We start from the raw sequence: 92,834 nt of genomic DNA on the forward strand, positions 1-92,834 counted from the left end.
GAAATGTTCTTCATCACGCCTTGAAATGACTGCGACATGTGGTTGAGCGAGCGGTCGGTGTAGACCACTGAGTACTCGACCAGCCCTTCGGGATCGATACTGGGATATAGCTTTGACATAGGTGACTCCTTTGGCAGAGATCTCAGTGGTATCGACCCTGCCCTAAGGCTTGGCAAAAGACAAGATTGCTCGGGATTGAATGACGACTTCGGTCGAGCGGCCGCACCTGTCTTTGAAATACAAAACGCCCGATGCAATGCATCGGGCGTTGGGTTGAAACGGGTGTAAACCTATTTCAGGACTAGACAAATGAATAAATCCGTCCCCTTTTTGCGATGCTCCTTTTGGTGCAGTAGAAAGCCGTACGGGGCGTATCTGCAAAGTTCTGCCAGGCGTGTAAAGGATCGATTATGGGGAGTGATCACTAATGCCCGGAGGCGACTCAGCCAAATCGAGCGTCATTTAGTCTGATTCGACGGATAAATACCGGCTAGCCGCGCGATTACAACACCCACGTAAAAGACGCCCGAAAATTCTTCGACCATCACAAGTGAGCGGGCGTGGTTGGTCAATGGGATAATCTCACCGTAACCGGTGGTCGTGAGCGTCGTGAGGCTAAAATAGATCAGTTTGAAGAAAGTGCCGGGCTGTCTGAAGTCGAGGAGGTCAGGGCCGAATGAGCCAGCGGCGGATATCTCGACCAGGGCATAGATGAAGGACCAAACGAAGGCCAACATGATGTAACCCGCAAGCGCGCCATGCAGCTTGTCGGCTGTAATTGGCCCGCGCTTGAGAATATAGCGAAGCACTCCGCTAAACGAGACGGTAAGAGACGCCGCATACAATATCCCGGCAAAGAAAAGAATCGCGATACTTTCAGCCCACAGCGCCGACCATTGAAGGCCAACTCCAAGCAACGCCAGGCCCAGTTTGAGGATGCCCCCCCACCGAGTCTGCCTGGTGGCGAAAGCGCCCACGAGCAGCACGATTGAAAACAGAATGCCGAGCAACGTGCGAGCAAATAGACCTTCCTCAAGAAAGGGAAACAGAAGGATCAATCCTAGTAAAAGCAGCAATAGATAGGTGCAGGGTCCTCGCCCTATTACCAACTGAGCTAAATCCTCGTCGGATTCGGTCTTATTTTGCGGATTTTTCATACCGGTTTCCCAGAGGCTGAAATAAAGCTCGAGAACTGACGTTGCACGGTTGAAATTTGACCTGGCTTTAGAAGAGTCGGCAGTGAAATTCTAGTCGCGAATGCATGTGAGAGGATCCAGCCAGACCGCATTGGGTCGGTTACTGCCATTTGTGACCGGCAGCTATGGGCCGTTTTCTGCCTTTCACCACCGGCAGCTTTGGGCGTTTCCTGCAAGCATCCCGGCAGCTTTGGTTCGTGTACGGTCCCTCGCGAAGGATTGAATCAACCCATGGCTATCCCTCGACCAAATGCGCTTTGACGCGATTTCCCTTGCATCGTAGCGAGCATTGGCTGTGTCACCGCATGTCTCAGCTCATGCCATACCGTCATCCAGTGGGGCTACCCTGTGAAAGGCTGAGCTGATGTCCAGTTAAGACCGATGTCTGCTGTCATACGTAAGAAACGCATGGATAGCATCGACGATCGCCGGTTCGATCTGGCTCAAAACTAGATCGTGCGGTGGATGCAAGATGGCCGTATGCACCAGCGACTCTGTCATGCGCATAGTCATCCACGCGGCCACGGCGAGGTCGGGATGTCTGACGTCATCGGGATGATCGGCCAGCAGGCGCTGGATATGCCGGTGAATATCGGCTTCCACGCCTTTGCCGCTGTTATTGCCCTCAAAAAACGGCCGTTCGTTCTCCAGCAGGCGATGCAACTGCGGCTCGACCTCATGGGCCGCCATGGCCGCCCGGACGAGTCGCACGATTTCGCCACGTAAGCCGCCATTGCCGGGGGCGTTGAGAATGGCTTCGATGGAGCGGGCCATCTGCTCGGCGTGACGGCTGTGCAAGGCCACCAACAGGGATTCCTTGTTGGGAAAATACTGGTAGAGCGATCCGACGCTGACACCGGCCTGTTGCGCCACGACGTTGGTGCTCATGCCGGCATAGCCGCGCTCCAGTAAAACGCGAGCACTGGCTTCGAGAATGGCATCGACCATCGCCACGGAACGGCTCTGGCGCGGGAGTTTTCGAGGTTTTGACAGGTTGGGATCGGGCATGGTCTGGCGCGAGTAGTGAATGCGAGTGATGGCTCGTATTATTGGTTTTCCGAAGCCTGGCGTCAACGCGACACAGGTAGGACTGACAGAGGATAACCATGAAACACGTTTTGATAATTGGCGGTGGCTTTGCGGGCCTGTGGAGTGCTGCCTCCGCCGCCCGGCAACTCGCAGAGCTGGGGAAATTGGCTCAAATCACCCTCATCAACCCTGAACCATGGCATAGCATTCGCGTCCGCAACTATGAGGCTGATCTCTCGGATACCCGGGTCGATCTGTCTTCGGTGCTTGAACCGATCGGCGTCGATTTGCTGATTGGCAAGGCCACTTTCATCGATACGGATTCGCGGGTCGTCACGGTGCAAACCCAAGCACCAACGCACGAATCGACCCTGAACCTTCCCTACGACACATTGATTCTCGCAAGTGGCAGTCATCTCGTACGTCCGTCGACTCCCGGTGTGGCCGAACACACTTTTGATGTCGACACTTATAGCGCCGCACTCAAACTGCAACGTCACATCGATGACCTTGCGACAGCCCCGGCCATGCCCGGCCGCTTTACTGCACTGGTGATCGGCTCAGGGGCAACGGGAGTTGAGATCGCCTGCGAACTTCCTGCTCGTCTTCGCGCTGCGGCTGGCAGTAGCGATGGCTCGGGCACACCTGCCCCGGTACGAGTGATCCTGGCCGATCGCGGGCCAAAGATTGCGCGCGGCCTGGGAGGCGGACAGCCCGTCATCGAGCGCGCGTGCCGCGAACTGGGAATCGAATTGTTGACTGATTTCGGCCTTGCGTCGGTGGACAGCCATGGCGTGATACTTAGCGATGGGCGCCGCATAGAGGCGTCAACTGTCGTTTGGTGTACGGGTATGCAGGCCAATGAACTGACGCAATGCGTAGAAGCGAAACAAGACAGCCACGGCCGGCTGAAAGTCGACGAATTCATGCGCGTCTCGGGCATCGACCATCTGTTCTGCGCGGGCGATGTTGCCCACGCGCTGATCGATGGTGACCGACCGTCCGTCATGTCCTGCCAGCATGCACGCCCCATGGGCCGCTTCGCCGGACATAACGCAGTGAATGAGCTTTTTGGCCTACCCATGCAGCCCTTGAGCATCGATTGGTACACCAACATTGTCGACCTTGGCCCTTGGGGGGCGGTCTATACACAGGGCTGGGATCGAGAGGTTGTTGCAGAGGGTGCTCAGGCCAAAGCCACCAAATCGGTAATCAACTGCGAGCGGATTTACCCACCCCGCCAAGGCAACCGAGAGCAGATACTGGCAGCGGCGACACTAGACCTGCAACGACCACCGCAGCTCAAGCCTACGGCAACGACGTCATAGACAAATGGTGTGGACCTGCTCTCGCTGGCAACTCTGCCTTGCCCGCGTGTGGCCGTTCTCTGATACTCACGTTAGGCAGCAAACGGTAGACTGCTGCCTACGCTCCATTACAAGTTGACTAGGGCTTGGACGGATCTGCCGGACGCCAGATTAGTTTGCTGGTGTCATACCCCTGTCGCTGAGCAATCTTTAGCAGCTGTTCGCGGTTGACGCCGTTGATTTCAGATGCGCGTGAAAGCACCCATAGATATTCCCGGTTCGGGTGGCCGACCAGTGCGAACTGGTAGGCGGGGTCGTGGTAAAGCACCCAATACTCACCTTTGGTTATTCCTGGTGCAACGCGGCTGAACCAGTTATCAAATTGCACCCACAGTTTGTCTGTCTTACCTGGCTGCTGCGATTCGGCAATTCCGCGTACCTCTTTCCAGTCGCCATCCTGTTCCCTGCAACGATTGGTGACGTCAATGCGGCCATCATCACGTAGACCATAATGCGCTTCTGACTGCTGGCAATTGCGCTGAAAGAACATAGGTAACCTGGCCTGCTCGTACCAGGTGCCCTGGTATTTTTGCAGGTCGACTTGCATGGTGGCGGGAGGGGAGTCCTGGCTTGAGCCAGCGCACCCAGCGAGTGCCAATCCCAGACAGGAAAGTAGAACGATCTTGCGAATCGACATATAGACCTCCAGGTTGACAGAAGAAACACACATGTCATTGGAGGTAGGTGAGAGTGAAAAGTGCTATCGATTTCTTGATGGCGGCGTTCACTATTGGCACGGGCCGATTGCTGCCTTTCGCGATGGGCCACTGTCGACCCAAAGCGGTCAAATCACTAAACGCGTGTTCCACCGACAGAGAATGGAATTCGCTGAATCTCCGTCTCGCTCATTACTCGCCAATCACTTGGCAAAATACCGTACTCGAACTCGGCACTTTCCAGCGCCTCATCCAACCCGACCATCAAGTGGTCGCCTTCAATCTGGAGTTCTCCGTAGTCCTGAAAGCGTATTTCCAGATACACCAGGTCATCGCCTTCGACCTTCAGGCCGAAAAGCACGATGGCGGTTACGTCAGGCCGGAATTCGCTGATTGTCCTTACATAAGCAAATAGGTGACTCGTGGACTGGGGCATGGCGTTGGCCGCATATATTGATGGTGGGTTACGGCATTCTATATGACTGCTTTTGGCCGATAGGTGCCTGTCGCGAAGGGCTTCATTCGACCCAAAAGTGCGAAGATCAAAAGTGCCAACGAAACACGTGACAATTCATCCAACAGGCATGACTGGCCTGATGTGCCATGCCAAGGCAAGGCAGATGGTCGGGCGGTACATGACTCGCGCCTAAGTATGCGGCCGATGGTTATTGTGGCTATACGGCCAAGAGGATGTCGCAGTATCTGCCAGTGTACCGTGTGATGGGGCAGCCAGTTCCTCCAGATGGTTAATGACGTCGTCCGGTTTGAGCACCAGTACGTCGCTGTCCAGGGTGTCCAGAATCATCTCGGCGGTGTTGCCGATCAATGCGCCGGACAGTCCGGTACGGGCCACGCTGCCGATCACCGTGAGCACGGCTTCGAGCTTGTGCGCGATGTGCGGGATCAGCACATCGGCAGGACCTTCTTCGATATGCAGGCGGTCGTCGCTGACGTCGAATTCGGCCTGAAATGACTTGCACAGTTCGCGATACAGCCCCTGTATGCTTTCTTTGAGTTGGAACACAGAGTCGGCCGCCGACAGCATGGGATAGGGATGAGCGCTCAACATATGCAGCGTGCCGCCGGCCAGTGCGGCGATGTCATAGCCGTGGCTGACGATGCCGGAATGCAGGACGCGATGCTCCATATCACTGCTGCCAGCATCTATTGCCGCGAGGATGGTGCCACCGACCCACGGCTTTGCGGATTTCACGATAAGCACCGGACTGGGGCAGTATCGCAGTAACTTCCAGTCCTCCGGGGTGAGCAGGGCCTTCATCAGCGGGGTGTCAGGCAGGTGCTGCTTGATCACCAGGCCGCAGCCCTCCGTTTGCTGGGCGGCGATGATGGTCTTGTGTGAACTCCCATGCCAGGCCTGCTGGGTGCTGACGCTATAACCCTCCTCTACCAGGACGCCTTGCATGTCGTTCAAGTAGGAACTGTGCTGCTGTCTCTTGTCGCAGGCCAGAAGATGCAGGTGCGACTGGGTAGCGCTGGCAATCATTCTGGCTCTATTCAGCGTGAGGTCGTTGGACTGCTGCGAATCCACCACCACCAAGGTATTGCGAATGGTGTGCATGAGCGTCTTCCTGTGCGGGAGTACAGTTTTCATGTGGGGCGGCGGCACGGCGTTCTAGACCTATGCCGTTTCGGGGTGTACGCGTTAGGCCACCCCTTATCCGCCCGTCAGCCGGAAGCTCACTTACCGAAATCATGCACGCGACAGCTAAAATCGAATGCCTGCCAGCCCAGCCCGATTGTTGACGCTCGATTCGAGTTGGCAGTAATTACCGGAACGGCTGCTGATCGCTCATGCAACTGCGCAAGTTAAGCACTGGCGCTGTTCTACCATTGCATCTATATTGAGTTGTAACGCGACCGGTACACTTCGTACCGACTAAACTGCGTTCTTACTGATGGTTGCGCTACTGGAAAAGAAGCGTGTGAACGTCGGCCGCGTTCAATTCCAAGCCTGCGCCTATCCGCCCGCGCATTTATTACGCGCAGAGGGATACCTCCGCCCTTGGTGGAGTAAATCGAGGTGATTTATTGCGGGCGTTTTTGCCCGCTCAACTCGGTTGCTAAGTATGACGACTATTCTGCTTAAGGCTTAGTTAGTTGGTCGGTTGATTTAGTTGATTTTCACCTAAGAGCCCCCCTGAATCGACCCTGTTCGATCTGAGGGAAATGCGCTGTTCTGCTGGTTGGACGGCTGAAGCATGTCCGGTATAAGCACCGTTTGAATTTGTCTGAATGACAGTTCTTGGCCGGTTGTTGACTGCCACCAAGGGCTGCGATCGACCCATAGCTGCCATTGAACAACGACAGAGTTTGGCCGATAGCGGTTGGGTGATGGTTCTTTTAGATGGATGTTTCAAGGTCGAAATCGTCCTTTATAGTTTCTATCCTTTTATCCAATCGTCCTCAAGGTAGGGCATAAGGCCTGAACAACATCCGGGATGTATCGCTGACGCCCCCTAAGTGTCTATCGTTTGCCTGCTCAATCTGACCAGTTCGGTACATTTAATTAGTGCGCTATCGACCAGCAGTCGGAAGTTTTCATCGTTTCGATCGACCATCATTGAGGTCGTTGAATACGGCCCGCGACAGTGTTGAACTCACCCCTATCGATTTCCCCAATGCTCAGACCTGATCAAAGGCCCCATTCTCCGCCAGCAGGGTGGCGGTAAGGGCCGTGCTGTCGAGTACCTGCACGTGGCGCGCGATACAGTCAGGCGGCAAGCGAAACGGCGGCACAGAATCAGTGATCGCAATGTGTTCGAAAAGAGGTGGGTCGAACAGCCGACTGCCCGCGGTAAACAAACCATGGGTGGCGGCTGCGAACAGTCGGGCGGCGCCAGCCTTTTGGCACGCAAGGCCAGCATGTTTCAGCGTTTCACCCGTGCTGATCAGGTCGTCGAAAACAATGGCTGTCTTGCCTGAGACTTCGCCGATCAAGAGGGTGCCTGTCAGCGTGGCCTGATTGCGGTGCTTTTCCATCAATGCACTGCCGACCGAACGGCCCAGTTGTCGCTCCAGGGCTTGACGAAACTGCTCGGCGCGCTTGGTACCCCCTGAATCCGGGGAAACTGCAACCACTTCGGCGTTGCCGACGAGCCCGGCGAAATGCTCGGCGAACAGTTCGGTGCACTGCAGATTCCAGGCTGGAATGCGAAAGGCGTTGTCGAACGCTGCCGGATTGTGCACGTCCAGGGCGATCAGGCGATCCACGCCACTGGCTTCAAAAAAGGTGGCCACATAACGCGTGATGGTCGGGTCTTGAGGCTGGCTGCGACGATCCTTGCGCCCGTAGCAGAGGTAGGGCGTCACCACCTGCACATGACGAGCGCCGGCATCCTTGAGTGCACCGCAGAAGAACAACAGGCGGCACAGCTTATCGTTTGCGCTCTGCAGGCCATCCCCATACAAGGAGTGGAACACCACGACTTCGCGACCGTTCACCGAATCCAGTGGTCGGCATTTATGTTCGCCGTCTTCGTAGTCGCGCTCCTCGTGGCGCCCCAGTGGGCAGCCAAGCCGCTGAGCGATGCGGCTTGCATAGAGTTCAGTGCCTTGCAGGGCAAAAAGAAGCGGGGGCTGAGTGAGCATGCATAAGCTCCTTGGAGGCCGGATATCAAATGCGCCTCACCTGAAATGGCACGTATCCATAACCGATACCGCATTGCCGCTGTAGAGCCTGAGTAACGGGACAGCCCTTGAAAGGCCGCTGGGTCAGCGGGCAGCACCGTGACGAACCACGTCAATGCAAAACTCCGTTTCGCAGGGCGGTTCGTTGCATTCGACGATGTCACCGGTCGCCACTTGCCGATGCACGACGACAATGTCGGCATGAATCGGCTGTTGGCAAACATGGCGGTCTTCCAATACCGCAGTGTAGACCCGACGCGCCCCGAGTTGTGCCAGATACGCGCAGGTGCGCAGGAGTGAATGGCCTTCGAAAAGCACATCATCGAGTTCATCACTGTCGTACAAACGCAGTCGTTGATTCGCCAGTGGGGTCGGCATGGCAATCTCCTCAGCGTCCTGAGTAATGCACGTGTGCCAGTGCGGTTTTTGTCAACCTGACCCCATTGGCCTTGGCCTGATTGATATTGATCGACCGCAGTGAAATGAAAGGTGTGGGCCATTGAACGGTTTTGCGCGGGCACTTGATATAAATCAAGACCAGGGCGGCATCAACAGAGGACTCTGAAGGGGAAATGCTGGTGTCTGTTGCGTGAGGACACACCAGCTGTGCGCGTAGAGGGCAATTGTAAGCGCGAAGCCCCATCAGTCTGGAGTCAGATCATGAGCCAGTATCGACGGTTATTACTGATCATCAACCCGGCCCTGCGCCATTCCCAGGCGATAAGCCACGCAGCGGCCCTGGCCAAGGCCAGCGGTGCGAGTTTGCACATTGCCGCCTTGATCCCTTCCTGGAAACTGTTGTCGCTGCTCGAAGAGGGCGACCGGGAGAAGGCTCGCGAGTGTTATCTGCAAGACCATCGCGATTGGTTGAAGGACCAGGCGACAAACCTGCGCGGCAGGGGAATCGACGTGACAACGGAGGCGAATTGGGCCGATGACATGCAGCGAGACATTCTTGATCACGTCGCAGAAATGCAGCCCGACTTGTTGATCAAGCAAGTGCAGCATGAACCAGCGCTCAAGCGGGCGTTCTTCACTCCGCTGGACTGGCGCTTGCTGCGCCATTGCCCGGTCCCGGTGTATCTGGCCGGTGAAGGAGGGCTTGCCTTGCCGCGCAAGGTGGTGGCAGCGGTTGACGTTTCGAATGCCGAGCCCCAGGGCAGCGAGCTCAATGAGCGGATCATCAAGCAGGCTTGCGGTCTCGCCTTGCAGTGTGAGGCCGAGTTGCACTTGCTGTTCGCCTGTGACATTTCGACAGCCTATCTGGGCGACATAGGCGGCGGTGGCTTGACACTTTCGGACCTTGGCAGTCAGTTACGCGAGGAACTGGAAAAATCGTTCCTCGACCTGGCTGATCAATATGGTGTGCCCCCAGACCGTTGGCATTTCATTGAGGGGCACCCTGTTTCGGTACTGAGTGAGTTTGCCCATGCGCACAGTGTGGATGTGATCGTGATGGGCAGAATCCAGTCTCGTGGCCTGGAGAAGCTTTTGGGCAGCACGACCGAACACATCCTGTATCAGGTGCCTTGCAGCATTCTGGCGATCTAGAGCGACAGGGCCGGGTATTACGAAACGACAGGTGTAATGGCTTGAGGGGGGCTGTGATTTTGAGTCCCTCATTGCCAACCGAGCTGCACGATGATGTTGATGTCGCCTCCGTGGCTCAGGTCGTTCCGAACCCTTGCCACTCAGGCGGGAAACTGGGCTATCCAGCGTCGGGCAATCTCTTCGCGTCGGCAGATCCACACCGCGTCGTGGCCTTGCACGTAATCGAGAAAGCGCGCCAGCGCCATCGCACGACCAGGATGGCCACTGATCCGCCCATGCAGGCCGACGCTCATCATCTTCGGGTGTTGCGCGCCTTCCTGCCACAGCAGGTCGAAAGCATCCTTGAGCAGCCGGAAGAAGTCTTCACCGCAGGCGAAACCGTTCGGCAGCAGATAGCGGGCGTCGTTGTTGACCAGTGTGTAAGGGATCACCAGGTGGGCGGGCGAGCCCGGGAGCCAATAGGGCAGATCATCGTTGTAAGCGTCCGAGCTATAGAGAAACCCACCTTCCTCACGTAACAGGCGTCGGGTGTTCTGGCTGACCCTTCCGGTGTACCAACCTACGGGGCGTTTACCGCAGATCTGCTCGATCACGTCGAGGGTGAGGCGGATATGGCGCCGCTCCTGGTCTTCAGGCATGTCGCGATAGTCCAGCCAACGGTAGCCATGCCCGGCAATCTCATGCCCGGCAGTGCAGAGTGCATGGCCAATCGCCGGGGTGAGTTCCAGTGCCCGGCCGACGGCGAAGGCGGTCAGCGGCAGGCCTCGGGCGCTGAACAGTTCCAGAATGCGCCACACACCTGCGCGCGATCCGTATTCGTACATGCCCTCGACGCTCAAGTCCGGTTCTCCGACACGCGGCGGGCGGCCCGGTAGCTCGTGCAGCCAGGCCTCCGATTGTGCATCGCCATTTTGGATGCATGACTCCGCGCCCTCTTCGATGTTGAGTACGAACTGGACCGCGACACGCGCCTCACCGGGCCATCGCGGGTGGGGTGGGCGGCCGCCATAACCGATGAGGTCGCGAGCGGACATCAGCCGAGCTCGAAGGTCGTGACGCCGAACACACGTTCGTGCGCGATCGCCGGGGGAGGGCCGAGGTACATGCGTGCGCAGCCGAACACCTCGACCAGGCCCTGTTGGCGCACGAGCGCCATCGCGGCGGGGTTATTCTCCGGGGCATCGAGAAACAACGGGCCGTCCTCTGCAAATTCCGCCAGGCGCGCGTAGAGGGCAGTGGCTGCCAGGGCGTCATCGGCGAACAAGGGGCCGATTTTGTAGCCTTCCCGGCAGCGCCTTGCTACGCCATAACCACTTAGCCTGCCCTCGCGCCGGCAACCCACGGCGAGTGCGTCGGCTTGAGTTATCCACCCGCTCAGGAAGGTTGCGCGCGCGGCGGGGAAGCAGGTGCGGTCGTAATCGACAACCTGATCGAACGGGAAGGCGGCCAACGGGACGATGTCCTGGTCGTCTACCGGCGAGATCACCGGGCGTTGGACGGTATCGGCACGAAAACGCATGTTGCGATGGGAGAAGACGAAACCACCCTTGGCGTAGTAGTCCTGCATCGCAAAGACGCCGTCCATGCCGATGCTTGCGCCTGGGCGCAGACGGGCGAGGAGTCGCTCGCGGCGCGCGTGCCAGAGGGTATTGCCCAGACCCTGGCCGCGATATTCCGGCCGGACGATGAAAAAACCCATGAAACCGAAGTCGCCATTGTAGGAGGTGATGGCACCGCCGCCGATCAATTCGCCGCCCCGGGACGCCGCGATGAAGGCAGCAGGGTCCGTCGCCCAGTACAGCTCGGCGTCGTGAAAACCGGGATTCCAACCCTCACGGGCAGCCCAATCGACGAGCTCGTCCAGCTCGGGACGGGTCATGTTGCGTATGACCAGCTGATCCGACACCGCGCAGTTCTCCTCAGTCGTTGATCGAGCGTGGGCTCCATCATCCTCACTCAGAACCCTTTCGGTATAGCTTCAACCCGAGTATCGATCCAGTTCGTCACCTCATCTGCAGCACATGGGAAAGGGTGACGTCAGACAGACACAGTTTCGTATTGACATATCGATAAATCTCGATATCCTCTGCTCATGGAATTACTCGAAATATTCAAAGCCCTCTCAAATCCTACACGCCTTGAAATCCTGAAAGGCTTGAAGGACCCCGTAAAGAACTTCCCTCCCCAGGATGAGGGTGACGTTCTCACGGTAGGGGTCTGCGTCAGCAGTATTCAGGAAGGTATCGGGCTGTCGCAGTCAACGGTGTCTGGTTATCTTGCAACTCTGCAACGAGTGGGCCTGGTCGAAGTCAGGCGCATTGGCCAGTGGACTTACTACAAGCGCAATGAAGCAACCATCAGTGCGCTTGCCGAAATCATAGGGAAAGATCTGTAACTTTTTTTACCACAAGATATCGAGATATCTCGATATCCCTTTTTGTCGATGCGAGGATTTTCTATGAAAGCGATGGTGCTTAAATCATTTGGCGGCCCGGAATCGTTCGAACTCTGCGAGGTGCCCAAGCCAGTGCCGCGTGCGGGTCAAGTCCTGGTGCGGGTATACGCAACCTCCATCAACCCCTTGGATTATCAGGTTCGACGTGGCGATTATCCCGACTTGGTGCAACTGCCGGCCATTACCGGGCACGACGTGTCGGGCGTTGTCGAAGAAGTTGGGCCGGGTGTGACGACCTTCGCTCCGGGAGACGAAGTCTGGTACACCCCGCAAATATTTGACGGGCCAGGAAGTTATGCCGAGTACCACGTTGCGGCCGAAAGCATTATCGGGAAGAAGCCGCCTTCACTGAGCCATCTTGAGGCGGCAAGTCTGACCCTGGTTGGCGGGACGGTGTGGGAAGCACTGACCGTGCGCGCAGCGCTCAGAGTGGGGGAAAGCATTCTGATACACGGCGGCGCGGGAGGCGTAGGTCATGTAGCGATCCAGTTGGCAAAAGCCATTGGAGCGCGGGTCTTCACGACCGTGCGCGAAGCCAACTTTGAGTTCGCACGAAGCATGGGTGCCGATGTGGTCATCGACTATGAAAAGGAGGATTACGTCGACGCCATCAATCGGGAAACGGGTGGCCGCGGAGTCGATGTGGTGTTCGACACCATCGGCGGCAACACTTTGTCGCGCAGCCCCGACGTGCTCGCTCAACTGGGCCGCGTGGTCTCGATTGTGGACATTACCCAGCCACAAAACCTCGTTCAGGCCTGGGGCAAGAACGCGAGTTATCACTTCGTTTTCACCCGACAAAACCGCGGCAAGCTGGATGAGTTGAGCGCATTGGTAGAGCGCGGTCAGCTGCGGCCACACGTTGGTGCCGTCTATGCGCTTGCCGACATTGCGCTCGCCCATGCCCGGTTGGAGAGTCCCAACAACGGCATTCGAGGAAAAATCGTGATTGCAGTCGAGCCATCGCTCATCTCGTAAGTTTGTACTTTGGAGGAACGCCATGATTTATGAAATCGCTCTGCTCCCCGTCCACAAAGAACGCATTGAAATGTTCAGACGTGCATTTGCCGAGGTCGCGCCTTTGCTCACCCGCGCAAAGGGTTACGGCGGCCACTTGCTCGCGCAAGGGATTGAAACCCCCCAGCTATTCAACCTGATAGTGCGCTGGGCTTCACTTGAGGATCACACGCCGGGCTTCGAAGAGAGTGAAGACCATCGGATGTTCATGATGGGCTTGGAGGAATATTTTTCGGAAGAACCGAGGGTCTACCATATTGAAGGGGCAGCTTTTTCAGCTGGCGAACAGGCTGATTCGAACAGCACCGGCAGCATGGGTAATGCTGGAGCCTCAAAAGGTTTGTGGCTTTAAAGCGATTGGCCGTTGTCGGAGTCATGAAAAAAGCGGACGACCATCGCGAGCAAGTATTGCTCCTGCAAAGGCCCGTGTTGAACCTGTGGGAGCGAGCCTGCTCGCGAAGAATGTCTGGGTAACGCGTTCATTCAGACAGCCTGCGTTATCGTTGACGTCCTTCGCGAGCAAGTATTGCTCCTGCAAAGGCCTGTGTTGAACCTGTGGGAGCGAGCCTGCTCGCGAAGAATGTCTGGGTAACGCGTTCATTCAGACAGCCCGCGTTATCGTTGTAGTCCTTCGCGAGCAGGCTCGCTCCCACAGGGGGGAATGCGTTCATTCAGGCGGCCCGCGTTATCGTTGACGACCATCGCGAGCAAGTATTGGTCCTGCAAAGGCCTGTGTTGAACCTGTGGGAGCGAGCCTGCTCGCGAAGAATGTCTGGGTAACGCGTTCATTCAGACAGCCCGCGTTATCGTTGTAGTCCTTCGCGAGCAGGCTCGCTCCCACAGGGGGGGAATGCGTTCATTCAGGCGGCCCGCGTTATCGTTGACGACCATCGCGAGCAAGTATTGGTCCTACAAAGGCCCGTATTGAACCTGTGGGAGCGAGCCTGCTCGCGAAGAATGTCTGGGTAACGCGTTCATTCAGACAGCCTGCGTTATCGTTGACGTCCTTCGCGAGCAGGCTCGCTCCCACAGGGGTAATGCGTTCATTCGGCTGGAAAAGGGGACAGATCTATTTTTGGACGTGACGCGCCCACATGGAAAATAAATCCCCTTTTCCTGCCCCCCTTTTCCTTCAAGCAGTCAACCCAGGCGAACCTGGCTATACGAGAGAGGGGTACGAAACATCCCGATCGCCGGGACCTATCGGTTTGCCGATTGGCAGCCATACTTTTGCATCAACGGCACCGCTCCCGGGATTGCCACGGTGGTACGCCGAATGAATGCGACCTTCCGGTCACTGAACTGCGCTGGAGGTGCTTGATGCTGTCCTTGCTCTCTGAACGTCCATTGATCTGGGGCCTGGCCTTGATCCTGATCGATATGGTGATGTGGCGTGTGGTCGGTCCCCACCGGTACAACTGGAAAGTGCTCGCGCGCTTGGTCATTTTTTCGTTGTACAGCGTGCTGTTGTTCCATGAAGGCTTGAGCCCATGGGAGCCCGCACCCTCGATCGATGATGCGCCGCTGCAATTTGCGCACACGGTGCTGCAGATCATCTGGTGGCTGTTCGGCGCGCGTACTCTCACGGTGATGATCGGCGCCGTGATGATGTATCGGGTAGGGCACGCCGGGCGGTTACTCCAGGACTTGCTCGGCGCGGTGATTTTCCTGGTCGCAGTGATCGCCGCGCTGGCTTATGTGCTCAACCTGCCGGTCAAGGGGGTTCTGGCGACGTCCGGTGCCTTGGCGATCATTGTCGGTCTGGCCCTGCAAAGCACCCTCAGTGACGTCTTTTCTGGAATCGTCCTGAACACCACCAAGCCCTATAAAATCGATGACTGGATCGCCATCGACGGCACCGAAGGCCGGGTGACCGACATCGATTGGCGTGCCACGTTCCTGCAAACCTCCCAAGGCAGCATGATCGTGATTCCGAATTCGATGGCGGCCAAGGCCAAGATCACCAACTTCAGTCGGCCCAGCGACATGTTTGGTGTTTCGATCAGTTTGTTGATCAGCCCGCATGTGCGTCCAAACAAGGTCTTCGATGCCCTTGAGCGGGCCGCCCAAGGCTGCCGCATTCTGCTGACCAAACCCGCTCCCAAGGTAACGATCAAAAGTACCGGGAGCAATGGCGTGGAATACGAAGTCAGCGGCTTTGTGCTGTCGATGGATCAGAAACGTACGGTGCGCAATCAGATGTACGATCTGGCGTACCGGCATTTGCTGGCGGCCGGTATCAGCTGGATATCTTCAATTGAACAGAGTGAGCCTGCGCGGCTGTCGCGAGCCAGAGCCTTACTGGACAACACCAGCATTTTCTCGACCAATTTGAGCGAAGAAGACAAGGACCACGTCAGCCAGAACATGACCCTGCAGTCCTTTCCCCCTGGCGAAGTCATTCTGGCGGGTGGGCAGGTCAGCTCGCAGTTGTACATCATTGAGTCCGGCGTGGTGACGGTGGCCTTGTTTCGTGGAGGCGTCAAATTCGAAGCCGGGCGCATGGGGCCGGGGGAGGTGATCGGTGAAGGCGGGATCGTCTCGGGAACAGCGCTGCCGGCGGAGTTCGCCGCGCTGACTTTTTGCAATCTGTATCGGATCGAACGGGATTATCTCCAGCCGTGCGTGGAGGCACGTCACGAGATGTGTCAAGCGATGAAGGCGTTGCTGGATTTCCGCTTGCAGATAGCCCATACGATGACCCAGGAAGAGCCGAAGGCCATCGAGAAAAAAGGTTTCCTGCAGTGGCTGCGCAGCCGGGTGTGATCGGTCAACAGGTTTGAGATAAGGGCAGTGAAAAACAGTAAATCGGCTGATGCCTTCACAGCTGTTAACAGGGGAGGGGAATTGAAAAGTGGCCTGGCAAATGCTTTGCCCCCAAAGATCCGCTCAATTTGTAGTAGTAGATTCACTTGCTCCCTTCATGACTAATCCACCCTGGGTCATATTGCAATCGACAGGGTGGGTCAAACTTTCAATCAGCGGCAACCCATCGCAATCAATACTTCGTTAGTAACGAACAATTCGCAAAGAATAAACGATTTTTATTGATGCAACGTGCCCGTTAGCATGACCTCTTCCAGCCCCCTTGAACTGCGCCCGAAAGGGCTGCCGGCAATGCTGATCTTTACCTGGACCTGGCCATCGATCGCGCCGGGTGGACGCTGGCCTGGGGTCGGGAGCGTCATGGGCTCGTATTCGGGGTGGGCGATGATGCCTGCTGATGAAGATGAATGAGATCGAACACGCGGCCGAATACCTGCACGCCGGCAAGCGGGTGACTGTCCCCACTGAGTCCGTCCATGGCCTGGGAACAGATGCGCTGAACGCCTAGGCGGTGTCCGGCATTTACGCGGCCGGAAGGCGCGCGCAACGGCTTCGAGCCCGTTACTGAAAACACCGCCTATCTGTCAGGGGGCACGGCATGACCGTCATAAGCGTTGCCCAACCTTGGATGTGGGCCGCCTTTATCGGCTTCGTCCTCGCCATGCTGGCGCTTGATCTATTCGTCTTCGGCGGGCGTAAGGCGCATCGTGTTTCGGCCCGCGAAGCGCTGGCCTGGGTGATCGCCTGGACCAGCCTGGCGTTGGTCTTCGCCGTCCTGCTCTGGTGGTATCTGCACATCATGTTTGGTGCCGAAGTGGCCCAGCGTACAACGCTCGAATTCCTGATGGGTTACCTGATTGAGCAGTCGCTGTCGATCGACAACATGTTCGTTTTCGTGATGATCTTCGGCTACTTCGCCGTGCCGCCAGAGATGCAGCGCCGCGTCCTGCTCTATGGCGTGCTCGGCGCCATCGTCATGCGCGCCGGTATGATTTTCGCCGGTGTCTGGCTGGTGCAGGAGTTCGCCTGGCTGCTCTATGTCTTCGGCGCCTTCCTCGTCATCACCGGCATCAAAATGCTGATCTTCGCTGACCAGCGGCCAGATCTCGATAAAAACCCCTTGCTGCGCTGGCTGCGTAGCCATCTTCGCATCACCGACGGTTTTCACGGTGAGCGCTTCTTCGTGCGCCAGAACGGCCTGCGCTGGGCAACGCCGATGTTCCTGGTGCTGGTACTGATCGAGGCCACTGATCTGGTATTTGCGGTCGACAGCATCCCGGCTATCTTCGCCGTCACCACCGACCCCTTCATCGTGTTCACCTCCAACACCTTCGCCATCATGGGCCTGCGCTCGTTGTATTTTCTGCTTGCCAACATGGCCGACCGCTTTCACTTGCTCAAGTATGGTCTGGCCATCGTACTGATGTTCATTGGTGGCAAGATGTTGGTCGCGCCGTGGTGGCACCTGCCGATCCAATGGTCGCTGGTCATCGTCGGCGGCATCATCCTGGTTTCGGTGCTGTTGAGTCTGGCTTGGACGAAGAGCAAAACACCGGTCAGGGAAGTGCACAGATATCGATGGCGTCTGTAACAGGTACAAACGCGGAGCCGGATACGCTGATGGCGTCGGTGCTTGCCCCCGCCAAACTCAAACGTGGGTGATTTGGAGCAGCGAAAGGTTTGCCCGAAACTTCAGTAGTTCGGGCAATCAGGGGATGGGCCGAGTCACTCGACAGTTTAGGAAACAAACCGCGCTGGAGCAGCGATAAACACGCTCCTGCGCAGTAGTATCAGGCTCTCAAGCCGGGGAGGGCGCAGTCAGCAGGTACCCGTCCAACTCTTCGATCACGCTCATCGAAAGCGTCATCTGCGCATCGATACGCGTGTCCAGTGCCCCGATCATCTGCTTGTCCCGCTCAGCACGCACCGCACCAAACAGATCGATCTTGTCGAGCAGGTAGCAGACAAACGTCATGCTCAGCGCGGTCGCCGCCCCCACTAACACAGCCGTCAGCACCCCAGCAAACGGTGCAAACAGGGGGATCCCGAGAATGAGTTTCTCGGCAACTTCTTCCAGGGCCACGCCACCCACCACGACACCGCCTGCCGCAAGCAACTTCAAGGCTTCATGTGAAGCCTGGGCGAAGGTCATGTCCTTGGGCGGGAACAAGAAAGTCTTCAGTGCTTTGAGCAGCGAGAAGATCCCTTCGCGGATCATCCGTACGGCACGTTTGCCGGTGGTAACGAACAGGTTGATCATCATGGTCACGGCATTGGACACGAAGCCCGAAATGAAGCCGCCACTGAAACTGTGCAGCATCTGTTCCCATCGGCCCGCCACTTTGACGCCTACGCGATTCAGGCGCTCGCCCAGTTCGGCAAGGATGGTGTCGCTCTGACGGCCGTTGCGGTACAGGTCCTTGATCTCGTCCAAGGCGCTGCTGAACAGTTCGACCATCAGCATGCCAAAGGCCTGCTGGCTGCCCATTTTCAAGCCTTCGGTCATACCAGTCTGGGCGGCGTGGACGGTGTAGTAGGCGGCTTTTTCAGAGGTGCTGGGGCCGTGGCGTTCGGCAGTCGCTTGGCCTCGTTCCAGTGCCGCCTCTACGCGCTTGCGATCAATACCGTAATATTCTTCGTTTGTAACGTTGCGACCGTTCGAGTTCTTATCCAGCCACACCAGTTTTTCTTCATCGCTCATTGAGCTATTGATGCTGCGCTGCGTGGAGATGAGATTCTCGGAGTCGGTCGCAAAATCGGCGCGCTGGGTCTTTGACTGCATGAACCCGCCGTTCTGGTGGTAAGTCTTCAGCGGCACGATGTGGTCGGGACTGGTGTGTTTACCCATCACCGTTTCGCCCGTGTAGCCGTCGGTGAGTTGCCCCTTGTTGTCCAGTTGATCTCTGGTGAAGCTGGCGCCTACCGAAGATTTGCTATCTCCGGAGAACTTTTTGCCGTTGCTGTTCCAACCTTTGTCGTAATGATCGCGGTTGTATTTTTCTTCGTCAGGATTGGCGTAGATGTCCTGCTGGGCGTTGTTGACGGTCGTAACGTTGCCACCGTCCTTGTCGAACACCGCAAGGAACTTACCCAGTCCGAGTGGACCGGCAATGGCGCCGATAATGTCGCGCTGTGCCTTGGCCAACAGGTCGTTCACTCGAGCCTGGTCGAACTCCTGCTCGATCTCCTTCAGCAGCTCGCGGGCATCGTTGGGGGCGGCCTGTAGCGTAAGGCTCAACGAGGCGTGGTAGTCCAGGCTGGCGAGACGTGCGCTGTCGGCCTGCTTGGCCAGCAGTGCCGCTACATCTTCAGGTGCGGCAGCGGCGTGAAGCAGCGGTCGATTGGCCAGTTGCTCGCGCAGGGCCTGTTGTTTTCTGAACTGTTCGAGCTTGCTCATGGGGCGCTTTCCTTACGCGGTTTTTAGGCTGTTCCAGGCTTGCAAGAAGGCCGCTTCCTGCGGGTGTACGGTATCGTCCGAGAGCACTACCAGGTTGATGATTTCGTCGAAGATGGACAGGCTCATGCCCGATTTTTTCGCTAGCTCGTAGGCTTCCTTCACCGTTGGCGGTTGCTGGTAGATCGACTCGATTTTGGCTTTGATCGCCTCAGGGATGGCGCCGGCGGCGAGGCCATTGATGAAAAGCTCGATGTTTGACCGTTCGGATGGGGTGATATCGCCGTCGCATTGGGCGGTCGCGACTGCCACGGCGTTCAGGGCGAGGATTGCATTGAAGTGTGTGCCGGCCGCCTTGAGGCTTTCCATGGCTTTTTCGAGGCGGTCTTTGAGCACCGAGATCTCAGCCAGTTGTTCGGCTTTGGCTTGCTTGACACCCGCATCGAACCCGGCCTTGCGTACTTGCGCATCTCCGTCCAGGTTCGCTGCCACCACAGCACCGGCAACGCCAGCGCCCACGGCAGCAGCGATGGTGCCGGCCCCGGCGAGTGAGCCAAGCAGGCTGGCGCCACCGACCAGCGATCCGCCGCCGGTAAAAGGTGCTGCCGCGATGGCCCCCACCCCGATCGCGGCACCGCCGAGAACTTTCAGGTAGTCTATTTCCTTATCACCGGAGACCACGTCGCCCACGTAATCGCGAGTGGCGTCGTAGCCGTTGGATACGGTTTCGCGAGTCGCGTCGTAGGCATCAGACACGACGTCACCCACTGTTTCTGCCGCGTCGGACAGAGTTTCGACAGTGGAGCTATAGGCATTGGAGGCGGTTTCGGACACTGCATCGGCCACATTGCCGACCGTTTCGCGGGTGGCGTCATACGCATCGGAGACGGTATCAGCCACTTTGTCAGCCACGTCGCTGACGGTTTCCTTGGCCGAGTCGTAAGCTCGGGATAGGGCGTCGCCGATGGACGAGAAGATATAAGTACAACCCAATGCGTCGCGAACCATCGGTTCGCTCTCGTGGCTAACCAGGTTGGCACCGAAGCCTTGAGCCGATTGCAGGAAGATACGTCGATACATGAGCAGGCCATCCTTGGTGGACAAAAGTGCCTGCGATTCTCCATAGGGTGTGCATGATGTCAATATGCCTTTAGCCACATTTTCCAATGACCTCTGTTCATGCGATACGAAGACCCCCCGTCATTTGCATGGTCTCTACTCATAAAGCCAAGGCTTCAGCGCCTCCAGGTTTTTCACCACAATTTGCTGTGCCGACGCCTTGGGCTCAAGCTTCTTTGGATCGATCTGGTACCGCTGCAACACATATCCCACCAGCGCACACCGCGTCGGTATCACCAGTTCACCGTGCTCCATCCCAAAGTCGACCTCAATGATTGCCTTTTGCTCGAGCTTCAAACGCGAGTCCGGCTCGATGACCACATCGACAAGGGTGTTCCATTCCTCATCCTCGCCGATCAGGTTCTCGCTCATTCGCTCGAACTCCGGCTCCCCCCGGAACCTGCTCAACACAAAATCCCGATACTTTCGATTCTTCTCGCAATAAGCCCGTACATGCCAGCGCATGCCCGTGTAGACCAGGGTATGCGGCGATATCAGCCTCGTCTCCGGCACGGGATTGGACAGCGACACATATTCGATGGCGATCACCTCGCCATTGCGGCAAGCCTTGAGCAGTGGCCGCAGTACTTGCGGACGAATCGTGCGGTCCGGCACCTCCAGTACCTTGGTATGCGCATAAGCCAGTGCCAGTCCCTCTACATGCGGCGCCCGCGAGTGGGTCTGGTTCAGCAGTTGCAGATAGGCATTGGCACTGTCATCGATGAACAGCGGCTTGAATTGCTTGCTCGGTACATAACCCTTTAGCTGCTTGTCATATGTAAGGTTTTTGGGCGCATGCTCGGTGATATAGGTGTTGATGTCTTTGGACGCCTGTTGGCGGCTGATGCCGAAGCTCTGCATCAGGTGGCCCGTGGTAAGGCGGCCTTCCCACCAGGCCACGGTTTCGATCAAACGATAGCGAAGTGCTAGATCCCAGCGGACCTGGTTGATCTCTTGTGCGCGTTTCATGGCCCGTCCATGTGCGTGGTTTGTTTACCTGTACAAGTCTACAATCTATACGTGTAATAAATCACTACATATTCTTTTGCTGTCTTCGGAATAAATGACTTAGCAAAAGGATTGAACATGACTACGACGGATGTGATTTCGGCAGCGGCCCTGGTGATGATGGTGGTGATTACTGTGCTGCTGCTGGCCCATTATCTGAAGTTGCAAAAAGTGTGGGGCACGATTGTCAATTGCCGTACGACTTTGCGCTGGGCGCGCATTCATGAGTCGGAGAACAAGGAGCTTCGTTCGGCTCTACGTGCTGAGAGGGCGCATGTGGATCAGTTGCAGAGGAAGGTAACGTTGCTGGAGGAGTTGTTGCCCGAAGGCAAATGAATACTGCCCGTCGTTTATCGCACGGTCGAGACAGTTGGAGCCTGCTCGCGAAGAATGTCGAGTCAACGCGGACATCCAGACGGACTGCGTAATCGTTGACGTCCTTCGCGAGCAGGCATTGCTCCCACAGGGCAGCCTCAACGCTCCATGACATAGGTGCCAGGTGCGGGGCAGAGAGGCGGGTACTTGCGCGAGCCGAGTTTCTTCGGCGCCGGCAGGCTGTCACCCGAGCGCTGCCCGATCCATTCGCGCCAATGCGGCCACCAGCTGCCTTGCTGGCGCTCCCCGGCGTTGTGCAGCCAGGCCTCTGGGGTCTCGGCGGCGGCAGGTGCCGCGTAGTAGAACGACTTGGGGTTGCCCGGCGGGTTCACCAGGCTCTGCAGGTGGCCGGCGTTGGACAGCACGTAAGTTGTGTCCTCGCCAAACAGCCGGGCGGTGCCGTAGCAACCCTGCCAAGGGGTGATGTGGTCGGTGGTGCCGCCGACCACATAGGCACCCACCTTCACTTGGGTCATGTCGATCGATTCGCCGGCAATTTCCAGGGTGCCCGGGTTGCTGTAGGGGTTGTGCTGGATGAGGTCGAGGTAATCGGCGTGCAGTTGGGCGGGTAGCCGCGTGGTGTCGTTGTTCCAGGCCAGGATGTCGAAGGCCGGCGGCTTATTGCCCAGCAGGTAGTTGTTGACCCAGTAATTCCAGATCAGGTCGTTGGGCCGCATCCAGGCGAACATGCGGGCCATGCCCTGGCCGCTCAACACACCCTTGCGTCGGGAGCTGGCCTTGGCCGCGCGCAGGGCGGACGGGGTGGTGAACAGCCCCAGGGTGGTGTCGTCCAGCGCCGAGGGCATGTCGAGCACGCACACGGCCCAGCTGGTGTTGGCCACCTTGTGGCTTTCGCCACGGGCCGCCAGCCAGCCGAGGTAGGCCGCCAGGGTGATGCCGCCCGAGCAGGAGCCCCACATGTTCACATCCGGGCTGCCGGTGATCCTGCGTGCCACGTCCACCGCCTGGTCGAGGCACAGCGCGTAATCGGACAAGCCCCAGTCGCGGTGCTCGCGGGTGGGATTGCGCCAGCTGATGACGAAGAGGTTCACGCCGCTGTCCTGGATCCACTTGATCAGGCTTTTCTCCGGCGACAGGTCGATGGCGTAGTACTTGTTGATTTGCGGCGGCGACATCACCAAGGGCCGGGCATAGACCTTTTCGGTGGTGGGCGCGAACTGCAGCAGTTCGAACATCTCGTTGCGAAACACCACTTCGCCCTTGGCCGTGGCGATGTTTTCCCCCACCTTGAATGGCGTGCTGTCGACCTGTCTCGGGAGCCCACGGTTGGTCAGCATGTCCTCGCCGAATTGGCGCATGCCCCTGGCCAGGCTCATGCCACCGGTGTCCACCAGCTTGCGCAGCGCCGCCGGATTGGTCAGCGGCGAGTTGCTCGGTGCCATTGCATCGGCCAGGAGCGCGGCCACGAACCGTGCCCGGCTCTTTTCCAGCGGGGCAAGGTCGGTGGACTCGATGAAGCGGGTCAGCTCACTTTGGCCGGCCAGGTAGCTCTGCAGCAAGGCGCGCAGGAAGGCATTGGATTGCCAGGCCGGATCGGCGAAGCGCTTGTCCTTCGGGTCCGGGGCAATGCTGGAGTTGCCGCCGACGATGCCGCGCAGCGCCTTCAGGTATCCACCCAGATGCGCACCCGCCTTGAGCGGCGACTTGCCCACGGCCTTGAACAGGTAGCCGGCCGAGCTGGCCAGGTCCGCCGCGCGCACGCTGACCAGCGGGTTGCCTGCCAGGGTCTGGTTGGCAGCCGTACCGATCAGCTCTTGCTGCCGGGTGTTGTCCGGGAGGTCGCCATTCTTGCGAGCGCGACGCTTTCGGCCGGTCGCCGGGGGGCGCTGGGTGGGGGTTGCGGTCTCGGTCGTTCGGGTGGATCTGCTCATGGCGGCTCTCGTGATTCCGGGCGCTGTGTTGTTTGGCACCGACTCTAGGGCAGCAACGGCTACGGCCACCTCGCATCGCACGACAGCGAGTTTTCATTTCATGACAAGGGCAATCGTGGGCGGACAACTGACAGTGCCCAGGCTGCCTGCCAAGGCTGCGCAATTGGAGAGTCGCCTGCGCAATCGGGGAGGTTGGCAGGCGGTGCAGTCGCTAGTTTAGGGTCCATCCAGCAACAAGACCTTGCGACCGGAAGGCCCGGGCAACACAGGCTTACCCTCTGCGCTTTCGGGTCGACTAAGGGAAACCTTTAGCCGGGTTGAAGTTTTCCCCCCAACGGATGCGGTTCTTCTCGATACCGGTGCGGCGTCTACTGACTTATCTTGGGCTGGCAAGAGGCGTGTCGTTTGTTCCCTTGAGCCCGCCCGACGTTTTACCCCATAACAACAATAGGCCTGACCATGCTCGAATCCACCGTCCTTCATGTCCCTCATGCAATCCGCCTTCCTGCGCGAGAGGGCACGGTATTCGGCTGCCGGCATTTTTAGCTTTTAGTTTGAACCTGCTCCTATAAATACAGTGCCCCAGGCACATACAGATGTGGAGAAGTTAGATGTATGAGGTAAAACAATCTTGCCGCGGGCTCGGTATGGCCGGTGTATTGGGAATGATCTGTTCGCCATTGACGGCACAGGCCGATGTCATTGATGACAGTCACTTCAAAGTGGATACGCGTAACTTCTACTTGCACCGTAACTACACCAATACCAATGCGCCGGACTCTGAAGTGCACAGTTGGTCTCAGGGGTTCGATGCGCAGTTTACGTCCGGCTACACCGACACGGCCCTGGCCATCGGCCTTGATGTGGATGCGCAGTATGCCGTGCGCCTGGATTCGTCGGGCAATGACGGCTCGCTGCCGTATAGCGTCAGCGACCGGCAGACGGCCGATGACTACAGTCGCGCCGGTGCAACCCTCAAGATGCGCTACAGCAAGACCGAGTTGAAAGTGGGTGACCTTCGCCCGCAACTGCCGGTAGCGTTCGATGACACCAGTCGGCAACTGGATACGATCTATCAAGGGGCCGTGGTCGAGTCCAGGGAGGTCGATGGGTTGACACTGACCGGTGGCCGATTCTGGTCGGCCGTGACACGGGAGTCTTCCAATCACGAGAAACTGTACAAGTTTGGCTCCACCGATAATCTCGACAGTGATGGCCTGGACTTTGGCGGCGCAACTTACGACATTACCAAAAACCTGCAAGCCAGTTATTTCTACGGGGTGCTGCACGATATTTATCAGCAGCATTATTTTGGCCTGATGCATATGGCCGACCTGGGTAATGGCTACAAACTGAAAACCGACTTGCGCTACTTCAATAACAATGAAGATGGCAATGCTTTAAACGGTGAGATCGACAACCGTTCCTACGGTGCCTTGTTCAGCTTGCTCAAAGGCGCCCACATGTTTGGCCTCAGTTACCAGCGCATGCTCGGTGACAGCGTATTCCCCACGATGAACGGTTACATACCGCAACCTTACCTGGTGCACTGGTCGTCCCTCGGGTTTGTCCGTCCGGATGAAAGGTCCTGGGGCGCGCGCTACAGCTATGACTTTGCCGGGATGGGCGTGCCGGGGCTCAAGCTCTACACCCGCTATATCAAGGGTACCGATTGGGACCGTGGCGCCAACCTGAGCGACAACCAGGAAAGCGAACGCTTTCTGGGGCTCAGCTACGTGGTGCAGAGCGGGGCGCTGCAAGGCCTGGGGCTGGACCTGCGCAACATCGACGTGAAACAGAAGTACGGCTACGACTACAACGAATTCCGTTTTGCCACGACTTACACCTGGAAGTTCTGGTAAACCCACCCGACGTTTGACCCCATAACAATAAGAGGCCTGACCATGCGTGAACCCTTTGTCCTTTGCATCTGCCCCGCAACTTTCCAGTCGTTGTTCTGCGCACCGCTACGCGCATGAGCGGATTCCAAGAGGAGCAAACACTAGTGAATATCCAGGTCGATAACGCGGTCCTGCAGCAGCAGAAGAAAACCTACATCTACGAGTGGTACGTGGTCGGCCTGTGCATGATCGCCTACATCTTTTCCTTTGTGGATCGGCAGATCCTGGCGTTGATGATCGAGCCGATCAAAGCCGACCTGCAGATCAGCGACACCCAGTTCAGTCTGCTGCACGGATTGGCCTTTTCGTTGTTCTACGCCTTCATGGGCATGCCCATCGCCTATCTGGCCGACCGCTTCTCAAGGCCGAAGATCATCGCCGTCGGCGTCGTGTTCTGGAGCCTGGCGACGGCTGCCTGCGGCCTGAGCAAGAACTTCCTGCACATGTTCCTCGCCCGCATTGGCGTCGGCGTCGGTGAAGCGGCCCTGTCACCCTCGGCCTACTCGATGTTCAGCGACATGTTCCCCAAGGAAAAACTCGGCCGCGCAGTGGGCATCTACTCGATCGGCTCGTTCGTCGGTGGTGGTCTGGCTTTCCTGGTCGGCGGTTATGTGATCGCGATGCTCAAGGACATGAACACCATCGAGGTCGCCTTCCTCGGCGCGATGAAGGCCTGGCAGCTGGCGTTCTTCATTGTCGGTCTGCCCGGTATCGTGGTCGGCCTGTTGATCTGGCTTACCGTGCGTGACCCTGCGCGCAAAGGCCTGCAGGTCGATGCCCAGGGAAGGGCCAGGAAGGTCGCGTTGGGCGACGGCTTTCGTTTCCTGGGTCGTCACCGTGCCACCTTCACCTGCCATTACCTGGGCTTTTCGTTCTATGCCATGGTCCTGTTCTGCATGATGAGCTGGAGCCCGGCGTTGTATATCCGCAAGTTCGGCCTGACGCCGGTAGAGGCGGGCTACATGCTGGGCACCGTGCTGTTGCTGGCCAACACCGCCGGGGTGCTGTTCGGTGGATGGCTCACCGACTACCTGGCCAAGCAAGGCCATCAGGACGCCGCCATGCGCACTGGCGTCATCGGTGCCCTGGGCATGGTGGTGCCCGCCGTGCTGTTCCCGCAGGTGGATCAACTGTGGCTGTCAGTGACACTGTTGGTGCCGGCGATGTTCTTCGCCTCGTTCCCGATGCCGGCGTCCACGGCGGCGATGCAAATCCTCGCGCCGAACCAGGTGCGCGCCCAGGTCTCGGCGGTGTTCTTGCTGATCAGCAATCTGCTGGGCCTGGGTCTGGGGACCACGCTGGTGGCGCTGTTGACCGACCGCTACTTCGGATCGCCCGCGGCGGTGGGGTCGTCGATGTCGCTGGTGATCGCCGGCGCGTCGGCATTGACCGTGCTGCTGCTCTGGCGTGGTTGCCACCGTTTCCGCGAAAGCTATGCCCGGGAGTACCCGGGCCTGGCTTGATTGGTCATAGTCCACGATCGGCGCGCGGGCCTCGCTCCTGTTGAAGGGAGCGGGGCCTGTGTGCTCCAGATCAGGAGAAGCCCTGATGTTGAATGACGTACACCTGCTCGAACGGCACAGCCTGCTCAGCTCGGCCGATTACCGCGAGATCAAGGACAAGGTCAGCCACTACCTGTGCCCGCACAGTTTCAATGTGCTGCGTGACGAGCCGATCCATACCCGGCTCAACGGCGTATTCTTCGGTGATTCGGCGCTGCTCGACCTGCGCTATGGCGCGCCGGTGGAGATCACCATCGACGACATTGCCGATCAGTACCTGTTTCGCATTACCTTGCAGGGGCAGTGCGAGGTGGCCCACGGGCGGCGCAGCGCGGCCATGCAGTCAGGCTACTTGAGCGTTTCCTCGCCGTTCGCGCAAAGCCGCATCGTCACCGATGGGCAGTGCCGCAACCTGATCCTGCGCGTCGACCGTGATGCTCTGGAGACGCAACTGCAACACCTGCTCGGCCGCAGCCTGCGGCAGTCGGTGATCTTTGATGTCAGCGTCGACCACCTGGGCGCCGGCGTCGTCAGCCTCTATCACACCCTGGACTATATCTGTCGGCTTTACGGCAGCGGGGTGGACGGTTCGCGCCTGGCCGGCGGCCTGTCCGAATACCTGATGCAACTGCTGCTCACTCAATTGCCGCACAACTACTCGGCGGATCTTTTGATCGATACGCGTGCGCCGCTGCCGCATCACGTGAAAAAGGCCCGTGACTACATCGAGGAACACCTCGACGAACCCATCAGCCTGACGACCTTGAGCGGATTGTGTGGTGTCTCGGTGCGCACCTTGCAGAATGGCTTCAACCAGTTCCTCCAGCAGGCGCCGGTCGAATACATCCGCGACCGTCGTCTGGCGGTGATCCACGAGTCGCTGAAGCACGGCAGGGCCGGTGAAACCGTCACCGATATCCTGTTGCGTCACGGCATCAACAGCTTCGGGCATTTCTCCAGCGCCTATCGACAACGCTATGGCTGTCTGCCGTCGGACACCCTGCGCCGACGCAAGCATTGAGACGGCTGCGCAATCCGTCAGTCGGCTGCGCAATCGGAGGAGTCTGTGGCGGTGCGGCTCGATAGCATCGAGTCTCTTACAAGAGGAGCATCTCCATGAAGATTACCGTGCTGGGTGGTGGACACGGCTGTTACGCCGCTGCTGTCGAAATGGCTGAAAAGGGGCACCCGACCCGCCTGTGGCGTCGAGACAGCGCCGCGCTCAAAGCGCTGCTGGCCATCGGCAGCCTGACCATCAAGGACTATCAAGGCACCCGCACGTTGTCCGTGGGGCAGGAGGGCGACAACCTGTCGTTCACCGACGATCTGGCCGAAGCCCTGGGCGACGCGCAACTGGTGATCATCCCGCTCCCGTCGACCTCCCACGAAGACCTGGCCAGGCACGTGGCGCCGCACCTTCGCGACGGGCAGGTGGTATTCCTGCCGCCGGGCACCTTCGGCAGTTTCGTGTTCGCCAAGGCCATGGCCGATGCGGGCAACCAGAGCAAGGTCGCTTTCGCTGAAACCGGTACGCTGCCCTACCTGGTCCGCAAACACGGCGCCAGCGACCTGGTGATCAGCGGCTACGCCACCCGCCTGCCGACCGGTGTGTTTCCCGGCAACCTGTCCGAACACGCTTTCGCGGTACTGCGTGAAGCCTACCCGAGCGTGGAGCCGATTGAAGACGCCCTGAGCGGTGCGTTGATGAACGCAGGCCCTATCATTCACCCGCCGCTGATCATGATGAACGCAGGTCCCCTGGAGCATTTCGAGGCCTGGGACATTCACAACGAAGGCACCCAACCATCGATTCGTCGTGTGACCAACCAGCTCGATGCCGAACGTATGGCTGTGCGCGAGGCACTGACCTACGGTGCGCCGCACTTTCCCCTGGCCGACCACTACAACACCACAGAAGGCGATGAGTGGATGTACGGTCGCGGTGCCCATGGCAAGCTGACCGACAGCGGTGACTGGCGCGAAGATATCGACCTGCAGAAACATCGCTACATGCTCGAAGACACCCGCCTGGGCCTGTCATTCCTGGTGTCCGTCGGCCGCTGGGCCGGTGTGCCGACCCCAGTGGCGCAGGGCCTGCTGAGCATCGCCTCGGTTGTCGCCGGTCGTGATCTCTACGCCGAAGGCCGCACGCTGGAGAACCTGGGGCTGGCCGAGCTCGACCGGGTGCAAATGACCGAGCTTCTCTCCAGAGGCTTCAACTGATGAACGCCGCGCTGCCCAACGTCAGCGTGGTTGGCGCCGGCCGGATGGGCGAGGGCATTGCCCTGGCGTTCATCCATGCGGGCCTGCCGGTCACCCTCATCGACATCAAGGATCGCGCCGAGGATGAGCGGCACGGCTACTTCGAGCGTGTGCGAAACAACATCCGCAGCGAACTTCAGACGCTGGCAGCCCTGGGCGTGCTTGAGCCGGAACAGGCGGACATCGCGATCACCCGGCTGACGCTGCAAAGCAGATCCCAGGCCGCAGAGGCATTGCGCCTGTGCGACCTGGTGTTCGAAGCGGTGCCGGAGATCATCGCGGTCAAGCAGCAGACCTTCGCCTGGGTCAGCGCGCATGTCCCGGCATCGACCATCATCGCGTCGACCACCTCAACGTTCCTGGTCACCGAGTTGAGCGAAATGGTCAGCACGCCTGCGCGCTTCGTCAATGCACACTGGCTCAATCCAGCGTACCTGATGCCGTTGGTGGAAGTCAGCCGCAGCGATGCCACCTGCCCGCAGGTGGTCGAACGACTGCTGCAACTGCTTAAACGGATCGGTAAGGTACCGGTGGTGTGCAGTCCGGTGGCGGGCTACATCGTGCCGCGCATCCAGGCGTTGGTCATGAACGAAGCCGCGCGGATGGTGGAAGAGGGCGTGGCCAGCGCCGAAGATATCGATACCGCGGTGCGTGTCGGCTTCGGGTTGCGCTTCTCGGTGCTGGGCCTGCTTGAATTCATCGATTGGGGCGGCGGCGACATTTTGTACTACGCCTCGCGCTACCTCAGTGGCGCGCTGTCACCGCGCTTCGAATCGCCACAGGTGATCGCCGACAACATGCAAAACGGTCGCAATGGCCTGCGCGATGGCCAGGGCTTCTACGACTACCGCGACCTCGACGTGGAAGCCTACAAGCAGCAGCGTCTCGGCGACTTTGTCCGCAAACTGGAGTTGTCGGGATTGACGCCGGCATTCGATGGCGCCTTGAGGCAGCCGTAAGCGGATGCCTGCAGAACCTGCGCAAAACCTGTGGGAGCGGAGTGCTGTTCACTTAAGAGAATCTTGAGTCTTACCAATCCTTGTGGCGAGCGAGCTTGCTCGCGTAGGGCTGCGCAGCGGCCCCAAAAACCTGACAACCATCGCGATTTTTGTGAGTGCTACGCACTCAAGCGGGAGTGAACTCCCTCGCCACAGATTTCTTGTTTGCCTGAAAATTATCTGAAGTGAACAGCATTTCTGTGGGAGCGAGCCTGCTCGCGAAAGACGCCCAGACAACGCGGTCATCCAGACAGTCCGCGTCATCGTTCACGACCATCGCGAGCAGGCTCGCTCCCACAGGTTTCGAGCAGGTCCCTGTGGGAGCGGAGTGCTGTTCACTTAAGAGAATCTTGAGTCTTACCAGTCCTTGTGGCGAGCGAGCTTGCTCGCGTAGGGCTGCACAGCGGCCCCAAAAACCTGACAACCATCGCGATTTTTGTGAGTGCTACGCACTCAAGCGGGAGTGAACTCCCTCGCCACAGATTTCTTGTTTGCCTGAAAATTATCTGAAGTGAACAGCATTCCTGTAGGAGCGGAGTGCTGTTCACTTAAGAGAATCTTGAGTCTTGCCAATCCTTGTGGCGAGCGAGCTTGCTCGCGCAGGGCTGAGCAGCGGCCCCAAAAACCTGACAACCATCGCGATTTTTGTGAGTGCTACGCACTCAAGCGGGAGTGAACTCCCTCGCCACAGATTTCTTGTTTGCCTGAAAATTATCTGAAGTGAACAGCATTCCTGTGGGAGCGAGCCTGCTCGCGAAAGACGCCCAGACAACGCGGTCATTCAGACCGCCCACATCACCCCAGCGCACTGGCATCGCTTTCATGCTGGTCTGCAAAGGCCATGAACACGTCCAGATCGAGCACATCGAGATTGATGCGGGCGATAAAGGCGGAGAAGGCCAGGTTGGCGGCGAGCAACCGCAGGTCAGAGGCCCAGGCGGGTACGTAAGTAGGACCCTTGAGCCAGCCGCATTCGAACAATGGGGCAAGGCGCACCGTGTCCCCCAGGCTGAGGCGCCCGGCAAACAAATGCCCCACCAGATCCGGCCGGTTATCACGGATCGCAATGCGCAACAGCGTATGCACGCCAAGCATCCCCGTCAGATAAGCAGCATCCTTGGTAAACGCCGAGCCACCCCGCAGGTCGGCGCCACGGAAAACCCGTTGCGTCGAGCGGAACGACTCCTCCTGGGACTGCCCACCCGCCAAAAAGCCTTCAAATACTTGAATGAAATCGGCGCCATCCAGCGCCTGCTGCACCGCAAGTACGCGCAGCGCCAGGCGCCGAAGACGGTTGATGTCCATGCTCCCCGTAAACAGCTCGGCCAGAGTGGCAATACCCTCCTGCGTCTGGGTGGTGCGCGGCGCCCCCAGGCCCAGGCTTTTGAGGTTGGGTTGCAGCGCACCGTTTTGCGCCGTGGCCACATGCACGAAAGCCTCGTGCTGCAACAACTGATGCTTGTCCAGCTCCGAAAACAGCGCGCTGGCCCGCAGGCGAATACGGCTCGCCCCGGCGATGGCCTTGGCGGCGAGGGTTGCATCGAGTACCACCTCGATCTGCCCCTCACCGAAGAACCGGTCCAACTCCGGTTGCATCCACGCGGCGAAGGCCTGCGCCGGAATATCCGCCCGAGTCGGCGGAATCCGCGCGCCGCCCAGCAAGGCGTCCGTGGTCTTGAGAAAGAAACGCGCCGCATCCAGCATGCTCAGCTTCTGATTGGTGTAGTAGAAGTCCGGCCGGCGGTACAACGCTGACGAATAATGAGTAAAGGCTGGCGTACCAATAGCACCGAGCATGCGACCGGCGGTGGCATAGCTGCGAGCGGTCATGGCGAGAAAATTGCCGGCCGGATGGCCTGGGTCGCAATAGGTGATGAAATCTTCCAGGGCGGCAATATCGGCGGTGTGATCGCGGGGCTGGAGTTCGACTTTGGGCAGCTGTGCACGCCCGGCACGCCAGTTTTTCAGGAAGGCTTCTTCGATGCCCTCGGGCCAGCTCAAGGCGTCCAGTACGCGGATCTTGCGGGTCAGGGTGGGTAGGGTGGCGTCGAGGTCGGCGAGGGAGGGGGGCATGGGAGGGGCCTTGGTGGACAAGGGGTGATTGTGGAAGCTTAGACGTTGGCAGTGCGGGGAGGGGGCGTCAGGCGATTTGAAGTAAGAAAGCTGAGTGTTATGCGTTCAATCGTTGAGAGATTTTTTATATGGATCCCACTGCGCATTGTTTAGTCAGGAGAGCGCAGTTTTGCGTTAAGTGGGGCGTTTGGTGGTTGTGATCGACGAAGAATGAACCGCAATCGGACGTTCGGTGTGGTCTGCTTCGGCCAAAAGGCTGACCTTGCAGATCAGCTGCCAGAGGACCACTTTTCCACTGCTATGCTGATGAGATATGTTTCTACACTAGAGACAAGTAGCATGGCAGCACAGGGCGAGTATTCCAGATTCATCTTCAAGGCTATGACCTGCTCGGCCGGCATTTTCCTTGTCGCCGGGGCTGCCATGACGCTGCTGGACACTCACCTTGACCTGACGTTGCTGGCAGATACCACGGGCAGGCTGCAACGTTTGTGGGATTGGCTTTTGCTGGAAACGCCAATGCCGAACTGGTCGCTGCTGATGATAATCGCGATTTTAATCAGCACGCTGTCTGTAGCGATTTGCTACGCCCGCATCACCGATGGAACCTACAGCGAGTTGCACGAAATAGAGCGAAAAGTTTACAAAAAGAACAACCCTCAGTTTCCTCAGTTGACCGATGACCAGACGCTACTGATGGAAGCTTTGGCCTATCATGCGAACTTCAGAAAAATTGCGAATTTAAACTCGGTTTGCAAGCTTGTCTCCCTCAGCACATTGGAAGTTGAAGCCGGTCTGAAGCAACTGCAAGCCAAACGTCTTGTGAGGCAAAAAGTCACAAGGGGTACGTTCGGTGCCACCACTTTTGAACTTACCTTGGCAGGTAAGGATTATGCGTTGGAGCGATTTGAGCTGACGTAAGGGGACCTGTGGGAGCGAGCCTGCTCGCGAGAAAAGTCGGGTCAACCCGGACATCCAGACGGACTGCGTTATCGTTGACGTCCTTCGCAAGCAGGCTCGCTCCCACAGGGGGATGTGTTCAGACAACAAATGGCGATCAAACCTGGGCGACGGTGATTTTTACGCAAGCGGCGGCCAACAGGCCAGTGATCAGCGTTTCTTCCGTGGGCTTTAACCGAGTTTCGAGCCGGCACGCAGCTGCACCGGACTGACTCCCAGCCGTTGCCTGAAGGTGGTTGCCATGTGCGCCTGGGAGTTGAAGCCGCAGGCGTGGGCGATTTGTGCCAGGGTCGCTGTCGAGTCGCGCATCAGGGCTCGGGCCTTGGCGAGGCGGCGGTCGATCAGGTAGCTGTGCGGGCTTTTGCCCGTTGCGTGTTTGAACGCGCGCATGAAGTAGCCTTCGGACAATCCCAGTAACCCTGCCATTGCCGGTATACCGAGCGGGCCGTCGAGGCCCGCGTCGATGAACTCGTCGAGCAGGCGCATCCGGCTGCCGGTGATCGAGCCTTGGGGCGCAGCCGACCAGGTTTCCTTGTCCGTCGCCCGTTCAGCCAATGCCAGTGCCCAGGCCTCCCAATCGTCCTCCACCGAGGCCTGCAACAGCGCGGCGCGCATGCGCAACGCGAGGGTAACGGCCTGCGGATCAATACGATTGTTGAAGGCGCGATCCCCTGTCAACGGAGCACCGTCGGTGCGCACGACCTGCAGGTATTCACCGCCCTTGGCTGACTCGGAGAGTACGTCGCAGCCGGCGGGAACGAATGCCAGGCCGTTGGGCAGGGCGTCGAAAGGCTGCACTCGATCGCTGCCGATGGCGTGCAGGCCTCGCTGGCTGTCGAAGGCAAAGCCGATCGCCGCCTGGGTCGCGACATAGCGGGTCGCGTAGGCGGCGCCGGGCAGCAGTTCGATCGCCCAGGGGCCTGCCTCGATGCGACGGACCGGTTCGGAGGGGAGTGGGGGCCGCAGGCGGCTTCGATGGCTCATGCACACCATAGTAGTGAAGCGGGCACACAAAAGTCAGGTCAGTTTTTTGAAAGCCGGGGTGATGCGCTGCTGTCTAGACTGGGCAAAACCTCAGGGGGATGACCGATGCACACACTGACCCGCGATGATATCGAACAAGCTGCCCGCCACGTTTACCAGGTGATGCCTGCCACCGCCCAATACCCTTGGCCCTTGTTGGCCGAGCGACTGGGTTGCACGGTGTGGGTCAAGCACGAAAATCACACGCCTACCGGTGCTTTCAAGGTGCGCGGCGGCATTACCTTCATGCACTGGCTCAAACGCACGCATCCAGAGGCGAAGGGCATCGTCACCGCTACCCGTGGCAATCATGGCCAGAGCCTGGCGCTGGCCGCCAGCGCGCTGGGGTTGCGGGCGTTGATCGTGGTGCCACAGGGAAATTCGGTAGAAAAGAACAATGCCATGCGCGGCTTTGGCGGCGAGGTGGTGGAGTATGGCCGCGATTTCGATGAGGCCCGTGAAGAGGCTGCGCGGCTGGCGCAAGTGCATGGGCTCTATCTGGTGCCGCCGTTCCACACCGAGCTGGTCAAGGGCGTGGCCACCTATGCGCTCGAGTTGTTCACGGCGGCACCGGGCCTGCACACCGTCTACGTGCCCATTGGTTGTGGGTCGGGAATTTGCGCGGTGATCGCCGCCCGCGATGCTTTGGGTCTGAATACCGAGGTAGTGGGGGTGGTTTCCACTGAGGCCGAGGCGGCGAAGCTGTCATTTGAGGCTGGAGCCCTATGCGAAACCGCCTCGGCGAATACCTTTGCCGACGGCTTGGCCGTGCGCAAGCCGATTGCCGAAGCGTTTGCCATCTACGGGGCGGCTGCGGCGCGGATTGTATCGGTCAGCGAAGAGCAAATTGCCGAGGCCATGCGCGTCTATTACACCGATACCCACAACCTCGCTGAAGGCGCCGGCGCGGCGGCCCTGGCAGCGCTGATTCAGGAGCGTGAAACCATGGCCGGTCGAACGGTGGGAGTGATCCTGTCCGGCGGGAATATCGACCGATCGGTGTATGCGACAGTGATTGCGTGAATGTTTGAGGCTGTACAAGCCCTCAGAGCAGGCTCCACGACACCCCGACGTACACCCCAAGACCCTCGCCCGGCGTGGAGCGTGCCGCATCCAGCCCTTTGTCGTCGTAGCCCGGCGTGACGGTGGCGGCGTAGTGCTTGTTCGTCAGGTTGCGCATGTCCAGCCACGTCTGCCAGTCGCCCTTGGGCGCGTTGTAGCCCAGGGTTGCACCGAACAGCGCATAGGGATCGGCGTAATAGCTGTTGGCGTAATCCACCGCCACCTTGGACACTAACTGCGTGTTGAGCGCGGCGAAAAAGCCCTGGGGCCAGTCGTAGCGCAGTTCGCCCTGGTAGTAGTGCATCGGCAGGCCCGGCAGGCGGTTGTCGCCGAAGCGGTCGTCGTCGCGGTAGTGGAAGTCACTGAAGGTGTAGCTCTGGCGCAGGCTCAATTGGCCGCCATCGTCCCGCGACCACAGGTTGCTCTGCAGGCCGGCTTCCACGCCCTGGTGCACGGTGGGGCTGGCATTGAGTTCGTAGGGGGTGGTGGCGTTGGCATCCGGCAGTACCGAAAGCAGTTCGTGGCGCACTTGGGCGTAGTACCAGGAAAGGCTCCACTGGCCCACCACGCTATCGCCGCGTCCACCCAGTTCCAGTGTGGTTGCTGTCTGGTTTTGCAGTTCGATCGGATCACGCTGCGTACCGGTGGCAGGGCCGCTGCCGGCCGGGAACCGCTGATTGGCGCTGTAGATCAGCGACCACGGGTGCGGCCCTTCGACCGAACGGCTGAGATTGCCGAACAGCTGCAGACCCGGCGTCACCTGATAACGCAGGCCAAGGCGTGGCGCGTAGTCCCAGTCGTTGAGGCTGGTCTTGCCACCGCCCTCGGGGTAAGTCACAGCGCTTTCACGGCGGGTGTAAATGGCGGCCAGGCCGGTGGTCAGCCACAGGTCCTCGGCGATCTCCAGGTCATTGCCCGCATGCAGAACCGTGTCTGAACCCTGGTAGGTGAAATTGCGCATGGGCGTGCCCGGCGCGTAGCCGGCTGTGTTGCCGCTGGGGATTCGTACCCGTTCGCTGGCGCCGGCATTGGGCAGGTGCCTGGTCACGCGCAAGCCCAGGGTGCTTTGGCTTTCCAGGCCCCAGAGGGTGTCGCGGCGCTTGTAGTCGAAGGTGCCGCTGACATCGGTGTACGCCACTTTCAGCCGGTTGGGACCCTCGCGCAAGTCCATCGGATAGTCGTGGTAGACAAGGCCGGTCTGGATACTCGAATCGTCATCGAGATAGAACGTTGTCTTGTTGCCGATAAAGGTACTGCCCGGTTGGTCACGGCTGTCATCGCGCGCCACATAGGCAGGGTTGGCCGCCCGAGGGTCATGCTCGATGGAGTGCTTGGTCACCCGGCCGGCGAGGTCGTTGTCGGTCTGGCGGTGGCGCAGGTAGAAGCGTGTTTCCAGGTTCGGGTTGAAGCGATAACCGAAATTGGCAATGACACCCTGACTCTCGCTGGCCGTGTGGTCCTGGTAGCCATCGGAACGCGCATCGGTCATGGCCAGGTAGTAGTCGAAGTCGCCCAGCACCTGCCCGGAGCTGACCTGGCGCTGCTGATAACCATGGCTGCCCATCGTGTAGCGCACTTGCAACTTGGGTGCGTCGTAGCCGGTGTGACTGACGTAATCGATGGCCCCGCCCAAGGCCAGCGCGCCACGGTCGAAACCGTTGGCGCCGCGCAGCACTTCCACATGGTCGAGCCACAATGGTTCCAGCAATTCATAGGGTGTGCCGCCAGGGCCGGTGAGTGGCAAGCCATCAAGCATCGTATACAGCCCCGAAGCGTGGGCGCCCGGTGCACGGTTGATCCCCGATCCACGGATCGAAATCTTCACCCCTTCGTTGCCTGCAGACTGGGCATAAACCCCGGGCTGATAAGCCAGTACATCCTGGTTACCGGCCACCCGACCCTGCAGGGTACGGCGCATGTCCACCACATTGGTGCCGCCGGGCACCTGGGCCAGCCGGGCCTTGGCGTCCTCGACCGACGCGTCTTCGCCACTGCCGTCTTCAGCCCCGATCAGTACTTGTCCAAGCTCCAGGCCCTGGGCCTCGGCCATGGCCGGACAGACAAGGGCCAGGCCCAGCAAAGCAGCGGGCAAGGAATTGGGCGAAGGCATTGAGAGAACTCCAGACGTACAGGAACGGGCAGTGAAGAACTGCGACGTAAGGAGGAACGAAGGAAACACATGGGGATTTTGTTTTTTTGGCCAGGTAAAGGAGTATCGCCTGGCCGGTGATGTGGTTTGACGGTGTCAGGGGCGGGTTTACACCGTCAGTTTCCGGCTGAATTTGGTTTCCATCACAATATGGGAAGCGGTGTGCGCCACCCCCTTGATCATGTTGATCCTGGTGAGTTCAGCGTTGAGTTCGCTCAGGGTCGGCGTGGCGAGATGAATGATGAAATCCGATTCACCCGAGACTGCATACACAGCCTGCACAGCATCCATCTTGCGAAGAGAGGTCATGACATCGGTATAACTCTTGTTAGTGCAGGAGGTCATGGTGAAACAATTGATGGTCTGCTGGAGTCTGTTCTGGTCGATACGCACGCTATACCCGGTGATGACGCCAGCCTTTTCCAGTCGGGCGATCCGCTCTTGCACCGAAGACCGCGAGACTTCGAGCTTGCGTGCCAATGAAGCTGTGGGTTCGCGTGCGTTGTCCTGCAGCAGGCCAAGCAATTGCCTGTCCTTGTCAGTCAGGTTAAACAACGGACCGGGATTCTGCGCTTGCATGAACACTTCCTTGACCTCGCTGGGATTTCAGTTTTTTTGAGTCGCCCTGCGTTGTGAACGCGTTTCTTGAAACATATCCATCATCTTCAGACCGGCGTATACCGTTTGCGCCGCAGCCGGGCCGAGGGGGCCGCCATTCCATTCCAGACCGTAGGCATCGAACAGACGGTAGCGATCAGTCTCGCCGCAAATGGCTTCTGCAATGACGCGTGCGCCAATGGGGGCGGTGTTCATACCATGGCCACCAAATGATGTACACGCCCATAGCCCCTTTCCGAGCGGACCGATGTGAGGCATTTTGTGCCGCGCATAGCCCATCAGCCCGGACCAGGCTTTATCGATCTTGATGCCCCGCAATTGCGGGTATACGTCGAGGATGTCGCCGGTCAGCAACTGCCCCAGGCGTTTTTCATCCTGCAGGTTCCTGGTGGTGATACGGCCGCCCCAGAGCAGGCGGTCGCCGTCGACGATTCGGTAATAGTCCGAGGCACGGCGATTGTCGCCCACGGCATCGGTGGTGCCTACCGCATCGGCCAGACGCTCGCCCAAATGTTCGGTCAGTACCGCGTAGGTTGCGATCGGCAGGAAGGCGCGCCGTAATTTTCCGAACTCAGGGCCGCCATAACCGCCGCAGCAATACACCACATTCGCGCAATCGACAGTGCCCCGGTCGGTAATGACGCGATGTCGTCCATTGCGGCTCTCAACCCGGACCATGGGTGACTGTTCATGGATCTTTCCGCCGCTGCACTCGATGAGCCGGGCCAGGCCCAGGCAATAGTTCAGCGGGTGGAAGTGAAATCCATGATTATCGCGCAGCGCCTGGAAGTACCTGTCGGTCTTGAGCTTTTCACGCACGGCGTTGCGATCCAGGTAGTCGAGGTGGAAGTCGAAATCCGTCGCCATCCTGTCGCGCAGGCGCTTGAGGTTATCGCCATCCTCGTAGCGCACCACGCTCAATTTTCCAGGCGTTGGTGCGCAACCTGGCAGCTGATGACGGGCGATCATGTCGCGAACGGTGTCGACACCTTCGAGCGACAGTTTGAATAGCGCGGTGGCTGTCGGTTTTCCGCAGCGTCGCTCGATGGAAGACAAGCCTTCGGACCAGCCCTGGAGGACAAAGCCGCCGTTACGGCCGGACGCTCCCCACGCAACACGGCCGGCGTCGAGCAGCACCACGGACCGACCTCGCGATAACAGTTCCCAGGCTGTGCTCAGCCCCGCCAGGCCTGCACCGATGATGCAGACATCGGCCTGAGCGTTGCCTGACAGCGGCGCGCGCTCAGTCGTGTCGTGCATCGTGGCGGTGTAGTAATTGTTGTTATAGGTGTACATGAAGTCCGTGGTCCTTTTTCGCGCGCAGACAGGCAGCGCGCCGCGTCGGGAACGGGCGCCTGCCCTGCAATGGATGTAGTGCGCCGGGATTATTGAATGGCGGTCAGATCAGTGCCGTACCACTTCTCGGACAGTTGCTTGAGCGTGCCGTCGGCTTTCATCTCTGCAACGGTTTTAGTCAGCGCGCTATTGAACGCTTCGTCGCCTTTATCCACGGCGATGGCCAGCGGTTCGTAGTAAGCGGGTTTGCCCTCCACCCGGACGATGGGATAACCATTCTTGACGGCCGCGACGACGGTTGGCAGTGCGGACAAGGTGGCGTTCAGTCGGACCCCGTTACCCATGCGCAGATCATCCAGAGGACCCATGCTGTCGCCGTACGTCTTCACCTCGCCCGGCGTGACGTCGTAGGTGAACGCTGGCACATCGGCCGCGTCGATCTTGAGGCGACGATTGATGTAGTCCTCCGACGTCGTGCCTGCTTCGACGCCGATGATCTTTTCGTTCAGATCCGCTGCCTTGGTCCCCGCTGCATCCTTGTGCACGGCGAATACATAGGGCGTGTAGTAGTAGATGGCGGGGAAGTCGAGGACGCGGGCGCGCTCGGTGGTTGGCGTCATCGAACCGACCGACAGGTCCCAGCGATTGGACCAGCGTCCTGCAGTGATGATCCCGTACTCGGGGGTCACGAAGTCGACCTTGCTACCCAAGCGTCGGCCGATTTCGGTGGCCACATCGATATCGAAACCTTGCAGCTTGTTGTCCGGACCCAGGAACGATTGCGGTGGCCAGTTAGCGGCGGTGGCCACTTTGATCACCTTGGTTTCATGGATGCGGTCGAGGGTCGAACCCGCCCAGGCGGCGCCTGTGCCGAGCGTGACGGCGGTGGTAACAGCGGCTGCGGTGAACAAGCGAGTGATCGAGATCATGAGTAAGCCTCCAGGTATCTTGTGTGCAGTTTTTTGTTGTTTTTGTCGATGACTTCAGAAGGTACGGCGATGCTTCTCAGTGGCTGAGAATCTGTGACAGAAATTCCCGGGCGCGTTCGTGCTGCGGGTTCTCGAAAAATTCATTGGGTTTGGCCTGCTCGATGATGCATCCCTGATCCATGAAGATGATTCGGTCGGCGACCCGTCGGGCGAACCCCATCTCGTGGGTGACGCACACCATCGTGATACCGTCCTGGGCCAGCTCACCCATCACGTCCAGCACCTCCTTGACCATTTCGGGGTCAAGCGCCGAGGTGGGTTCGTCGAACAGCATGATGCGTGGTCGCATGCACAGGGCGCGGGCGATCGCCACGCGCTGCTGCTGGCCGCCGGAGAGTTGGCCGGGGTATTTATCCGCCTGGTTGCCGATCCGTACGCGGTCGAGGTATTCACAGGCCAGAGCGCGAGCCTCTGACTCCCCGAGCTTGCTCACCAGGCGCGGCCCCAGCATGAGGTTCTCCAGCACTGTCATGTGCGGGAACAGGTTGAACTGCTGGAAGACCATGCCAACCTGACGGCGGATGCTGGCCACGCAGGCGGCATTGCGAGTCAACTCGATGCCGTCGATGAACACTTGGCCTTTCTGGAAGTCTTCCAGCAGGTTCAGGCAACGAATCAACGTCGACTTGCCGGAACCCGACGGACCGCAGACGACTACGATCTCACCGCTGGTAATGTGCAGGTCGATGCCTTTGAGCACATGAAATTCGCCATACCATTTGTGCATCTCATGAATCGAAATGGCGGGGTACGGGGCAGGGGCTGCTGAAGTTGACGACGGGTTCATCGTAATGCTCCTGATTCAGCGGTGGGCACGATTGAAGTGCTTTTCCAGACGGGACTGAACGGTTTCCAGCACGATCGACAACAGCCAATACAGCACGGCTGCGGTGATGAGCATTTCCAGGTGCCGGAATTCGGCGCGTCCTTGGGTTCGTGCCAGGAACATCAGCTCCCAGACTCCGATTACCGAAACCAGCGAGCTATCCTTGAGCATCGAGATGAATTGGTTGCCCGTCGGCGGAATGATCAGGCGCATGGACTGCGGGAGAATGACCCGAGTCATCGTTTGAAAGGGATTAAGACCGATCGCCCGGGATGCTTCCCATTGCCCCCGCGAGATACTGCTGATCCCCGCGCGGAAGATCTCCGTCATGTAGGCGCCATAGCAGAGCGAGAGCGCCAGTATTCCTGCCGGAACTGCACCGACCACGTAGCCGAGTTGAGGGATGCCCAGGTAAATGAGATAGATCTGGATGAGCAGCGGAACGCCGCGGAAAAATGAGGTGTAGAAGCTGGCGATGGCAATGGCGAAACCGTTGGAAGATAAACGGGCGGTCGCTCCCAACAGTGCCAGGACAAAGGCGATTGCAATGGAAATTGCGGACACGTAGACGGTGGTGAAAACCCCTTGGGTAATCATGAAGCCGACTTTGGTCGCGATGAAACTGTAGGAAAGATTGAAGGTGTCGAAGAATAGAAGGAACAGCACCAGCAATTCGCACCACACCGTAATGATCTGCGCCCGCAAGGGAAACCGGCCAAGGATGAACAGATTCAGAACAACGGTGATGGTGAATGTGCCCCCGACCGCGATGTCACGCGCCAGTGGTGCTTTCAGGTCAAGAACGATTGGCCCCATCAGATTGGAAAGACGGCTTTCACCCACACCGCAGGCAAGTGTGATGACGAAAATGACAGTAGCGACCACCCCCATGAACAGGACGCTGTCAGTCATGCGCGCCTTGACGATATGGTCTTTGTACATGGCTTACGTTCCTCAGGGTGTGCCCCTTTGTTGTTGTAAGTCCATTATGTGTCTGCGAAATGCCGGGCGGGACCCTGCAAAATGTTGGATATGTCAGTTTGTACGCGCATATCGGTGGGTCAGACCCATACATCTGCTCGTGCTCTGAGCACTCTGGCCATGAGGACTATTCAGATGTAGCCCAAACGCTTGAGAGTAGGGCCATGGACTTTATCGAACACTCAAGGGCGCAGTTCTTGTCGGCTTGATTGCCCGCTTCTCTTTATTTCCCAAAGGAATCATTGAGTTACTAAATGGTCATACCCACGGTTAAACGCTGTCCGAATGACATTTTCGAGCAGCCACACCGTTTCATACCCCCGACCTTTAGGACACTCAAATGAATCGCGCAGTCATGATGATCCTGGCCATTTCAAGCACTCTCTTGCTGGGAGGCTGTGGCCATCACTGGGATGACGGAGAAAGGCACGGCCGATACCACGATCATGATCATCGCCGCGGATATGACCAGAGAGATGACGATGATCGGGGTTATGACCGTCGATACGATCGTCGCGACTATGATCGCGATCACCGTCGTTATCGTGATCGTGACGACAGGGACGACTGACCCTGGACGTAGCCGTGACACAACCCGGGTAAATACCGACCTGGGTTGTGGTGATGCCACTGCGTCTGAATCCACTTCAGGGATGATTGACGGAAACTTAGGGTTACCAGAACTTGAATGTGTAGGCGACGATCAGGCGATTTTCATCGACATCCGTCGTTTCGCTGCCGCGATAGGTGACGTTGCGCCAGCGCAGGCTCAGGTTTCGCAAAGGCCCGCTCTGGATCACGTAGGCAATGTCGGTATTGCGCTCCCACTCTTTGGCGGCAACGCCACGAATCGTGAAATCATCGCCTCGCATGTAGCGCGTCATGAGTGTCAGTCCGGGCATGCCCAAGGGGGCAAAGTCATAGTCGTAACGCAGTTGCCAGGAATCTTCCCTGGCCCGGACGAAGGGTTGGTAGGTGCCGTTGTTCAAGGCCCAGGGATCGGCGACCAACAGATAGGGAAGCCCGGTGTCGCCATTCTGGTTTTGATAACCAAGGCCCAGTGAGTGACCACGGCTGCTCAACGTCAGCATGCCACCCAGGTAGCGGTTGTCGACGTTGGTCCGGCCCTCGTCATCGCTGCCGAAATAGCGCACGTCAGCCTTCAGGTTGATGCTTTCGGTCAGGGCCGATTTGTACAAAAGACTGGCGGCATTCTGGCTGTAGTTGTCCTTCAGCTCGGCGCGGTAGAACGTGGCGCTGAGGTTGGGCTGCAGGGCGTAGGTCGCGCCAGCGTAGTTGAAACGGTCCGTGGGTACGCCGCCAGTGGAGCCGTCGGCTGCCATGCGCATGTCTTCGTAGTCGGACGAGTCGCGCTGGTGGGCCTGGCGAAACTGGCCTGCGGTAAGGCTCAGGCTCTGGATGTCGGTGGAGACCACCTGACCCCCTTGATAGGTCTGTGGCAGCAGGCGCGTGTCGTTGCGAAACAGCACCGGCATCACCGGTTCGTGGTTGCCGAGGGTGACGACGGTCTTGGCGACTTTGAGCTTGGCGGTCGGCGCCAGGAAGCTGTACTCGTCCACTGGCTCACCGGTCCGCTGATTGCGCTGCAGGACGCCTGTACCGCTGGTGCCGCCGCCAGAATCGAGCTTGACGCCAACCAGCCCCAGCACATCCAGGCCAACGCCCATCGTACCTTCGGTGAATCCCGAGTTACCGCGCAAAATGAAGCCTTGTGCCCAGTCTTCGGCTTTGCTCTGGGGTTTGCCATCGTGGCGCGGGCCGTCGACCAGGCCGGCGTCGCGGTAGTCGCGATTCATGTAGAAATTTCGTGTTTCCAGGCTCAGGTGACTGTCGCTGACCAGGTCTGCATGGGCCTGTGTCGTGAGCAATAACGCAGACAGACAAGGGGCTTTGAGGGAATACCGGGCACGAGTCGGCCCGGCCAGATGCCCGGTGACGGGATTGGCTGTACGCATAATGAGATGTTCCTGCCTGCTGTGAGTTGTTTTTGTTGTTCAGCCAGCCCCGGGAAGGGGGCTGTTTAGGGTTTTATGAACAATGAAACGTCGGCGAGGGCAGGAAGGTCGGGATCAGCCTATTGCGCCTCGTCGTCTTGCTGCTCGTCGCCGAGCGATATGGCTGCCATGTCGCCTTGCAGCTTGTTGAGGTAATGCAGCAGGCTGACGCTGTCGTCGAAACTGAAGCCTTTCAACGCCTGCTGGTAAAACGTCTGGATCCGCTCCTGCAACGAGTCCCAGAAAGCCCTGCCGGTATCGGTCAATTGCACCAGGCGGGCACGTCCGTCATCCGGGTGCGGCACGCGCAGCACATGGTTGTCGCGTTCCATGCGTTTGAGCACGCCGTCCAGGCTCTGGCGACTGACGAACAGGTACTCGGTCAGTTCAAAGAACGAGATACCACCTTGATAACGTTCACGTGACAGCGCGCCGAGCACGGCCCATTGCACCGTGCTGATGCCCATCTCTTTCTGGACTTGCCTTTGCAGCACGTTGCCGGTCTGGAACAACCGGAAAAACAGCGTGTTGGGTACGGATCGGGTATCGCTATTGTTCATTAATGTTCCTTGTCGGCTCCGTAAGGGCGAGCGCGGCGGTATGAGCGCCCGGCCTGGCGGAGCAGGCAGGGCATCAGTTCGGGACAAACTCGCGCGCGATGATATTTTTCATGATCTGCGCGGTGCCGTCACCGATTTGCAGGCCAAGTACATCGCGCAGGCGCTGGGCGAACGGCAGGTCCTCGCCGTAACCGGTGTGCCCATGGGCCAGCAGACACTGCTTGACCACATCGAACGCCAGTTTCGGGCCCCACCATTTGTTCATGGCCGCCTCGGCATTGTGCGGCAGCTTATTATCCTTGAGCCACAAGGCGTAATAGCATTGCAGGCGCGCAGCATGCACGTAGGTCTGCAATTCTGCCAGTGGGTGGGTCAAACCCTGGAAGGAAGACAAGGCCTGGCCGAAGGCTTTGCGCTCGGTCAGCCATTGCCAGGTTTCATCCAGCGACTGCTGGGCCAGGGCCAGGCACTGCAGGCCGATCAGGGCACGGCTGTAGTCGAAGCCTTGCATGACCTGTTTGAAGCCCTTGTTTTCATCCCCCAGGCGATGGCTGACCGGCACCTGGACGTTGTCGAAGAAAATCGAGCCGCGGCCAATGGCGCGCTCGCCGGCATCGTCGAAGCGGGTGGTGCTGATGCCCGGCAGGTTCATGGGCACCAGGAAGGCGCTGATGCCGCTGGCGCGTTGCTCCAGCGTGCCGGTGCGGGCGAAGACCACGGCGACGTCGGCCTGGTCGGCCATGGAAATGGACGTTTTCTCGCCGTTGAGCACATACACGTCGCCCTTGAGCTCGGCCTTCAGGCGCAGGCTCGCGGCATCCGATCCGCCGCTGGGTTCGGTCAGGGCGATGCAGGCGACCTTGCGCCCGGCGGTCATTTCGCCCAGCCATTCCCGGGCCAGGGAGGATTCGGCGTATTGCGCGATGATCTGGCCATTGAGCGAAGTCAGCAGCGGGATGTACGCCACGTTGAAGTCGCCACGAGCCAGCTCTTCGATGATCAGGCCGGCGGTGACACAGTCCAGACCGCTGCCGCCGAACGCTTCCGGCAGCTCACCGCCCAGCAGACCCATTTCGCCCATCTGGGCAATCACTTCGCGCTCGATGCGGCCGTCGCGATCCCGTTGGCGGTAACCGGGGGCGAGGACGTCGGCGCTGAATCGTGCAACGCTTTCGCGGATGGCATTTTGTTGTTCTGTGAAGGCGAAATTCATGATGCTCTCCAGGCCATTGGGGTGCTGTGCCGGCAGCAGGATGGCTGCCGGCGCAGGGATCATTTGTAGAATTTGCGGAACTGGGGCTTGCGCTTTTCCTTGAACGCGGCGACGCCTTCCTTTGACTCCTCGGTGTCGTAGTACAGGCTCAGGGCCTGCATGCCGAGGCCGCCGATACCGCCGATGTTGGCGCTGTCGGCATTGAACGAACGCTTGGCGATGGACAGCGCGGTCGGACTCTTCTCGAGAATTTCCTCGCACCACTTCTGTACTTCTTCATCGAGCTGCTCGTGAGGCACCACGGCGTTGACCAGGCCCCAGTCCAGCGCCTGTTGTGCGCTGTATTTGCGGCACAGGTACCAGATCTCGCGGGCGCGTTTTTCGCCGATCAAGCGCGACAGGTAAGCGGTGCCGTAGCCCGGATCGACCGAGCCGACCTTGGGGCCGACCTGGCCGAACACCGCTTTGTCGGAGGCGATGCTCAGATCGCAGACCACGTGCAGCACATGCCCGCCACCGATGGCGAAACCGTTGACCCGGGCGATCACGGGCTTTGGCACTTCGCGGATCAGGTTCTGCAGTTCTTCGACCGGCAGGCCGATCAGGCCGCGACCGTCGTATTGGCCTTCATGAGCGCCCTGGTCGCCACCGGTGCAGAACGCCTTGTCGCCAGCGCCGGTGAAGACGATGACGCCGATTTCCTTGTTCCAGCCGGCGCGGTTGAAAGCGTCGAGCAGTTCCATGCAGGTCTGGCCGCGGAACGCGTTGTAGCGTTCGGGGCGGTTGATAGTGATGGTCGCGACGCCGTTGAGTTCCTGGTACAGGATGTCTTCGTAGTTCATTGCATGCTCTCCCATGTGAATGTCGCCTGGCTTAGCCAGCCATCGTCAGGCCGCCGGACACGCTGATCACTTGACCGGTAATGAAGTTGGCATCGTCGCTGGCGAGCAGGGCGATGATTCCCGGGTAGTCTTGCGGCTGACCGAGGCGACGCATCGGCACGGCATTCTTGAAGGCTTCCAGGAGCTTTTCCGGGTTGCTGGAGGTTTCGGCCACGCTCTTGAGCAGCGCGGTGTCGGTCGGACCAGGGCAGACCACATTGACGTTGATGTTCTTGGTTGCCAGCTCTCGCGCCAGGGTTTTGCTCAAGCCCACCAGGCCGGCCTTGCAGGCTGCGTAGACGGCTTCGCCCGACGAGCCCACGCGGGCGGCATCGGACGCCACGTTGATGACTTTGCCGCCACCGGCCTCGAGCATTTTCGGCAGCACCACGTGGTGCATGTTCAGGGCGCCGGTCAGGTTGATCGAAATCAACTGTTCCCACAGCTTGGGCTCGGTCTTGAGGAACGGCATGAAACGGTCGAAACCGGCGTTGTTGACCAGTACCGTTGGCACCCCCAGGTCTTTTTCGATGGCGGCCACGGTTTCGGTAATCGCGGCGTAGTCTGCGATGTCGGCGGTGTAGGCGACGGCCTTGCCACCGGCTTCGCGGATCAGGTCGACGGTGGTTTGTGCAGCGCTGCTGTCGCGATCGAGCACGGCAACCAGGCTTCCCTCGGCAGCGAAGCGCTGGCACACGGCACGACCGATGCCGCCGCCGCCACCGGTAATGATCACGGTTTTTCCACTAAGGCCTTTCATAGGGGCAATCTCCAAGTCAATTTGAATGGCGTGTATCGAGTGTGTGAATCAGCGGCGCTTGGCCGGGTCAATGCGAATGCTCGCGGCCCGCTCGTGCAGCTTGAATTTCTGGATCTTTCCGGAGGGCGTGCGGGGCAGGGCGGGCAGCACTTCCAGGTATTCGGGCAAGTAGTTGCGCGACAGGTTGTGTTCGAGCAGGAAGGCCACCGCGTCTTCGAGCCGCAATTCTGTAAAACCGTCATGCAACGTGACGTAGGCGCAGACCCGCTCGCCCAGACGCTCATCCGGGCAACCAACCAGGGCCACCGCCGAAATGGCCGGGTGCTTGTAGAGCAGGTTTTCCACCTCGACCACCGGGATGTTTTCCCCGCCGCGAATCACCACATCCTTGGTTCGCCCGGTGATGCGGATATAGCCCTGGGCATCCATGCGGGCCAGATCGCCGGTGGCGAACCAGCCCTGGGCATCGACGCTGTAGAGATCGGGACGCTTGAGGTAACCCACGAACAGGCTGGCGCCACGGACCTGAAGATGGCCTTCGCTGCCGGCCCGGACTTCAATGCCGGCATCGTCGACCACCTGCACTTCCATCAGGGGCAGGGCCAGGCCGTCGCTGTAGATGGACCGCTCGGGATCGTCCTGCGGACGGGTCATCGTCGAGGCGCCGGTTTCGGTCATGCCCCAGGCCGAGATGATTTTCGCGTTGATGCTCTTGCCGGCCTTTTCCACCAGGCTTTCCGGGATGGGCGCGCCGGCCGAGACAAAAATACGCAGGCTCGACAGCGCATCGCCGTGCAGCGGGGCGAGCTCGATCAAATCGGCGAGAAACGGTGTCGAGGCCATCGTGAAAGTGGGGCGCTCGGCGGTGGCGATCCTGATGGCGGTGCGCGCATCCCACACGTCTTGCAGCACCGCTGCTGCACCCAGGTAGATGGGCATCAGCATGCCGTAGAGGAACCCGGTCTGATGGGCCATGGGCGAGGCCATGAAGACAATGTCCTGGTGGCCGAGCCCCAGGCGCTCGGCATAGGGGATGACATTGCTCAGCAGGGTTTTGCTCGTGTGCAGCACGCCCTTGGGTTCACCGGTGGTGCCGGAGGTGAATAGCAGTTGGACAACGTCGTCGGCCTGGGCGCGACGCTCGGCGAACAGCGCCCGGGTATCGCCATCGTTTTCCCATGCCCGCTCCAGCAGTTGCCGTTCAAAGCTGTTGTCGCCGTCACCACCGATGACCAGAACCTGGCGCAGGTCAGGCAGATCGGCGCGCAGGGACTCGGCCATGCTGGCGTAATCGAAACCGCGGAAGTGTTGTGGCACCACCAGCAGATGACTGCGAGCGTGGCCGAGCATGAAGCGCAGCTCGCGTTCGCGGAAGATCGGCATCAGCGGGTTGAACACGGCACCAATACGGGCGCAGGCCAGGAACAGGGCAGTCATCTGCCAGCCGTTGGGCAACTGGCAGGACACCACACTGCCTTTTTCCACGCCCAGAGCGGCCAGGCCGGCACCCATACGGGTCACCACGGCATCCAGTTCGCCGTAGGTAAACGAGACAGGGTTGTCCTCGCCGCCCTGGTAGCTCGTCAGGGCGCGACAGTCTGCGCCCCGGGCGAGCTGCGCATCCCAATAATCTGTAATGATCATGTCACTACTGTTGCTGGTCATGGGCGTTTCTGGATGATGATCTGCCGGTGTGGCTGTCCAGGTGTTCATTGTTGGTTATCGACTCTTAAGGGTTGGAGTTGTTGTTCTCTTACGATCTGGTATTGCCCTTTCGATGAGTTGAAGATAAGGCTTTCAAAATTAATATGTCAACATGTTGTCTTTATATTTTTCTGTGGATATATTCGAAGCCATTCCCGCAGAACAAGAGGTAGATGACATGGCTTTCCTGAACATCCTTGTCGAGCAGCGTGCAGCCGTCGGCCTGATCCGCCTGAATCGCCCGGCTGTCTATAACGCCCTCAACGACGCCTTGATGACTGAGCTGGGCCAGGCGCTGCTGGCGTTCGAGGCAGATGAGCAGATTCGCGCCGTCGTCATTACCGGCAATGACAAGGCCTTCGCGGCGGGTGCCGACCTCAGCGAATTGCAGTTCAAGGGCTTCGCCGATGTGTACCTGGAGGATTTCGTCACTGCCAACTGGGAAACCGTCACCCGCTGCCGCAAACCTGTGATCGCCGCAGTCGCCGGCCTGGCGCTGGGCGGTGGCTGCGAGCTGGCGATGATGTGCGACATGGTCATAGCCGCCGACAACGCCCGGTTCGGTCAGCCCGAAGTCAAGGTCGGTACCTTGCCCGGCGCCGGCGGCACCCAGCGCCTGACCCGCGCCATTGGCAAGGCCAAGGCCATGGATCTGTGCCTGACCGGACGCTTCATGGACGTCGATGAAGCCGAGCGTCTGGGGTTGATCAGTCGCGTGGTGCCCCTGGCCAGCCTGCTGGATGAAGCTCTGGCCGTGGCCGCGCAAATCGCCGCTCACCCGGCCATCGCGGTCAAGCTCAATAAAGAAGCGGTCAACCGTGCCTTTGAAACCACGCTGGCCGAGGGTGTGCAGTTCGAGCGGCGCTTGATGCACGCCAGTTTCGCCAGTCAGGACCAGAAGGAGGGCATGCAGGCCTTTGCCCAGAAGCGTCAGCCGGTGTGGACCCACCGCTGAGCAGCACGATCCTTTGGCAAGCCGCCTGACAACAAGAAGAGGAACTGCCCGATGACTTCAGCCGTACAAATGACCCGCGAGGCCCGTGTAGCCTTGATCCGGGTCGACAACCCTCCGGTCAATGCCCTTGGCCACGCCGTACGCGCCGGGTTGCTGGAAGCCTTTAGAGCGGCCGAACAGGACGGGCAGGTCGAAATGATCATGCTCTATTGCACGGGCAAGACCTTTATCGCCGGCGCCGATATTCGCGAGTTCGGCCAGCCTGCCCAGGCGCCGATCCTGCAAGAACTGACCCTGGCCATCGAAAACGGCAACAAGCCTTCGCTGGCCGTGTTGCACGGTTCGGTGCTGGGTGGCGGGCTGGAAGTCGCGCTGGGTTGTCACTACCGCATTGCCCACAGTGCCAGCCGGCTCGGCTTGCCGGAAACCCGTCTGGGCTTGTTGCCCGGTGGCGGCGGCACCCAGCGCTTGCCGCGGTTGGTGGGCGTGGCAACCGCGTTGGAAATGATCATCACTGGGGAGCCGATCGAGGCAAGCCAGGCGCTGGGGCTCGGCCTTGTAGACGCACTGTTCGACGATGAGCCTCTGGTCGCGGGCTTGCGGCATGCGCGGCAACTGTTGGCCGAGCAGGCCTCTGTGCGGCGCGTCGGCCAGATTGAGATGCCCACGACACCTGCCGAGGCCAGCGCGTCGATCGCGGCCCGACGCAGCGCAATCACCCGAACCCATCCGGATTCATTCTCGGCGCCGCGCTGCCTTGCCGCCGTCGAAGCAGCGACCCAAATGCCATTGATTGAAGGCTTGCAGCGCGAGCGCGCACTGTTTCTCGAATGCATGGCATCGCCCCAGCGTGCGGTGCTGATCGAAGACTTCCTTGCCCGGCGCCAGGCGGCCAAGAACCGCCAAGGCTGAACCCGCGGCCAGCCTGGGGTTGGCCTGACCATCGATAGAGGACTTTGCATGGACATCCACTACACACCTGCCGAGGTTGAGTTCCGCGCTGAGGTGCGAGCCTTTCTTCGCGACGCGCTGCCTGCGGACATCGCCAGCAAGGTTCGCCTGGGCAAGCGTCTGGGCAAGGACGACCACCAGCGCTGGCAGCGCATCCTCGCCCGGCGCGGCTGGTACGCGGCCAATTGGCCGGTGGCCTTTGGTGGCACCGGTTGGAGCGTGGTGCAAAAACACCTATTCGAAGAGGAGTGCGCCGCCTTCGGAGCGCCGCGCCTGATTTCCTTCGGCGTCAACATGGTTGCCCCGGTGATCATGAAATTCGGCAGCCCGGCACAGCAGGCGCATTACTTGCCGCGAATTCTCTCGGGCGAAGACTGGTGGTGCCAAGGCTATTCCGAACCGGGTGCAGGCTCGGATCTGGCCAGCCTCAAGACCCGCGCCGTGCGCGAAGGCGACCACTATGTGGTCAACGGCCAGAAGACCTGGACCACTCTGGGCCAGTACGCCAACATGATTTTCTGCCTGGTGCGCACGGACAGCGAAGCCCAGCAGCAGCGGGGTATTTCCTTCCTGCTGATCGACATGACCACCCCCGGCATCAGCGTGCGCCCGATCATCACGCTCGAAGGCGAGCATGAGGTCAACGAAGTGTTCTTCGACAACGTCCGCGTGCCGGTGGAGAACCTGGTGGGCGAGGAGAATCAGGGCTGGACCTGTGCCAAATACCTGCTGACCCACGAACGTACCGGGCAGGCCGGCATCGGTCAGTCCAAGGCTGCGCTGGCGTACCTCAAAGAGGTTGCCCGGCAGGAACTGCGCAACGGTCAGCCGTTGCTGGAGGACCCGCAGTTCCGCTTGCAGGTTGCCGAGGTGGAGATTCAGCTGCTGGCCATCGAAATGAGCACCTTGCGCATCCTCGCCGCCGCCCAGGCCGGCGGTGTTCCCGGTGCCGAAAGCTCGATCCTGAAGATCAAGGGTTCGGAAATTCGCCAGGCCATCAGCCACTTGCTGCGCAAGGCGCTGGGCGCCAAGGCGTTACCTTTCGTTGAAGCGCAACTGCACGACGACTTCACCGGCACGGCGCTGCACAGTGACTACAGCGCTGCCCCCGCCAGCCAGTATTTCAACCTGCGCAAGCTGTCTATCTACGGCGGCTCCAATGAAATTCAAAAGAACATCATCGCCAAGATGATTCTTGAGCTTTAAGGAGGTACGCAATGGACTTCACACTCAGCTCCGAGCAGCAGATGCTGCAAGACACCGTGGCCCGACTGGCCCGCGATCACTACAGCTTCGAAGCACGCGAAGGCTACTACCGCAGCGAAACCGGCATGAGCCCGGCGTTCTGGAAACAGATGGCTGAACTGGGCCTGTGTTCGGTGCCGATTGCCGAGGAGCATGGCGGTTTCGGTGGCAGCGGCGTGGACAACATGCTGATCATGACCGAGCTCGGTCGCAACCTGTGCCTGGAGCCGTTCTTGCAGTCGCAGATTCACGCGGCGGGCCTGCTGCAGCAACTGGGTGATGCCGGCCAGCGGGCAGACCTGTTGCCGCAAGTGGCCGAGGGCTCGCTGCAACTGGCCGTGGCGCTGGAAGAGCTGCAAAGCCACTACCAGTTGCACGATGTGCAGACTCAGGCGCGCCCGGTCGAGGGCGGCTGGTGCCTGTCCGGGCGCAAGATCGCCGTGGTCGGTGCTGCCAGTGCAGGGGTGATCCTGGTGTCGGCGCGCACTGGCGGTGAGGCTCGGAGCGAACAAGGCATCAGCCTGTTCCTGGTCGAATCGCAAACGGACGGTTTGCAGCGTCGCGATTACCCCTGCATCGATGGCCCGCGTGCCAGCGACCTGATCCTCGACAATGTTTTTGTGGCCCGCGGGGCTTTGCTCGGCAACGTCGGCGAGGCTTTGCCGGCCTTGCGTTATCAGCAGGGTCGTGCCATTGCCGGGCAGTGTGCCGAGGCCGTCGCCGGCATGCAGGAAGCCTTTCGCCTGACCCTCGACTACCTCAAGACACGCAAGCAGTTCGGTGCACCCATCGGCAAGTTCCAGGTGCTGCAGCACCGCATGGCCGACATGCGCGGCGAACTGGAGTTGGCTACCTCGATGGCCATCCTTGCCGCCTGTGTGGCCGATCAGGCCGACAGCGACGAACGCAGCCGGCAACTGGCCGCCGCCAAATTCGTGGTGGTCCGCGCCGCACGCCTGATCGCCGAGCAAGCGATCCAGTTACACGGCGGTATTGGCATGACTTGGGAATACAGCCTGGCTCATCACGCCAAGCGCCTGGTGATGTTGGGTCATCAATTGGGCGATGACGACCACCATTTGCAGGCCTACGCCCAATTGCTGCACAGCGCCTGATCGATCACTGCATTAACACGGGAACACATTATGAAAGTACTGGTTGCGGTAAAGCGTGTGGTTGATTTCAACGTCAAGGTTCGTGTCAAGGCGGACCACTCAGGCGTCGACCTGGCCAACGTCAAGATGGCGATGAATCCCTTCTGCGAAATTGCCGTGGAAGAAGCGGTGCGTTTGAAAGAACAGGGGATTGCCGCCGAGGTGGTGGTCGTCAGCATCGGCAGCAGTGCGGCGCAGGAACAACTGCGCACCGCGCTGGCGCTGGGTGCCGACCGAGCCATTTTGGTCGAAGCCGATGAAGACCTGGGGTCCCTGGCGGTGGCCAAACTGTTGAAAGCGGTTGTCGACAAGGAACAGCCTCAGTTGGTGATCCTCGGCAAGCAGTCCATCGACAGCGACAACAACCAGACCGGCCAAATGCTCGCGGCATTGAGCGGCTACGGTCAGGGAACCTTCGCTTCAAAAGTCGCCATCGACGGCGACTGCGTGACCGTGACCCGCGAAATCGACGGCGGCGCACAGACCGTCGCGCTGAAACTGCCGGCCATCGTCACCACCGACCTGCGACTGAACGAGCCGCGCTACGCGTCGCTACCCAACATCATGAAGGCCAAGAAGAAGCCGCTGGAGGTGCTCACACCGAGCGCCCTGGGTGTCAGTTGCGCGGGCACCGTGCAGACCCTGAAAGTCGAAGCACCGGCCGCACGCAGCGCCGGGATCAAGGTCAAGTCGGTGGCCGAACTGGTCGAGAAACTGAAGAACGAGGCGAAGGTAATCTAATGGCTATCCTGGTTATCGCTGAACACACCAATACCGCACTGGCGGCTGCCACCCTTAATACCGTGACCGCTGCGCAGCAGATCGGTGGCGACATTCATGTGCTGGTTGCAGGGCAGGGCGCGAGCGCCGTGGCTGAAGCGGCAGCGAAGGTCGCTGGGGTGACGAAAGTGCTGCTGGCCGACAACGCCGCTTATGCTCACCAACTGCCGGAAAACCTCGCGCCTCTGATCGTCGCGCTTGTCCGGGAAGCAGGGGCTGACCGCTACAGCCATATCCTCGCTGCCGCGACCAGTAACGGTAAGAACACCCTGCCGAGGGTTGCCGCACAACTGGATGTCGATCAGATCTCGGAGATCATCGCGGTCGAAAGTGCCGATACCTTCAAGCGCCCGATCTATGCGGGCAACGCCGTCGCGACGGTGCAGTCGTGCGCCGGCGTGAAGGTGATCACTGTACGGGGCACCGGGTTCGATGCCGCTGCGGCCGCAGGGAACAGCGCTGCCATCGAAACGCTGACCCTGGTCACCGACAGCGGTCAGTCGGTTTTTGTCAGTGAAGAACTGGCCAGGTCCGATCGCCCGGAGCTGACGGCCGCGAAGATCGTCGTGTCGGGTGGCCGGGGCATGCAGAACGGCGACAACTTCAAACACCTCTATGCGTTGGCCGACAAGCTCGGCGCGGGCGTGGGGGCGTCGCGTGCGGCGGTCGATGCAGGCTTTGTACCGAACGACATGCAGGTCGGCCAGACCGGCAAGATCGTTGCGCCGCAGTTGTACATCGCGGTGGGCATCTCCGGTGCCATCCAGCATCTGGCCGGCATGAAGGATTCCAAAGTGATCGTGGCGATCAACAAGGACGAAGAGGCGCCGATCTTCCAGGTGGCCGATTACGGCCTGGTGGCGGATTTATTCGACGCTGTGCCGGAACTGGAACGGGCGATCTGAGGAGGTGCTTGTGAATACGTTCAAACAAATCGGTGTGATCGGCAGCGGTGCGATGGGCCGGGGAATCGCTCAGTTGTTCGCCACCGCAGGCGTTCCAGTGTTGCTGTACGACAGCCGTAGCGAAGCGACGGAGGAGGCGTTACAAGCCAATCGGGCTTTGCTTGAGCGCTCTGGCGCCAAGGGCAAGTTAAGCGATGAAGCGCTGGCGACCGCACTGGCGTGCATGCGACCGGCCATCAGCCTTGAAGCCTTGGCCGATTGCGATTTATTGATCGAGGCGATCGTTGAAAACCTCGAGGCCAAGCAGGCGTTGTTTCGTGCGCTGGAGCACGTGGTCAGGGCCGACGCGGTACTGGCGACCAACACTTCCTCCTTGTCGGTGAGCCTGATCGCCAGTGCCTGCCGGCATCCTGAGCGGGTGGCCGGGTTTCACTTTTTCAACCCGGTACCACTGATGAAAATCGTCGAGGTGGTGCGTGGTGAGCGGACCGACCCGCAGGTGGTCAAGCGCCTGGTGACACTGGCCGGCCACGCAGGACATTTTGCCGCGACGACGCCAGACTCGCCGGGCTTCCTGGTCAATCATGCCGGCCGAGCCTTCGGTCCGGAGGCGTTGCGTATCCTGGGCGAAGGAATCGCGACCCCGGCGCAAATCGATCGCATCCTCAAGGACAGCCTCGGCTTTCGCATGGGGCCGTTCGAACTGTTCGACCTGGTCGGCCTCGACATCGCCCATGCGGTGATGGAGTCGATTCATACCCAGTTTTACCAGGACCCGCGCTACACCCCATCGGCGCTGGTGCCACCGCGTCTGGCCAGTGGCTTGTTGGGGCGCAAGACCGGGCAGGGCTTCTATCGCTACCAGGACGGTCGCGTGGTCGAGCAAGCAGAGCAGGCGCCGCCGCCAGTGGCGATCACCCAGCCGTTCTGGCTGGACTGCGACGACTCGGCGATGCGCGAGCGGATCGCTGCGGTACTGTCGGTTGCCGGCGTGGTGCTGGAGCAGGGTGATCAACCGAGTGCGAATGCCATCTGCCTGGTCACGCCCTTGGGCGAGGATGCCAGCAGCGTGATCGCCCGCAAGCGACTGCCACCGCGACGCAGTCTGGCGCTGGAGACCTTTGTCGGCTTCGATTCGCGTCGCGTGCTGATGCGTCAACCGGCGCTCGACGCACCGGTGCTGGCGCAAGCACGCCAGGCCCTGGGCGCCGATGGCGTGCCGGTGGAGGTCATCAATGACTCGCCGGGCTTCATCGCCCAGCGTGTACTCGCCGGGATCGTCAACCTGGGTTGCGAGATTGCCCAGCGTCGTATCGCCGACCCCGCAATCCTCGACCGTGCAGTGCAGTTGGCCCTCGGTTACCCCCATGGTCCGCTGGGTTTTGGCGACCATTACGGCGCGGCGCAGATCCAGCAGATCCTGCACCAATTGCATGAGCTGTATCAGGAACCGCGTTATCGGGTCAGTCCCTGGCTGCGGCGCCGGGTCCAGCTCAACCTGCCACTGACCACTGCCGAGGATCACGCATGACGGCCTATATCTACGATGGCCTGCGTTCGCCGTTCGGTCGCCATGCCGGGGCTCTGGCCGGTGTGCGCCCCGATGATCTGCTGGCCAGTGTGGTGCGTGCCCTGGTGGCGCGTAACCCGTTCGACATGTGTGACTACGAGGACCTGATCGCCGGCTGCAGCAGTCAGGCGGGGGAGGACGGGCGTAACCTGGCACGTCATGTGGCGCTGCTGTCCGGCCTGCCAACGACGGTGGGCGGTTTGACCGTCAATCGCCTGTGCGGCTCCGGCCTGGCGGCCGTGCTGGATGCTGCCCGCGCCGTGCGCTGCGGCGAAGGCGAGCTGTTTGTTGCCAGTGGCGTCGAGAGCATGAGTCGTGCGCCGTTCGTGGTGGCCAAGGCGCAAAGCGCCTGGTCCCGAGATTTTCAGGTGTGCGACAGCACCCTCGGCGCACGCTTTCCCAATCCGAAGGTAGAGTCCGGGTTCGGCGCCGATTCGATGCCGCAGACGGCGGACAACGTCGCCCGTGAACTGAGCATCACTCGCGAGGAAGCCGACATCTATGCCGCGCGCAGTCAGGCGTTGTTCGACGCGGCGGTGCGCGATGGTTTCCAGGCCGGTGAAATCCTGCCGATCGAAGTGCCGCAAGGGCGCAAGCAGCCACCGAAGATCGTCGACCGTGACGAGCATCCGCGCCCGCAAAGTAACTTCGAGGCGCTGTCGGACCTGCAACCGCTGTTTGACGGCGGCGTTGTCACGGCGGGCAACGCTTCGGGCATCAACGATGGCGCGGCGGCGCTGCTGATTGGCTCGCGGGCCATGGGTGAGAAGGTCGGGCTCAAGCCCCGGGCGCGCATTCTGGCGGGCGCCGTGGCCGGTGTCGAACCGCGCCTGATGGGCCTTGGCCCGGTGCCGGCCTGCACCAAGGCGTTGCAGCGCGCAGGTTTGAGCCTGGCTGACATGGACCTGATCGAAATCAACGAAGCATTTGCCGCGCAAGTGCTCGGCTGTGCCCGGCAACTCGGCGTGGCCTTCGATGATCCGCGCTTGAATCCCAACGGTGGTGCCATTGCCATCGGCCATCCACTCGGTGCTTCCGGCGCTCGCCTGGCCTACAGCGCGGTGCGTCAACTGGAACGCAGCAACGGGCGCTACGCCCTGGTCAGCCTGTGCATTGGCCTGGGCCAGGGCATTGCCTGCGTGATCGAACGCCTCGACTGACAACCCCTGACAAGAACCAAACCGGAGAATAACCCATGGCCAACAAGGCAAGCTTCAACTGGATCGACCCGTTGCTGCTGGATCAGCAACTGACCGAAGAAGAGCGCATGGTGCGCGACAGCGCCCAGCAGTTCGCCGCTGACAAGCTGGCGCCACGGGTGCTGGAGGCGTTTCGTCATGAACAGACTGACCCGGCAATTTTTCGCGAGATGGGCGAGACCGGCCTGCTGGGCGCCACCATTCCTGAAGCCTACGGTGGCAGTGGCCTGAACTATGTGTGCTATGGCCTGATCGCCCGGGAAGTCGAGCGCGTGGACTCGGGCTATCGCTCAATGATGAGCGTGCAATCCTCGCTGGTGATGGTGCCGATCAATGAGTTCGGCAACGAAGCCACCAAGCAGAAGTACCTGCCAAAGCTGGCCAGCGGTCATTACATCGGCTGTTTTGGTCTGACCGAACCGAACCATGGCTCCGATCCGGGCTCGATGATTACCCGGGCGCGAAAAGTCGACGGTGGTTACCGCCTGACCGGGAGCAAGATGTGGATCACCAATAGCCCGATCGCCGATGTCTTCGTGGTCTGGGCCAAGGACGATGAAGGGCAGATTCGCGGTTTTGTCCTGGAGAAGGGCTGGCAGGGCCTGAGTGCGCCGGTTATTCACGGCAAGGTCGGGCTGCGTGCGTCGATCACCGGTGAAATCGTCATGGACAATGTGTTCTGTCCTGAAGAGAACGCCTTCCCGGATGTGCGCGGTCTGCGCGGTCCGTTCACCTGCCTGAACTCGGCGCGTTACGGCATCGCCTGGGGCGCGCTGGGTGCGGCCGAAGATTGCTGGCACACCGCGCGCCAATACGTGCTGGATCGCCAGCAGTTCGGTCGCCCGCTGGCTGCCAACCAGTTGATCCAGAAAAAGCTGGCGGACATGCAGACCGAAATTACCCTGGCCCTGCAAGGTTGCCTGCGTCTGGGGCGGATGAAGGACGAAGGTACCGCCGCGGTCGAAATCACCTCGATCATGAAGCGCAACAGTTGCGGCAAGTCGCTGGACATCGCGCGCCTGGCGCGGGACATGTTGGGTGGCAATGGCATCAGCGACGAGTTCGGCGTGGCCCGTCATCTGGTCAATCTGGAAGTGGTCAACACCTACGAAGGCACCCACGACGTGCATGCGTTGATCCTCGGTCGGGCGCAGACCGGTCTCCAGGCGTTTTTCTGATGTTCGTCTGACAACAAGTGTTCGACCGGCAAATCTGAAGCCGGCGACAAGCCAGAAAAAGGCGATGGTCATGACACCATCGCCTTTTTCATTGTGCCTGGCTGCCTACCCCGGCACGCGCTCAGGGAAACCATGAAAGGACGTGAACGCGGCGACCGGCTCGCGCTGTGTCTGCAGGCTGTTTTCCGGTGCATCGCGGTCCTCATGCCCGAGTGCGATGCCGCAGACCAGGATGTCCTCATCCGCCAGGGGTACATGACGGCGGACGATCTGGTGATACCAGGCGAACGCGGCCTGGGGGCAGGTGTGCAGGCCCTGCCCGCGTGCGGCAAGCATGATGTTTTGAATGAACATGCCCAGGTCGATGTAGCTGCCGGTATTGAGTCGGCGATCGAGGCTGATCAACAGGCCGACCGGCGCGTCGAAGAAGTGAAAGTTGCGCAGGTTCTGATGCTCGCGGGCCTCGCGATCGTTGCGGTCGATGCCGAGCGCTTCATACAGGCCATAACCGGATGCGCGGCGACGGCTCTGATAGGGTTCGAACCAGTTGTCCGGGTAGTACTGATATTCAGGGTCATGCTGACCGGGTTGGGTTGTGGTAGACGCCAGGATATCGGCACACAGCGCCTGCTTGGCATCGCCGGTCAGCGCATGGACATGCCATGGCTGCACGTTGTTGCCGCTGGGCGCGCGCGCGGCGACCTTGAGGATATGTTCAATCACCGGCTTCGAAATGCCCATGGGCAGGAAGCGGCGGACCGATTTGCGTGAGCGTATAGCGTTGTCTACGTGCATGGATTTTCTCCGGATTTTGCGCGGTTCAATCGAGTTCGGCGTAGCCTCTGATTCGAATACGATTGTGCTCGTTGGCCAGTATGAGATTTAGACGGGTGCCGCCTGCCTGGTACAGCCTCGGGTGATCTCCCAGGGCAATGGGCGACAGGAATCGCACGCCAAAACGGCGCAGGCGCGAACCAGGCAGTAGACTGCCGAGTAACCCCATTCCGAGCATGCCCTGGGCAAACACGTCCGGGTGCCCGGCCATCTGCGCAATGGCCGGTTCCAGATGGACGCGGTTGTGATCCCCCGAGGCGCTGGCAAAGGCCCGGATCTGTTCCCGATTGATCTCGGTTGCGGCAAGTACAGGTTGCGTGTCTTGGGTCTCGAGCACCGGCCCGACGCTGGGTGCGCCCGGTTTCAGCAGGGCAACGTAGAGACTGAGCATCTCGCACGCCAGTGAACCGTCCGCGGCGAACAACCGGGTTTGCTTGTGCAGCAGGCTGAAACGCGGCTTGGTGATGACCTCGCTCAGGTGTGCGCTGCTGCGGTAGACGAGGCCTGGTTGCAATGGCTGGAGGTAGCGGAAATGTTGTTCGCCATGCAGCAGTTGATGGGCCTCAAGCCCGGTCAAAGTGAACAGCTGCCTGACCACGTCCCGGTCCATGTCGGCACTGTAGGCCAGGGTCGGCGGCTGATTGCAGTTCGGGGGCATGCCAATGGCCTGATTGAGGGCTAAAACGCGCTCGGCATCGAACGACCATTGGTATTCAGGGAACCGGTAGCCAGCAAGCGCAGTGAGACCCATGCCGGTCACCAGCCGCCAGACACGCTGAGCGACTCACCGGTGATGGCGCGTGCAGCGTGGGAGGCGAGGTAAACAGCGCTGTCGCCGATCTCGCTGGGCTCCAGCAGGCGCTTGAGGGGTTGGCGCGCCAGGATATGGCGTTGCAGGGCTTGCTCTTCGCTGATGTGGTCCTGGGCCGCCAACTGCGGCAGCTGGTTTTCCACCAGAGAAGTGCGCACGGCGCCAGGTAATATAGCGTTGGCGGTGATCCCTTGATTCACGGTTTCAAGGGCCAGGGTCCGGGTCAGGCCGATCAGGCCGTGTTTGGCGGCCACGTAGGCGCTCTTGTAGGGCGAGGCCAGTTTGCCGTGCACCGAGGCGATATTGATGATGCGCCCGCTCCGCTGTTCGAGCATGCCCGGCAGGGCGTGTTTGCTCATCAGGAAAGGCCCCGTCAGCATCACGGCCAACAGGGTGTTCCATTGCGACAGCGGGAACTCCTGCACGGGCGCGATGTGCTGCAGTCCGGCGTTGTTCACCAGCACATCCACTGCGCCGTGCTCCGCCAGCAGTTGCTCATAAAAGGAGACGATCTGCGCTTCGCTGGTGACGTCCAGCGCATAGGCGCGGGCGTTGGGCAGGCTGTTCGCCGCCTGCTCGGCGGCCGTCAGATTGACGTCGCACAAGGCCACGAAATCACCCTGGGCGGCGAAGGCCCGGGCAATCGCCAGGCCGATGCCCTGGGCGGCGCCGGTAACCACTACGGTACGTTGCGTCCGGTTCATGTTCAGGCTCCCGTTGATGCCGGTTGCTGGTGGCAGCGACTGATGACGCCAAGGGCGGCGGGATTTTCCATCGACGTCAGGTCGCCGGCGTCCTGGCCCAGATAAGCGGCGCGAATCACCCGGCGCATGACCTTGCCATTGCGGGTCTTGGGCAGCTCGCTGACGTAGTGCAAATGCTTGGGGCGCATCGCCTTGCCCAGCCGGGCACCAATCAGGCCAAGCAGTTCCGTTTCCAGTTCGGGGGTCGGTTCGCTGCCTGGAAGGAGCACCACGAAGCACACCGGGGCTTCACCCTTGATCTCGTCGGGAATGCCGATGGCCCCGGCTTCCAGCACCTGGGCGTGGCTGACCAGGATCGACTCCATTTCGGCTGGGCCGATCCGCTTGCCGGCCACGTTCAAGGTGTCATCGGAGCGACCGGTGATGGTCCAGAAACCTTCGTCATCGATGATCGCCCAGTCGCCGTGCACCCAGGTTTCAGGGAAACGGTTGAAGTACGAGTCTTCATAGCGCTGCGGTTCCTGCCAGAAGCTTTGGGTCATGCCGATCCATGGCTGGCGCAGCACCAGCTCGCCCAGCGTCTGGCGCACCGGCTGGCCCTGGCTATCGCAGACATCAGCCGCCATGCCCGGCATGCGACTGTTGAAGGTCACCGGGGATATCGGCTTGATCAGTACATTGGTCAGGATGCCGCCGCCGATTTCGGTGCCACCGGCATAGTTGATGATCGGATAACGGCCCTGGCCTACGGTGTTGAATAGCCACAGCCAGGGCTCCGGGTTCCAGGGCTCGCCGGTCGAGGTGAAGGTGCGCAAGGCGCTCAGGTCATGACCTTGGGCAACGGCATCACCATGCTGCATCAGCGAACGGACCAGCGTGGGTGATACGCCGATGTGGGTGGCCTGATGGCGTGCGCCCAGCGTCCACACCCGATCCGCTTGCGGGTAGTCCGGCGAGCCTTCATAGATGATGGCGCAGGCACCGTTGATCAGGCTGCCGAAGACCACCACCGGGCCGGTCAGCCAGCCCATGTCGGTGATCCAGAACAGGCGGTCGTTCTGTCCGACATCCATGCACAAACCCACATCCAGTGCCGCCTTGAGCGGAAATCCGCTGTGGGTATGCACCGCGCCCTTGGGCTTGCCGGTGGTGCCGGAGGTATAAATGATCATCATCGGTGACTGGCTGTCCATGACCGCTGTCGGGCACTGGCTGCCGTCACAGGCTTGCAGTGTGGCAAAGTCCAGATCGCGGTTTGAATGCCAGGGGATGTCCCGCCCCAGGCGCCGCACCACCACCACTTTTTCCAGCGACGGGCTCAGTGCGGCAGCCTTGTCGGCCTCTTCCTTCATGGCAATCACTCTGCCACGCCGCATGAAGCCGTCGGCAGTGATCAGCAATTTGGCCCCGCAGGCTTCAATGCGCGTGGCCAGTGCTTCGGCGCCATAGCCGGAGAAGGCGGGCGTGAAAATCGCACCGAGCTTGACCACCGCCAACAACGCGACCACGGTCTCGATCAGCATCGGCATGAAGATGGCCACGCGGTCACCGCTGACCACGCCCAGTTCGCTCAGGCCCTGTGCGACGTTGTTGACCCGTCGCGCCAGCTCGCCATAGCTCACTTCAAGACACTGGCCGTCTTCACCTTCCCAGATCAACGCGGCTTTCTGCGCGTGCTCCGGGTCGACAGCCCAGCGCTCCAGCGCCGTGCGCAGGATGTTGAGCCGGCCGCCCTCGTACCAGCGCGGATGCTTGATGCCACCAGCGGTATTGAGTGGCGTTTGATAGGGCGCATCCCAGACAATGCCGAGGGCCTGTTCCAGGGCGCTGGCGAACCATTGCGGATCGTTAGTGGAACGCTCGATGAAGGCGTCATGGTCAGTCTCGCCCACTTTCTTCATCCACTGATGCAGGCGCGTACGTCGAATGAAATCGGTTGACGGCGTCCAGACGGCGGAGGTGTTCATGGTCATGTCCTTATCGCTGATCAATGGGGTCACTTGAAATTCTTCTTCACAAGCAGCTTGATCGATCCGACTACACCGCAGCGGAAGCAGAGTACGCAGAGCACGAAAATGCAGCCGAGGATCGGGGTGCCCCAGGTGCCCAGCGGCGATTGCGCCAGCAGGTGTTGCAGCGAGATCACAATGCCGGCACCGACGAAAGGGCCGAGCAGGGTGCCGACGCCGCCGAGCAAGGTCATCAGCACCACCTCGCCGGACATGTGCCAGTGTGCATCCGACAAGGTTGCCAGCTGAAACACCACGGCCTTGGTGGAACCAGCCAGGCCGGCGATGCCTGATGAAATGACGAAGGCCAGCCACTTATACCGAGTGACGTTGTAACCCAGTGACGTGGCGCGGTCTTCGTTCTCGCGAATCGCCTGCAGAATCTGCCCGAAAGGCGAGTGCACCACGCGCTTGACCAGGGCGAAGCCAAGCACGGTGATGGCCAGCACGAAGTAGTACATGGCGTGGTTGTCCGCCAGGTCGATGAAACCCAGCAGCTTGCCGCGACTGATGCCGTGCAGGCCATCTTCGCCGCCGGTGGCGGGCACCTTGAGGAACAGGAAGTAGAGCAGTTGCGCGAGGGCCAGGGTGATCATCGCGAAGTAAATGCCCTGCCTGCGAATCGCCAGTGCACCGAACAGCGCACCAACCAGCGCGGCAGCGGCAGTACCGACGATGATCGCCAATTCCGGGCCGATGCCCGGGTGTTGGCTCAACAGATAGCCGGTGCTGTAGCCGCCCGCGGCAAGAAACGCGGCATGCCCGAAAGACAGCAGGCCGGTATAGCCCAGCAACAGGTTGAACGAGCAGGCAAACAGGCCGAAGCACAACAGCTTCATCAGGAACACCGGGTAGGCGACCCAGGGGGCGATCAAGCCGATCGCGATCAGCGTGATGTACAGGGTGTTGAGCTGGCGTTGCTCACGGATCCCGCGCTGTTGCGCGAAGGTCAGTAGAGATTGAGTGTTCATGGGCTTACGCCTCCTTTCCGAACAGACCGTTGGGGCGTACCAGCAGCACCAGGATCATCACGAGGAAAATCACGGTGCCGGATGATTCGGGCCAGAACACTTTGGTCAGGCCTTCGATCAGGCCCATGGCGACCCCGGTGAGGATCGCGCCCATGATCGAACCCATCCCGCCGATGACCACCACTGCGAACACCACGATCAGCAAGTTGGAGCCCATGGTCGGCGACACCGAGTAGATCGGTGCCGCCAACACGCCGGCGAAGGCCGCCAATGCCACGCTGAAGCCGTAGGTGAGGGTGGTCAGCAGCGGCACGTTGACCCCGAAGGCCTGCATCAGCGCGGGCTTTTCGGTGCCCGCGCGAAGGTAGGCGCCCAGGCGCGTCTTCTCGATCACATACCAGGTGAACAGGCACATCCCCAAACCGGCCGCCAACACCCAGGCGCGGTAGGCCGGCAGGAACATGAAGTCCAGCTTGAAGCCGCCTTGCAGCGACGGCGGAATCGGATAATTGCTGCCAGACACGCCGAACAAGTTGATGAAGCTGCCCTCGATGACCATGGCCAGGCCGAACGTCAACAACAGGCCGTAGAGATGATCCAGGTGCGCGATGCGCCGCAGCAGCAAGCGTTCGATCAATATCCCCAGGGCGCCGATCAACAGCGGCACCAGAAACAGTGCGGCCCAATAGTTCACGTTCAGATACTTGAGCAATAGCAGTGCGGTGAAGGCGCCCAGCATGTATTGAGCGCCGTGGGCGAAGTTGATGATCCGCAACAGGCCAAAGATCACCGCCAGGCCCAGGCTCAACAACGCATAGAACGCGCCGTTGATCAGGCCCAGCAGTAACTGGCCGAACAGCGCTGCCAGGGGTACCCCGAAAAGCATGGTCATGTCAGTCGTCCTCGGGTTTTGTCACGGGCGCAAGGCGCTGGCGACCTTCTGATCAGCGTTCACCAACTTGCACTTGCTTTGCGAAAGCGGCAGGAAAGCCTCATCCGCAGGGATGGTGCCGAGGATCTTGAACAGGTCCCACTCACCCATGGACTCCTCGGGTGTTTTCACCTGGGCCAGATACATGTCATGCACCATGCGGCCATCGACCCGAACCCGGCCGTTCCTGGTGAACATATCGTTGATCGGGGTCTTCATCATGTACTCGCGCACGGTCTGCGGGTCGTCGGAGCCGGTGGCTTCGACCGCTTTGAGGTACTGATACGTGCTGGAGTACATGCCGGCCTGAACCATGGTCGGCATGCGCTTGGTCCGCTCGAAATAACGCTTGGCCCAGGCGCGGGATTCATCATTCATGTCCCAGTACCAGCCGGACACGAACTTTGTCCCCTGGGCCGTGGGCAGGCCGATGGCTTTGATGTCGGTGATGAAGACCATGAGGCTGGCCAGGGTCTGGCCGGACTCCATCAGGCCGAATTGCTTGGCGGTGGAAATGGCATTGACCAAATCGGAGCCGGCACTGGCAAGGCCGATGATCTTGGCGCCGGAGGCCTGGGCTTGCAGGATGTACGAGGAAAAATCGCTGGTCTGGAACGGGTGGTTGGCCTTGCCGATGACTTTTCCGCCGTTTTCGATCACGGCCTTCGACACCTGCGCTTCCATGGCGTGGCCAAAGGCGTAGTCGGCGCTGAGCATGTACCAGGTGTCACCGCCACTGGCGACGATGGCTTTGGCCGCTCCGTTGGAGACCGAGTAAGTGTCGTACACATAGTGCAGATGGTTGGGCGTGCAGTATTCGTTGGTCAGGCTGGCAGCGGCGGCAGTGGAGACGATGGCGAAACGGTGCTTTTCCTCCACCAGCCGGGTGACCGCGATAGCCACCGGCGAGGCGTTCAAACCGGCGATCAGGTCGACATTGCGCCGGTCGATCCACTCGCGGCTGATGTTCGCGCCCAGGTCGGCGTTGTTCTTGTGGTCGGCGGAAAACAGCTCGACTTTGTTCTGGCCGATCTTGCCACCCATGTCCTCGATGGCCATGCGAATGGCTTCCAGGCCGCCTGGGCCGGCGAGATCGCTGTAGGGGCCGCTCAGGTCATCGAGGTAGCCGATGCGAATTTCATCGTCGCTGATGCTGGCTTGGGCAGGGCTGGCGAGCAGACCGGCGAACAGGCTGGCGATGATCGTCCGGGTCATGGGGGCGGTACTGAAATTGAATGCTGCTGACATGCGAATCTCCACGGCTTGAGAGCGCGCTAATTGTTGTTATGGGTCGGTACAGCAGGGTCAAACGCCGAGCATGGCGTTGAGTTGGTCGCGTTTGCCGTCCAGTTCTGCGGCGGTGAAGTGTTCGACGACCTGGCCGTGCTCGATCAGGTAATGACGATCGGCCAGGGGCGCGGCAAAGCGGAAGTTCTGCTCCACCAGCACGATGGTGATACCCCGGCGCTTGAGCTCCACCAGCACTTCGCCCAGGCGCTCGACGATCACCGGGGCCAGGCCTTCAGTGATCTCGTCGAGCAGCAGCAGGTTCGCCCCGGTGCGCAGGATTCGAGCCATGGCCAGCATCTGTTGTTCGCCACCGGACAGACGCGTGCCCTGGCTTTTACGACGCTCGTAGAGGTTGGGGAACATGTCGAAGATTTCGTCCAGCGACATGCCGCCACTGGCCACGGTCGGCGGCAGCATGAGATTTTCTTCGACGTTCAGGCTGGCGAAGATGCCGCGCTCTTCCGGGCAGAACCCCACGCCGAGGCGGGCGATCTGGTGCGCAGCGATTTTCACGGTTTCCTGGCCGTTGATGCAGATCGAGCCGCTGCATCGGCCGACCATGCCCATGATCGATTTCAAGATGGTGCTGCGGCCGGCGCCGTTGCGTCCTAGCAGTGTGACCAATTCACCGCGATTGACCGTCATGTCGACGCCGTGAAGGATGTGCGATTCGCCGTAGAAGGCATGCACGTTGGTCAGGCGCAGTTGTTCGCGTGGTTGATTGTGTGCCTCAGACATGTTCAGCCTCCTTGCCCATGTAGGCTTCGCGTACCAACGGGTTGGCCGATACGCTGGCGTAGTCGCCTTCGGCCAGCACGCTGCCGCGCGCCAGTACCGTGATGCGATGGCACAGGCTGCTGACGACGCGCAGGTTGTGCTCGACCATCAGCACCGTGCGACCCACTGCGACCTTGCGGATCAGTTCAACCACTCGCTCGACGTCCTCGTGGCCCATGCCCTGGGTCGGTTCGTCGAGCAGCATCACCTTGGGTTCCAGGGCCAGGGTCGTGGCCAGTTCCAGTGCGCGCTTGCGCCCATAGGGCAGCTCAGCGGTCTTGTGCAGGGCGAAATCCTGCAGGTCGACTAGTTCGAGCAGGTGCATGGCACGCTGGTTGAGGTGGTCGAGGGAGTTGGCGGGTTTCCAGAAGTGGAAGCTGGTGCCGAGTTCGCGTTGTAAAGCTACGCGGACGTTTTCCAGCACGCTCATCTGGCCGAACACGGCCGATATCTGAAAGGAGCGCACCAGCCCCAGGCGGGCGATCCGGTCAGGCGCCAGCTTGCCGATGGCTTGCCCTTGATACAGCACCGCACCGCGGGTGGCTGGCAGGAAGCGGGTCAGCAGATTGAAGACCGTGGATTTGCCGGCACCGTTGGGGCCGATCAGGGCATGGATATGCCCCTCCTGCACTTGAAGATCGACCGAATCCACGGCGGTGAAGCCACTGAACTCCTTGGTCAAGCCCCGGGTTTCGAGAATGACATTGCTCATCGCTATCCTTCCTGCCTGGTGATGGTTTGCTTGGCTGAATGGCCCCACACACGTCTCAGTCAACCTTGACCGACTGGCGCGCATCCAAGTGAGGAGCCATTCGGCACTGCAGCCCGAAAGCAAGAAGGGTTATAGGTAATCATATTGTCATTAAAGCCGATGATTCGGCTCTGACTGGAACGGACGATTGACATCTTTTTTGTGCTTTGTTTCATTTTAAGCACCTAATTCACAGGGTTTGATTGTTTTTATGGCGATGTGAATGCTTTTCTGATGGGCTCGACGATACGCTTCGACATTTATAAATGTCAACATGTTGTCTTTATGTTGATGGGTGCAGCCAGCACTGCCTACGTCACTCGACTGCGAGGCGCCGTCTCGGACGGTGACTGAAATCAAGCTTTCGGCGGAGTTTCTACTGGCTTATTGGAGGGTTTCGGCTATCAACCCGATTTGGGCAGAAGAAGTGGTATCGGAGGAGGGGTGGAATGACCGAAAGATGCGGAAACGATCCAGAAGAAGTGGTGCAACAGAAATTGCGCACACCAGAAACGACAAAGCCCTGAATAATCAGGGCTTTGTCGTATAAAGATGGCGGAGGCGATGGGATTCGAACTCATGGACCTGTTACAGTCGACGGTTTTCAAGACCGTTGCCTTAAACCACTCGGCCACACCTCCGTTTGCGTTGCGGGCGCCATAATACCTGAATGAAACACACTGTCAAACTCTCTGCATAGCTTGTTACAGAGCGTCTGTTATGATCTTTGCGACTGAACGTTACAAACCAACAGGAGTGTCGCCATGCGCGAACAGGATTACGCAGTTAATAACAGCTTGCAGGCTGAGCAGCTAGAGGTTAGCCGCGTCCTGCGCAACACATACGGCTTGCTGGCACTGACGCTCGCCTTCAGCGGTGTGATGGCCTACGTTGCCCAGCAGATGCGTGTCGGCTACCCGAACATTTTCGTGGTGCTGATCGGCTTTTATGGCCTTTTCTTCCTCACCAACAAACTCCGTGATTCCGCCTGGGGCCTGGTGTCGGCATTTGCCCTGACCGGTTTCATGGGTTTCCTGCTCGGCCCGATCCTCAATCGTTACCTGGGCATGCAGGGCGGCGCTGAAGTGGTCAGCTCGGCCTTTGCCATGACGGCACTGGTGTTCGGTGGTCTGTCGGCCTACGTGCTGATCTCCCGCAAGGACATGAGTTTCCTCAGTGGCTTCATCACTGCGGGTTTCTTCGTGTTGCTGGGTGCAGTGGTTGCCAGCTTCTTCTTCCAGATCAGCGGTCTGCAACTGGCGATCAGCGCAGGTTTCGTGCTGTTCTCCTCGATCTGCATTCTGTTCCAGACCAGCGCCATCATTCACGGCGGCGAGCGTAACTACATCATGGCGACCATCAGCCTGTATGTATCGATCTACAACCTGTTCGTCAGCCTGTTGCAGCTGTTCGGCATCATGAGCCGTGATGACTGATTGTCAGCGTTAAGCAAAAAACCCGCTTCGGCGGGTTTTTTCTTGTCTGCGTTTTGATGAGAGAACTATGCCATCGGCGGCAGCCGGCGTTTGACCGGGGTCTTCTTGACGATCGCGGTGTTGGTTTCGGCGTGGGTGTTGAGGCGATCGAGCAGGGTGTCCAGTTGTTCCATCGAGCGCACGTGCAGGCGCGCGATGAAGCAGTCGTCGCCGGTCACCTTGTCGCACTCGGTGAACTCGGGAATGGCCATGATCTGCCGTTCGACTTCCTGCAACTGACCCGGCAACGGGCGAACGCGTACGATGGCCTGGAGTTGATAGCCAAAGCATTTCGGGTCGATTTCAACGGTGTAGCCCTTGAGCACGCCACGCTCCTCGAGGCGACGCAGGCGTTCGGCAACGCTGGGCGAGGACAGGCCGCTGAGGTGTGCCAGGGCCTTGAGCGAGCGTCGCGAGTCTTCCATCAACGCCGTGATCAGCACTTGGTCGATGTCATCGGTCATGGCGAAAAACCTCAATTAGGCAATCATTCGAAACCACCTTTATAAAAAAGGCAGATTCCGAGTTTAGCCTGATTTTTGCGCTGGAGAATCGCCTCGGCCGATTGGCATACTTTGCCCACTCACAGAGGAGTCTGGAAATGGACAAAACAATACGTCGCGGCTCGTTCGAAATGACCGCCGCCATGCTGATCTCCGGGACCATCGGCTGGTTTGTGCTGGTGTCCGGGCAACCGGTGCTGGACGTGGTGTTCTGGCGCTGCCTGTTCGGGGCCGGTGCGCTGCTGTTGATTTGCGCGGCATTCGGCTTCCTGCGCCCCGGTATCCTGACCCGCACCACGTTTCTGTTGGCGGTGCTCAGCGGCGTGGCGATCGTCGGCAACTGGGTGTTGTTGTTCGCTTCCTATTCCCGCGCCTCGATTGCCATCGGCACCGCGGTGTACAACGTGCAACCGTTCATGCTGGTGGGCCTGGCCGCGGTCTTCCTCAACGAGAAAATTACGCTGCAGAAGCTGGCATGGCTGGGCGTCTCGTTTCTCGGAATGCTGGCGATCGTCAGTGCACATGGCGGGGAGGGCGAGAGCGGTAACGAGTATCTGATAGGTATCGTTCTGGCTTTGGGTGCTGCGTTTCTCTACGCGATCGCCGCGTTGATCATCAAGCGCCTGACCGGTACGCCGCCGCATCTGATCGCGTTGGTTCAGGTCAGCACCGGTGTGTTGCTGCTCGCGCCATTCGCGCACTTCTCGGCCCTGCCACAGGAGGCAAGCGCCTGGGGCAGCCTGGTCACCCTGGGTATCGTGCACACCGGCGTGATGTACGTGCTGCTGTACGGCGCGATCCAGAAACTGCCGACGGCATTGACCGGTGCACTGTCGTTCATCTATCCGATCGCGGCGATCTTTGTCGACTGGTTTGCCTTCGGCCATCGCCTGGAACCGCTGCAATGGATCGGGGTAGCCGCGATTCTGCTGGCCGCCGCCGGCATGCAGCAGGGCTGGAGCCTGAAGTTTCGGCGGACGGTTACCCCGTAAACCGCTCGGATGTTCCTGCGCGACGCAGTGCATGGGATAGCGCCGATACGAGTCCAGCAACGGACGCAGTACCGGCGCAGCAGCGGTGGCAGAGTGGTGCTCAGGTTCTCGCTCCTCAGAAAATGTAATCAGTGGTCAAAAAGCTCGAACTGCGCCCGCTGATGATCTCGCTGATAAGGTCCTTGTTGGTCTCCTGAAACTTGGTGGCCACCAACGTACGGATCGAAAACACCCGCAACGCATCATGCACCGACAACGTACCCTCGGCGGAATTTTTGCGGCCATTGAATGGGTAGGTGTCCGGGCCGCGCTGGCACTGGGCGTTGAGGTTGATGCGCCCGACCTGGTTGGCGAAGGTGTCCACCAGGCGGCCGACAGCGACCGGATTGGTGCCGAAGATGCTCAATTGCTGGCCGAAGTCCGACTCCAGAACGTAATCGATCACCGTGTCCAGATGACGGTATGGCACGATCGGCACCACCGGGCCGAACTGTTCTTCCTGATAGATACGCATCTGCGGCGTCACCGGGTACAGCACCGCCGGGTAGAAGAACGACGCGCGGGCCTCGCCGCCATGGGGGTTCACCACTTTCGCGCCTTTGCCGACGGCATCGGCCACCAGCGCGTGCAGGTAATCGACCTTGCTCGACTCCGGCAGGGGCGTCAGGGCCACGCCGCTGTCCCACGGCATGCCGGGTTTGAGCGAGGCCAGTTTGGCGTTGAATTTCTCGATAAAGGCATCGACCACGTCTTCGTGGACGAAAAGGATTTTCAGCGCGGTGCAGCGCTGGCCGTTGAACGACAGGGAGCCGGTGAGCGCCTCAGTCACGGCATTGTCCAGGTCCACTTCCGGCAGGACGATGCCGGGGTTCTTCGCATCCAGCCCCAGCGCCGCGCGCAGGCGGTGAGGGCGCGGATGCAGTTTCTTCAAGTCACTGGCGGCCTTGTTGGTGCCGATAAACGCAAAGATATCGATCTTGCCGCTGGCCATCAGTGCGCTGACGGTCTCGCGACCGCTGCCGTAGATCACGTTGATCACCCCGGCCGGGAAGCTGTCGCGAAACGCTTCCAGCAGCGGGCGAATCAGCAGTACGCCGAGCTTGGCCGGTTTGAACACCACGGTGTTGCCCATGATCAACGCCGGAATCAACGTGGTGAAGGTTTCGTTCAACGGATAGTTGTAAGGCCCCATGCACAACGCCACGCCCAGCGGTACGCGGCGGATCTGGCCGAGGGTGTCCTGTTCCAGTTCGAAGCGGCTGGAACGGCGGTCGAGTTCTTTCAGGGCATTGATGGTGTCGACGATGTAGTCGCAGGTGCGGTCGAACTCTTTTTCCGAGTCCTTGAGGTTCTTGCCGATTTCCCACATCAGCAGCTTGACGACGGCCTCGCGCTGTTCGCGCATGCGCCCCAGGAAGGTTTCGACATGCTGGATGCGCTCGGCCACACGCATGGTCGGCCACAGACCCTGGCCGCGATCGTAGGCGCGGACGGCAGCGTCGAGGGCGGTCAGTGCGGTGTCGGCATCCAGCAGCGGCGTGCTGCCGAGGATGACTTGTTCGTCACCCGATGCGGTGCTCAGGTACACCGGGCTGCGCACTGTGGCGAGGGCGCCCGGCCAGGTTTTCAGGACGCCGTCGACCAGGTATTCACGTTGTTCGATCTGGCCGCCCAGGCGGTATTTTTCCGGAATGCTGGCGGCCTCGGGAAACAGGTTGCCAAGCAGGTCTGCTGTGCTCATGTCGCTACCCCGTGTGAGTTGGCGAGCCAGGCCCTCTGTGGGAGCGAGCCTGCTCGCAAAGGTCGTGAACGATAACGCGTAAAATCAGGTGCCCCGTGGCGTTAATGAGTTTTTCGCGAGCGAACTCGCTCCTACAGTGAGTCAAACCAGCGGCAATGGGCAGAATAGAGGGGTTGAGGGTCTGGATCTTGTGTCACAAGCGTAGACTGCTTTGCGCGCTTCTTGAAACGCGACTTTTGACCTCAGTCCACACAACGACGGGTGCTGCGGTTAAACTTCGCGTTCTTTCTAAAGGAGTTCACATGAGTCACTACCAGCCGGGCATTCTCGCCACCCCTGTTCCGCCTCACGCCCGCCATATGTTCTTCGCCCTCGAATCCGCTGCCGATCTGCCGGCCGCGCTCGACAAGTTGGTGCAACTGGTGGACGGCACGGCGGCTGTGGTCGGTTTCGGTGAATCCCTGGTCAAGGCCTTCGATGGTAATATCGAAGGGCTGCGGACGTTCCCGGCGATGAGCGGCGTGGGCGTGGATAACCCGTCGACCCAACACGCGCTGTGGTGCTGGTTGCACGGTACCGACCGTGGCGAATTGCTTAATCGCAGCCACGTTTTTGCCGCCGCATTGGCGCCGGCACTACGCCTGGTGCAGGTGACCGAAGGCTTCCGTCACCGCGACGGCCATGACCTGACCGGCTACGAAGACGGCACCGAGAACCCTCGCGACGAAGCGGCCGCGGCTGCGGCGTTGGTGGGCGAGGGCGCTGAAGGCACGGTTGGCGGCAGCTTCGCCGCAATCCAGCAGTGGCAGCATGATCTCAAGCGTTTCCACGCAATGCCGTCCCACGAAACGGACGACATCATGGGTCGGCGCTTGAGCGACAACGAAGAACTCGATGACGCGCCGATCTCCGCCCACGTCAAACGCACCGCCCAGGAAAGCTTCGCTCCTGAGGCATTCGTGGTCCGCCGTTCGATGCCATGGATCGAAGACGACCGCGCCGGCCTGATGTTCCTGGCATTCGGTTTCTCCCTCGACGCCTTCGAAGTCCAGCTGCGACGTATGAGCGGTCTGGAAGATGGCATCACCGACGGTCTGTACCGTATCAGCCGGCCGATCACCGGCGGCTACTACTGGTGCCCGCCGCTGAAAGACGGCCGCCTGGACCTGCGCGCCTTGCGCATCGGCTGAGCATGACGATGAATGTGGTGCGTTGGGGCATGATCGGTTGCGGCAGCGTTGCCGAGCGCAAGAGTGGGCCGGCCTTTTACAAGGCGCCCGGTTCGGCGCTGGTGGCGGTGATGGGGCGGCGTCTGGAAGCGGTCAGCGATTACGCCGCGCGTCACGGCATCGCCCGGATCTACACCGACGTTGAGGGGTTGATCAACGATCCCGAAGTCGACGCGGTGTACATTGCCACGCCCCCCGACAGTCATCACGCTTACGCCCTGAAGGTGGCCGCCGCGGGCAAGCATTGCTGTGTCGAAAAACCGATGGCGCTGAACGCCGGGCAAAGCCGTGAGATGCAAAAGGCTTTTGCCGATGCCGGGCTGCACCTGTTTGTTTCTTACTACCGGCGTTCGTTGCCGCGCTTCCAGCAGGTGCGGCAGTGGCTGGAGGACGGGCGCATCGGCGAGGTTCGGCACCTGAGCTGGACGTTGACCAAAGCTCCGTCGCCGGCCGATCTTGGCGGTACGGATAACTGGCGCACCGATCCTTCGATTGCCGGCGGCGGTTATTTCGCTGACCTCGCCAGCCATGGCTTCGACCTGTTCCAGTACCTGCTGGGCGATATCGTAGAGGTCACCGGGTTCACCGCGCGGCAGGCGGGTTTGTATGCCGCCGAGGATGCCGTCAGCGCCAGTTGGCGGTTTGCTGGGGGAGCGCTGGGCATGGGCTGCTGGAACTTCGTGGCGGATCGGCGTGAGGATCGGGTCGAGGTGATCGGCAGCAAAGGCCGGATCAGCTTTTCGGTGTTCGACGAACAGCCGGTAGAGCTTGAGACCGATGAGCGACTCAGCGTGACCATCGAGCATCATGAGCATATCCAGTGGCATCACGTGTTGGGCATGAATGCTCATATTCGTGGCGAAGCCCGGCATCCGGCGCTGGCCGCAGAGGCGCTGAAAACCGATTGGGTCATGGACCAGATCCTCAAGCGCCACTAAACCTGTGGGAGCGAGCCTGCTCGCGAAAGCGTCAGAACAGTCGGCAATGTGTTGACTGACACTCCGCTTTCGCGAGCAGGCTCGCTCCCACAGGGGGCACATTGCGTATCTAACCTTATACCCAAACAATATTTCTCAAGCCCTTCGTTAGAACTTTAAGATCACGTCATAACTCGTTATGACAAGTGATGCTCTGATGACCGATAACGTTCTTCCCCTCAGTAGCGTGCCGCTACACACCCAGCTTCGCGACGTGCTGCGTGCCCGCATCCTCGACGGCGAATACCCCCAAGACAGCCAGATGCCTTCTGAAAGCGAGCTTGGCGCGCTGTTCAAGGTCAGCCGCATCACCGTGCGCCAGGCCCTGGGCGATCTGCAAAAGGAAGGGTTGATCTTCAAGATCCACGGCAAGGGCACCTTTGTCGCCAAGCCCAAGACTTTTCAGAACGTCAGCACCCTGCAAGGCCTGGCCGAGTCCATGACCGGTCGCGGCTACGAGGTGATCAACCGCCTGCGCAGCTTCAAATTCATCGCCGCCGACAAGCTGGTCGCCGAGCGTCTGCAGGTCGCTGAAGGCGAGGTCGTGACGCAGATCAAGCGGGTGCGGCTGATCAACCGCGAGCCGATCTCCCTGGAAATCACCTACCTGCCCAAGTCCATCGGCGAGCGCCTGGAGAAAGCAGACCTGGTGACCCGCGATATCTTCCTGATCCTCGAGAACGACTGTGGCCTGGCCCTCGGTCACGCCGATCTGGCCATCGATGCGGTGCTGGCCGACAGCGACCTGACCCAGGCGCTGAACGTCGAAGCCGGCTCGCCGATCATGCGCATCGAGCGTCTGACCCACGATGCCGCTGGGCGGCCGCTGGACTTCGAACACCTTTACTACCGTGGCGATGCCTTCCAGTACCGCCTGCGGATCGACCGGCAAAAAGGGGCGCAGGCATGACCCATAGCTCTGGAACCAGAACCACGCTCGAACTGGAATACGACATCGTCGTGATCGGCGGCGGCACCGCCGGCCCCATGGCGGCGATCAAGGCCAAGGAACGCAACCGTGATCTACGGGTGCTGTTGATCGACAAGGCCAACGTCAAGCGCAGCGGCGCGATCAGCATGGGCATGGACGGCCTGAACAACGCGATCATTCCGGGCCACTCGACGCCGGAGCAGTACACCAAGGAAATCACCATCGCCAACGACGGCATCGTCAATCAGGCTGCGGTGTACGCCTATGCCACCCACAGTTTCGAAACCATCGAACAGCTGGATCGTTGGGGCGTGAAGTTCGAGAAGGACGAGACCGGCGATTACGCGGTGAAGAAAGTCCATCACATGGGCGCTTACGTGCTGCCGATGCCGGAAGGGCACGACATCAAGAAAGTCCTGTACCGCCAGTTGAAGCGGGCGCGGGTGAGCATCACCAATCGCCTGGTCTGCACCCGTTTGCTCAAGGACGAAGAGGGCGCCGTAAACGGCGTGATGGGCTTCGATTGCCGCACCGCCGACTTCCACGTGATCAAGGCCAAGGCGGTGATCCTCGCCTGCGGTGCCGCCGGGCGTCTGGGCCTGCCTTCCTCGGGTTACCTGATGGGCACTTACGAAAACCCGACCAATGCCGGCGACGGCTACGCCATGGCCTATCACGCCGGGGCTGAGCTGGCGAACCTGGAATGCTTCCAGATCAACCCGCTGATCAAGGATTACAACGGCCCGGCCTGCGCCTACGTCACCGGCCCCTTGGGCGGCTACACCGCCAACAACAAGGGCGAGCGCTTCATCGAGTGCGACTACTGGAGCGGCCAGATGATGTGGGAATTCCATCAGGAACTGGAAAGCGGCAACGGCCCGGTGTTTCTCAAGCTTGATCACCTGGCCGAGGAAACCATCCAGAACATCGAGGAGATCCTTCACAGCAACGAGCGTCCGAGTCGCGGCCAGTTCCACGCCAATCGCGGCACCGACTACCGCACGCAGATGGTGGAGATGCACATCTCCGAGATCGGTTTTTGCAGCGGGCATTCGGCGTCGGGAGTGTGGGTCAACGAAAAGGCCGAGACGTCGGTCAAGGGGCTGTATTCGGCGGGTGATATGGCGGCAGTGCCGCACAATTACATGCTCGGCGCGTTCACCTACGGCTGGTTTGCCGGCACCAACGCGGCGGATTTCGTCGCCGAGCGCGAGTTTTCCTCGCTGGATGCCGCGCAGATCGAAGCCGAAAGGCAACGGGTCTACGCACCGCTGGACCGCGAACACGGCCTGCCGCCGGCCCAGGTCGAGTACAAGTTGCGGCGTTTCGTCAACGATTACCTGCAACCGCCGAAGGTGACCAAGAAGATGCAGATCGGCCTGCAACGCTTCAGCGACATCCAGCGCGACCTCGACCAGATCAAGGCCCACAACGCCCACGAACTGATGCGCGCCATGGAAGTCAGCATGATCCGCGACTGCGCCGAAATGGCTGCCCGCGCTTCATTGTTTCGCGCCGAAAGCCGTTGGGGGCTTTACCACTACCGGGTCGACCACCCGCAGCGCAACGACAGTGACTGGTTCTGCCATTGCCACCTGAAGAAGGGTGACAACGGTCTGATGACCAGTTTCAAGAAAGCCGTCGAGCCCTACATCATCCCGCTGGACGCCGATGAAATGCAGGCCTACGACCGGTTGCGGGTCGGTGCCGATGCGGCTTGATGCCGTCCATAAAAGAGAGACCGAACATGGCCTATCAACCCCAGGAAATCTTCTTTCGCTCCAACGCACCGGTCACGGTCGACGAGGACCTTTGCATCGCCCACAAAGGCTGCACCGTGTGCGTCGACGTTTGCCCGATGGACTTGCTGGCGATCAATCCGGCCACACAAAAGGCCTACATGGCCTTCGATGAGTGCTGGTACTGCATGCCCTGTGAAAAGGACTGCCCGACCGGGGCGGTGAAAGTAGACATCCCTTACCTGTTGCGTTGAAACACTGCCCAAATGTGGGAGCGAGCCTGCTCGCGAAGAGGCCGGCACAGCTGGCATCTCTGTGGACTGACAGGACGCTTTCGCGAGCAGGCTCGCTCCCACAATGGATCGAGTACAGAGGACTTACAACGCCATCCGGCCACCCCCGGACGCTTGCTTCAAAACACCCCTCGTTTCCCACCACGCCCTGATCGTGGCGGAGACGAACATCCTATAAATGATTCGAGGGGAAACACTCATGTTGCGTGCAACGATCGCCGGTCTGGTACTGGCTTCATTCACCTTGTCGGCTTCGGCCGAAACCATCCGCATCGCCATCGGCACCCAGGACACCACGATCAACTGCGCCGCCGGCGGTCTGTTGATTCGCGAACTCGGCCTGCTGGACAAATACCTGCCCCACGACGGCCAATACAAGGACGCCACGTACGACGTGGTCTGGAAAAACTTCACCAGTGGCGCGCCGCTGACCAATGAGATGGTCGCCGGCAAACTCGATTTTGGCGCCATGGCCGATTTCCCCGGTTCGTTCAACGGCGTGGCGTTTGAAGCGGCGGGCAAACACAGCCTGTTTATCAGCGTGCTGTCGGGCAGTACCAAGGGCAGCGGCAACGGCATCGTGGTGCCAAGCGCGTCGGGCGTGCAGTCGCTGGCCGAACTCAAGGGCAAGACCATTTCCGTGCCGTTCGCCTCCACTGCCCATGGCATGTTGTTGCGGGCCGTGGCGGCCCAGGGCTGGGATCCGCTCAAGGATGTGAACATCATCGCCCAGCCGCCGGAAGTTGCCGGTTCCGCGTTGCAGGCCGGCAAGATCGACGCCCACGCCGACTTCGTGCCGTTCGCCGAGCTGTTCCCCAGCCGTGGTTTCGCCCGCAAGATCTACGACGGTTCCCAGGCCGGTGCGCCGACGTTCCATGGTGCGCTGGTCGACCAGGGCTACGCGAAAAAGTACCCGGAAATCGTCGTCGCCTACCTGCGCGCCAGCATCGAAGCCAACCAACTGCTCGCCGCCGAGCCGGAGAAATACAGCGAGCTGATCGCCAAGGTCACCGGGGTCGATGCCGAGGTCAATTACCTGTTTCACGGCCCGCTGGGTGTGCAGACCCGCGACCTGAGCTGGAAGCCGGAATACCGCCAGGCTGTCGGCACCGCCATCGACACCCTCAAATTGCTCAAGAAGGCCGATCGCGGTCTCGATCTGAATACCTTCATCGACGACCAGTACATCCGCGCCGCATTCAAGGCCTCGAATCTGGACTACACCGCGCAGCTTGCGGATTACCGGCAGACGCCACTCAAAGCGGTGGATGCGTCGAGCGGCAAGGCCATCACCGACTTTAGCCGCGTGGCCGAAATCTGGGTGCGCGGCGAGCCGAAAGTCCGTCAATACGCCTCGGCGGAAGCGGCGTTCAGCGCGCTGGCCAGCCTCAAGCAGGAAGGCAAGAACATCCGCGCGGTGTATGCCCAGGCGAGCGACAGCGGCATCAAGTTGCTGGCGGATCAGGCGTGGTTTGCCAGTGATGCGAAAGGGCGGCTCAGCGCGTTTCTGCTCAAAGGCCAGGCCCAGCAATTTGCGTCGGCCCAGGGCGGCAAGGTGTTCGACTTCACCGACGCCACCACCCAGGCCGTGGCCGTCCGCTAACCCTGAAATCACCACAATCCTCTGTGGGAGCGAGCCTGCTCGCGAATGCGGACTGACATTCAACATCAATGTCTACTGATCCTTCGCTTTCGCGAGCAGGCTCGCTCCCACAGGGGGCGGGTTGAGAGGAATTATTGTGAACCGATCATTTAACCGCTGGCTCCCCCGAGCCGCCTCACTGCTGTTCTGCCTGCTGTTCTGGCAACTCGCCGCCAGCCACCACTGGAACCTCGGCCTGGTGACCTTCGCCAACGTTCCGACACCGCTGGCGGTGATTGAAGCGGCGCTCGGCCTCGGCGACTCCGGCAAGCTCGCCCAGCACCTGAGCAGCAGCCTCGGCCGGGTATTTGCCGGCTACCTCGCGGCGCTGGTCATCGGCATCAGCCTGGGCCTGGCCATCGGTCGCTCGAAATGGGCCGAGGATGTGCTGCTGCCACCGCTGGAAGTGCTGCGCCCGATCCCGGCGGTGGCCTGGATCCCGCTGGCGATCCTGATGTTCCCGTCGTCGGAGCTGTCGATGGTGTTCATCACCTTCACCGGTGCCTTGTTCCCGATTCTGCTCAACACCGTGCACGGCGTCGAAGGCGTCGATCCACGGCTGATCGCTTCGGCAAAAAGTCTCGGGGCAGGGCGCCGGGCGATGCTGCTGGAAGTGATCTTGCCGGGCGCCGCGCCGAGCATCATTACCGGCCTGGCCATCGGCATGGGTACCTCCTGGTTCTGCCTGGTCACCGCGGAAATGATCTCCGGCCAGTTCGGCATCGGCTACTACACATGGGAGTCCTACACCATCCAGAACTACCCCGACATCGTCGTCGGCATGTTGCTGATCGGCTTGCTCGGCATGGGCAGTAGCCTGTTGATCAAACGCCTGGGTGGGCTGTTCACGCCCTGGCATCGACCACGAGGAAAAGCCTGATGAGCGTTTTTCAACAACCTGAAGGGCGTATCGATATACGCGGCTTGTCGATCAGCCTGGGCGAGGGCGGCGCGGCCTTCGAGGCCGTGCAGGGTCTCGACTGCCAGATCGAACCGGGCCAGTTCGTGTGCATTCTCGGGCCGTCCGGTTGCGGCAAGTCCACCTTGCTCGGCGCCCTGGCCGGCCACCTGCAACCGCGCACCGGCAGCCTCAGGGTCGATGGTGCACCAGTGTCGGGGCCGTCACCGCAACGGGGCATGGTGTTCCAGCAACACACACTGTTTCCCTGGCGCACGGTGCGCGACAACGTCGCCTTCGGCCTGAAAATGCGCGGCATCGGCAAGGCCGAGCGGCACCGGGCCGCCGATGAAATCCTCGCCCTGGTCGGTCTTGAGGGCTTTGCCGAGCGCTGGCCGAATCAACTGTCGGGCGGCATGCAGCAGCGGGTGGAAATCGCCCGGGTGCTGGTCAATCGGCCACGCTTGTTGCTGATGGACGAGCCGTTCGGCGCCCTCGATGCCTTGACCCGCCTGAACATGCAGGAGCTGTTGCTGGACATCTGGACGCGGATTCGCACCACCGTGGTGTTCGTCACCCATGACATCGACGAAGCCTTGTTCCTCGCCGATCGCCTGCTGGTCATGAGCCCGCGTCCCGGGCGGATCATCGAAGATCTGCGCCTGGACTTCCCCCGGCCCCGCACCAGCGAACTGGTGACGAGCCACGAATTTTCCCGCTTGAAGCGTCATTGCCTCGAGTTACTGCGTCATGAAGATGGTCGGCAGCTGCCACGCCTGAACCCTCTCGGACTTCCCACAGAAAACCAACTGCCGCGATTTGCCCTATGACCTCACTATTCGATGTAACCGATAACGATGACATTCTCGCCCTGCAACCACGCCTGACCGATGAAGACGCCGGTGTGCGCCGTATCGCGCTGATCGAGCTGGCCGATCTGGAAGAGCCGGATGGCCTGCTGTGGCTGGTCAATCGATTGGCCGAAGACCCGGTCGCCGACGTCCGCGCCGAAGCTGCGCGGTTGCTGGAGGCCTGGGAGGACTTGCCCGTGGTCGAGGCGCTGTGCCAGGCCCTGACCGATCCTGACGACGCCGTGCGGGCCGCCGCGGCGCAAAGCCTCAGCCTGCTCAAGAGCGAAGCGGCGGGTAGGGTGATTCTGCCGTGGACCGGGCATGCCGACATCGGCGTGCGCATTGCCGCGTTCAGGGCTTTACGTGAACTTCGCTTTACCCAGGCGGCTCCGACGGCGTTGTTGGCATTGAACGACGAGGACGCCAACGTTCGGCGTGAAGCGGTCGGTGTGCTGGGCTGGCTCAAGCAGCTCGATGCCTTGCCCGCACTGGCACGCCTGGCCAGTGATGACCCGGACACCGAAGTCCGCCGCGCCGCTACCGGCGCATTGGGCCTGGCCTCTGATGTTCAGGTCCTGCCGGCGTTGCGCCAGGCATTGCAGGACCAGGCCTGGCAAGTGCGTGAGGAAGCCGCCACGACGCTGGGCAAAGTCGGCCACGCCGACGCCGGTCCCGCCTTGATCGACGCCCTGAGCGACGACTACTGGCAAGTTCGCCTGCGCGCCACCCGCAGCCTGGGTCGCCTGCGCTTTACTCCGGCCCTCGAGCCGCTGATCGAAACCCTCGGCCACCGCATCAGCAACCTGCGCAAGGAAGCCGCCCTGGCCCTCGGTGAATTGAACGATAAAGGCGCCATCGCACCGCTGCAGGCCGCGCAGGACGACGGCGACCCGGAAGTGCGCAAGGCCGTGCGCATTGCCCTGAGTCAACTGCAATGAATCCGGTGGCGGTGGGCAATTCCCGCAGCAAGCAACAGCTGCGGTTGAACTGGCCGGATGGCCGCGAGCAATTGTTGAGTCATGCCGAACTGCGGCGGCAATGCCCATGTTCGCAATGCCGGGCGTTTCGGCTGCGGGGGATGACGCCGCTGGTCGATGAGCGTGTGCGTGTGATCGAGTTGAACGCCCAAGGCTACGGCCTGCAGCTGGTGTTCAGTGACGGGCATGACCGCGGGATCTACCCGTGGAATTATCTGGCGGGACTTGGACTCGAAACGACGCATAACTAATGTGGGAGCGAGCCTGCTCGCGAAGGCGGTATATCAGACAAATTAATGTCGAATGTGCTGCCGCTTTCGCGAGCAGGCTCGCTCCCACAGAGTGTTAGTGGTGGTCAGAAAGACTTGCTGGCACTCGCCACCACAGTCGCGCTGCACACATCATCAAACCCCCAGTTGCTGGTGCACTGGCTCTTCGACAGATCGGTGTCGATGTAGCTCAGCCCCAGCATCACACCGGCCAGTTCATGGGTCAGCTTGACCTCCCATTCGCGGTACGAATCCTCGGCCTTGCCCGAACGCGTGTACAGGTGCGGGTCCTTGAAGTCCATCATGCCGTAGCGCAGTTTCAAGCCAAGGTCATAGGGCAATTCGGTCTCGTAACCGACATAGCTGTAGAGCGAATTCTGCTTGCTGTCGATGCCCGGTGCATCAGCGGAGTAGTAGGCGGCGAGTTTTACGCCATGGACGCTGAGAATGCCGTAGGCCTCACTCTGGTTGAACTGGCTCTCCCTCGGGTACGTGTATTTGAGATAGCCGACATCAAGGCTGACCGCGTCGGTGGCCTGCCACAGCCAACCGGCGTAGTAGTCGATTTCCTGGCGGGTTTTCAGGCCGCCGCCATAGTCGACGTTGGAACTCCAGGCGCCCAGGTACAGGCCGCTGGTATGGGCGAGGGTCATGGCGCCTTGCAGGGCCGGGTCGTTCTGGGTCTGGGAGATGCCGCGGGTGCGATAGTCGCTGGCCAGGGTCACGTCCAGCAGCAGGGCGAAGTCATCGTTCAAGGGGACGGCCTGGCTGCTCAAGGGCAGCAAACTCAAGGCACCGAGGGCGAGCAGGGTGGAAGCTTTCATGGGGTGTTTCCCGTTATTGTGATTGTTATGGGCAGGGCTGTTGTGGGTGTACGGCAGGCAAAGCTGCGCCGGGCCTCGTGTCGAAACGCGAGGCATGGCGGCGGGTGAGTTGATTTTTCTTAGAGGGTAGCGGCGTAGACCTGGCGACCGGCGAACCAGGTCTGCAGCACTTGAGTATCGTGCAGGGCCTTGATGTCGACGCTGAACACGTCACGGTCGAGCACGATGAAATCCGCTTGCTTGCCGGCACTCAACGAGCCGATCTGTTGGTCCAGGCCAATGGTCCGGGCGGCATTGAGGGTGTAGGCGTAGAACATGGTTTCGCGGTCAAGACGCTCATCGGCATTGAGTGCCCCCAGCGGACCGTCACGGGTGATGGCCTGGGCCATGGCATTCCACGGGTTGGGCGAGGACACCGGCCAGTCGCTGGCCCCGGCGATGGTCGCGCCCTGCTTGAGCAGCGAGTGCGCCGGGTACTGGTAACGGAAGGCCAGGGCGCTGACGTAAGGCTTGATCATGTCCGTGGTGTAGTCGTCGGCGCTGGCCCAGAGCAGTTGCATCGAGGCGATGACGTCGAGCGGCTTGAACCGGGCGAACTCTTTCGGGTTGACCATCTGCAGGTGGGTGATGGAGTGGGCTACGCCGCTCTGGCGGTCCTTGCGCGCCTGTTCGATACCATTCAATGACTCGCGCACCGCACGGTCGCCGATGGCATGAATGTGCACCCGCCAGCCCCGTTGATCGATGGCGCTGACCAGTTCGCCGAAACGCTTCGGATCGATCAACAGTTCGCCCTGTTTGTGCGAGTTGCTGTAAGGGTCGATCATCGCTGCGCTCTGCGCCGGGTATTCGATCACGCCGTCGGCGAAGATCTTGACGCCCGGCAAGGTCAGGTTGGGGACGTCCTGAAACTGCTGTCGGACTTTGTCGAGCGTATCGAGATCGGCCGGTACGCTTTTCGAATTGGCCACCAGCAGTGCGGCGACGTGGGCGGTCATGCCACCGCTTTGCGACAGCGCCTTGTACACCGGCAGCACGCCGACGGTTTTCTCCGTGGGCTTGAGGGCGAACACCGGCTGGCCCGGCGCGGCGTTGGCGGCGGGGTCCATCCACGCGGTGATGCCGAGGCTGTTGTTGTAGCTCACCGCGGTTTGCGCCGCCTTGAGCATGTCGGCGGCGCTCGGCGCCGGCATTTTCGAGGCAACCCGGTCCCAGCCGGCGTCCACCAGAAACCCGTTGGGATTGCCGTCCTTCAGCTTGCCAATGGTGCCGTCTTCAGCCGCCGGCAAAGACTTGATCAGCGCGGCGTCGACACCGGCGCGCTTGAGCATCACGTCGTTGGCCCAAGCCGTGTGGTGGTCGCTGCCGGTAAAGACGACGGGCACACTGGCCCATTCGCCGCTGTTGAATGTCTTGCCCAAGGCTTCGGACTGCGCCCAGTAGGCCGAACTCATGCCGGCCACGCTGAGTACATCGCCGTGCTTCGCCTTGCCGTCGTCACGCCAGGCGCGCAGGCGTTTTTCCAGCTCATCGAGGTCGACCACCTCGTCTTCCATGTTCGCCGAGACCCTTTCCAGGCCACCGAAAATGGCGTGGGAGTGGCTGTCGATCAGGCCGGGCATGAGGGTCTTGCCGCCCAGGTCGATGACTCGGGTTCCGGCCTCGATCAACGCCTTGATCTGTGCATCGCTGCCGACTTGCAGCACTTTGCCGTCCTGTACCGCCAGGGCCTGAACCTTGGGCTGGCTGCGGTCTGCGGTGAAGATCTTGCCGTTGAACAGCACCAGATCAGTGGCCGCCATGGCTTCCAGTGAGGAAAAACTCACAGCGGCCATCAACAGATTCGGGATGAATTTTTTCATTGAATGTTTCCTTGTTATTGCGTCTGATGGCCAGATTAGTGGCTTGCTGCGCCCGGCAGAACGCCTCGCTCATGAAAAACGTTTTTGCCTGAATGGAAAAAATATGGACAAGTTGGGTGCGCTGAAAATGTTTGTGGTCACGGCGCAACTGGGCAGTTTCAGTCGCGCTGCCGAGCAATTGGGGAAAACTCCGTCGGCCCTGACCAAAGCGGTCAATCATCTGGAGGCGGAACTGGGTACGCGCCTGTTCGAGCGCAGTACCCGGCGGATTTCGCTGACGGAAGCGGGGCGGCTCTATCTGGACACCGCGCGTCAGGTCTTGCAGCGGCTGGACGAGGCCGGCGAGGAAATCGAGCAGTTGCAACACGGCCTGCGCGGCAGCCTGAAAATCACCGCGCCGCTGGCCTATGGTCAGGCGTTTCTCGATCAGGTGTGTGGCGGCTTTCTTGAGCTATACCCGCAGATCAACCTGCAAGTGGACCTGTGCGATGACTTCGTCAATCTGCTGGACAGCGGCTACGACCTGGCTTTGCGCGAAGGCCATGACGACTTGCCGGGGCTGATCGCCCGTGTGGTCGGCAGCAATCGCCTGGCGCTGTGTGGCAGCCCCGAGTACCTGGCGCGCAAGGGGCTGCCGGTCACCCCGCAGACTCTCGATGAGCATGAGTGGTTGCTGTACCGCCATCCGTTGCTCAGCCGCGAGTTCTGGTGGGCCGAGCGCGACGGCCAGCGCCTGAGTTTGCCGCAGCCCCGGTCGCCGCGCTTGCGCAGCGACAATTACGACTTGTTGCTGGCCAATGCCCTGGCCGGGCGCGGCTTGCTGCACACACCGTTGTGGAGTGCCGCGCCGTATCTGGCCGACGGGCGACTGGTGCGGGTGATGGCTGACTACGACATCGATCCGGACACCTTCGGCCCTTACATCCTGGCGGTGTACCCCAGCCATCGACGGGCCACGGCCAAGGTGCTGGCGTTTATCGATTACATCGCAGGGTTTCTGGCGTCCCGCGGTTTGGGTTTGGCCACGGGTTTGCCTACAGGCGCGTGACCTGTGGGAGCGGGCTTGCCCGCGATGAGGCCATCACAGTCAACATTTTCGTTGAATGTCAGTCCGCTATCGCGAGCAAGCTCGCTCCCACAGGGATTTAGGTTGCTCGCGGATTCTGCTATCCCCGCAGTTCCTACAAACAGCATCAACGGTGCTTGTAAGAAAAATCGCAAAAGAGTACAAATGTACTCCATGACGACATTAACTCCCCGCCGTACCGCCATCCTGACCTTTATTCGCGAGCGCATCGCCGAGCACGGTCAGTCCCCGAGCCTCGCCGAGATCAGCGAGGCGTTCGGTTTTGCCTCCCGCAGCGTGGCGCGCAAGCATGTGCTGGCGCTCACCGAAGCCGGGTTTATCGAAGTCAACCCGCACCAGGCCCGGGGCATTCGATTGCTCGGGCAACCCCCGCGCCCCGAGCTGCTGGACATCCCGGTACTCGGTCGGGTGGCGGCGGGTGCGCCGATCGGGGCCGATGCCGAAGTCCATAGCCGATTGCTGCTCGACCCGGCGATGTTCTCCCGCACGCCGGACTACATGCTGCGGGTTCGCGGCGACTCGATGATCGAGGACGGCATTCTCGACGGTGACCTGGTGGGTGTGCACCGCAACCCCGAGGCGCTCAACGGCCAGATCGTCGTGGCGCGGCTCGACGGCGAAGTCACCATCAAGCGCTTTGAACGGGTCGGCGACCGGGTTCGCCTGTTGCCGCGCAACCCGGCCTATGAGCCGATCATCGTCGAGGCCGACCGGGACCTGGCCATCGAAGGTGTGTTCTGCGGCCTGGTGAGGCAAGGCTGATGAGTGCCGTCGTTGCGCTGGATACGCTGTTCAATGGTGGCCAGGTCTGGAAGGGCCGGCCTGCGCCGCCGGCCGCCAGCCCGCAACCCACCGGCCATGCCGCGCTGGATGCGGCGCTGCCCACGGGTGGCTGGCCGGAAGCGGCATTGACCGAGATCCTTCTGGCCGGGCAGGGCGTGGGCGAGTTGCAACTGGTGTGGCCGGCGCTGGCGCGGCTGTCGGCGATGGGCGAGCGGATCGTGCTGGTGGCACCGCCTTACGTGCCGTACCCCCAGGCCTGGCAGAACGCCGGGGTCGATCTGCGTCAATTGTCGATCATCCAGGCCAGCGAGCGCGACGCGTTGTGGGCGGCGGAACAATGCCTGCGTTCGGGCAGTTGCGGCGCGGTGCTGTGCTGGCCGCACAAGGCCGACGATCGCGCCTTGCGCCGTTTGCAGGTGGCGGCGGAAACCGGCCAGACCCTGGCCTTCGCCTATCGCTCGCTCAACGAAGCGGTCAACCCCTCGCCAGCGGCCCTGCGCATCGCCATCGATGCCAGGCCTGCGCAATTGCGCGTGCTCAAGTGCCGGGGCGGTCTGGCCCGTTCGGCGCCGATTGCCTTCCCCGTGGGGCATTGAGGTTGCCATGCGCTGGGTCTGCATTTTGTTCCCGCAATTGGCGCTGGACGCGGTACTGCGTCAGCGCGCCGATCCCGATGAGCCGCTGGCGCTGCTGACTGGCCCGGCCCAGCGCCGGGTGCTGCAAGCGGTCAACGGCCCCGCGCGAGCCCTTGGCCTGCGTCCCGGCCAGTCCATGAGCGCTGCCCAGGCCTTGAGCAAGAGCTTCGCCACGGCCGAGTACGATGTTGCCGACATCGAGCACTGGCAGCAGTTTCTGGCCGCCTGGGCCTATCGGTTCAGTTCGCAGGTCAGCGTGCATTACCCGCGGGCGCTGGTGTTTGAAATAGAATCCAGCCTGGGCCTGTTCGGTGCCTGGCCACAATTCGAGGCGCGCTTGCGCAGGGAACTCGGCGAACTGGGCTTTCGTCACCGCATTGTCGCGGCACCCAACCCGGTGGCGGCGCGGATGCTGGCCAACGCTTATGACGGCCTGGTGGTGCCTGACGAGCAAGCCTTGCAGCACCATCTGGGGCAATTACCCGTCGACCGCATCGGCCTGGAGACCCGCGTGGCCACGGCGTTATCGCGCATGGGCTTGCGCACCTTGAGTCAGGTGCAGGCGTTGCCTCGGCAGAGCCTGGCCCGGCGTTTCGAGGCCCAGGTGCTCAAGCATCTGGACACCTTGCTCGGGTTGCGGCGGCTGGCGCTGGCGTTCTATCTGCCGCCGGATCGCTTCGATGTGCGCATCGAGCTCAACTTCGATGTGCAATCCCATCAGGCCCTGCTGTTTCCGTTACGCCGCCTGACCGGCGATCTGTCGGCGTTCCTGTGTGGACGGGATAGCGGTGTGCAGCGTTTCGACCTGCACCTGGAACATGCGGGGCTGCCGGACACCCTGATCAAGGTCGGCCTGCTCAGTGCCGAGCGCGACCCGGCGATGCTCTTCGAACTGGCCCGGGGGCGGCTGGAGCAGGTTCAGGTCGAAGCGCCGGTGCGTGGGTTTCGCCTGTGCGCCGAAGACCTGCCGACCTTCGTGCCGCAGTTTCAGGAACTGTTCGACGACCGCCCGCAGCAGTCCTTGCCTTGGGAGCAACTGCGCGAACGCCTGCGTGCACGGCTGGGGGATGATGCCGTGCACGGCCTGCGCTTTCAGGCCGATCACCGTCCCGAGTGCGCGTGGCAGGCCAGTGCCGACAGTCAGCCCGGCGCGCGATTCCCGACCGTGAGGCGCCCCGGTTGGCTGCTCACGGAACCGCTGGCGGTGCACGAAGGCTCCACGCGCATCCTCATGGGACCGGAGCGCATCGAGTCCGGTTGGTGGGACGGCGACGACGTGCGTCGCGATTATTACCTGATCGAAACCCGTGCCGGCCAGCAAGGCTGGGCGTATCGAGCGGTCGGCGAGGACGGGCCGCTGTGGCTGCAAGGGTGGTTCGCATGAGCGCCGGGTATGCCGAACTGCACTGCCTGTCGAACTTCAGTTTCCAGCGCGGTGCCTCCAGTGCCCTTGAACTGTTTCAACGGGCAAAAAAGCAGGGCTACCAGGCGCTGGCGATCACCGATGAATGCACCCTGGCCGGTATCGTCCGCGCCTGGCAAGCGGCGAAGTCCGTTGAACTGCCGTTGATCATCGGCAGCGAGATCCGCATCGACAACGGTCCGAAACTGGTGCTGCTGGTGGAGAACCTCGAGGGTTATCAGACCCTGTGCCGACTGATCACCCGCGCCCGCCGCCGTACGCAGAAAGGCCAGTACCAAATCCTGCGGGATGACTTCAGCGAGCCACTGCCGGGGTTGCTGGCGTTGTGGGTGCCGGACGCGGTGGATGACTTCGAGCAGGGCCGCTGGCTGAAACAGGTTTTTGCCGAGGGCCTGTGGCTGGCGGTGCAGTTGCATCGCAGTCAGGACGACACCCGACGCTTGAGCGATTTGCTGACCCTGGCCAGGGAACTGCGGATTCCCGCCGTGGCGAGCGGCGATGTGCACATGCACGCCCGAGGGCGCCGTGCCTTGCAGGACACCATGACTGCGATCCGTCATCACCTGCCGGTAGCCGATGCCGGGTTGCGCCTGCACCCCAACGGCGAACGGCATCTGCGCAGTCTCGACATCCTGCGCGAACTCTATCCGCCGGCCTTGCTCGAAGAAACGCAGGTCATTGCCCGGCGCTGCACGTTCGACCTCGGCCAGTTGCGTTATCAGTATCCCCGGGAGCTGGTGCCTGACGGGCACTCGGCCACCTCCTGGCTGCGTCATTTGACCGAACAGGGCACTGCCTGGCGCTGGCCGAAAGGTCCGCAAGACAAGGTGCTCAAGCAGATCGACAAGGAACTGGAGCTGATCGCCGAACTGGGCTACGAAAGCTACTTCCTGACGGTCCACGACATCGTCCGCTTCGCCCGTGAACAACAGATTCTTTGCCAGGGACGCGGCTCTGCGGCCAACTCGGCGGTGTGTTTTGCCCTGGGTATCACTGAAATCGATCCGGATCGCACCACGCTGCTGTTCGAGCGCTTTCTCTCCAAAGAGCGCAACGAGCCGCCGGACATCGACGTCGATTTCGAACACGAACGGCGCGAGGAGGTCTTGCAGTACGTGTTTCAGCGTTATGGCCGGGCCCGGGCTGCGCTGACCGCCGTGGTCAGCACCTATCATGCGGCCGGCGCAGTGCGCGACGTGGCCAAGGCGCTGGGCCTGCCGCCGGACCAGATCAATGCGTTGGCCGATTGTTGCGGTCACTGGAGCGACGAAACCCCGCCCGTGGCGCGTTTGCTCGAGGGCGGATTCGACCCTGAAAGCCCGGTGCTGCGCCGGGTGCTCAGCCTCACGGGGCAATTGATCGGTTTCCCCCGGCACCTGTCCCAGCACCCCGGTGGCTTCGTGATTTCCGAGCAACCCCTGGACAGCCTGGTGCCGGTGGAAAACGCGGCCATGGCCGAGCGCACCATCATTCAGTGGGACAAGGACGATCTCGATGCGGTCGGCCTGCTCAAGGTCGATATCCTCGCCTTGGGCATGCTCAGCGCCATCCGTCGCTGCCTCGACCTGTTGCGCAGGCATCGTCACCTGGACCTGAGCCTGGCGACGATCCCGTCTGAAGACGCGGCCACTTACGAAATGATCGGCCGCGCCGACACCATCGGCGTGTTCCAGATCGAATCCCGCGCGCAGATGTCGATGCTGCCCAGGCTCAAACCGGTGAATTTCTACGACCTGGTGATCGAGGTCGCGATCGTGCGGCCGGGACCGATTCAGGGTGGCATGGTCCACCCGTACCTGCGTCGGCGAAACAAGGAAGAACCCGAGGTGTATCCGTCGCCGGAACTCAAAGTGGTGCTGGAACGCACCCTGGGCGTCCCCCTGTTCCAGGAGCAGGTGATGCAGATCGCCATCGTCGCCGCCGACTACAGCCCTGGCGAAGCCGATCAGTTGCGCCGTTCCATGGCGGCCTGGAAACGTCATGGCGGGCTCGAACCGCACAAGGATCGGCTGGCCGCCGGCATGAAGAAAAACGGCTACACCGCCGAATTCGCCGCGCAGATCTTCGAACAGATCAAGGGGTTCGGCAGTTACGGTTTTCCCGAATCCCACGCCGCCAGTTTTGCCTTGCTGACCTACGCCAGTTGCTGGTTGAAATGCCACGAACCGGCCGCCTTCGCCTGTGCGCTGATCAACAGTTGGCCCATGGGCTTCTACAGCCCGGACCAGATCCTGCAGGACGCACGGCGCCATCATTTGCAGATCCGCCCGGTGGACGTGCGGGCCAGCGACTGGGATTGCAGCCTGGAACCGATTGCCGGCGCACAACCGGCAATTCGCATAGGCTTGCGGATGATCAAGGGCTTTCGCGAGGACGATGCCCGGCGTATCGAAGCGGCGCGGTCCAGGGGCGCCTTTGCCGACATCGCCGACCTTGGCGAGCGGGCGCGACTCGATGCCCGCGCCCAGGAGCAACTGGCCGATGCCGGTGCGTTGGGCGGTCTGGCCGGTGATCGCCATCGGGCGCGCTGGGAAGTGGCGGGGGTGCAGAAACAGCTCGGTCTGTTCGCCGGTTTGCCCAGTCAGGAGGAGGGGACGGTGGCGCTGCCAAAACCCACGGTCGGCGAGGACTTGCAGGCCGATTACAACAGTCTCGGCACCACCCTCGGGCCGCATCCGCTGGCCTTGCTGCGCGGTGAATTGAAAGCCCGGCGTTGCCGCAGCTCGAAGGAACTGCTGGACGTCGAACATGGCCGGCCGGTGAGCATCGCCGGGCTGGTCACCGGTCGGCAACGGCCGGCCACCGCCAGTGGCGTGACCTTCGTCACTCTGGAAGACGAGTTCGGCAACGTCAACGTGGTGGTCTGGCGCGACCTGGCCGAGCGGCAACGCAAGGTGCTGGTCGGCTCGCAGTTGCTCAAGGTTGATGGGCGTTGGGAAAGGGAGGGCGAGGTGCGGCATCTGATTGCCGGGCGCTTGAGTGATTTGAGCCCACTGCTGGACGGCATCACCGTGCGCAGCCGGGATTTTCATTGATCCCGCAATCAGTGTGGGAGCGAGCCTGCTCGCGAAGGGGTCGGCACATTCAGCATTGATGTCAACTGACAGACCGCCTTCGCGAGCAGGCTCGCTCCCACAGGTATTGTGCAACCGCGGACTATTTACCCACCGGCCAAAACCGCTCCCCACCGTGCGCAGCCGGGATTTTTCATTGATCCCGCAATCAGTGTGGGAGCGAGCCTGCTCGCGAAGGGGCCGGCACATTCAGCATTGATGTCAACTGACAGACCGCCTTCGCGAGCAGGCTCGCTCCCACAGGTATTGTGCAACCGCGGACTATTTACCCACCGGCCAAAACCGCTCCCCACCGTGCGCAGCCGGGA

At 60.6% G+C, this 92,834-nt stretch carries 82 protein-coding genes, 1 tRNA gene and 1 pseudogene (1 of these 84 only partly in view); 42 read left to right on the forward strand and 42 right to left on the reverse strand.

Features of this window, described 5'->3' with window-relative positions:
- The 3 genes from CKW21_RS17885 to CKW21_RS17900 all read right to left on the reverse strand — a co-directional run.
- On the reverse strand, nucleotides 1–119 hold the beginning of the coding sequence (locus CKW21_RS17885) for an aminotransferase class V-fold PLP-dependent enzyme (RefSeq protein WP_095195278.1). It extends 1,015 nt beyond the left edge of the window; the window shows 119 of its 1,134 coding nt (coding positions 1–119); the start codon lies at nucleotides 117–119; its stop codon lies off the left edge, out of view.
- 339 nt (nucleotides 120–458) lie between these two features.
- Nucleotides 459–1,157, reverse strand: coding sequence for an ion channel (locus CKW21_RS17895; protein ID WP_095195280.1), 699 nt, complete (start codon nucleotides 1,155–1,157; stop codon nucleotides 459–461).
- A 411-nt stretch (nucleotides 1,158–1,568) separates the two neighbouring features.
- On the reverse strand, nucleotides 1,569–2,204 hold the full coding sequence (locus tag CKW21_RS17900) for a TetR/AcrR family transcriptional regulator (RefSeq protein WP_095195281.1): 636 nt from the start codon (nucleotides 2,202–2,204) through the stop codon (nucleotides 1,569–1,571).
- A 98-nt stretch (nucleotides 2,205–2,302) separates the two neighbouring features.
- On the opposite strand from CKW21_RS17900, the gene CKW21_RS17905 reads away from it, so the two are divergent.
- Nucleotides 2,303–3,553 carry an NAD(P)/FAD-dependent oxidoreductase gene (locus tag CKW21_RS17905; RefSeq protein WP_095195282.1) on the forward strand — a complete coding sequence of 417 codons (1,251 nt, stop codon included), beginning with the start codon at nucleotides 2,303–2,305 and terminating at the stop codon, nucleotides 3,551–3,553.
- A gap of 118 nt (nucleotides 3,554–3,671) precedes the next feature.
- Here the strand turns inward: CKW21_RS17905 and CKW21_RS17910 are convergent, their stop codons facing one another.
- From CKW21_RS17910 to CKW21_RS17935, 5 genes and pseudogenes are all read right to left on the reverse strand, one after another.
- A complete protein-coding gene (locus CKW21_RS17910) occupies nucleotides 3,672–4,229 on the reverse strand; it encodes a lipocalin family protein (protein WP_095195283.1) in 558 nt (185 codons plus the stop codon).
- Nucleotides 4,230–4,384: 155 nt separating this feature from the next.
- The gene (locus CKW21_RS17915; RefSeq protein ID WP_095195284.1) at nucleotides 4,385–4,684 is read right to left on the reverse strand and encodes a hypothetical protein; all 300 of its coding nucleotides are present in this window, start codon (nucleotides 4,682–4,684) and stop codon (nucleotides 4,385–4,387) included.
- Nucleotides 4,685–4,894: 210 nt separating this feature from the next.
- Nucleotides 4,895–5,827 (reverse strand): universal stress protein, encoded by a 933-nt coding sequence (locus tag CKW21_RS17920; RefSeq protein WP_095195285.1) that lies wholly within the window; start codon nucleotides 5,825–5,827, stop codon nucleotides 4,895–4,897.
- A 1,064-nt stretch (nucleotides 5,828–6,891) separates the two neighbouring features.
- Nucleotides 6,892–7,857, reverse strand: a complete 966-nt coding sequence (locus CKW21_RS17930; RefSeq protein WP_095195286.1) for a ribose-phosphate pyrophosphokinase — start codon at nucleotides 7,855–7,857, stop codon at nucleotides 6,892–6,894.
- A gap of 123 nt (nucleotides 7,858–7,980) precedes the next feature.
- Nucleotides 7,981–8,223, reverse strand: a pseudogene (locus CKW21_RS17935) (phosphoribosyltransferase family protein); the annotation flags it as partial.
- A gap of 333 nt (nucleotides 8,224–8,556) precedes the next feature.
- Between CKW21_RS17935 and CKW21_RS17940 the strand changes: the two are divergent.
- Nucleotides 8,557–9,447 (forward strand): universal stress protein, encoded by an 891-nt coding sequence (locus tag CKW21_RS17940; protein ID WP_095195287.1) that lies wholly within the window; start codon nucleotides 8,557–8,559, stop codon nucleotides 9,445–9,447.
- A 140-nt stretch (nucleotides 9,448–9,587) separates the two neighbouring features.
- On the opposite strand, the gene CKW21_RS17945 is transcribed toward CKW21_RS17940, so the two are convergent.
- Both CKW21_RS17945 and CKW21_RS17950 read right to left on the reverse strand, forming a co-directional pair.
- A complete protein-coding gene (locus CKW21_RS17945; RefSeq protein WP_095195288.1) occupies nucleotides 9,588–10,481 on the reverse strand; it encodes a polysaccharide deacetylase family protein in 894 nt (297 codons plus the stop codon).
- On the reverse strand, nucleotides 10,481–11,353 hold the full coding sequence (locus tag CKW21_RS17950) for a GNAT family N-acetyltransferase (protein ID WP_095195289.1): 873 nt from the start codon (nucleotides 11,351–11,353) through the stop codon (nucleotides 10,481–10,483). The genes CKW21_RS17945 and CKW21_RS17950 overlap by 1 nt, the downstream gene beginning before the upstream one ends.
- Before the next feature lie 186 nt (nucleotides 11,354–11,539).
- On the opposite strand from CKW21_RS17950, the gene CKW21_RS17955 reads away from it, so the two are divergent.
- The 5 genes from CKW21_RS17955 (at nucleotide 11,540) to CKW21_RS17975 (ending at nucleotide 17,336) form a co-directional block, all read left to right on the forward strand.
- On the forward strand, nucleotides 11,540–11,842 hold the full coding sequence (locus tag CKW21_RS17955) for a helix-turn-helix transcriptional regulator (protein WP_095195290.1): 303 nt from the start codon (nucleotides 11,540–11,542) through the stop codon (nucleotides 11,840–11,842).
- Nucleotides 11,843–11,905: 63 nt separating this feature from the next.
- A complete protein-coding gene (locus CKW21_RS17960; RefSeq protein ID WP_095195291.1) occupies nucleotides 11,906–12,880 on the forward strand; it encodes a zinc-dependent alcohol dehydrogenase family protein in 975 nt (324 codons plus the stop codon).
- Between the two features lie 22 nt (nucleotides 12,881–12,902).
- Nucleotides 12,903–13,271 (forward strand): antibiotic biosynthesis monooxygenase, encoded by a 369-nt coding sequence (locus CKW21_RS17965; RefSeq protein ID WP_095195292.1) that lies wholly within the window; start codon nucleotides 12,903–12,905, stop codon nucleotides 13,269–13,271.
- Between the two features lie 968 nt (nucleotides 13,272–14,239).
- Nucleotides 14,240–15,685, forward strand: a complete 1,446-nt coding sequence (locus CKW21_RS17970; protein WP_095195293.1) for a mechanosensitive ion channel family protein — start codon at nucleotides 14,240–14,242, stop codon at nucleotides 15,683–15,685.
- Nucleotides 15,686–16,343: 658 nt separating this feature from the next.
- Nucleotides 16,344–17,336 carry a TerC family protein gene (locus CKW21_RS17975; protein WP_095195294.1) on the forward strand — a complete coding sequence of 331 codons (993 nt, stop codon included), beginning with the start codon at nucleotides 16,344–16,346 and terminating at the stop codon, nucleotides 17,334–17,336.
- A gap of 207 nt (nucleotides 17,337–17,543) precedes the next feature.
- Here the strand turns inward: CKW21_RS17975 and CKW21_RS17980 are convergent, their stop codons facing one another.
- The 3 genes from CKW21_RS17980 to CKW21_RS17990 form a co-directional block, all read right to left on the reverse strand.
- Nucleotides 17,544–19,142 carry a hypothetical protein gene (locus CKW21_RS17980; protein WP_095195295.1) on the reverse strand — a complete coding sequence of 533 codons (1,599 nt, stop codon included), beginning with the start codon at nucleotides 19,140–19,142 and terminating at the stop codon, nucleotides 17,544–17,546.
- A gap of 12 nt (nucleotides 19,143–19,154) precedes the next feature.
- Nucleotides 19,155–20,243: a hypothetical protein gene (locus CKW21_RS17985; protein WP_141232988.1), complete on the reverse strand. Its 1,089-nt coding sequence runs from the start codon at nucleotides 20,241–20,243 to the stop codon at nucleotides 19,155–19,157.
- 111 nt (nucleotides 20,244–20,354) lie between these two features.
- Nucleotides 20,355–21,227 carry a YafY family protein gene (locus CKW21_RS17990; protein ID WP_095195297.1) on the reverse strand — a complete coding sequence of 291 codons (873 nt, stop codon included), beginning with the start codon at nucleotides 21,225–21,227 and terminating at the stop codon, nucleotides 20,355–20,357.
- A gap of 117 nt (nucleotides 21,228–21,344) precedes the next feature.
- Between CKW21_RS17990 and CKW21_RS17995 the strand changes: the two genes are divergently transcribed.
- Nucleotides 21,345–21,602 (forward strand): hypothetical protein, encoded by a 258-nt coding sequence (locus CKW21_RS17995; protein ID WP_095195298.1) that lies wholly within the window; start codon nucleotides 21,345–21,347, stop codon nucleotides 21,600–21,602.
- 137 nt (nucleotides 21,603–21,739) lie between these two features.
- On the opposite strand, the gene CKW21_RS18000 is transcribed toward CKW21_RS17995, so the two are convergent.
- A complete protein-coding gene (locus CKW21_RS18000; RefSeq protein WP_095195299.1) occupies nucleotides 21,740–23,533 on the reverse strand; it encodes an alpha/beta fold hydrolase in 1,794 nt (597 codons plus the stop codon).
- 611 nt (nucleotides 23,534–24,144) lie between these two features.
- Between CKW21_RS18000 and CKW21_RS18010 the strand changes: the two genes are divergently transcribed.
- From CKW21_RS18010 to CKW21_RS18030, 5 genes are all read left to right on the forward strand, one after another.
- On the forward strand, nucleotides 24,145–25,395 hold the full coding sequence (locus CKW21_RS18010; RefSeq protein WP_095195301.1) for an OprD family outer membrane porin: 1,251 nt from the start codon (nucleotides 24,145–24,147) through the stop codon (nucleotides 25,393–25,395).
- 143 nt (nucleotides 25,396–25,538) lie between these two features.
- Nucleotides 25,539–26,897 carry an MFS transporter gene (locus CKW21_RS18015; RefSeq protein WP_095195302.1) on the forward strand — a complete coding sequence of 453 codons (1,359 nt, stop codon included), beginning with the start codon at nucleotides 25,539–25,541 and terminating at the stop codon, nucleotides 26,895–26,897.
- A gap of 85 nt (nucleotides 26,898–26,982) precedes the next feature.
- Nucleotides 26,983–27,957, forward strand: a complete 975-nt coding sequence (locus tag CKW21_RS18020; RefSeq protein ID WP_095195303.1) for an AraC family transcriptional regulator — start codon at nucleotides 26,983–26,985, stop codon at nucleotides 27,955–27,957.
- Nucleotides 27,958–28,052: 95 nt separating this feature from the next.
- Nucleotides 28,053–29,159, forward strand: a complete 1,107-nt coding sequence (locus CKW21_RS18025) for an NAD/NADP-dependent octopine/nopaline dehydrogenase family protein (RefSeq protein ID WP_095195304.1) — start codon at nucleotides 28,053–28,055, stop codon at nucleotides 29,157–29,159.
- Nucleotides 29,159–30,157: a 3-hydroxybutyryl-CoA dehydrogenase gene (locus CKW21_RS18030; protein WP_095195305.1), complete on the forward strand. Its 999-nt coding sequence runs from the start codon at nucleotides 29,159–29,161 to the stop codon at nucleotides 30,155–30,157. Before CKW21_RS18025 ends, CKW21_RS18030 begins: the two co-directional genes overlap by 1 nt.
- Before the next feature lie 834 nt (nucleotides 30,158–30,991).
- Here the strand turns inward: CKW21_RS18030 and CKW21_RS18035 are convergent.
- Nucleotides 30,992–32,269, reverse strand: coding sequence for a flavohemoglobin expression-modulating QEGLA motif protein (locus tag CKW21_RS18035; protein ID WP_095195306.1), 1,278 nt, complete (start codon nucleotides 32,267–32,269; stop codon nucleotides 30,992–30,994).
- Between the two features lie 339 nt (nucleotides 32,270–32,608).
- Between CKW21_RS18035 and CKW21_RS18040 the strand changes: the two genes are divergently transcribed.
- Nucleotides 32,609–33,190, forward strand: coding sequence for a hypothetical protein (locus CKW21_RS18040; RefSeq protein WP_095195363.1), 582 nt, complete (start codon nucleotides 32,609–32,611; stop codon nucleotides 33,188–33,190).
- Between the two features lie 210 nt (nucleotides 33,191–33,400).
- Here CKW21_RS18040 and CKW21_RS18045 read toward each other — a convergent pair whose 3' ends face one another.
- Entirely contained in the window at nucleotides 33,401–34,222 is an 822-nt protein-coding gene (locus CKW21_RS18045) for a helix-turn-helix transcriptional regulator (RefSeq protein ID WP_095195307.1), read from the reverse strand.
- A 96-nt stretch (nucleotides 34,223–34,318) separates the two neighbouring features.
- On the opposite strand from CKW21_RS18045, the gene CKW21_RS18050 reads away from it, so the two are divergent.
- Nucleotides 34,319–35,275 (forward strand): threonine dehydratase, encoded by a 957-nt coding sequence (locus tag CKW21_RS18050; RefSeq protein WP_095195308.1) that lies wholly within the window; start codon nucleotides 34,319–34,321, stop codon nucleotides 35,273–35,275.
- 22 nt (nucleotides 35,276–35,297) lie between these two features.
- Here the strand turns inward: CKW21_RS18050 and CKW21_RS18055 are convergent, their stop codons facing one another.
- The 6 genes from CKW21_RS18055 to CKW21_RS18080 form a co-directional block, all read right to left on the reverse strand.
- Nucleotides 35,298–37,424, reverse strand: a complete 2,127-nt coding sequence (locus tag CKW21_RS18055) for a TonB-dependent receptor domain-containing protein (RefSeq protein ID WP_095195309.1) — start codon at nucleotides 37,422–37,424, stop codon at nucleotides 35,298–35,300.
- A gap of 147 nt (nucleotides 37,425–37,571) precedes the next feature.
- Entirely contained in the window at nucleotides 37,572–38,042 is a 471-nt protein-coding gene (locus tag CKW21_RS18060; protein WP_095195310.1) for an Lrp/AsnC family transcriptional regulator, read from the reverse strand.
- A gap of 27 nt (nucleotides 38,043–38,069) precedes the next feature.
- Nucleotides 38,070–39,377 carry an FAD-binding oxidoreductase gene (locus tag CKW21_RS18065; RefSeq protein ID WP_095195311.1) on the reverse strand — a complete coding sequence of 436 codons (1,308 nt, stop codon included), beginning with the start codon at nucleotides 39,375–39,377 and terminating at the stop codon, nucleotides 38,070–38,072.
- Between the two features lie 89 nt (nucleotides 39,378–39,466).
- Complete coding sequence (locus CKW21_RS18070; RefSeq protein ID WP_095195312.1) at nucleotides 39,467–40,306, reverse strand: transporter substrate-binding domain-containing protein; 840 nt, start codon at nucleotides 40,304–40,306, stop codon at nucleotides 39,467–39,469.
- Between the two features lie 76 nt (nucleotides 40,307–40,382).
- Complete coding sequence (locus CKW21_RS18075) at nucleotides 40,383–41,153, reverse strand: amino acid ABC transporter ATP-binding protein (RefSeq protein WP_095195313.1); 771 nt, start codon at nucleotides 41,151–41,153, stop codon at nucleotides 40,383–40,385.
- Nucleotides 41,154–41,168: 15 nt separating this feature from the next.
- The gene (locus CKW21_RS18080) at nucleotides 41,169–42,134 is read right to left on the reverse strand and encodes an amino acid ABC transporter permease (protein WP_095195314.1); all 966 of its coding nucleotides are present in this window, start codon (nucleotides 42,132–42,134) and stop codon (nucleotides 41,169–41,171) included.
- 379 nt (nucleotides 42,135–42,513) lie between these two features.
- Here CKW21_RS18080 and CKW21_RS31860 point away from each other — a divergent pair, with 379 nt between their 5' ends.
- On the forward strand, nucleotides 42,514–42,744 hold the full coding sequence (locus CKW21_RS31860; protein WP_095195315.1) for a hypothetical protein: 231 nt from the start codon (nucleotides 42,514–42,516) through the stop codon (nucleotides 42,742–42,744).
- A gap of 103 nt (nucleotides 42,745–42,847) precedes the next feature.
- Here the strand turns inward: CKW21_RS31860 and CKW21_RS18090 are convergent, their stop codons facing one another.
- From CKW21_RS18090 to CKW21_RS18115, 6 genes are all read right to left on the reverse strand, one after another.
- Nucleotides 42,848–44,149 (reverse strand): OprD family porin, encoded by a 1,302-nt coding sequence (locus CKW21_RS18090; RefSeq protein WP_095195316.1) that lies wholly within the window; start codon nucleotides 44,147–44,149, stop codon nucleotides 42,848–42,850.
- A gap of 119 nt (nucleotides 44,150–44,268) precedes the next feature.
- Nucleotides 44,269–44,748: a MarR family winged helix-turn-helix transcriptional regulator gene (locus tag CKW21_RS18095; protein WP_095195317.1), complete on the reverse strand. Its 480-nt coding sequence runs from the start codon at nucleotides 44,746–44,748 to the stop codon at nucleotides 44,269–44,271.
- Between the two features lie 73 nt (nucleotides 44,749–44,821).
- A complete protein-coding gene (gene aliB / locus CKW21_RS18100; protein WP_095195364.1) occupies nucleotides 44,822–45,961 on the reverse strand; it encodes a cyclohexanecarboxyl-CoA dehydrogenase in 1,140 nt (379 codons plus the stop codon).
- A gap of 59 nt (nucleotides 45,962–46,020) precedes the next feature.
- Nucleotides 46,021–46,803, reverse strand: a complete 783-nt coding sequence (locus tag CKW21_RS18105) for an enoyl-CoA hydratase-related protein (RefSeq protein WP_095195318.1) — start codon at nucleotides 46,801–46,803, stop codon at nucleotides 46,021–46,023.
- A 31-nt stretch (nucleotides 46,804–46,834) separates the two neighbouring features.
- The gene (locus tag CKW21_RS18110) at nucleotides 46,835–47,602 is read right to left on the reverse strand and encodes an SDR family NAD(P)-dependent oxidoreductase (protein WP_095195319.1); all 768 of its coding nucleotides are present in this window, start codon (nucleotides 47,600–47,602) and stop codon (nucleotides 46,835–46,837) included.
- A gap of 48 nt (nucleotides 47,603–47,650) precedes the next feature.
- The gene (locus tag CKW21_RS18115) at nucleotides 47,651–49,267 is read right to left on the reverse strand and encodes an AMP-binding protein (protein ID WP_256590278.1); all 1,617 of its coding nucleotides are present in this window, start codon (nucleotides 49,265–49,267) and stop codon (nucleotides 47,651–47,653) included.
- Between the two features lie 217 nt (nucleotides 49,268–49,484).
- Between CKW21_RS18115 and CKW21_RS18120 the strand changes: the two genes are divergently transcribed.
- From CKW21_RS18120 to CKW21_RS18160, 9 genes are read left to right on the forward strand one after another with little or no spacing between them, the layout of a single operon-like run.
- On the forward strand, nucleotides 49,485–50,261 hold the full coding sequence (locus tag CKW21_RS18120) for an enoyl-CoA hydratase (RefSeq protein ID WP_095195320.1): 777 nt from the start codon (nucleotides 49,485–49,487) through the stop codon (nucleotides 50,259–50,261).
- A gap of 51 nt (nucleotides 50,262–50,312) precedes the next feature.
- Nucleotides 50,313–51,173 carry an enoyl-CoA hydratase-related protein gene (locus CKW21_RS18125; RefSeq protein ID WP_095195321.1) on the forward strand — a complete coding sequence of 287 codons (861 nt, stop codon included), beginning with the start codon at nucleotides 50,313–50,315 and terminating at the stop codon, nucleotides 51,171–51,173.
- A gap of 48 nt (nucleotides 51,174–51,221) precedes the next feature.
- A complete protein-coding gene (locus tag CKW21_RS18130; protein WP_095195322.1) occupies nucleotides 51,222–52,418 on the forward strand; it encodes an acyl-CoA dehydrogenase family protein in 1,197 nt (398 codons plus the stop codon).
- A gap of 11 nt (nucleotides 52,419–52,429) precedes the next feature.
- The gene (locus CKW21_RS18135; RefSeq protein WP_095195323.1) at nucleotides 52,430–53,572 is read left to right on the forward strand and encodes an acyl-CoA dehydrogenase family protein; all 1,143 of its coding nucleotides are present in this window, start codon (nucleotides 52,430–52,432) and stop codon (nucleotides 53,570–53,572) included.
- Nucleotides 53,573–53,602: 30 nt separating this feature from the next.
- The gene (locus CKW21_RS18140; protein ID WP_095195324.1) at nucleotides 53,603–54,352 is read left to right on the forward strand and encodes an electron transfer flavoprotein subunit beta/FixA family protein; all 750 of its coding nucleotides are present in this window, start codon (nucleotides 53,603–53,605) and stop codon (nucleotides 54,350–54,352) included.
- A complete protein-coding gene (locus tag CKW21_RS18145) occupies nucleotides 54,352–55,296 on the forward strand; it encodes an electron transfer flavoprotein subunit alpha/FixB family protein (RefSeq protein WP_095195325.1) in 945 nt (314 codons plus the stop codon). The genes CKW21_RS18140 and CKW21_RS18145 overlap by 1 nt, the downstream gene beginning before the upstream one ends.
- Nucleotides 55,297–55,306: 10 nt before the next feature.
- Nucleotides 55,307–56,827 (forward strand): 3-hydroxyacyl-CoA dehydrogenase, encoded by a 1,521-nt coding sequence (locus tag CKW21_RS18150; RefSeq protein ID WP_095195326.1) that lies wholly within the window; start codon nucleotides 55,307–55,309, stop codon nucleotides 56,825–56,827.
- Nucleotides 56,824–58,026 (forward strand): 3-oxoadipyl-CoA thiolase, encoded by a 1,203-nt coding sequence (locus CKW21_RS18155; RefSeq protein WP_095195327.1) that lies wholly within the window; start codon nucleotides 56,824–56,826, stop codon nucleotides 58,024–58,026. Before CKW21_RS18150 ends, CKW21_RS18155 begins: the two co-directional genes overlap by 4 nt.
- Before the next feature lie 35 nt (nucleotides 58,027–58,061).
- Nucleotides 58,062–59,243, forward strand: coding sequence for an acyl-CoA dehydrogenase (locus tag CKW21_RS18160; protein ID WP_095195328.1), 1,182 nt, complete (start codon nucleotides 58,062–58,064; stop codon nucleotides 59,241–59,243).
- 105 nt (nucleotides 59,244–59,348) lie between these two features.
- Here CKW21_RS18160 and CKW21_RS18165 read toward each other — a convergent pair whose 3' ends face one another.
- The 10 genes from CKW21_RS18165 to CKW21_RS18210 form a co-directional block, all read right to left on the reverse strand.
- Complete coding sequence (locus CKW21_RS18165) at nucleotides 59,349–60,038, reverse strand: nitroreductase (protein WP_095195329.1); 690 nt, start codon at nucleotides 60,036–60,038, stop codon at nucleotides 59,349–59,351.
- A gap of 25 nt (nucleotides 60,039–60,063) precedes the next feature.
- Entirely contained in the window at nucleotides 60,064–60,828 is a 765-nt protein-coding gene (locus tag CKW21_RS18170; RefSeq protein WP_095195330.1) for a MaoC family dehydratase N-terminal domain-containing protein, read from the reverse strand.
- Nucleotides 60,829–60,833: 5 nt separating this feature from the next.
- A complete protein-coding gene (locus tag CKW21_RS18175) occupies nucleotides 60,834–61,592 on the reverse strand; it encodes a 3-hydroxybutyrate dehydrogenase (protein WP_095195331.1) in 759 nt (252 codons plus the stop codon).
- Between the two features lie 2 nt (nucleotides 61,593–61,594).
- Nucleotides 61,595–63,559 (reverse strand): AMP-binding protein, encoded by a 1,965-nt coding sequence (locus CKW21_RS18180; RefSeq protein WP_095195366.1) that lies wholly within the window; start codon nucleotides 63,557–63,559, stop codon nucleotides 61,595–61,597.
- 29 nt (nucleotides 63,560–63,588) lie between these two features.
- Nucleotides 63,589–64,572, reverse strand: a complete 984-nt coding sequence (locus CKW21_RS18185) for a branched-chain amino acid ABC transporter permease (protein WP_095195332.1) — start codon at nucleotides 64,570–64,572, stop codon at nucleotides 63,589–63,591.
- Nucleotides 64,573–64,576: 4 nt separating this feature from the next.
- Nucleotides 64,577–65,464 carry a branched-chain amino acid ABC transporter permease gene (locus CKW21_RS18190; protein WP_095195333.1) on the reverse strand — a complete coding sequence of 296 codons (888 nt, stop codon included), beginning with the start codon at nucleotides 65,462–65,464 and terminating at the stop codon, nucleotides 64,577–64,579.
- A 21-nt stretch (nucleotides 65,465–65,485) separates the two neighbouring features.
- Complete coding sequence (locus tag CKW21_RS18195; protein ID WP_095195334.1) at nucleotides 65,486–66,751, reverse strand: ABC transporter substrate-binding protein; 1,266 nt, start codon at nucleotides 66,749–66,751, stop codon at nucleotides 65,486–65,488.
- Nucleotides 66,752–66,808: 57 nt separating this feature from the next.
- The gene (locus tag CKW21_RS18200; protein ID WP_095195335.1) at nucleotides 66,809–67,531 is read right to left on the reverse strand and encodes an ABC transporter ATP-binding protein; all 723 of its coding nucleotides are present in this window, start codon (nucleotides 67,529–67,531) and stop codon (nucleotides 66,809–66,811) included.
- Nucleotides 67,524–68,282: an ABC transporter ATP-binding protein gene (locus CKW21_RS18205; protein ID WP_095195336.1), complete on the reverse strand. Its 759-nt coding sequence runs from the start codon at nucleotides 68,280–68,282 to the stop codon at nucleotides 67,524–67,526. Before CKW21_RS18205 ends, CKW21_RS18200 begins: the two co-directional genes overlap by 8 nt.
- 592 nt (nucleotides 68,283–68,874) lie before the next feature.
- A tRNA-Ser gene (locus tag CKW21_RS18210) sits at nucleotides 68,875–68,962 on the reverse strand.
- Between the two features lie 123 nt (nucleotides 68,963–69,085).
- On the opposite strand from CKW21_RS18210, the gene CKW21_RS18215 reads away from it, so the two are divergent.
- Entirely contained in the window at nucleotides 69,086–69,757 is a 672-nt protein-coding gene (locus CKW21_RS18215; RefSeq protein WP_095195337.1) for a Bax inhibitor-1/YccA family protein, read from the forward strand.
- Nucleotides 69,758–69,822: 65 nt separating this feature from the next.
- Here CKW21_RS18215 and CKW21_RS18220 read toward each other — a convergent pair whose 3' ends face one another.
- Entirely contained in the window at nucleotides 69,823–70,260 is a 438-nt protein-coding gene (locus tag CKW21_RS18220) for an Lrp/AsnC family transcriptional regulator (RefSeq protein WP_095195338.1), read from the reverse strand.
- Between the two features lie 137 nt (nucleotides 70,261–70,397).
- Here CKW21_RS18220 and CKW21_RS18225 point away from each other — a divergent pair, with 137 nt between their 5' ends.
- Entirely contained in the window at nucleotides 70,398–71,291 is an 894-nt protein-coding gene (locus tag CKW21_RS18225; RefSeq protein ID WP_095195339.1) for a DMT family transporter, read from the forward strand.
- 115 nt (nucleotides 71,292–71,406) lie between these two features.
- Here the strand turns inward: CKW21_RS18225 and CKW21_RS18230 are convergent, their stop codons facing one another.
- Nucleotides 71,407–73,032, reverse strand: coding sequence for an NADP-dependent glyceraldehyde-3-phosphate dehydrogenase (locus CKW21_RS18230; protein WP_095195340.1), 1,626 nt, complete (start codon nucleotides 73,030–73,032; stop codon nucleotides 71,407–71,409).
- A gap of 302 nt (nucleotides 73,033–73,334) precedes the next feature.
- Here CKW21_RS18230 and CKW21_RS18235 point away from each other — a divergent pair, with 302 nt between their 5' ends.
- The 10 genes from CKW21_RS18235 (at nucleotide 73,335) to CKW21_RS18280 (ending at nucleotide 82,820) form a co-directional block, all read left to right on the forward strand.
- Complete coding sequence (locus CKW21_RS18235) at nucleotides 73,335–74,222, forward strand: Dyp-type peroxidase (RefSeq protein WP_095195341.1); 888 nt, start codon at nucleotides 73,335–73,337, stop codon at nucleotides 74,220–74,222.
- Between the two features lie 8 nt (nucleotides 74,223–74,230).
- Nucleotides 74,231–75,199: a Gfo/Idh/MocA family protein gene (locus tag CKW21_RS18240; protein WP_095195367.1), complete on the forward strand. Its 969-nt coding sequence runs from the start codon at nucleotides 74,231–74,233 to the stop codon at nucleotides 75,197–75,199.
- Nucleotides 75,200–75,395: 196 nt separating this feature from the next.
- Nucleotides 75,396–76,148: a GntR family transcriptional regulator gene (locus tag CKW21_RS18245; protein WP_095195342.1), complete on the forward strand. Its 753-nt coding sequence runs from the start codon at nucleotides 75,396–75,398 to the stop codon at nucleotides 76,146–76,148.
- The gene (locus tag CKW21_RS18250) at nucleotides 76,145–77,890 is read left to right on the forward strand and encodes a fumarate reductase/succinate dehydrogenase flavoprotein subunit (RefSeq protein ID WP_095195343.1); all 1,746 of its coding nucleotides are present in this window, start codon (nucleotides 76,145–76,147) and stop codon (nucleotides 77,888–77,890) included. The genes CKW21_RS18245 and CKW21_RS18250 overlap by 4 nt, the downstream gene beginning before the upstream one ends.
- A 26-nt stretch (nucleotides 77,891–77,916) precedes the next feature.
- The gene (locus CKW21_RS18255; RefSeq protein WP_008060065.1) at nucleotides 77,917–78,162 is read left to right on the forward strand and encodes a ferredoxin family protein; all 246 of its coding nucleotides are present in this window, start codon (nucleotides 77,917–77,919) and stop codon (nucleotides 78,160–78,162) included.
- Nucleotides 78,163–78,379: 217 nt separating this feature from the next.
- Nucleotides 78,380–79,804 (forward strand): ABC transporter substrate-binding protein, encoded by a 1,425-nt coding sequence (locus CKW21_RS18260; RefSeq protein WP_170948687.1) that lies wholly within the window; start codon nucleotides 78,380–78,382, stop codon nucleotides 79,802–79,804.
- 136 nt (nucleotides 79,805–79,940) lie between these two features.
- Nucleotides 79,941–80,723, forward strand: a complete 783-nt coding sequence (locus tag CKW21_RS18265) for an ABC transporter permease (protein ID WP_095195345.1) — start codon at nucleotides 79,941–79,943, stop codon at nucleotides 80,721–80,723.
- A complete protein-coding gene (locus CKW21_RS18270) occupies nucleotides 80,723–81,571 on the forward strand; it encodes an ABC transporter ATP-binding protein (RefSeq protein WP_095195346.1) in 849 nt (282 codons plus the stop codon). Before CKW21_RS18265 ends, CKW21_RS18270 begins: the two co-directional genes overlap by 1 nt.
- Nucleotides 81,568–82,530 carry a HEAT repeat domain-containing protein gene (locus tag CKW21_RS18275; RefSeq protein ID WP_095195347.1) on the forward strand — a complete coding sequence of 321 codons (963 nt, stop codon included), beginning with the start codon at nucleotides 81,568–81,570 and terminating at the stop codon, nucleotides 82,528–82,530. The genes CKW21_RS18270 and CKW21_RS18275 overlap by 4 nt, the downstream gene beginning before the upstream one ends.
- Nucleotides 82,527–82,820: a DUF971 domain-containing protein gene (locus CKW21_RS18280; RefSeq protein WP_095195348.1), complete on the forward strand. Its 294-nt coding sequence runs from the start codon at nucleotides 82,527–82,529 to the stop codon at nucleotides 82,818–82,820. Before CKW21_RS18275 ends, CKW21_RS18280 begins: the two co-directional genes overlap by 4 nt.
- A 104-nt stretch (nucleotides 82,821–82,924) precedes the next feature.
- Here CKW21_RS18280 and CKW21_RS18285 read toward each other — a convergent pair whose 3' ends face one another.
- Nucleotides 82,925–83,662: a TorF family putative porin gene (locus CKW21_RS18285; RefSeq protein ID WP_095195349.1), complete on the reverse strand. Its 738-nt coding sequence runs from the start codon at nucleotides 83,660–83,662 to the stop codon at nucleotides 82,925–82,927.
- 119 nt (nucleotides 83,663–83,781) lie between these two features.
- Nucleotides 83,782–85,524 (reverse strand): amidohydrolase, encoded by a 1,743-nt coding sequence (locus CKW21_RS18290; protein ID WP_095195350.1) that lies wholly within the window; start codon nucleotides 85,522–85,524, stop codon nucleotides 83,782–83,784.
- Nucleotides 85,525–85,627: 103 nt separating this feature from the next.
- Here CKW21_RS18290 and CKW21_RS18295 point away from each other — a divergent pair, with 103 nt between their 5' ends.
- The 5 genes from CKW21_RS18295 to CKW21_RS18315 all read left to right on the forward strand — a co-directional run bounded on the left by CKW21_RS18295 (nucleotide 85,628) and on the right by CKW21_RS18315 (nucleotide 92,487).
- Complete coding sequence (locus CKW21_RS18295) at nucleotides 85,628–86,572, forward strand: LysR family transcriptional regulator (protein ID WP_095195351.1); 945 nt, start codon at nucleotides 85,628–85,630, stop codon at nucleotides 86,570–86,572.
- Between the two features lie 183 nt (nucleotides 86,573–86,755).
- Nucleotides 86,756–87,373: a transcriptional repressor LexA gene (gene lexA, locus CKW21_RS18300; protein WP_095195352.1), complete on the forward strand. Its 618-nt coding sequence runs from the start codon at nucleotides 86,756–86,758 to the stop codon at nucleotides 87,371–87,373.
- Nucleotides 87,373–87,990, forward strand: coding sequence for a translesion DNA synthesis-associated protein ImuA (gene imuA / locus CKW21_RS18305; protein ID WP_095195353.1), 618 nt, complete (start codon nucleotides 87,373–87,375; stop codon nucleotides 87,988–87,990). The genes lexA and imuA overlap by 1 nt, the downstream gene beginning before the upstream one ends.
- A 7-nt stretch (nucleotides 87,991–87,997) precedes the next feature.
- Entirely contained in the window at nucleotides 87,998–89,413 is a 1,416-nt protein-coding gene (locus CKW21_RS18310) for a DNA polymerase Y family protein (RefSeq protein ID WP_095195354.1), read from the forward strand.
- Complete coding sequence (locus tag CKW21_RS18315; RefSeq protein WP_095195355.1) at nucleotides 89,410–92,487, forward strand: error-prone DNA polymerase; 3,078 nt, start codon at nucleotides 89,410–89,412, stop codon at nucleotides 92,485–92,487. Before CKW21_RS18310 ends, CKW21_RS18315 begins: the two co-directional genes overlap by 4 nt.
- Nucleotides 92,488–92,834: the final 347 nt, after the last annotated feature.

The sequence above is a fragment of the Pseudomonas sp. Irchel 3A7 genome (assembly GCF_900187565.1).
Taxonomy (GTDB): domain Bacteria; phylum Pseudomonadota; class Gammaproteobacteria; order Pseudomonadales; family Pseudomonadaceae; genus Aquipseudomonas.

Coding starts and splice junctions, on each gene's coding strand:
- CKW21_RS17895 (WP_095195280.1), bottom strand. CDS start 1,157: ATGAAAAATCCGCAAAATAAGACCGAATCCGACGAGGATTTAGCTCAG.
- CKW21_RS17900 (WP_095195281.1), bottom strand. CDS start 2,204: ATGCCCGATCCCAACCTGTCAAAACCTCGAAAACTCCCGCGCCAGAGC.
- CKW21_RS17905 (WP_095195282.1), top strand. CDS start 2,303: ATGAAACACGTTTTGATAATTGGCGGTGGCTTTGCGGGCCTGTGGAGT.
- CKW21_RS17910 (WP_095195283.1), bottom strand. CDS start 4,229: ATGTCGATTCGCAAGATCGTTCTACTTTCCTGTCTGGGATTGGCACTC.
- CKW21_RS17915 (WP_095195284.1), bottom strand. CDS start 4,684: ATGCCCCAGTCCACGAGTCACCTATTTGCTTATGTAAGGACAATCAGC.
- CKW21_RS17920 (WP_095195285.1), bottom strand. CDS start 5,827: ATGCACACCATTCGCAATACCTTGGTGGTGGTGGATTCGCAGCAGTCC.
- CKW21_RS17930 (WP_095195286.1), bottom strand. CDS start 7,857: ATGCTCACTCAGCCCCCGCTTCTTTTTGCCCTGCAAGGCACTGAACTC.
- CKW21_RS17940 (WP_095195287.1), top strand. CDS start 8,557: ATGAGCCAGTATCGACGGTTATTACTGATCATCAACCCGGCCCTGCGC.
- CKW21_RS17945 (WP_095195288.1), bottom strand. CDS start 10,481: ATGTCCGCTCGCGACCTCATCGGTTATGGCGGCCGCCCACCCCACCCG.
- CKW21_RS17955 (WP_095195290.1), top strand. CDS start 11,540: ATGGAATTACTCGAAATATTCAAAGCCCTCTCAAATCCTACACGCCTT.
- CKW21_RS17960 (WP_095195291.1), top strand. CDS start 11,906: ATGAAAGCGATGGTGCTTAAATCATTTGGCGGCCCGGAATCGTTCGAA.
- CKW21_RS17965 (WP_095195292.1), top strand. CDS start 12,903: ATGATTTATGAAATCGCTCTGCTCCCCGTCCACAAAGAACGCATTGAA.
- CKW21_RS17970 (WP_095195293.1), top strand. CDS start 14,240: ATGCTGTCCTTGCTCTCTGAACGTCCATTGATCTGGGGCCTGGCCTTG.
- CKW21_RS17975 (WP_095195294.1), top strand. CDS start 16,344: ATGACCGTCATAAGCGTTGCCCAACCTTGGATGTGGGCCGCCTTTATC.
- CKW21_RS17980 (WP_095195295.1), bottom strand. CDS start 19,142: ATGAGCAAGCTCGAACAGTTCAGAAAACAACAGGCCCTGCGCGAGCAA.
- CKW21_RS17990 (WP_095195297.1), bottom strand. CDS start 21,227: ATGAAACGCGCACAAGAGATCAACCAGGTCCGCTGGGATCTAGCACTT.
- CKW21_RS17995 (WP_095195298.1), top strand. CDS start 21,345: ATGACTACGACGGATGTGATTTCGGCAGCGGCCCTGGTGATGATGGTG.
- CKW21_RS18000 (WP_095195299.1), bottom strand. CDS start 23,533: ATGAGCAGATCCACCCGAACGACCGAGACCGCAACCCCCACCCAGCGC.
- CKW21_RS18010 (WP_095195301.1), top strand. CDS start 24,145: ATGTATGAGGTAAAACAATCTTGCCGCGGGCTCGGTATGGCCGGTGTA.
- CKW21_RS18020 (WP_095195303.1), top strand. CDS start 26,983: ATGTTGAATGACGTACACCTGCTCGAACGGCACAGCCTGCTCAGCTCG.
- CKW21_RS18025 (WP_095195304.1), top strand. CDS start 28,053: ATGAAGATTACCGTGCTGGGTGGTGGACACGGCTGTTACGCCGCTGCT.
- CKW21_RS18030 (WP_095195305.1), top strand. CDS start 29,159: ATGAACGCCGCGCTGCCCAACGTCAGCGTGGTTGGCGCCGGCCGGATG.
- CKW21_RS18035 (WP_095195306.1), bottom strand. CDS start 32,269: ATGCCCCCCTCCCTCGCCGACCTCGACGCCACCCTACCCACCCTGACC.
- CKW21_RS18040 (WP_095195363.1), top strand. CDS start 32,609: ATGGCAGCACAGGGCGAGTATTCCAGATTCATCTTCAAGGCTATGACC.
- CKW21_RS18045 (WP_095195307.1), bottom strand. CDS start 34,222: ATGGTGTGCATGAGCCATCGAAGCCGCCTGCGGCCCCCACTCCCCTCC.
- CKW21_RS18050 (WP_095195308.1), top strand. CDS start 34,319: ATGCACACACTGACCCGCGATGATATCGAACAAGCTGCCCGCCACGTT.
- CKW21_RS18055 (WP_095195309.1), bottom strand. CDS start 37,424: ATGCCTTCGCCCAATTCCTTGCCCGCTGCTTTGCTGGGCCTGGCCCTT.
- CKW21_RS18060 (WP_095195310.1), bottom strand. CDS start 38,042: ATGCAAGCGCAGAATCCCGGTCCGTTGTTTAACCTGACTGACAAGGAC.
- CKW21_RS18065 (WP_095195311.1), bottom strand. CDS start 39,377: ATGTACACCTATAACAACAATTACTACACCGCCACGATGCACGACACG.
- CKW21_RS18070 (WP_095195312.1), bottom strand. CDS start 40,306: ATGATCTCGATCACTCGCTTGTTCACCGCAGCCGCTGTTACCACCGCC.
- CKW21_RS18075 (WP_095195313.1), bottom strand. CDS start 41,153: ATGAACCCGTCGTCAACTTCAGCAGCCCCTGCCCCGTACCCCGCCATT.
- CKW21_RS18080 (WP_095195314.1), bottom strand. CDS start 42,134: ATGTACAAAGACCATATCGTCAAGGCGCGCATGACTGACAGCGTCCTG.
- CKW21_RS31860 (WP_095195315.1), top strand. CDS start 42,514: ATGAATCGCGCAGTCATGATGATCCTGGCCATTTCAAGCACTCTCTTG.
- CKW21_RS18090 (WP_095195316.1), bottom strand. CDS start 44,149: ATGCGTACAGCCAATCCCGTCACCGGGCATCTGGCCGGGCCGACTCGT.
- CKW21_RS18095 (WP_095195317.1), bottom strand. CDS start 44,748: ATGAACAATAGCGATACCCGATCCGTACCCAACACGCTGTTTTTCCGG.
- aliB (WP_095195364.1), bottom strand. CDS start 45,961: ATGAATTTCGCCTTCACAGAACAACAAAATGCCATCCGCGAAAGCGTT.
- CKW21_RS18105 (WP_095195318.1), bottom strand. CDS start 46,803: ATGAACTACGAAGACATCCTGTACCAGGAACTCAACGGCGTCGCGACC.
- CKW21_RS18110 (WP_095195319.1), bottom strand. CDS start 47,602: ATGAAAGGCCTTAGTGGAAAAACCGTGATCATTACCGGTGGCGGCGGC.
- CKW21_RS18115 (WP_256590278.1), bottom strand. CDS start 49,267: ATGACCAGCAACAGTAGTGACATGATCATTACAGATTATTGGGATGCG.
- CKW21_RS18120 (WP_095195320.1), top strand. CDS start 49,485: ATGGCTTTCCTGAACATCCTTGTCGAGCAGCGTGCAGCCGTCGGCCTG.
- CKW21_RS18125 (WP_095195321.1), top strand. CDS start 50,313: ATGACTTCAGCCGTACAAATGACCCGCGAGGCCCGTGTAGCCTTGATC.
- CKW21_RS18130 (WP_095195322.1), top strand. CDS start 51,222: ATGGACATCCACTACACACCTGCCGAGGTTGAGTTCCGCGCTGAGGTG.
- CKW21_RS18135 (WP_095195323.1), top strand. CDS start 52,430: ATGGACTTCACACTCAGCTCCGAGCAGCAGATGCTGCAAGACACCGTG.
- CKW21_RS18140 (WP_095195324.1), top strand. CDS start 53,603: ATGAAAGTACTGGTTGCGGTAAAGCGTGTGGTTGATTTCAACGTCAAG.
- CKW21_RS18145 (WP_095195325.1), top strand. CDS start 54,352: ATGGCTATCCTGGTTATCGCTGAACACACCAATACCGCACTGGCGGCT.
- CKW21_RS18155 (WP_095195327.1), top strand. CDS start 56,824: ATGACGGCCTATATCTACGATGGCCTGCGTTCGCCGTTCGGTCGCCAT.
- CKW21_RS18160 (WP_095195328.1), top strand. CDS start 58,062: ATGGCCAACAAGGCAAGCTTCAACTGGATCGACCCGTTGCTGCTGGAT.
- CKW21_RS18165 (WP_095195329.1), bottom strand. CDS start 60,038: ATGCACGTAGACAACGCTATACGCTCACGCAAATCGGTCCGCCGCTTC.
- CKW21_RS18170 (WP_095195330.1), bottom strand. CDS start 60,828: ATGGGTCTCACTGCGCTTGCTGGCTACCGGTTCCCTGAATACCAATGG.
- CKW21_RS18175 (WP_095195331.1), bottom strand. CDS start 61,592: ATGAACCGGACGCAACGTACCGTAGTGGTTACCGGCGCCGCCCAGGGC.
- CKW21_RS18180 (WP_095195366.1), bottom strand. CDS start 63,559: ATGAACACCTCCGCCGTCTGGACGCCGTCAACCGATTTCATTCGACGT.
- CKW21_RS18185 (WP_095195332.1), bottom strand. CDS start 64,572: ATGAACACTCAATCTCTACTGACCTTCGCGCAACAGCGCGGGATCCGT.
- CKW21_RS18190 (WP_095195333.1), bottom strand. CDS start 65,464: ATGACCATGCTTTTCGGGGTACCCCTGGCAGCGCTGTTCGGCCAGTTA.
- CKW21_RS18195 (WP_095195334.1), bottom strand. CDS start 66,751: ATGTCAGCAGCATTCAATTTCAGTACCGCCCCCATGACCCGGACGATC.
- CKW21_RS18200 (WP_095195335.1), bottom strand. CDS start 67,531: ATGTCTGAGGCACACAATCAACCACGCGAACAACTGCGCCTGACCAAC.
- CKW21_RS18205 (WP_095195336.1), bottom strand. CDS start 68,282: ATGAGCAATGTCATTCTCGAAACCCGGGGCTTGACCAAGGAGTTCAGT.
- CKW21_RS18215 (WP_095195337.1), top strand. CDS start 69,086: ATGCGCGAACAGGATTACGCAGTTAATAACAGCTTGCAGGCTGAGCAG.
- CKW21_RS18220 (WP_095195338.1), bottom strand. CDS start 70,260: ATGACCGATGACATCGACCAAGTGCTGATCACGGCGTTGATGGAAGAC.
- CKW21_RS18225 (WP_095195339.1), top strand. CDS start 70,398: ATGGACAAAACAATACGTCGCGGCTCGTTCGAAATGACCGCCGCCATG.
- CKW21_RS18230 (WP_095195340.1), bottom strand. CDS start 73,032: ATGAGCACAGCAGACCTGCTTGGCAACCTGTTTCCCGAGGCCGCCAGC.
- CKW21_RS18235 (WP_095195341.1), top strand. CDS start 73,335: ATGAGTCACTACCAGCCGGGCATTCTCGCCACCCCTGTTCCGCCTCAC.
- CKW21_RS18240 (WP_095195367.1), top strand. CDS start 74,231: ATGAATGTGGTGCGTTGGGGCATGATCGGTTGCGGCAGCGTTGCCGAG.
- CKW21_RS18245 (WP_095195342.1), top strand. CDS start 75,396: ATGACCGATAACGTTCTTCCCCTCAGTAGCGTGCCGCTACACACCCAG.
- CKW21_RS18250 (WP_095195343.1), top strand. CDS start 76,145: ATGACCCATAGCTCTGGAACCAGAACCACGCTCGAACTGGAATACGAC.
- CKW21_RS18255 (WP_008060065.1), top strand. CDS start 77,917: ATGGCCTATCAACCCCAGGAAATCTTCTTTCGCTCCAACGCACCGGTC.
- CKW21_RS18260 (WP_170948687.1), top strand. CDS start 78,380: ATGATTCGAGGGGAAACACTCATGTTGCGTGCAACGATCGCCGGTCTG.
- CKW21_RS18270 (WP_095195346.1), top strand. CDS start 80,723: ATGAGCGTTTTTCAACAACCTGAAGGGCGTATCGATATACGCGGCTTG.
- CKW21_RS18275 (WP_095195347.1), top strand. CDS start 81,568: ATGACCTCACTATTCGATGTAACCGATAACGATGACATTCTCGCCCTG.
- CKW21_RS18280 (WP_095195348.1), top strand. CDS start 82,527: ATGAATCCGGTGGCGGTGGGCAATTCCCGCAGCAAGCAACAGCTGCGG.
- CKW21_RS18285 (WP_095195349.1), bottom strand. CDS start 83,662: ATGAAAGCTTCCACCCTGCTCGCCCTCGGTGCCTTGAGTTTGCTGCCC.
- CKW21_RS18290 (WP_095195350.1), bottom strand. CDS start 85,524: ATGAAAAAATTCATCCCGAATCTGTTGATGGCCGCTGTGAGTTTTTCC.
- CKW21_RS18295 (WP_095195351.1), top strand. CDS start 85,628: ATGGACAAGTTGGGTGCGCTGAAAATGTTTGTGGTCACGGCGCAACTG.
- lexA (WP_095195352.1), top strand. CDS start 86,756: ATGTACTCCATGACGACATTAACTCCCCGCCGTACCGCCATCCTGACC.
- imuA (WP_095195353.1), top strand. CDS start 87,373: ATGAGTGCCGTCGTTGCGCTGGATACGCTGTTCAATGGTGGCCAGGTC.
- CKW21_RS18310 (WP_095195354.1), top strand. CDS start 87,998: ATGCGCTGGGTCTGCATTTTGTTCCCGCAATTGGCGCTGGACGCGGTA.
- CKW21_RS18315 (WP_095195355.1), top strand. CDS start 89,410: ATGAGCGCCGGGTATGCCGAACTGCACTGCCTGTCGAACTTCAGTTTC.